Source organism: Paenirhodobacter sp. (assembly GCF_047600745.1).
GTDB lineage: Bacteria > Pseudomonadota > Alphaproteobacteria > Rhodobacterales > Rhodobacteraceae > Rhodobacter.
In genome coordinates, this window is sequence record NZ_JASGKI010000001.1 from 723305 (window position 1) to 828549 (window position 105245).

Below are 105245 nucleotides of genomic sequence, written 5' to 3' on the forward strand. Positions count from 1 at the left end.
CGTGAAGGGCAATGCGACGGAAAAGGCCCTCGGCCGCGCGCATATCACCTGCAACAAGAACGGCATTCCGTTCGACCCGGAGAAGCCGACGGTAACCTCGGGCGTCCGCCTGGGCACCCCGGCGGGCACCACGCGCGGTTTCAAGGAAGCGGATTTCCGTGAAATCGGTCGGCTGATCGTCGAAGTGGTGGACGGCCTTGCCGCGAATGGCGAAGAGGGCAATGCCGAAGTCGAAGCCGCGGTGAAGGCCAAGGTCGAGACGCTGCTGAAGCGGTTCCCGATCTACCCGACGCTGTGATCCGGAGGGCCGCGGGAAACCGCGGCCCCTTTCATATCAGCCCGCGCCAGCGCGCGACCAGCAGCGCCAGCGCGCCGACGACCACGATCCCCAGCACCACATTCGCCGCGACGCCCAGCACCAGGCTGCGCGCACGCTCCCCCGCCCCGATCGGCCGCAGGTATTTCACGCAGGCCGCATGCGCCCGACCCACCGCCGCCATGTCGAGCCGCCGCGCCATCTTCGGAGAGGCCGCCATCTGCTCCGCCTCCGCCAGAACCCCGGCCGCGCGGCGCACCCGGCGCGGCAATCGGCGGGCGGCGTCCAGCTGATCGCGCAGGGTCGGCCCCCGGGCACCCAGCCGGTCGGCCAGAAGCTGCGAGACCTGAGCGGTCATCTGATGCACATTCGTCGGTTCCATGCCCGGACCCTAGACCGGGTGCGCCGGGGCCGCAATCTTCTCTGGCACCCGCTGGGGCGGCGCGGTAATCTTGGGTCATGCTGCATTCGATTGTTCACGGCGAAGACACCGCCCTGCCCCCGCTCCTGATCGTCCCCGGCCTGTTCGGATCCGCCCGGAACTGGGGGGTGGTCGCGCGTCACCTCTCGGCCCGGCGCAAGGTGATCGCGCTGGACATGCGCAACCATGGCGACAGCTTCCGATCGGACGACCATTCCTATCCGGCGATGGCGGGCGATCTGGCCGAGGTGATCGCGGCACAGGGGCGGGCCTGCGACGTGCTGGGCCATTCGATGGGCGGCAAGGCGTCGATGATGCTCGCGCTGACCCGGCCCGGGCTGGTGAACCGGCTGGTGGTGGCCGACATCGCGCCGGTCAGCTATGGCCATGCCGCCTATCACAAGGGCCTGATCCACGACATGAAGGCGCTGCGGATCGACGATCTGACCTCGCGCAGCGAAGCCGACCGGCGGCTGGCGGAGACGGTGAAGGATCCGGCGACCCGGGCCTTTCTGTTGCAGTCGCTGGAACTGCGCGACGGGCCGGTGCGCTGGAAGCTGAACCTCGACGCGCTGGAGAAGAACCTGCCGCTGATCCTGTCCTGGCCCGCGCTGCCCGAGGGCACGGCGTTTCCCGGGCCGGTGCTGTTTCTGTATGGGACGAAATCGACCTACGTCACGGCGGAGGGACGCGCCGCCATCGCGCCGCTGTTTCCCCGGGCGCAATATCAGGGCGTGGATGCCGGGCACTGGCTGCATGCCGAGCGCCCGCGCGAGGTCGAGACTGCGGTCGAGGATTTCCTCAGCCATTCAACCGTTGGCTGAAAGCTGCTTCGCCACCAGCCAAGAGGCGGGCAGCGCCAGCACGAACCCCGCCACCGCGGCCACGATCATCGCGCGCGCATCGACGCGGTTCATCGTCAGCGCCGCGGTGATGAAAACCCCGGCCAGGGTCGGGCCGATCAAGGCGTAAAGCAGGGTGAACAGGCGCAGCATGGCAAACTCCGTGGCTTTGGCTGCACCCGTTCATATATCATATTCGGAATTTGTTTTTGATCCGGATCAAGCCGGACTGCATTTCAGTTGAAAGCGCGCCTCCCCGCTATCCCCGGGCAGGGACGGCGATTTCCATGGCCCCGCGGAGGGCCCCGTCACCTTGCACCCGGTCACCTGCTCCGCCGCCCGGATCATCAGCGCAGGCACCGGGTCGCGCTGACTGGGCGTCAGATAGCCAAACCGGATCACTTCCGCCTGATCCTCCTTGTGAAAGACGACGAAGCGGTAGCCATCCAGCGTAACGTCATGGCGCACGGCATCCCGGAACTGCGGCGCAGGCGAAGCACCACATCCGGCCAGAAGAAGTAGAAACAGAATGATCGGCATGGCACCTCCTGCCCCGATCCTGCCGGATATATGGTTAAAAATCCGTATCTCCCGCCCCGCACCAGCAGGCGAAAAGATCCCGAAATCATGGCTGGCGATCAGGGACGATCGAGCCAGTCGTGATCCTTCGGCCCGGAAGGTCGCGTGGATCTGCCGGAACACCGGAGCTTCCATCTCATCTGGCGCAGATATTCCGACCACGCATTGCCGGACCAAAAAGGCGGCTATCAGCGTAGTGCCGCACGGCGAAGCGGAAGGCGTCCAGTCCCGGCGCCAGCATCCGCGAGATTATCCCCGTGGACGGAGAGATCTGTCAGAGGTGGAGAGGATGCGCCATCCGGCATCCTGTCACCACCTGACCGGCCCCATCCGGCTCAGCCGGGTCATGTTGCGCGAGGTGTAACGGCCGATCTCCGTCATCCCGGCCTTCAGCACCTTGTCCGGCGTCTTGCCCGCCATCATGGCCCAGGCGGAAGCCTCCATCGCCTCGACGGCGGCCTCGGCCTTTTCGACCACCATGCGGGTCATTTCCGACGAGGGCGTTTCCCACAGGCCGACCATCCCGGCCATACGCATGGCGATGACAGTCTGCGCTTCGAAGCCGATGCGGGCGGCCTGAAGGGCGATGGAAATCGGGGTTACGGGGTCGAAAAGCATTGTTTGACGCTCGCTTGTGCTGCTTGCTTCCGGACGGGAATCCGCCCGGCAACCACGCCCCCCGAACCGTGGTTCCTCTGACTATGCCCCGTTTCGCGTCTCCGCGAAAGTATGACCTTACGACAAATTTTACCCGATTACCCGGCTACCGTGGACAAAACCGCCCTGCGGGCTAGTCTATATGGGGGGTATTCGCCCGTCGAATTACAATGAATTGACTTCTTCGGAGAATCCTGAACTTTTCGGTTCACAATCCGGGGCCGTCGCGTCTGGCCGATCACATACAGGACCGTCATGATCAAACGCTTCATCATTGCGATCATCGCGCTCGCCGTCATCGGCGGGGGGATCGTCGGCTTCAACCTGTTCCGCGCGAAGATGATCGCCCAGTTTCTTGCGGCCATGAATTCCGCCGCGTTTCCGGTGACGGTCACCGAAGTCGTCCCCGGCACCTGGGCCCCCGGCATCGAGGCGATCGGCACCGCGAATGCCGCGCAGGGCAGCGACCTGTCCACCGAAGCCTCGGGCATCGTGCGCGAAATCCGGTTTGCGGCGAATGATACCGTCGAACAGGGCCAGCTTCTGGTGCAGATCGACGACCGGCAGGAACGGGCGGACCTTGAGGCCGCGCGGGCTACCGAAGACCTCGCGCAGATCACGCTGCGCCGGGCGCGCAACCTGCAACAGCGCGGCGTGCAGGCGACCAGCACCCTCGACAGCGCGGAGGCGGAAGCGGTTTCCGCCCGCTCGACCGTGGCGAAGCTGGAGGCCGTGCTGTCGATGAAACAGCTCAACGCCCCCTTCGCCGGGACGATCGGCATCCCCCGCGTCGAGGTCGGCCAGTTCGTTTCCGCCGGGACGGTCTATGCGACGCTCCAGGACCGCAGCAAGATGCGCGTCGATTTCAGCCTGTCGGAGCAGCAGGCGGCGCTGGTGAAGGGCGGCATGGCCGTGACCGTCATCGGCGAGGAAGACGGCACGCAGGTCGCGGGCTCCATCATCGGCATCGACCCGAAGATCGACCCGAATTCGCGGCTGGTGAACCTGCGCGCGATCCTGCCCGAGGCGAATGGCCATCTGACGCCCGGCCAGTTCCTGCGCGTGCGCGTCCATCTGCCGGAGGAGAAGGACGTCATCGCCCTGCCGCAGACGGTGGTGGCTTCGTCGCTCTATGGCGATTCGGTCTATGTCGTGCGCGAGGAAACGCCCGAGGGCAGCGATACGGCGCATCTGGTCGCACGGCAGGTCTTCGTGCAGCTCGGGCGGCGGTCGGCCGGGATGATCGAGATCACCTCGGGCCTGAAGGCGGGCGACAAGGTGGTGAATGCCGGGCAGAACCGGCTGAGTTCGGGCGCACCGGTGACGATCACCACCGATGCCGCGGCGACCGCGAACTGAGGGCGCGCCGATGCACTTCACCGAAATCTTCATCCGCCGGCCCGTGCTGTCGATGGTCGTGGGGGCCTTCATGCTCCTGCTCGGCATCGCGGCCTATTTCAACCTGCCCGTGCGGCAATATCCCGAGGTTGACGAAACCGTCGTCACCATCACCACGACCTATCCCGGCGCCTCGCCCGACCTGATCCAGGGCTTCATCACCGCGCCCATCGCGGAGGCCGTGGCGACGACGGAGAACATCGACTACGTTACCTCCTCCTCGACGCCCTCGGTCTCGGTGGTGTCGGTGAACATGAAGCTCGGCTCCGATCCGGATGCCGCGCTGACCGATGTTCTGGCCAAGGTGCAGCAGGTGCGTTCGGACCTGCCCACGGATTCCAAGGATCCGGTGATCGTGAAGGGCACCGGCGATACCTTCGCGCTGATGTATCTGGCCGCGCTGAACCCGAACATGACGAAGGAGCAGCTCACCGAATATATCGAGCGGGTGATCCGGCCGCGGATGTCCACGATCCCCGGCGTGGCCGAGATCGAGGTGATCGGCGCGTCGAAATATTCGATGCGGGTCTGGATCGACCCCGACAAGCTCGCCGCGCGCAAGGTGACGGCGGCGGAGGTTCTGGCGGCGATCAATTCGTCGAACTTCCTGTCCGCGCCAGGCAAGACCAAGAACGAATATTACGCCGCGGCGATCACGCTGAAATCCACGCTGCAAACGCCCGAGGCCTTCGGCAACCTGCCGATCCGCGCCGATGGCGATGCCGTCGTGCGGCTGCGCGACGTGGCGCGGGTGGAACTGGCCTCCGACGAATCGGGCGAAATCGTTACCTTCGAGGGCAAGGCGGGCACCTTCATCGGCATCTTCCCGACGCCCGCGGCGAACCCGCTCGACACCGCCGAGGCGGTGACGAAGGAACTGCCCGCGATCAACGCGGGGCTGCCCGAGGGGATGAGCATCGAACTGGTCTACGATTCGACCGACACGATTTCGGCCTCGATCCGCGAAGTGTTCCACACTATCGCCGAGGCGGTGGTGATCGTGGTGGTGGTGATCCTGCTGTTCCTCGGCTCGTTCCGCTCGGTGCTGATGCCGGTCGTCACCATTCCGCTGTCGCTGATTGGCGTGCTGGCGGTTCTGGTGGTGCTTGGCTATTCGATCAACCTGCTCACGCTGCTTGCCATGGTGCTGGCGATCGGGCTGGTGGTCGATGACGCGATCGTCGTGGTCGAGAACATCCACCGCCATATCGAGGACGGCATGAAACCGATCCCCGCCGCCGTGCAGGGGATGAAGGAAATCACCGGCCCCGTCATCGCGATGACGATCACGCTGGCCGCCGTGCTGGCGCCGCTGGGCTTCACCGGCGGGCTGACGGGGGCGTTGTTCAAGGAATTTGCCTTCACTCTCGCCGGATCGGTGATCCTGTCGGGGGTGATCGCGCTGACCATCACCCCGATGATGTCGGGCCGGATCCTGAAGGCGGGGCATGCCTCGGGCTTCCAGCAATTCGTCGACCGCACCTTCGATAAGCTCGCCGACTGGTATGAGCGGCGGGTGAACGGCTCGCTCGACTACCGGCCGGTGACCATTCTGGTCGTGATCGGGCTGGTCGCGGTAATGGGCTACATGTTCGTTAATACCTCGACCGAACTCGCCCCCGAGGAAGACCAGGGCGCGGTGCTCGCGATGGTCAACGGCCCGCGCTATGCGACCGACACCTATACCGCGAAATACATCGACCAGATTTCGCGGGGCACCGCCGATATCGCGGAGGTCCGCACCGATTTCTCGATCGCGGGCTTCGGCGGGGACGATGCGATGGGCATCCTGATCTGGGCGCTGAAGGACTGGTCCGAACGCGACCGCAGCCAGGCCGAAATCCAGGCCGAGATCCAGACCGTGCTGGACAGCAACACCGGGCTGCAAGGCTTTGCCTTCGCGCCGCCCACCCTGCCGGGCACCGGCGGCGGGCTGCCGATCTCGGTCATCATCCAGTCGATCCACGGCGCCGACCGGGTGGCCGAAGTGGCCGAACAGGTCCGGCTGAAGGCGCAGGCCTCGGGCAAGTTCATCATCGTGCAGAACTCGCTCAACTTCGACGCGCCGGAGGTTCTGGTGACGATCGACCGCGACCGGGCGGCGACGCTGAACGTCTCGGTCGCCGATATCGGCATGACGCTCGGCCTGCTGGTCGGCGGCGGCTCCGTCGCGCAGTTCGACCGCGATTCGAACAGCTATGACATCATCACCCAGGTGCCGCAGGAATGGCGCGCCAACCCCGAGCAACTGGGCAGCTATTTCGTCCAGGCCTCGACCGGCGAGATGGTGCCGCTGTCCTCGGTGGTGAAGATCGAGAATGGCGTGATGGCCGCGCAGATCCAGCAGTTCAACCAGCTCAACTCGGCCTCGATCACCGCGCTGCCGATCCCCGGCACCTCCACCGGCGAGGGTCTGGCCGAAATCGTCAGCGCGGCGCAGCAGTTGATGCCCGAAGGGTTCTTCATCGACTACTCCGGTCAGTCGCGGCTGGAGGTGAAGCAGGGCAACACCATCGCCATCGCCTTCGGCGCGGCGGTTCTGGTGATCTACCTCGTGCTGGCCGCGCAATTCGAGAGCTTCCGCGACCCGTTCATCATCCTGATGTCGGTGCCGCTGACGATCTTCGGCGCGATCCTGCCGCTGAACCTCGGGCTCGGCACGCTGAACATCTACTCTCAGGTCGGGCTGATCACGCTGGTCGGGCTGATCACCAAACACGGCATCCTGATGGTCGAATTCGCCAATCAGCAGCGTGAGGAACACGGCCACACCCGGCGCGAGGCGATCGTTCTGGCGGCGCGGACCCGGCTGCGGCCGATCCTGATGACCACGGCGGCGATGGCGCTGGCGGTGGTGCCGCTGGTGCGGGCCGAAGGCGCGGGCGCCGCCGCGCGCGAGGCGATGGGGATCGTGATGTTCTCCGGCCTGCTGATCGGAACGATGTTCACGCTTTTCGTCGTGCCGATGTTCTACAGCTTCATCGCGCCATCGGACAAAGCGATGCGCGCGGCGGCGGAACGGCGGATCGCGGCGGGCTGAGGGCGGGCGGGGATCTCCCCGCCCTTTCTCTTTCGGCCCTTGCATCCGGCGCCGCGCGCGGGCTTGATGCGGCCCGACACAGGAGGCCCCGTGCTGCTCTACCGCCTGCTTCTCGCGCTTGCGCTGCCCTTTTTGCTCGTCCGGCTATGGCTGCGGGAGCCGCGCGAGGTGCTGCGCGAACGGCTGGGCGGCGGCGCTGCGGCGCCCGGCGCGCTGTGGATCCATGCGGCCTCGAACGGGGAACTGGCCTCTGCGCATCCGCTGATCGAGGCGCTGCTGGCCCAGCGGCCGGGGCTGCGCCTGCTGCTGACCGTCAACACCGTCACCGCGCGGCAGATGGCGCAGGGCTGGAACGATCCGAGGATCACGGTGCGGGCGGCGCCGCTCGATGCGCGGTGGATCCTGCACCGCTTCCTGGGCCGGCATCGTCCGGTGGGGCTGCTGGTGATCGAAAATGAACTCTGGCCGAACCGCCTTGCGATATGCGCCGCCAGCGGGGTGCCGGTGATGGTGGCGGGGGCGCGGATGTCGGCGCGCTCTGCCGCCCGCTGGCGCAAGACCGGGCTCGGCCCGGCGCTGACCCGTGCGATCACGGCGCTTTCGGCGCAGGATCCGGCGAGCGAAGCGGCGTTTCTGAGCCTCGGCCTGCCGCGCGCGCGCCTGTTGCCGATGCTCAACCTGAAGACCGCCGTGGCCGCCCCCCCCCCCACCGAACGGCTGGACTGGCCACGCGCGCGCACCGTGCTGGCCGCCTCGACCCATGAGGGCGAGGAGGCAATCGTCCTTGATGCCTTCGCCCGCGCGCGGGCCGAGGAGCCCAGCCTGCGGCTGATCCTCGCCCCACGCCACCCGCGCCGCGCCGCAGAGATCGCCCGCCTGATCGCCGCCCGTGGCCTTGGCTTCACCCTGCGCTCGGGCGGCGAAGCCCCGACGGCGCCGGTCCTGCTGGCCGATACGATGGGCGAGATGGCGAACTGGTATACCGCCGCCGGTGTCTGTTTCATCGGCGGATCGCTGGTGCCGAAGGGCGGGCACACGCCCTTTGAACCCGCCGCCCATGGCTGCGCCATCGTACATGGCCCGTCGTGCAGCAATCACGCCGAAGCCTTCGCCGCGCTCGATGCCGCCGGGGCCGCGATCCCGGTCACCGATGCCGCAACGCTGGCGCAGGCCTTCCGGATGCCACCCGAAACACAGGCGCGGATCGGCCAGACGGGCACCGAAACGCTCGCCGGATTGCAGAAGTCCGGCGCGGTTTCCTCCCTTGCGCGATCAATTATTGAGCAGATTCCGGCCTGATTGGTAATTTTCCGCCAGCTTGATCCCGGGGCCGCCGCTTTCCCGCCGCGGATTATGGAATTCGTCACCTTCGCCCCCTATTTCTGGCCCAACGCAGAAGCGCGACGTTTCGAGTTGCCCGGGGGTGTGCAGGACCAATGAAATTCGACAGGAAATTGCAGCTTCTCCGCGATGCCAGCGGAGTCGAGCCTGTCCAGTTCGCCGCGCTGTGCATGCGGCGCAAGGCCGGGCGGATGCAGGTTCTGATGATCACCTCACGCGATACCGGCCGGTGGGTTCTGCCCAAGGGCTGGGCGAAGGACGGGCATTCCCAGGGCGAAAGCGCGCTGGCGGAGGCATGGGAAGAGGCGGGCGTGGTCGGGCGGCTGACCGGACCGGCGATCGGCACCTATGTTTCGCAGAAGATGCTGGTCGCGAACGAGCCGATGCCCTGCCGGATCGAGGTGCATCCGGTCCATGTCGATAAGCTGCTGGCCAAGTTCCCCGAGAAGGGGCAGCGCCGCCGCCGTTGGATGACGATCAAGCGCGCCGTCAAATCGGTGGCCGAGCCGGAGCTTGCCGCCCTGCTGCGTGGGCTGCGCACCCGGACGGACTTGCATTCGGGACCGGCTTGATTATGTCATGGGGATCCTGTTCCACGGTCCCGCAATGATCCGCTACACCCTCAAATGCGCCCAAGGTCATGATTTCGACGGCTGGTTTGCCTCCGCGGCGGCCTTTGACAAGCTGCATGCGGCTGGAATGGTGACCTGCTCCGTCTGCGGGTCGGCCAAGGTCGAAAAGGCGCTGATGGCGCCCGCCGTCCGGGCTGAGGAGCGCCCCCTGTCGGCCCCCGATCCGCGCGCCGAGGCGCTGGCGGCGCTGCGCCGTGCGGTGGAGGAGAATTCCGATTATGTCGGCATGAACTTCGCCGCCGAGGCCCGCGCGATCCATGACGGTACCGCCCCCGAGCGCGCGATCTATGGCGAGGCCCGGCTTGACGAGGCCCGCGCCCTGATCGAGGACGGCATTCCCGTGGCCCCCCTGCCCTTCGCCGGACCGCGCAAGACCAACTGACGCCTTGCAGTCCTCCACCCCTTCCGCTAGCAGGATCGACGACTGCCGGGCAAGGGGTCCGCAGGCGTTCAGGGGGAGTATCATGCCGATCCTCGTCATGAAATTCGGCGGCACCTCGGTGGCTGACCTCGACCGCATCGCGAATGCGGCGGCGAAGGTCCAGCGCGAGGTCGAGCGCGGCTATCATGTCATCGTCATCGTCTCGGCCATGTCGGGCAAGACCAACGAACTCGTCGGCTGGGTCGAAAAGACCTCGGCGCTTTATGACGCCCGCGAATATGACGCGGTTGTCGCCTCGGGCGAGAATGTCACCGCCGGGCTGATGGCGCTGCGGCTTCAGGAAATGGGCATCCCGGCGCGCAGCTGGCAGGGCTGGCAGGTGCCGATCAACACCACCTCCGCCCATGGCGCGGCCCGATTCGTGGACATTCCGCGCGCCAATATCGACCAGAAATTCCACGAAGGCATGAAGGTCGCCGTGGTCGCGGGCTTCCAGGGGCTGTCGCCCGAGGGCCGGATCACCACGCTCGGGCGGGGCGGATCGGACACCACCGCCGTCGCCTTCGCCGCCGCCTTCGGTGCGGAGCGCTGCGACATCTATACCGATGTGGATGGCGTCTATACCACCGATCCGCGCGTCTCGAACAAGGCGAAGAAGCTCGACAAGATCGCCTTCGAGGAAATGCTCGAACTGGCATCGCTCGGCGCGAAGGTGCTGCAAACGCGCTCGGTCGAGCTGGCGATGCGCTACAATGTGCGCCTGCGGGTGCTGTCCTCCTTCGAGGATACCGACGAGAATTCTGGAACCCTTGTCTGCGGTGAGGATGAAATCATGGAATCGAAAGCCGTCTCCGGTATCGCCTTTTCCCGTGACGAGGCGAAGATCACGCTGTTCACCATCGAGGACCGTCCGGGCGTCGCCTCGGCGATCTTCGGGCCGCTGTCCGATGCGGGCGTGAACGTGGACATGATCGTGCAGAACATCTCGGAAAAGGATTACGACGAAGCCCATCCCGGCGCCGTCACCGACATGACCTTCTCCTGCCCGATCAACCAGGTCGCCCGCGCGCAAAAGGCGCTCGAAGACGCGAAGACCGCGGGCAAGATCAAATATGACGAACTGATCATCGACACCGATGTCGCCAAGGTTTCGGTCGTCGGCATCGGCATGCGCAGCCATGCCGGCGTTGCCGCGAAAATGTTCGATTCGCTCGCTGCCGATGGAATCAACATCAAGGTCATCACCACGTCGGAGATCAAGATTTCGGTGCTGATCGACCGGAAATATATGGAACTGGCAGTTCAGGCGCTTCATGATGCGTTTGAACTGGACAAGGTGGCCTGAGCGCGCAACCGCCCGGGGCCTTGCGGAATGCGGGTCTTTTCAAAGGGGGCACGGAACGGAATGCCCGATCGTAGCAAAGGCGACAGTCGCACCCTGCTGCGTCGCCTGCGCGACACGCTGGCGACGCCGGGGGGCGGACAGGACCGGCTCGACCGGATCACCAGCCTCATCGCCGATTCGATGGGCACGGAGGTCTGTTCGATCTACCTGTTCCGCGATCCGGAGACGCTTGAGCTTTGTGCGACCGAAGGGCTGAATGCCGCGGCGGTGCATCACACCCGGATGCGTCTGGGCGAAGGGCTGGTCGGGCGCGTCGCGCGCACCGGGGTGCCGGTGAACACCGGCGATGCGCCCTCCGAACCCGGGTTCCGCTACATGCCCGAAACGGGAGAAGAGATCTTCTCCAGCTTCCTCGGCGTGCCGATCCAGCGCGTGGGCGAGAAGCTGGGCGTTCTGGTGGTGCAGTCGAAACAGGGGCGGCAGTTCCTCGACGATGAGGTCTATGGCCTTGAGGTCGTGGCGATGGTGCTGGCCGAGATGACGGAGCTTGGCGCCTTCACCGCGGACCACGGTATCGGCGCGACGCATCGCTTCCCGGTGATGTTCCGCGGCGCCACGGGGCAGGAGGGCGCGGCGGAAGGCCGGGTCTGGCTGCACGAGCCGCGTGTGGTGGTGACCAATCCGGTCGGCGACGATCCGGATGCCGAAAAGCACCGGCTGGAAGAGGCCGTCGCCGCACTGCGCGAGCAGATCGACGGACTCCTGACCAATTCCGCCTCGATGGACAAGGAGCAGCGGCAGGTTCTTGAGGCCTACAAGATGCTGTCCCGGTCGCGTGGCTGGGTGGCACGGATGGTCGAGGACATCGGGCTGGGCCTCTCCGCCGAAGCGGCGGTCGAGAAGGAGCAATCCACCGCCCGCGCCCGGCTGGAGCAATCGCCCGACCCCTATCTGCGCGAGCGGCTGAACGACCTGGCCGATCTGTCGAACCGGCTGCTGCGGCTGCTGACCGGACAGGGCACGGATACCGGCGCGGAACTGCCGGAGAACCCGGTGCTGGTCGCGCGCAACATCGGCCCGGCGGAACTCTTGGACTATGGCCGGCGGCTGAAGGGCGTGGTGCTGGAGGAAGGCTCCGTCGGCAGCCATGCGGCGATCGTCGCGCGGGCGCTGGCGATTCCGCTGGTGATCCATGCCGAGCGGATCACGACCGAGGCGCTGAACGGCGATCCGATCCTGGTCGATGGCGATCAGGGCGTGGTGCATCTGCGCCCGGAGGAAACTGTCGCCGCCGCCTTCCGCGACAAGATCGCGATGGCCGCCGAGGCGCAGAAACGCTACGCCGACCTGCGCGACCTGCCCGCCTGCGACCAGTCTGGCCAGACCGTCACGCTGATGATGAATGCCGGGCTGATGGCGGATCTGCCCTCGCTGAAGGGATCGGGCGCCGATGGCGTGGGCCTGTTCCGCACCGAATTGCAGTTCCTGACGCGCGCGCGCGTGCCGCGGCGGGGGGAACTCGCCGCGCTTTACAAGCGGGTCATGGATGCGGCGGATGGCAAGCGGGTGCAGTTCCGCACGCTTGACATCGGCTCCGACAAGGTTCTGCCCTATATGAAGCCGCAGGACGAACCCAACCCGGCGATGGGCTGGCGCGCGATCCGGGTGGGGCTGGACAAGCCGGGCGTGCTGCGGATGCAGTTGCAGGCGCTGATCCGCGCGGCCGAGGGGCGGCCGCTGTCGGTGATGTTCCCCTTCGTCGCCTCTCCGGATGAGTTCCACGCCGCCCGCAGCGCCCTGCTGCACGAACGCGACCGCGAGGCATCGCTGGGCCGCGTCGTGCCGTCCGAACTGAAGATCGGCGCGATGCTGGAAACGCCCTCGCTCGCCTTCGCGCAGGACAGTTTCTATACCGCCTGCGATTTCATCTCGATCGGCGGGAACGACCTGAAACAGTTCTTTTTCGCCGCCGACCGCGAGAACGAGCGCGTGCGCAAGCGCTACGATACGCTCGACAGCGCTTTCCTGACCTTCATCGAACGGATCATCGTGCGCTGCCGGCACACCGACACCGCGCTGAGCTTCTGTGGCGAGGATGCCGGGCGCCCGGTCGAGGCGCTGGCCTTCGCGGCGCTCGGGATCCGCACGCTGTCGATGCGCCCGGCCTCGATCGGGCCGGTGAAACATCTGATCCGGCGCGCGAACCTGAACGACCTGCATCAGGTAATCCACGACGCCCGCAACAAGGGCGCGCAGAACGTGCGCCCGGCGGTGACGGATTACCTGTCGCGGCTCTAGCGGATCCGGGCGACCAGTTCCTCGCGCAGCAGGCCCTCGTCCTGCCCCGATTCGCGCGCGAGGCTCTTCAACCCGAAATGCACCCGGGCGATTTCCTGATAATAGCTGGTGAAGGCATAATTCACCGCCGCCCCCGCCACCGCGCCCAGAACCGGCGCCGTCTGCGCCGCGAGCTTCTGCCCCAGCACACCGGCAAGTTTCGGCGCCACCTTGGTGATCAGCCCGTTCAGCCCCGCCCCGGTGATCGTCATCCGCGCGGTAAAGAACCCCAGATCCGTGCCGTCATCACGTGCCAGCGGCCCCGCCACGGCAAAGACCCGCAGGCATTCCATCCGGATCTCCTCGTCCTCCGGATCGAAGCCATGTTCGGCGGCGATGCCCTGAATCGCGCGCAACAGCATCGTGACGGTAAACGGCAGTTCCGCCAGCGACCCGGCGATGCCGCCAAAGCCGCCCGCCGCACCCATTGCCGTGGTCAGCGCCCGGTTCACCCAATCGGGCCGGTCGCCGATCACATGGCGCGACCGCGTGGCCGCCCCCGTCGCCGTCAGCAGCGCCTTTTCCGTCGCCCCTTCGAGCCCGGAACGCACCGGCGCGGGCAGCCGCGCCAGCAGCGTCTCGGCCGAACCGCCGACAAAGCTCAGCACCTGCATCACCGGCCCCGCCGCGCCGCGATAGCGTTTCGCCAGCAGGTCGAGCTGGGCGATGACGGTGGTATCCTTGACGGGCAGCAGGACTTCTTGCATGGCGCTCTCCGGTGTCACCCCCTGAATATGGGGGCTTCCGTCGGATTTCGCCAGTCAGCCGGTGAATTTCTCGACCGGACCACGCACGCCTTCCCAGGCGCCGGGTATCAGGTCCAGCGCCAGCACCCGGTCCGGGTTGGTGGGCGGCGGCATCGTCACCCCGTCGATTTTCCAGAAACCGAACCGCTGATAATAGGGCTGATCGCCGACCAGAAGCACCCGCTCCCACCCCAGCCGCCGCGCCTCGGCGAGGCTTTCCCACATCAGAAGACCGCCCAGCCCTTCGCCCTGCCGCGTCGGATGCACCGCCACCGGGCCAAGCAGCAGCACGCGCCGCCCGCCGACCTGCACCGGCCAATAGCGGATCACCGCCGCCAGAACGCCATCCTCGCGCAGCGTCAGGCACAGCGGATGCACCTTCTCCACCCCGTCGCGCAGCCGGTAGGAAGACAGCGCCGTCCGCCCCGGCGCAAAGCAAAGGTCGTACAGCGCCTCCACCTCCCACCAGTCGGCATCGCTCTCTTCTTCCAGCTGATACATCCGGCGCCCTCGAATCCCTCGCGCATCGCGCCTAGCACCGTTACATGTCAGGTTCAATTCAGGGGGGAAGCGATGTTCTACAAACCCGCACAGGGCCACGGCCTGCCGCACAACCCGTTCAACGCCATCGTCGCCCCGCGACCGATCGGCTGGATCTCCACCCGTGGGGCGATGGGGGACAATCTGGCGCCCTATTCCTTCTTCAACGCGGTCGCCTATGTACCGCCGCAGGTGATGTTCGCCTCAACTGCGGCCAAATCCGACCGGGAGGGGACCAAGGACACCGTGGCGCAGATCCGGGAAACCGGCGTGTTCTGCGTCAACATGGTCACCCGCGCGCTGATCGACGCGATGAACGCCACCTCCGCCCCGCTGCCCGCCGGGGAGGATGAATTCACCGCCGCCGGGATCGCGAAGGCGCCCTGCGAGACGATCGACTGTCCGCGCGTGGCCGAGGCGCCCGCCGCGCTCGAATGCCGGGTGACGCAGATCGTGCCGCTGCTGGGCGCGGCGAATGTGCTGGTCCTGGGCGAGGTGACGGGCGTGCATATCCGCCCCGATTGCCTGAACGGTGGGCGCTACCTGCCGCCCGACCGGCTCAGCCGGCTGGGCTACAAGGATTATGCCGCCATTACCGAGACCTTCGCGCTTGACCGTCCCCCGGGGGGCTGATTTCCTCGCCGCAGGACAGCAGGGGGCGGTATGGAACGGATGATCGGGGTGATCGGCGGCTCGGGGCTTTACGAGATCGCCGGGCTGGAAGGCGCCGAATGGCGCAGCGTGGACACCCCCTTCGGCCCGCCCTCGGACCAGATTCTCACCGGCACGCTGAACGGCATGCGCATGGCCTTCCTGCCGCGCCATGGCCGGGGGCATGTGCATACGCCGACCTCCGTCCCCTACCGCGCCAATATCTATGCGCTGAAGGTTCTGGGGGTGACGGATGTGGTGGCGGTCTCGGCGGTGGGGTCGCTGCGCGAGGACTATGCGCCGGGCAGCTTCCTGATCGTCGATCAGTATATCGACCGCACCTTCGCGCGGGAAAAGACCTTCTTCGGGCCGGGGCTGGTGGGGCATGTGCCCTTCGCCCATCCGACCTGCCCGCGCCTTTCGGAAATCTGCGCGCGGGCGGCGCAGGCGCCGCTGGGCGGCACCTATGTCGCGATGGAGGGGCCGCAGTTCTCCACCCTCGCCGAAAGCCGCCTGTATCGCAGCTGGGGCGCCGATGTGATCGGCATGACCGGCATGCCGGAGGCCAAGCTCGCCCGCGAAGCCGAACTGTGCTACGCCTGCATCGCGATGATCACCGATTACGACTGCTGGCACCCGGATCACGACGCCGTGGATGTGGCGCAGGTCGTCGCCACGGCGCGGGCCAATGCCGCCCGCGCACGCGATGTGATCGCCGCCCTTCCCGGCCTGATGCACGATGCCGATTGCCCCTGCGGCCGGGCGCTGAACGGCGCGATCATGACCGCCCCCACGAAGCGCGACCCGGAGGCGGTCGCGCGGCTTGCCCCCCTGCTGAAAGGCCGATGATGAAGACCGTCAAGGATTACATCCGCACGATCGCCGATTTCCCGAAGGAAGGAATCCTGTTCCGCGACGTGACCACGCTCTTTGCCGATGCGCGCGGCTTCCGCATGGCGGTGGACGAGATGCTCCACCCCTGGGCCGGGGAACCGATCGACAAGGTGGTGGGGCTGGAGGCGCGGGGCTTCATCCTGGGCGGGGCGATCGCGCATCAGCTGTCGAAAGGCTTCGTGCCGATCCGCAAGAAGGGCAAGCTCCCCGGCGCCACCATCGCGCAAAGCTACAAGCTGGAATATGGCGAGGCGATCATGGAGATCCACGAAGACGCGATCCAGCCGGGCGAGCGGGTGCTGATCGTCGATGACCTGCTCGCCACCGGGGGCACCTGCCATGCCGGGGCGCAACTGGTGGAGCGGCTGGGCGGAGTGATCGTCGGCTGTTCCTTCATCATCGACCTGCCGGATCTGGGCGGGCGGCAGTTGCTGGAATCGCTCGGGCTGAACATCAACGTTCTGTGCGCCTTCGAGGGCGGTTGATCGCGCCCGCACCCGCGAGCCCATCCGCGCCCCTTGTAACCCGCGGCGCCTGATCTGATCGACAGGAACGCCCTTCACTCCCACATAGCGCCCTTTCCGCAATGTGATCTGCCCCCTTCCCCCCGGTGTCTGTTCAGACCTGCGGGAACGCCCGCGCGGTGTCTGACCCGATCGGCGCGCATGCCCGCTGCCGCGCGGGATCCCCGCATGGTCGATCCGGCGTCTGAATCCGCTGCCGGAAAAGCAAAAGGCCGCGCATAGGCGCGGCCCCTGAACCCTGAAGGTCGGCGCGATCTTACTTGATCTTGCCTTCCTTGTATTCGACATGCTTGCGGACGACCGGATCGTATTTGTTCACGGTCATCTTTTCGGTCATGGTGCGGGCATTCTTCTTGGTCACATAGAAGTGCCCGGTGCCCGCCGTCGAGTTCAGACGGATCTTGATCGTCGTCGGCTTCGCCATTTTACAGTCTCCTAGCGGCGGGCGCCAAGGAGCCCGCGAAATCCTTGCCCGCCTTTTAGCGGCGCCCCGCCCGGAGTCAACCTCGAAACCGGGCGGGGCGCAAAATTCTTTGGTCTCAGACGGCCGACTTGCCCATGGCGCCGTGAATCTCGGCCACCTTCGTGGCATCGAGGCCAAGCGCCGCGGCGAGTTGTTGCAGATATTGCTTCTCGGCCTCCGAATCGACCGTGATCGCCATCAGCGCCGAGGAATAGATCTGCGCCTTCGTACTCTCCCCCGCCGCCGCGGCAAGGCCCGCGATGTCGATCGGCCCATCCAGTTCAGCATTGACGAAGGCCAGTTCCTCATCCGAGGCATCGCCCAGATGATCCATGATCGCCTTGCGCTCGCCGGCGTCGATCTCGCCATCGGCCTTGGCGGCCTGGATCATGGCGCGGATCATCAGCTTCGCCTGCTCCTCCATGATCGTATTGGCCGGGGTGCCCGCCGTCGCGGCCTGCAACATGTCGCCCAGCCCCTTGGCCCCCGAAGAGGCCGCCGCCGTCAGCGCCCCCATCAGATTGCCCAGCCCGGCCTCCGTCGCCCCGGTGGCGGAGGCGGCCTGAGTGCCGAACTTGTTGAACATGTCGCGCACGGCGGCCCTGCCGCCAGGCACGCCCAGTTTCTCGGCGAAGTCGCCCATCTGGTCGGCCATGCCGCCGGGGGCGCCCGCGCCCTTCAGCGCGCCCTTCACGCCTTCCACACCGCCCAGTTCGCGATATTTCTCCACACCGCGCGCCGCAGCAAAGCCGATGGCCAGAGTGGCCAGTGTCTTGACGAAACTCATTCGGTTCCCCTTTCATGGATACCCATGTCATCTCCAATATGGGCACGGACACGGGGCTTTCGCCAAGAGAAATCGACAGGTGGCAATTTGTCGCCGCCTTTGGGGGAAAGTTTGCGCGGTGGGCCTGTAAGCCGGATTCTGTCCGGGGCGCGAAGCCCCTGGATGACCATTCCTCTGGGCCCACGGTTGCCCGCGGCCTCAAGCCACCAACCCGGATCCCTCGGGGCGAAGCTCCCCTGCCCCGTGGGGCGCGTGATCCCTATTCGGCGTTGCTCCCGGTGGGGCTTGCCATGCCGGTCCTGTTGCCAGTCCCGCGGTGGGCTCTTACCCCACCGTTTCACCCTTGCTCCGGACGGATCCGGGGCGGTCTCTTCTCTGTGGCGCTTTCCCTGGGGTTACCCCCGCCGGGCGTTACCCGGCACCGTTGCTTCATGGAGTCCGGACTTTCCTCGGCCCCCCAGCTGTCCGCGGAACGGAGCTATGGGCAGCCGCGGCCATCCAGCCCACCGCGCGCCCTCCCCTTAGGCAGATCCGGCCCGGGCGTCAATGGAATCCCTTGCCGAAGCGGGCGGCAGCGCCTATCTCCATGGGCGGCGGTTACTGCTCCTCGCGTGGACGGGCCCTTTTCCAGTGGCCGATAACCATTCCTGAGGGGGCTGGCTCTGTCGGGGTCCTGGCCTCGTTACCTGGCTCCCACCTGATCATGTCAGGCTCTCGGGAAATTCACGCCCGCACGGTCGCTGCGGTTTCCGCCACATGCACATATTTTCGAAAACGGGGGCCCTCCGGAAACGGGGGGCCTGCCTGTTTTAGCGGTGTATCCGGCGCCGCGTCACCCGGGTTTCGACCGGAACGGGGATCGGCACCATCTCGGCCAGCGGGATCGCATCGCGCCTGCCACCGCCCGGAGGCGTCTCATCCTCGGCCATGCGCATGATCGTGATGCCGAACTGCACCCCCGCGAAAACGATCGTGTTGAACACGAACAGCAGCGCGATCGCGATATAGCCCACGTCGGAGGTCAGGATCAGATGCCGCAGATTCGCGACATTGAACCCCAGCAGCAGCCCGACGAAAACCGCCGACAGGCCCGCGCCGATCGCGACATTGCGGATGTAAAGACGAACAAGCTCTGGCATCACGATTCCCCCACGTTGCTATGAATGTAGAACATGCCGCGGGGAATCAAACAGCCAACTTTGCTTCGGCAGCGAATTTTTGCCGCAAATGCGTCAGAATGCCTCGGGGCGCAGGGCGCGGGCCATGTGGTCCAGCACGGCATTGACGAATTTCGGCTCCCGGCCCTCGGGGAAGAAGGCGCGGGCGACCTCGACGAATTCGTTGATCACCACCTTCGGCGGGGTGTCCACCGTGACCAGCTCCGCCCCGGCGGCGCGGAACAGCGCGCGCAGCACCGGGTCGATGCGGGAGATCGGCCATTTCGCGACCAGCGCCGCATCCGTCGCCTGGTCGATCTTCGCCTGCCAGGTGACGGCATCGTCCAGCAGGCGGCGGAACAGGTTCGCGTCGCCCTCGGCCAGATCCTCGCCGCCCTCGTCGAGCGGCAGGCCGAAGCGGAAGCTTCTCGAACTCCCGCGCGACGCGATCCACCCCCTGCCCCGAAGCCTCCATCTGGAACAATGCCTGCACCGCATAAAGACGCGCGGCGGATTTCATCCGGCGCTTTTCCTCGGGCGTGGGCTTCTTCGGGGCTTCGGTGGCTTCGGTCATGCTTGATGGCTTCCTTCGGGCTCTCCGGCCAGACGGATCGACTCACCTTGCGGGCGGAAGCCGATCCCCTTCGTCCGGGTCGCCCATTTGCGCGAGAGTGCGACCAGATGCAAGGCCGCAGCCGCCGCACCGCCGCCCTTGTTCTGATCCGCCGGGTCGGCGCGGACCTCGGCCTGATGCCGGTTTTCCACCGTCAGGATGCCGTTGCCGATGCAGACCCCCTGAAGGCCCAGCATCGTCAGCCCGCGCGAACTGTCGTTGCAGACCGTATCGTAATGCGTCGTCTCGCCCCGGATCACGCAGCCCAGCGCGACGAAACCATCGTAATCCGCCATCCGCGAGGCCATGCCGATCGCCGTCGGCACCTCCAGCGCGCCGGGCACCTCGATCAGATCGACCGTGGCCCCCGCTTCCGCTGCGGTCGCCCGCGCCCCGGCGATCAGATTATCGGCGATGTCGCGGTAATAGGGCGCGACGACGATCAGCAGGCGCACCGGCTTGTCAAAAACCGGCAGCGGCAAGGTGTAATGCGTTTCCGTTCCGGCCATCTCAATATCCTTTCGTGCCCGCGATTTCGAGACCGTAGCCTTCGAGACCCACCACCTTCGGCAGTTGCGAATTGGTCAGCAGCACCAGCCGCGACAGCCCGAGCGCCGAAACGATCTGCGCCCCGAGCCCGTATTGCCGCAGCGTCTGCGGCGAGGCCTGCGCCGGGTCGAGCAGCTTCATCGAGGTATCGCGCAGCAGGATCACCGCCCCGCGCCCTTCGGCCGCGATCGCCTCCATCGCCCGGCCCAGATCCCCGGCCCGCGCCGCGTTCAGCCCCAGCACATCGGTCAGCGGGTCGAGCGCATGGATCCGCACCAGCACCGGCGCATCGGTGGTCAGGTCGCCCTTGGTCAGCACGATATGCTCCGCGCCCTCGGTCTGATCGGTGAAGATCCGCATCGACCAGTCGCCGCCGAAGACCGAGGTCACCGGCTTCTGCGCCGTTTCGCGCACCAGATTGTCGTGCCGGCGGCGATAGGCGATCAGGTCCGAAATCGTGCCGATCTTCAGCCCGTGCCGCTGCGCGATGGCCACCAGATCGGGCAGCCGCGCCATCGTGCCGTCCTCGTTCATGATTTCACAGATCACGCCCGCCGGATTCAGCCCCGCCAGCCGCGCCACATCGACCGATGCCTCGGTATGGCCCGCGCGCACCAGAACGCCGCCGTCGCGCGCCCGCAGCGGGAAGACATGCCCCGGCGTCGCCAGATCCTGCCGCCCCTTCGTCGGGTCGATCGCGACCGAAACGGTCCGCGCGCGGTCCTGCGCCGAAATCCCGGTGGTGATGCCCTCGCGCGCCTCGATCGAAACGGTGAAGGCGGTTTCATGCCGCGAGGAATTCGTCGCCGCCATCAGCGACAGGCCCAACTGGTCCACCCGGTCGCTGGTCATCGCAAGGCAGACCAGCCCGCGCCCATGGGTGACCATGAAGTTGATCGCATTCGGCGTCGCCATCTGCGCCGGGATCACCAGGTCGCCCTCGTTCTCGCGGTCCTCGTGATCGACGAGGATGAACATCTTGCCGTTGCGCGCGTCGTCGATGATTTCCTCGATCGGCGAGATCGCATCGCGATAGCTGCGCTCGACCGGGCCGGGCACATCGGCGGGAACGGATTTGTCCACGGGCTGAACGGTCATGCTTTCCACTCCTGCAACCGCGCGACATAGCGCGCGAGCGTGTCGATTTCGAGGTTCACCGCATCGCCGACCTGCGCCGTGCCCCAGGTCGTCACGGCCTTGGTATGCGGAATGATGTTGACGCCGAAGTCGCATCCCGCGACCTCGTTCACCGTGAGCGAGGTGCCGTTGAGCGCGACGGACCCCTTCGGCGCAATGTATTTCGCCAGCGCCTCGGGCGCGCGGAAGGTGAATCGCGTGCTGTCGCCCTCGTCGCGCAGGTCGATGATTTCCGCCACACCGTCGACATGGCCCGAAACGATATGGCCGCCCAGTTCGTCGCCCACCTTCAGCGCGCGTTCGAGGTTCAGCCGGTGCCCGATCGGCCAGCCGTTATGGCCGATGCTGGTCTTCGACACCGTTTCGGCCGAGATTTCCACGTCGAACCAGTCCGGCCCCTTCGCCACCACCGTCAGGCAAACCCCGTCGCAGGCGATCGAGGCCCCTATATCGACGCCCTCCATCGCGTAATGGCAGCCGATCCGCGCGCGCAGATCGCCGCCACGCGTCACGCCCCGCACTTCGCCGATGTCGGTCACGATTCCGGTGAACATGCCTGATCCCTCCGTTTCGCCCTAGCTAGCGGCCCCGCCCCCCCGGTGCAAGGCAAAGGCGCGCTCTCCTTCCGTGGTTGCGGCGGATGAGCGGGGATTCACCTTTTGATCGCTTTTTTGCGCGAAGCTCGGCGACAGAATCGTGACAGCAGCGCAAAGAGGCGCTAATCGGGACGTCAGTATGCTTCCTTTTGATGACCGCACCTTTTTGATGCTGCAAGGCCCGCATGGCCCGTTCTTCCGGCAACTCGGCGAGATGCTGCGGTCGGCGGGGGCGCGCGTGCTGCGGGTCGGCTTCAACCGTGGGGACGAGGCGTTCTGGTTCCGCGCCCCCGGTTTCCACAGGTTCAACGGCGACGCGGACCGCTGGGCGGACTGGGTTGCCGCACTGATGGCGGAACATGCCGTCACCGATCTGGTACTGTACGGCGATTGCCGGCCGATCCATGCGCAGGCGATCCGAGAGGCCCGCTACCTCGGCATCACCGTGCATATCTTCGAGGAAGGCTACCTGCGGCCCTATTGGGTTACCTATGAGCGTGACGGCTCCAACGGCCATTCCCGCCTGATGGACACCTCCGTCGCCCAGATGCGCGCCGCGCTCGCCGCGAGCGAGATCGACCAGCCCGACGCCCCCGCCCGCTGGGGCGACATGCGCCAGCATGTGTTCTATGGCGCGCTTTATCATTTTCTGGTCCTGTTCGGGGGCCGGGCCTACCGGAATTTCGTCCCGCACCGGGGCATGTCGGTGATGCAGGAATTCGAATTGTATCTGAAACGCCTTCTGGCGATGCCGCTGCACCGGATCCAGCGCGCGATCGAAACCCGGAAGGTGCGGCGCGGCGGCTTCCCCTATCATCTGGTGCTGCTGCAACTGGAACATGATTCGAGTTTCCGCAACCATTCCGGCTTCGCCTCGCAGACCGAATTCATCGACCTGGTGATGGCGGGCTTCGCCGAGGGCGCGCCCGCGCATCATCATCTGGTGCTGAAGGCCCATCCGCTGGAGGATGGCCGCGCCCATATCGCCCGCACCATCCGCGAAGCCATCGCCCGCCACGGGCTGCGGGGCCGGGTGCATTTCCTGCGCGGCGGCAAGCTCGCCCCGCTGCTCGCTCAGGCGCGCTCCGCCGTGACGGTCAATTCCACCGCGGGGCAACAGGTTCTCTGGCACGGCCTGCCGCTGAAGATTTTCGGCCGGGCGGTCTATGACAAGCCCGAATTCGTCGCGCAACAACCGCTGCCGGAGTTTTTTGCCGCGCCGCGCCGACCCGATACCCGCGCCTATCGCGACTATCGCCACTATCTGCTGGAGACGAGCCAGGTTCCCGGCGGCTTCTACTCCGCACGCGGTCGGCGTGCCCTGCTGCGGCAGGTGGTGGACATGATGCTCGCCCCCGAAGATCCTTATGACGCGCTGCCCGCCGGAAACGCGGCACCGCGGCAACAGTTGCGTCTTGTCGGCTGATCCCATGCCGCAGAATACCCCAGCCGGACTCGCCAAATCCCGGGCAATTCGGTAGGTTGTCGCAAAATCGTGAACGCCCAACGTGGAGCCCGAGCAGTGAACCTCCTTTCGACCCGCCGGTCCCTTGTCCTCGGCCTGTCCGCTACCCTGCTCACGACGGCCTGCGGCCTGCCGCGATCGGGCCCGCGCCGCAAGGAAATCCTGGCCGGTGGCATCGAAAAGGGCGGCAATGCCTTCATCGTCCCGGTCGATGCGCGCGTCACGCGGATCGCCTCGGCGCAGCCGCCGCTCGGCTTCGGCAGCAGCTTCCTGAACGCGGGCGTCCTCGGATCCGACACAATCAGCCCGGGCGATACGCTGACCCTGACGATCTGGGAAAACGTCGAGGAAGGCGTGATGAGCCAGAAGGGCACGCCGACGCAATTGACCCAGGTGCAGGTTGACGGCAACGGCAACATCTTCATCCCCTACGCCGGGCGCATCAAGGCCGCGGGAAACACGCCCGAGGCCCTGCGCGGCATCATCACCGAAAAGCTCGCGGCACAGACGCCGGATCCGCAGGTCGCCGTGGCCCGCGCCCCGGGCGATGGCGCAACGGTGTCGATCATGGGCGAAATCGCGGCGCAGGGCGTCTATGCGATCGAACGGCCGACCCGCACCCTTTCGGCGATGATCGCCCGGGCAGGCGGCGTGTCGGTCAAGCCCGAGGTCGCCAAGATCACCGTCACCCGCGGTACGCGCACCGGCACGGTCTGGCTGAAGGATCTGTACAAGAACCCCCGGCTCGACATCGCCCTGCGTCCGGGCGACGTGATTCTGGTGGAAAAGGACACCCGTGCGTTCACCGCGCTTGGCGCGACCGGGGCACAGGCGCGCGTGCCCTTCGAGACGCAGGAGCTTTCGGTCCTCGAAGCCCTCGCCAGCGTCGGCGGGTTGCAGACCAACCTCGCCGATCCGAAGGGGATCTTCGTCTTCCGCACCGAATCCCCCGCGATCGCCAATTCCGTACTGGGCCGAAGCGATCTGTCCGGCGGGCAGCGCGTGGCCTATGTGCTGAACCTGACGGAGCCGAACGGCATGTTCGTCGCGCGCGATTTCATGATCCGCGACGACGATACGATCTATGTCACCGAAGCGCCCTATGTGCAGTGGCAAAAGTCGCTCGCCGCGCTTACCGGCCCGGTCACGACGGCGAATTCGGTCGACAATCTCGCCAGCGGGAACTGATGCCCGGGGCGCCGGGGCGCAGGCTTTTCCCCTATACCGCCGGGTTCCTCCGCCGCGACATCCGCCGGATCCTGGAAGCCGCGGGATGGGAAATCCGCCTCGGGCTGCCGGGGCCGGGGGATCGTGTGGCGGTCTGGGGCCGCGCGCCCCGGGCCTGGCGCGGCGAGGCCGTGGCACATTGGCGCGGGGCCGGGATCGTGCGGGTCGAGGATGCCTTTTTGCGCTCCGTCCTGCCGGGGCGGGCGCGGCAGTCCCGCGCACCGCTCGGCCTGCTAATCGACCCGATCGGCCTGCATTACGATGGCCCCTCGCAGATCGAAACCCTGATCCGGGAGATGCCCGAGGATCCCGCCCTGCACGCCCGCGCGGCGGAGGGGATCGCCCGGCTTCAGGCACTCGATCTCTCGAAATACAACGACTTCTGGCAGGAGCCGCCGCGCCCGGGCTATGTTCTGGTGGTGGATCAGCTGCGGGGCGATGCCTCGGCCCCCGATCCCTCCGCCTTTCCCCGGATGCTAAAGGCCGCGCGGCGCGAACATCCCGGCGCGCGGATCGTGATCAAAACCCATCCGGAAAGCCGCGCGGGCCTGCGCCCCGGTCATTTCGGCCCCGGCGATGCGGAACTGTGCCGCGATGCCGTGTCCCCCTGGCGGATGCTGGCCGGGGCGACGGCGGTCTATACCGTGTCGTCGCAGCTCGGCTATGAGGCGATCCTCGCCGGGCACCGCCCCCGCGTCTTCGGCACGCCCTTCTATGCCGGTTGGGGGCTCAGCACGGATGAACAGACCTTCCCGCGCCTTGGGTCCGCCACCGTGGAACGGCTCTTTGCCGCCAGCCATCTGCGCGCGCCTGTCTGGTTCGACCCCTGCCGCCTGCGCCCCTGCACCTTCGAGGAAGCCGTGGATCAGTTGGAGGCGGAGGTCCGCGCCTGGCGGCAGGACCGCCTGGGCCATGTCGCAACCGGGATCCGGCTGTGGAAACGGCGCCCGCTGCGGCGCTTCTTCGGCCCGCTCCGCTTCGCCGACCCCGCGCCGCGCGCCGCCGCCATCGCCCGGCGGGAGGGGCGCGGCCTGCTGGCCTGGGCCGGGACCGCGCCGCGCGACCTGACCGCGCTGCGGGTCGAGGATGGCTTCCTGCGCTCGCGCGGGCTCGGGGCCGAGCTGGTGCCGCCGCTGTCGCTCGTCGCCGATACGACCGGGATCTATTACGATCCGACGCGCCCGTCCGACCTCGAAACCCTGATCGCCGCGCCGCTGCCGCCCGGAGGCACGGCGCGGGCCGAACGTCTGATGGCGGCGATCCGGGCGGCGGGGCTGTCGAAATACAACCTCGGCGGCGCGCTGCCGGATCTGCCGCCGGGGCACCGCATTCTGGTTCCCGGACAGGTGGAGGATGACGCCTCGATCCGCCTTGGCGCCGGAGAGACTTGCACAAATCTGGCCTTGCTGCGCCGGGTGCGGGCGGAAAACCCGGGGGCGATTGTCCTTTTCAAACCTCATCCGGATGTGGAGGCCGGCCTGCGCCCCGGCGCCATCCCCGAGGCCAAAGCCCTGCGCCATGCCGACCGGGTGCTGCGCCACGCCGACCCGATCGCGCTGATCGAAGCGGTGGATGAGGTCTGGACGATGACCTCCCTCCTCGGGTTCGAGGCGCTTTTGCGCGCGACGCCGGTCACCGTCACGGGCACGCCCTTCTACGCCGGTTGGGGCCTGACGCGCGACCTTCGCCCGGTGCCGGAACGCCGCCGGGCAAAGCCGGATCTGCGCCACCTCGCCCATGCCGTGCTGATCGGTTACCCGCGTTATTTCGACCCGATCTCCGGCCTGCCCTGCCCGCCCGAGGTCATCGTCGAGCGGTTGCAAGGCCCCCTGCCCCGGCCGAACCGGCTCCTGGCGAAACTACAGGGGCTGTTCGCCTCCCGCGCGCATCTGTGGCGTTAGCGGCGCCAGCGGCTCAGGACGTCGCCCCCGATCGGCTCCACCGCATGCAGCGCGAACCGCGGCGCATCGGCCAGCCGGTCGAGCCGCATCGGCCCAAGCGCCGGGCGCCCCTCCGCGCCGATCGCCACGCCCGCGGTGAAGCCGATCAGCTCATCCACCAGTCCGGCCCGCATCAGCCCCGCCGCGAATTCGCCGCCGCCTTCGCAGAACACCCGCGTCAGCCCGCGCGCGCCAAGCGCCCCCAGCATCTGTGCCGGATCCAGCCGCCCGTCGCGCTCGGCAACCTCGATCACCTCGGCGCCCTGCGCCCGCCACCAGTCGCGCTCCGTCCCCGGCGCATGCGGCCCGTGCAAGAGCCACAGCGGCGCCTCGGCCAGAGACCCGGCCAGACGCCCCTTCGGCAGGCCCAGATGCGAGGCCGCCACCACCCGCACCGGCGCCCGCAGCGGGACAAAGCTGCGCACCGTCAGCAGCGGGTCATCCGCCCGCGCCGTGCCGCCGCCGACCATCACCGCATCGAACCGCGCCCGCAGCGCATGGACCCGCGCCCGGGCCTCGGGCGAGGTGATCCACTGGCTCTCGCCATTGCCAAGCGCGATCCGACCGTCAAAACTGCTCGCCAGCTTCAGCGCGACCCAGGGCCGCCCGAGGGTGATCCGGCTGAGGAACCCGGCCTGTAGCGCCCGCGCCTCGGCCTCCATCACCCCGGTCACGACCGCGATCCCCGCCGCGCGCAGCATGGCATAGCCGCGCCCCGCCACACGCGGATCCGGATCCTCATGCGCGGTGACGACCCGCACGACACCCGCCGCGATCAGCGCCTCCGAACAAGGCGGGGTCTGGCCGTGATGCGCGCAGGGTTCGAGCGTGACATAGGCGGTCGCGCCCCGCGCCGCCTCCCCGGCCTGATCCAGCGCGCGGCGCTCCGCATGGGGCCGCCCGCCCGGCTGCGTCCAGCCGCGCCCGACGATCCGTTCGCCCTGCACGATCACGCAGCCCACCGCCGGATTGGGCCAGACATTGCCCAGCCCGCGTGAAGCCAGCGAAAGCGCCAGCGCCATATAGCGGTGGTCGCTCACTCCGGTTCACTCGTGCGCGGCCGCAGTTCGGAGACGAATTTGTCGAAATCTCCGGCGGCCTGAAAATTCTTGTAAACACTGGCGAAACGCACATAGGCCACGGTGTCGATCCGGGCCAGCGCCTCCATCACGATCTCGCCGATGGTACGCGAGGGGATATCGGTATCGCCGAGGCTTTCGAGCCGCCGCACGATGCCGGAAATCATCTGGTCGATCCGCTCCGGTTCGATCGGGCGTTTCTGCAACGCGATGCGGATCGAGCGCTCCAGCTTGTCGCGGTCGAAGTCCTCGCGCTTGCCCGAGGATTTCACCACCACCAGATCGCGCAACTGCACCCGCTCATAGGTGGTGAAACGCCCGCCGCAGGCCGGACAGAACCGCCGCCGCCGGATGGCTACATGGTCTTCGGCCGGACGGCTGTCCTTCACCTGCGTATCGACATTGCCGCAAAACGGGCAGCGCATCGCGTTCCCTTTCCTATTGTTCCGCCTCATATCTGGGGTCTGCCGCCCCGGTTTGCGCAGGACTATAGGGGGGCACCGATGCCTTGGGTAGCGGAATTATCCACATACCAGATGCAGCGGGGCCGGTGTGGCGCGCCGGACTCAGCGGCAAGGCCCCGCCGGGCCGCGCAAAATCCCGTTCCCAACCGCGATATTCGCGCATATGCAGGGGAGGCAGCCGGGGCGGTCCCGGCCATGGAGAGATCCAAGATGTTGAGCAGGAGAGCCCTTCTGCAAGGCGCCACCGCGCTTGCGGGTGCGATGATGATGCCGGTCCGCCTGATGGCGCAGGCCACCCCCTTCAGCCACGAAGCCCTTGTTGCCCGGGCGCAGGATCTGGCGGCGGCGGCCTATGTTCCGCCCTATCAGCCCTCGCCCGAAGTGGTCGCCCAGATCGACTACACCCAGCATGGCAAGCTGAAGTTCCGCCCGGAAAAGGCGCTGTTCGCCGGGCAGCCCGGATCGGAGCTTCCGGCGGGCTATCCGCTCGAATTCTTCCATCTGGGGCAGTTTTTCACCCGGCGCGTGCGGATGTATACGGTGGTGAACGGTCAGGCGACCGAAGTCCCCTACAGCACCGACTTCTTCGAGATGCCCGAGGACAGCCCGGCGCGCAAGCTGCCGGCGGATGCGGGGTTCGCGGGCTTCCGGTTGCAGGAATGGCATACCGAAGCGGATTGGCCACGGCAGGATTGGGTCGCTTTCCTCGGCGCGTCCTATTTCCGCGCGATCGGGGCGGCCGGGCAATACGGCCTGTCGGCGCGGGGCGTGTCGCTCAACGCCGCCGATCCGGACGCGCCGGAGGAATTCCCGGATTTCACCGAATTCTACATCGAGCAATCCGCCGATCCGAATGCGCCGGTCGTGGTGTCAGCGCTGCTCGACGGACCGAGCATCACCGGCGCCTATCGGTTCCGCATGATCCGCGGGCTCGACCGCGCCAAGGGCGTGCAGATGGAGGTCGAGGCCACCGTCTTCCTGCGTCGGGACGTGGACCGGCTCGGCCTGACGCCGCTGACCTCGATGTTCTGGTTCGGCGAATACGGCAAGCTGCGGTTGTCCGACTGGCGCCCGGAGGTGCATGACTCCGACGGGCTCGCGCTCTGGACCGGCAGCGGGGAGCGGATCTGGCGCCCGCTGAACAACCCGGCCTTCACCCGCGTCTCGGCCTTCGTCGATGAAAATCCGCGCGGCTTCGGCCTGTTGCAGCGTGACCGGAACTTCGACCATTTCCTGGACGGCGTGATGTATGACCGCCGCCCCTGCCTCTGGGTCGAGCCGGTCACACCCTTTGGGCGCGGGTCGGTGCAACTGCTCGAAATCCCGACGGATGACGAGATCCACGACAATATCGGCGCCTTCTGGGTACCCGAGACGCCGGCCACGGCGGGCAACCGCTACGACCTGCATTATCGGCTGTATTGGCAGAGCACCGAACCCTTCGCGGCGGAAAACATCGCCCAGACCGTGGCGACCCGGATCGGCCGGGGCGGTACGCCCGGGCAGCCGCGCCCGCCGGGGGTCTATCACTTCGGCGTGGAATTCGACCGTCCGGCGGTGATGCAGCGGATCCCGTGGGGCGTGTTCCCCGAGGTCGTCGTGACCACCAGCGCGGGCACGATCAGCCGCATCTTCTCGGAGCCGGTGCCGAACGGCAATATCTGGCGCGCGAATTTCGACATCGCGCTCGGCCCGGACGAAAGCGCCGATCTGCGCATGTATATGGCGATGGACGGCGTGCCGCTGACCGAGACCTGGAGCTATCAGTTCTCGCCGCGCACCGCGATGGAGCTCTGATCCAGTTCGCTCTCAAGGAACCGCTCGAACGCATCGAGGTCGAGCGGTTCCAGCAGGCCAAAGCTCTGGATCCAGGTGATCGCCCCGGCCATCGCCTGCGGTTCCAGCTTGCACCACTTCAGCCGCCCGCGTTTCTCCTGCGTGATCAGCCCCGCCTCGGCGAGGATCTGGAGATGTTTCGAGATCGCCGCCAGCGACATCGCGAAAGGCTCGGCCACATCGGTCACCGCCATGTCGTCCTCAAGCAGCATCGTCAGGATCGCCCGCCGGGTCGGATCGGCCAGCGCGGAGAAGATCGCATCGAGGGAAGCGGGGCTGTTCATCCCCGAGTGATGCGGGGGCGGGCGCAAAACGTCAACCTTTCGGTTGAATGTCGGAATCCGCCCGGAATCCCGCCGCGGCGCGGCATGAATTTCGGAAATCATGTCTTTTCAATGCGTTGCCGCGCCAGACGTGGGCGCTAACGGAATTGACTCACGTCCCTGTGACGACTATCAAGTCCCGGAGTTATCGCGGGGGTGGTTGTCATGGCCGAACGTCCCACGGACGAGCCCGATCCCGAACGCCTGAAGGCGCTGGAGGAGAAGCTCGCCGCAAGGCGCCGGGCCGATGCGCCGAAGCCCGCCGCGGATGACAAGTTCCGTCATGCCGACATGGCCTGGCGGATGGTTATCGAGATGGTTTCGGGGCTGGGGATCGGCTTCGGCATCGGATACGGGCTGGATGTGCTTCTGGGCACGATGCCGTGGCTGATGCTGGTGTTCACGCTCCTCGGGCTGGTTGCCGGGGTGCGGGTCATGCTGCGCACGGCGGCCGATATGAACAGGACGAGGGCCGCATCCGGGGCGGCCGATGAAGAGAGAATATAAGCGTGGCTGAGCACGGCGAAGGTCTTGCATTCCATCCGATGGATCAGTTCACCGTCAAACCGCTGAGAGGGAACATAAACGTGGCTGAGCACGGCGAAGGTCTTGCATTCCATCCGATGGATCAGTTTGCCATCAAACCGTTGTTCGGCGATGGGGCGGTCCATTGGTATACGATCACCAACTCGACGCTGTGGATGGCGATTGGTGTCGTGGCGATCATCCTGCTGATGGTCGTGGGTTCCAGCCGCCGCGCCATCGTGCCGACCAAGGGCCAGTCCCTCGCCGAACTGACCTACGGCTTCGTCCACAAGATGGTCGAGGATGTCGCCGGCAAGGATGGGCTGAAGTATTTCCCCTATATCCTGACGCTGTTCCTGTTCATCGTCTGCTCGAACGTCCTCGGCCTGCTGCCGAAGGCCTTCACCCCGACCTCGCATATCGCCGTCACCGCGGTTCTGGCGGTTCTGGTCTTCGTTACCGTCACCGTCATCGGCTTCGTCAAGAACGGCGCGCATTTCCTCGAACTGTTTTGGGTCAAGTCGGCGCCGCTGCCGCTGCGCCCGGTGCTGGCGGTGATCGAGGTGATCTCCTACTTCGTGCGCCCGGTCAGCCATTCCATCCGTCTTGCGGGCAACATGATGGCCGGCCACGCGGTGATCAAGGTCTTCGCCGCCTTCGCGCCGCTGATCCTGATGTCCTTCGTCGGCGTGCTGGTCACCCCGCTTTCGGTCCTGGCGATCACCGCCATGTATGGGCTCGAAGTGATCGTGGCGATCGTTCAGGCTTACGTCTTCACCATTCTCACCTGCGTCTATCTGAAAGACGCACTGCATCCGGCGCACTGAGCCGGATACCGAGAACCTTTTCTAACCCTTTCCAATCCTCAAGGAGCATCCAAATGGAAGGCAGCATCTCCGAATTCGGTCAATACCTCGGCGCGGGCCTCGCCTGCATCGGCATGGCGGGCGCCGCCATCGGGGTGGGCAACGTCGCGGGTAACTTCCTGAACGGCGCCCTGCGCAACCCCTCGGCCGCCGCAGGCCAAACCGCCACGCTGTTCATCGGCATGGCCTTCGCCGAAGCCCTCGGCATCTTCGCCTTCCTGGTCGCTCTGCTGCTGCTGTTCGCAGTCTGATCCCTGAGCGCAACCTTTCGTCGGATGGGTCCGTGAGGGCCCATCCGGTGCTATGAGGGTCCAGGGGGACGATATGGAACAAACACACCAAGCGGTCGAGGGCGCCCACGAAGCATCGGGCGTCGGCATGCCGCAGCTGGATATCTCGACCTTCCCGAACCAGATCTTCTGGCTTCTGGTGGCTCTGGTCGTCATCTATCTGGTGCTGTCGCGCATCGCGCTGCCGCGCATCGCCGCGATCCTGTCGGAGCGGAAGGGCACCATCGCGGGCGACATCGCCGCCGCCGAAGATTACAAGCTGAAGGCGAAGGACGCCGAGGCCGCCTATGAAAAGGCACTGGCTGACGCGCGTGGGCAGGCCCAGAAGATCGTGGCCGAGACCAAGGCCGAGATCCAGAAGGAACTCGATGCCGCCACCGCCCGGGCCGATGCCGAAATCGCCAAGCGTGCCGCCGAATCCGAAGCCAAGATCGGCGAAATCCGTGCCGGTGCGCTGGCCGCGGTCGAAACCGTGGCGCGGGATGCCGCGGCCGAAATCGTCGCCGCTCTGGGTGGCAAGGCGGATGCCGCCGTGATCGCCGAGGCCGTTGGCGCCCGGGTGAAGGGGTAAGGACATGAAAAAGCTTCTCGCTTCTGCTGATCCTTGCCGCTCAGCCCGCGCTGGCCGCTTCGGGGCCGTTCTTCTCGCTGCGCAACACCGATTTCGTCGTGCTGATCGCTTTCGTGATCTTCGTCGCGATCGTGCTCTGGGCGAAGGTTCCGGCGAAGATCGGCGGCCTGCTCGACAAGCGCGCCGACGGGATCAAGTCCGATCTGGACGAAGCCCGTGCGCTGCGCGAGGAAGCCCAGTCGATCCTGGCCACCTACGAGCGCAAGGCGCGCGAGGTCCAGGCACAGGCGGATGCGATCGTCGCCGCGGCGAAGCGCGACGCGCAGACCGCAGCGGATCAGGCCAAGGCCGATCTGCAAACCTCGATCACGCGCCGCCTGAAGGCCGCCGAGGATCAGATCGCTTCGGCCGAATCCCATGCCGTGAAGGCGGTCAAGGATCGTGCGGTTCAGGTGGCCGTGGCTGCTGCGGGCGAAGTCCTGTCGAAGCAACTGAGCGCCGCTGATAAGGCCGGTACGATCGACTCCTCCATCGCCGAGGTCAAGGCGCGCCTGCACTAAGCCAGCGCCCATCGCAACACTCCGAAACCCGGCCTCGCGCCGGGTTTTGTTTTGCCCCTGCCCTACCCCGGCAAACAGTCAACGGGGCCGGACATATCACTGCCCCGGCGCACCAGACGTCAAAGGAGTGTCGATGCTATGGAGCATGCGGTTCCGGGGTCGTTCGACACGCCTAGACCGTGTTTCGCTCAATCGGCCTGCTATCCTTCGGCCTTGAAGTCGTTCCGGCATTTGTCGGGATCGACGATGTGCCAGACCTGGCCGTCGGCTGCCGACAGGTGATCGCAGGTTCGCTTTCCTGCTGAGCGACTTCCGTTTTGAGAACGCCATTTCCATGGGGTTCAATGGCGGCAGGAAGAGGAACCAGACGCCGACGCTGCGCAGGGCCGCGACAAAGGTCTGGATCCGCCAATGGCCGGACGGCGCGGCACCAGCGATCCGGTTTCACGCCGCAACTTGACCAGATCATTGACGAATTTCGGCGAAACACGGAAGTGCGGCGCTGCGATGCCCTCGTCGACAGGCGCAACGACCCGCGTCCGCAGTTCCATCGGATGTGGTCTGCCCATCTTGAACCCCCATAGCTGCCTCAACAGCCGGGAGGCGCGGCATGACAAATCCCGGAACCCTCTAGCCGATGGCTGGAAAAGCGATTTAAGCGCAGCAGGGCCGCCATGATCAGACCCGCAAACGGCACCTGATCCGGCCTCTACCCGGCGCAACCAACGGCCAGCCGCCGAACGAGGGCGGGAAGCCCGAAGCCGTTCGCTCCGCCGTCACGCAAGCTCAGACAGCCCATCTGCGGGACTGCCACCGCACAGCGAAACGCCCCATCATGGCGCAAGCTCAGGGGTTACGACGGGCCATCCGCTCCGCCATGCCTTCATGCCCCGAGGATTTCAGCCCCTCGATCGCGCCCTGATAGTCCCGCGCCTCCCGGTTCTGGCTGAGCTTCGACTTCGCCAGAACCTGCGTCACCGAGATCCGGAACGCCACGATCCCGCCCAACATCTGCTCCATATAGTCGCGCGGTGCATCGGCCATCCGCCAGGCATTCGCGCCATTCAGCCGCCGCTCCTGATGACGGGTCAGCAGCCCGACCGCCGCGCGCTTCGCATGGTCGTCGTGCTGAAAGGCGATGGTGCCATGGACATGGACAACCTCATAGTTCCAGGTCGGCACATGGCGGTGATGCTCGGGCTTCGTCGGGTAGAAATTGGGCGAGATATAGGCATCGTCCCGGCGGAAGATGGCCAGAACCTCCTGCCCCTCGCCGATCAGGCGGTGCATGTCATTGGCCAGCGCCACATGGCCGATGAAATCGCCCGCCGGGGTCTGAAGAAGCGGCAGATGGTTGGCGATCAGCCCCGCCTCCGTCTGTGCGACGACACAGGCGAGCGGCGCGTCCTCAAAGGTCGCGGCAATCGCCTCGGGGCTGACTTCCACGAAATGCGGGGGGATATACATGCGACCTACCTCTGTTCCCGGACCCGAAGAACTGTGAGGCAGGCCAAACCGGGCGTCAACGGCGGTCTGCTCGCGACGCGCTCCGGAACAGCGAGCCGTGGGAAAAGGATGCCTCCGGCATCCACTCCCACAGCTATCACCGCGCCGGGCAAACCGGCGACCGTTCGGATTCGTCAGACCAGAACGACCTGCGTTCCGACCTTTGCCAAGCTGTAAAGCTCTTCGATATGCTGGTTGTAAAGCCCGATGCAGCCGTTCGACGATTTGCGCCCGATCTTGCGGGTGTCGTGGGTGCCGTGGATCCGGTAATACTGCCAGCTCAGATAGAGCGCCCGGGTGCCGAGCGGATTATCCGGCCCAGCGGGCACGAAATCCGGCCATTCCGGGTTGCGGGCCTTCATCGACGGTGTAGGCGCCCAGGTCGGGTTCTCGACCTTGCGGATCACCTCGGTCCGGCCCCGGCGGGTCAGATCCTCGGACACGGGAACCGAGGTCGGATAAAGTTTGTAGACCGACTGATCGTCGTTCCAGTAGTGCAGTGCGCGCGACACCGTATCGACGAGGATCGCCCCGTTGGTGGTGGTGCTGAAGTAATCGCGCCAGTCGAGTTCACGGAAGCTCGAAATATTGCGATGCGCGTTGCTGTTGATGGAATTGTCGATCGTTTCGAGCCCCGCATCGGGGGTCTGGGCAAAAACCGCGGGCGCGGCCAGACCGGCCCCCACGAGGCCCGCCGCCGCGCCGAGGAACGCCCGGCGGTCGAATGTCTTGCTGTTGATGGTCATCGTCACGACTCCGGATTCGGCCGTTCGCCGCGGCCGTTGATGGGTTCCGATAGTGCCGGTTTGCCGCAGATGCAAATCAAACCATCGTCAGAATGCAGTCTCACGCAACTGTGGGTTTGCGCAGACACGGGCAGCGGTGTAAGGCTCGCGAAAATTCCCGGGGGATTGTGAAGATGAACAGCGTCAAGGCTCTTGTTTTGCTGGCCACATTGGGGCTTGCGGCCTGTGCCGACAAGGGGCCGCAGCTTGGGCCCGACGGGAAGCCGCTTCCCGTGCTTTACCGGATCACCAAGACGGAATCGGCCGCGATCCCCGGCCGGGTTCTTGCGAATGTCAACGAGTTGCGCGCCAAGCGCGGCACCGCGCCGGTGGCGATGAACGCCGCGCTGAGCGAGGCGGCGATGCGGCATTCAAAGGACATGGCGGAGCAGAACCGGCCGTGGCACTGGGGCTCGGACGGGTCGTCGCCGGTGGACCGGACCCGCAGAGCGGGGTTCTATGGCACCTTCGTGGGTGAGAATATCTCGGAAACCTACGAGAACGACGTGGAGACGCTTTCGGCCTGGATGAGCCTCGCCGATACGCGCGACGTGATCCTGAACCCGGTGGCGACGCAGATCGGCTTCGGCTGGTATCAGGAAGCCTCGGGCAAGGTCTGGTGGACGATGGTCACCGGGCACGAGTGATCCCGGCCAGGTCGAGCGCCACCGCGGCGGCCAGCCGGGCCGAGGCCGCGACGCCATCGACCAGCCGCACACCGCTGCGCGCGGCGAGATCCTCGCGCAGCATGGCCATCCCGGCACAGCCCAGAACCACCACCCCGGCGCCATCTTCTTGGGCGGCGGCGGTGATATGGGCCGCGAGCGTGGCACGGGTCTCCTCGCTGCCCTCCTCGACCTCCAGCACGGGAAGACCGCTTGGCCGGACCGAAGCACAGCCCGGCACGCCCAGCCGGGCGATATTGCCCGCGATCACCGGCACCGACACCGCCAGCGTCGTCACCACCGAGAACCGCGCCCCCAGCAGCCCCGCCATCGCATAGGCCGCCTGTCCGATCCCCAGCACCGGGCAATGCGCGGCGGCGCGGAGTTCATCGAGCCCGGTATCGTCGAAACAGGCGATGACAATGGCATCCACCGCCTCGGCCCGCGCCTGCGGCAGCATCGCCATCAGCCCCGCGACGGCGGCGGCACCATCCTCCGGCCCCTGAATCGCCGGGGGACCGGAGCGGTTGGTCCAGCCCAGAACCACCGCCCCGGGCACCGCCGCACGGGCGACCGCGACCACCGAACGCGTCATCGCCTCGGTCGAATTCGGGTTGAGATAGAGCAGTTTCATCCCCTGGCCCGCCGTTTTCCCAACAGCCAGACCGTGCCGAGGAAGCCGCCGATGATCACGAAGGAGAACACCGTCGTCAGCGTGCCGAGCGCATAGATCACCGGCTTCGTGACATTGGTGGTCATGCCGAAGATTTCGAGCGGCAGGGTGTTGTAGCTGCCCGCCGTCAGGAGCGTCCGGGCGAATTCGTCATAGCTGAGCGAGAAGCCGAACAGCGCCACCCCGATCACCGAAGGCAGGATGATCGGCAGCACGACATGGGCGAAGGTCTGCCACGGCGTGGCGCCCTGATCGCGGGCGGCTTCCTCGTAGCTGGGGTTGAAACGGTTGAAGACGGCGAACATCACCAGAAGGCCGAAGGGCAGCGTCCATGTCAGTTGCGCGCCAAAGCCCGATGTTGCCCAATGCACCTTCAGCCCCAGCCGGTCGAACACCAGCCCCGTCCCGAGAGACACCAGGATCGACGGGATCACCAGCGAGGCGATCGCCAGATAGAACAGCCCGCCGGAGCCGAAGAACCGCTTGCGGAACGCCAGCCCCCCCATCACCGAAACCGCCACCGTCGCCGCCATCACCATCAGGCCCAGCACGAAGGAGCGCCGGAACGCGCCCCAGATGTCACCCACCGCCTGCTCTTCGAACAGGTTGTGGAACCAATAGGTCGAGACCCCGCGCATTGGGAAGGTCAGCCCGCCCTCCGGCCCCTGAAACGACAGGATGCCGATGGTGATCGTCGGGCCATAGAGAAAGACGACAAACAGCGCGAAGAAGGCGGTCAGCCACCAGAAGCTGCGCGGACGCGGTTCCATTTACAGCTCCTTGCGAATGTTGACGAAGCGCATCAGGATCCCGATCAGGATCAGCACCGTGACCAGCAGCACCATCGAGGTTGCCGAGGCGGAGGGATATTGCAAAAGCGCGATGTCGTTGGAGATCAGCCGCCCGACATTCGCGCTTTGCGAGCCCGACATGAAGCGCACCGTGATGAAATCGCCCATCACCAGCGTCAGCACGAAAATCGTGCCGATCATGATGCCGGGCTTCGACAGCGGGATGATGACGTTCCACAGGATCTGCCAGTCGGAGGCGCCGTTGTCGCGCGCGGCCTCGATCAGGCTGCGGTCGATGCGCATCATCGTGTTGAAGATCGGCGTGATCATGAACAGCGTGTTCAGGTGGACAAAGGCCAGGATCACCGAGAAATCGGAATAGAGCAGCCATTCCAGCGGCTGGTCGATCACGCCAAGGCCCATCAGCGTCTGGTTTGCGATGCCGTTGCGGCCCAGAAACGGGATCCAGGAAATCATCCGGATGATGTTCGAGGTCAGGAAGGGAATGGTGCACAGCAGGAACAGCGCCATCTGCGCCGTCGCCGAGCGGATATGGAACGCCAGGTAATAGGCTACCGTGAAGCCGATCAGCAGGCACAGCACCCAGGCGATGAAGGCATATTTGAAGGTCGCGAGGAACACCTTCCACGTCACCGCCGAGGTCAGCAGGAACTGGTAATTCTCCAGCGAGAAGGCCGGGATGATCGAATATTCCGTCGCCTGCCAGAAGCTGACGACGAACAGCGTGCCGATCGGCACCACCAGAAAGGCCAGCAGCACCAGCATCAGCGGCGAGGCCAGCAGCCACCCTATCACATCGGATCTGCGGATCATCGGTCCCTCCTTCGGGCGGGCGGGAGCCGGGGGCCCCCGCCGCGGGGTCATCAGGCGGCGATGAATTCATTCCACTTGCGGACCATATACTGGTTCTCGTCCATCACCGAGTTCCAGCACGCGACATGGCCCATCCGTTCGTAGAAGGATCCGCCGTCGCGGGTCTCGCCCGCCTTGGCCATGACCTGACCGAAGGGGTTGGCGATGTCGGCGGTGGCGGGCTTGCCCTCGAACCAGTAGCCCCATTCGTTGGCGTCCATGAATTCCTTCGACGTTTCCGGAACCGCCGAGTAATAGCCCTGCCGCATCAGGAAGCCGCCGACCCAGCCGGACAGATACCAGTTGATGTATTCATAGGCCGCGTCGAGCTTGATCCCGGTGAGGTTCTTCGACAGGCCGATGCCGCCGCCCCAGGCGCGGTAGCCTTCCTTCAGCGGCTGGAACACGCAAGGGATGCCGCGCGTCTTCACCGCCGTGACAGCGGGCGACCACATCGACTGGATCACCACCTCGCCCGAGGACATCAGGTTCACCGATTCATCGAAGCTCTTCCAGAAGGCGCGGAACTGGCCCGCCTTTTTCGCCTCGGTGAAGATCGCGATGGTCTGGTCGATCTCGTCGCGGGTCATGTTGCCCTTGTCGCCGTATTTGATCTTGCCCATCGCCTCGCAGACCATGGCCATGTCCATGATCCCGATCGCGGAAATGTCGAGGATCGACGCCTTGCCCTTGAACTCCGGGTTCAGCAGTTCCGCCCAGCTTTCGATCGGCCGGCCGATCAGGTCCGGGCGGATGCCGAGCGTGTCGGCATTGTAGATCGTCGGGATCAGGGTCATCCACTGCGTCTGTTCCCTGGCGAAGGTCTTGGAGTCCGGCCCCTCGACAAAGCCCACGGTATGGGGCGCCGTGCCCTGCGCGATCACGCTTTCGGGGGTCAGCTTGCCGTCGCGGAAGATGCCGACGATCTTGTCGTAATTCTTGATCTTCTTGGTATCCATCGCCTGAAGGTTGCCGGTCGGCCAGACCTTCTTGCAGATCCAATATTCGATATCGGCAACGTCGAAGCTGTCGGGCTGGGTCGCGGCGCGTTGGGTCACGCTGTCGCTGTCGAGCGCCGTCATCTCCAGCGTGAAGCCCAGCTCTTCCTTCACCTTCTGCCCGACCTCGTTCAGGTTCGACACGCCGGTGCCGAACTGCCGGATGGTGATGTCCTTGATCTCCTGCGCCCAGATCATCGGCGCGGGCAGGGCCGAGGCCGCCGCGGCGGCAACCCCGGTCTTGAGCAGCGAACGGCGGGAGTAACGCATTTTCGACATGGTGGTCCCCTCTCTGTCGGTCGTTTCAGGCTTCGAGGCGGTGCATCCGCCCCTGATCCCAGCCGAGGCGCACCGCCTCGCCGGGGTTGATCGGCGCGGCGAAGAAGGCCGCTTCGGGCACGAGGGCAACGATCTCGTCGCCGCTTTCGGCCCGGGTGGTAACGGCCACGCGGTCGCCCTGATATTCCACCCCGGTGACGGCGGCGGGCAGGCCGGTGCTGTCCACCCGCACCTGATCCGCCCGGATCGCATAGCGCGCGCCGTTCAGGCCGATGACATTGTGCCCGCCCATGAAGCGCGCGACGAATTCGGTGCGCGGCTCGGACCAGACTTCGCGCGGGGTGCCCGCCTGTTCGATCACCGCATTGTTCATCACCACGCATTGATCGGCGAGTGCCAGCGCCTCGTCCTGGCCGTGGGTGACATGAACGAAGGTGATGCCCAGTTCGCGCTGCAACCGCTTCAATTCCGCCCGCATCCGGATCCGCAGGAACGGGTCCAGCGCCGACAGCGGTTCGTCGAGCAAAAGCACGCTCGGCTCGTTCACCAGCGCGCGCGCCAGCGCCACCCGCTGCTGCTGCCCGCCCGAAAGCTGCGCCGGAAGCCGTTCCGCCAGATGGTCCATCGCCACCAGCGAGAGCAGCTCCATCGCCCGGGCGTTGCGCGTGGCCTTGTCCACCCCCTTCATCCGCAGCGAAAACGCCACATTGTCCCGCACCGACAGATGCGGGAACAGGGCGTAGCTTTGGAACATCATCGCGGTGCCACGTTTCGCGGGCGGGAGGTGCGAAATGTCCGTCCCGTCGAGCAGGATCGCCCCCGAGGTCACCGATTCATGCCCGGCGATCATCCGCAATGTCGTGGATTTGCCGCATCCCGAAGGGCCGAGCAGGCAGATGTAGCTCGCCGGTGGGAAGACGTGGCTGATGTCGTTCACCGCGACCGTCTGGCCATAGGCCTTGGTCAGATGCACGAGTTCGAGATCGCTTCTGGTCCGCATCCATTGCCCCGTTCGCTGTGCTTTCCTCAGGCTGCGCATGGGTGCGGCGGATCGCACAAAGAATTTTCCCGCGCGGCGGGGGCGAAACACGCGCTGCCGCATCTTTAGGCAGGGACATGCGGGCGCTGCACAGGTTTCGCGACAATATTGTATACAATCTCGTCCACACCCGGCCCGGCTTGCATCCGCCGCCGCACCCGCCCAGATTCGGCGCAGGAGGGCCCATGAACGCGATCGGGGAGAATACGGCGGAAAGCATCGCCGAGGCGCTGGCGCTGGCGGTCCATGAACATCGCCTGGCGCCCGGGGCGAAGCTGTCCGAAGACGAGGTGGGCGAGATCTTCGGCGTGTCGCGCACCGTGGTGCGGGCGGCGTTGCAGCGGCTGGCGCATGACCGTCTGGTGGAGTTGCGGCGCAACCGGGGCGCCTTCGTCGCGCAACCCACGGTGAAGGAGGCGCGCGAGGTCTTCGAGGCCCGCGCCCTGCTGGAGCCGCGCACCGCGCGTTCGGCAGCGGAGCGCGTGACCCCGGCGGATCTGGAACGCCTGCACAGCCATATCGCCGAGGAACATGCCGCGCTGCGGGCCGGGAATGCCGGGCGGGCGCTCTATCTTTCGGGGCTGTTCCATGTCGAAATGGCGCGGATCGCCGATCAGGCGACGATCGAAGCCTTCATCACGCAGCTGGTGGCGCGCTCGTCGCTGATCATCGCGCTCTACTGGCAGCGGCGGGCGGCGCTGTGCGAAAGCCACGCCCATCACGCGCTGCTGGATGCGATGGCGCGGCGCGACGGCGCCCGGGCGGAGGAGCTGATGAAGAGCCATCTGCTCGACCTGCTCAGTTCGCTCGACCTGCGCACGGTGAGTTCCGCGCCGCAATCGCTGCGCGAGGCGCTGCGCCCCTAGACGTCGGGCCGGGAGAAGACGAAGACCATCGCCGCCGCGATCCCGGCACCGACGACCAGCGCCAGGATCCACGACGGCCCCGCCAGCAGGAACATCCCGAAGCCCAGCGAACTGCCCCCCAGCGACAGCCATTTCGCATAGCGCGGGATCGCGCCATGGTCGCGCCAGTTGCGCAGCAGCGGGCCGAAATGCGGCTGCGCCAGAAGCCATGCCTCCAGCCGGGTCGAAGAGCGCGCGAAACAGGCCGCCGCCACCAGCAGAAAGGGCGTCGTCGGCATCACCGGCAGGAATACCCCCACGAAACCGAGCAGGGTGAAGACCAGCCCCAGCAGCAGGAAAACCCCCCGCACCAGCGTCGTCGTCGCGATCATGGAAGGCGCTCCGTGCGGAAACCCATGCCGATCAGCCGCCCCATCAGATGCGCCAGAACCGGCATCCGGGCAAGGGCGCGGATGAAGCCGGGCGGACGGGGCGCGGCCTCGCCCCGGTCGTTGCGCTTGCGGCGCATCATCCGTTGCAGGCCCTGCGTCGCGCGGGTGGGGAACATCCGGCGCGCCTGCACGGCGGCCAAAGCGGCATCCGGAACCCGGCCCGCGCGCAGCGGCGCCGCCAGGATCCGTGCCGCCGCCACCGCGTCCTGAATCGCCAAATTCACCCCGAAACCGCCCACCGGGGACATCGCATGCGCCGCGTCGCCGATGCACAGCACGCCCGGCGTCCACCATGTCTCCAGCCGGTCCATGCGGATCGACAGCAGATGCACCTGATCCCAGCCGGTGATTTCCGCGAACCTTTCGGCGGGCAGCGGCGCCAGCGCGGCAAGCGCCGCATGGAAGGCCGGAAGGCCCCGCGCCTTCAGATCCGCGAACGAGCCCTTGCGGATCACATAGCCGCATTGCCAGTAATCCCCCCGGTCGATCAGCACCAGCCCCTGCTGCGGCCCGGCATGGCTCATCGCGGGGGCCGGATCATCTGCGCGGCGCGACAGCTTCAGCCAGACCACATCGACCGCCGAACCGAAATCGTGCACCTTCAGCCCCGCCTCGCGCCGCACCACCGAATGCCGCCCGTCCGCGCCGATCACCAGCGGCGCGCGCGCCTCGCCCCCGGCCCAGCGGATGCCCGCGACGCGGCCGTTTTCCCGGATCAGCCCGGTCGTCTCGATCCCCATCCGCAGGGTGAAGCCCGGCAGGGCCTGCGCCTTGCGCGCGAGAAAGTCGAGGAAATCCCACTGCGGCATGAAGGCGATGTAGCGGCATTCGAGCGGCAGGCGCCGAAAATCGGCAAGGGTCACCTGCCGCCCGCCGATCTCGGCATGCAGGGTCGGCGCGCGCTGATGCGGCAGGCGCAGGAATTCCTCCAGAAACCCCAGCTCGGACATGATCTGTAGGGTCGAGGGATGGATCGTGTCGCCGCGGAAATCGCGCAGGAAATCGGGATGCTTCTCGAAGACCGTGACCGCGACCCCCGCCCGCGCGAGCAGCAGCCCCGCCATCATCCCCGCAGGACCACCGCCGACGATGATGCAATCGCTGTTCGTCCGCTCCATCGCACTCTCCCGCTTCGTGCCAGAGTAGCATGCCCGCGCGCAGGCGCCACCCCTCAGCCGCGCCGCGCGGCGATCGCGCGGCCCGCCGCCACACCCGAGGACCAGGCCCATTGGAAATTGTAACCGCCCAGCCAGCCGGTGACATCCACCGCCTCGCCGATCGCATAAAGGCCGGGAAGGCGTTTGGCCTCCATCGTCCGCGACGACAGCTCCGCCGTGGAAATGCCCCCTGCGGTCACCTCGGCCTTGGCATAGCCTTCTGTGCCGGTCGGGTGGAAGGTCAGCGCCTCCAGCGCCCCGGCGATCCGGTCGATTTCGGTATCGGGCAGGTTCGCCATTTCGCGGGCGGCGCCGATCCGCTGCGCCATCACCTCGGCCAGACGGTTCGGCAGATGCTCGGCCAGAACGGCCCGCAGATGCGAGCGCGGCATGGCGCGGCGCGCGGCGCGCAGCTTCTCGGCCGCACCGGGCAACACCGACAGCACCACCGCCGCGCCCGGGTGCCAATAGGAGGAAACCTGAAGAATCGCCGGGCCCGACAGCCCGCGATGGGTGAACAGCGCCGCCTCGGCAAAGGCCGCCGTGCCGCAGCGCGCGATCACCGGCACCGCCACGCCCGCAATCTCCCGAAACGGCTGCGCCTCCGGCCCCAGAACGAACGGCACCAGCGCCGGGCGCGGAGGAACGACGCTCAGGCCGAAACGGCGCGCGATGTCGAAGGCAATGCCGGTGGCCCCCATCTTCGGGATCGACGGCCCGCCCGTCGCGATCACCAGTTGCGGCGCCGAGGCCCCCGCCACGCGGAACAGCCCGTCGGCATGGCCGATCTCGCCGATCCGCGCCTGTAGCCGGACCTCGACCCCGCCGCGCTCGCATTCGTCAAGCAGCATCGCGACGATCTGCCGGGCCGATCCGTCGCAAAACAACTGCCCGAGCGTCTTTTCATGCCAGGCGATGCCGTGCCGTTCGACCAGCGCCAGAAAATCCCATTGCGTATAACGGCTGAGCGCCGATTTCGCGAAATGGATATTCTCGGACAAATAGCAGCCGGGTTCCGCGCCGGTATTGGTGAAATTGCACCGCCCCCCGCCGGAGATCAGAATCTTTTTCCCCGGCCGGTCGGCATGGTCCAGCACGAGAACACGCGCCCCCGCCTGCCCCGCCATAGCGGCGGCAAGCAGCCCCGCACCGCCCGCGCCCAAAACGATCGCATCGTAATCCATATCGGCCTTATAGGGCGCATTCACCAAAACGAGAAGGGGCCGCTATGCGGCCCCACGGTCTCAGAAATCCCAATCTTCATCCTCGGTCGCGACCGCCTTGCCGATGACATAGGACGACCCCGAACCCGAGAAGAAGTCGTGGTTTTCACTGTCCGGGCTGAGCGCGGCGAGGATCGCGGGATTGACCTCGCAGGCGGCGGGCGGGAACAGCGCCTCATAGCCCAGGTTTTGCAGGGCCTTGTTGGCGTTGTAATGCAGGAATGCCTTCACATCCTCGGTCAGGCCGATGCCGTCATACAGCTCTTCGGTATATTTCGTTTCGATCTCATAGAGGTCGAACATCAGCGCGAAGGCGAAATCCTTCAACTCCTGCCGTTTCTCTTCGGACAGGGTTTCCAGCCCGCGTTGATATTTATAACCGATGTAATAGCCATGCACCGCCTCGTCGCGGATGATCAGCCGGATCAGGTCGGCGGTATTGGTCAGCTTCGCGCGCGAAGACCAATACATCGGCAGGTAGAAGCCCGAATAGAACAGGAAGGATTCCAGGAACACCGAAGCGATCTTGCGCTTCAGCGGATCTTCCCCGGCCTTGTATTTTTCCAGGATGATCCGCGCCTTCTGTTGCAGATGCGGATTTTCCTCGGACCAGCGGAAGGCTTCGTCAACCTCCTTCATCGAACACAGCGTCGAGAAGATCGACGAATAGCTGCGCGCATGCACCGCCTCCATGAAGGAGATGTTCGACAACACCGCCTCTTCATGCGGGGTGATCGCATCGGGCATCAGCGACGGCGCCCCCACGGTATTCTGCACCGTATCGAGCAGCGTCAGCCCGGTGAAAACCCGGATCGTCAGGGTCTGCTCCTCGGGCCGCAGCGTCGCCCAGCTTTGCACGTCATTCGACAGCGGCACCTTTTCCGGCAGCCAGAAATTCGCCGTCAGACGGTTCCAGACCTCAAGGTCTTTGTCATCCTGAAGCCGGTTCCAGTTGATCGCCTTCAGCACGGTGCGGGTCATGGCATGATCCTTCATCCGAAGAACCCTTTCTGAAATGGGATTGGTCGGAGTTTACAGGGTACAGGAAACGCAGCCCTGAACCTCGGTGCCTTCGAGCGCGGTCTGACGCAGGCGGATATAGTAGATCGTCTTGATCCCCTTTTTCCACGCATAGATCTGCGCCTTGTTGATGTCGCGCGTCGTGGCCTCCGCCGGGAAGAACAGCGTCAGCGACAGGCCCTGATCGACATGTTCCGTCGCCGCGGCATAAGTGTCGATGATCTTTTCCGGGCCGATTTCATAGGCATCCTCGTAATAGTCGAGGTTGTCATTCGTCATGAAGGCCGCCGGATAATAGACCCGGCCGATCTTGCCTTCCTTGCGGACCTCGATCTTCGCCACGATCGGATGGATCGAGGACGTCGAATTGTTGATATAGCTGATCGAGCCGGTCGGCGGCACCGCCTGAAGGTTCCGGTTATAAAGCCCGTGCGTCATCACGTCATCGCGCAGCGCGGCCCAATCCTCGCGGCTGGGCAACGCATGGTTTTCAAACACCCGCGCCACATCCGGCAACGTCGGCAGCCAGTCGCGATTCACATATTTGTCGAAGAACGACCCGTCTGCATATTTCGACTTGTCGAAGTCCTTGAACGTACTGCCATGTTCCTGCGCCAGCAGGCAGGACGTGCGGATCGCGTGATAGGTTACCGCGGCGAAATAGACCGAGGTGAATTCCACCCCTTCCGGCGAACCATAGAAAATCCGCTCCCGCGCCAGGAAACCGTGCAGGTTCATCTGGCCAAGGCCCACGGCATGGGCTTCCTCGTTCCCACGCCGGATCGAGGGCACCGCGTCGATCGAGGACATTTCCGAAACGGCGGTCAGCGCGCGGATCGCGGCCTCAATCGTCGCGCCGAAATCCGGGCCGTCCATCGTCGCCGCGATATTCAGCGAACCGAGGTTGCACGAAATATCCGTGCCCAGATGTTTATAGCTCAGATCCTCGTTGTATTCGCTGGCTTCGTTGACCTGAAGGATCTCCGAGCACAGGTTCGACATGGTGATCCGCCCCGCAATCGGATTGGCACGGTTCACCGTGTCTTCATACATGATATAGGGATAGCCGGATTCGAACTGGATCTCGGCGATAGTCTGGAAGAATTCCCGCGCGTTGATCTTCTTCTTCTTGATCCGCTTGTCATCCACCATTTCGGCATATTTCTCGGTGACCGAGATTTCCGAGAACGGCTTGCCATAGACCTTCTGCACATCATGCGGCGAGAACAGATACATGTCCTCGTTCCGCTTCGCGAGTTCAAAGGTCACATCCGGGATCACCACGCCAAGGCTCAGCGTCTTGATCCGGATCTTTTCATCCGCATTCTCGCGCTTGGTATCGAGGAAGCGCAGAATGTCGGGGTGGTGCGCGTTCAGGTAAACCGCCCCCGCGCCCTGCCGCGCCCCCAATTGATTGGCGTAGCTGAAGGAATCCTCCAGCAGCTTCATCACCGGGATCACGCCGGAGGATTGGTTTTCGATTCCCTTGATCGGCGCGCCCATTTCGCGCAGGTTGGTCAGCATCAAGGCAACGCCGCCGCCGCGCTTCGACAGTTGCAGCGCCGAATTGATCGACCGCCCGATCGACTCCATATTGTCTTCGATCCGCAGCAGGAAGCACGAAATCAACTCCCCGCGCGACTTCTTCCCGGCGTTCAGGAAGGTCGGCGTTGCCGGCTGGAACCGCCCGGACAGGATTTCATCCATGAACCGCATCGCCAGCGCCTCGTTCCCGCGCGCGAGCGCGAGCGCGACCATCACCACCCGGTCTTCATAGCGTTCCAGATAGCGCTGCCCGTCGCGGGTTTTCAGCGTATAGCTGGTGTAATATTTGAACGCGCCGAGGAAAGTCGGGAACCGGAACTTCTTCTTGAAGGCCGCATCCCAGATCGCGCGCTGGAAGTTCTTCGAATACTGGTCGAGGACTTCGGCCTCGTAATAGCCTTCCTCCACCAGATAATCGAGCTTCTCGTCCAGCGAATGGAAGAAGACGGTGTTCTGATTCACATGCTGGAGGAAATACTGCCGCGCGGCCATGCGATCCGCATCAAAGCGGATCTTGCCCTCCCCGTCATACAGGTTGAGCATCGCATTGAGCGCGTGATAGTCGAGCGTGCCCTTCACGCCGTCATCGAGCATGTCATCCCCCAGAATTGCGCAAGCCCCGCGCGGACGCGGGCGATATCGGTTTCGGTTCCGGCCAGTTCAAACGTATACAGCACCGGCACCGCACATTTTGCCGCGATCACCTTTCCGGCGCAGGCATAGGTCGCGCCGAAGTTCCGGTTGCCGCTGGCGATGACGCCGCGCAAAAACGCGCGGCGGTCGGGATCGTTCAGAAAGCGGATCACCTGCTTGGCGACCGCGCCCCGCCCTTCGCCATCGGCATAGGTCGGGGTGATCAGGACATAGGGGCCTTCGGGGGCGGGCATCGACGCCTCCGGTGCGATCGGGATCCGCTGGGCTGGCAGGTCCAGCCGGGCCACGAACCGCGCCGTATTCCCCGAGGCCGAGGAATAATAGACGAGCCCGCCCATCCGTTCAGGCCAGACGGCCGATCATGTCCGGGCGGAATCCGGCCCAATGCGCATCCCCGGCCACGACGACCGGCGCCTGACGATAGCCCATCGACACCACCATCTCCATCGCATCCGCATCCACGGTCAGGTCGATCACCTCGAACGACAGCCCCTTCGCCTCCAGCGCGCGGGTCGTCGCGGTGCATTGCACGCAGGCGGGCTTTGAATAGACGGTGATGGTCATGGCTCTGTCCCTCAGTCCTTGCCGTTTCCCGTGCACAAGACGCGAGGCCCTGCACGACGCCTCCGCCGTGCATGCGCCCGCGCCTTCCGCACGGTTTGATTTTCTGTGTCGTGGCAACGCGCCTGGCTTGCGAGACCGCGAAACCGCCCAGGGGCCCCGCCTGCCTTACCGTTTGCAGACCGGATCCCGACACTGTTCCGCGCCGCTTCCGGATCCTGCTTCTCAAGTCACCTCGAATGCGTCACATCACGCCCCCTAATAAGCCATTAAGCCGGCCCTCCGTCAACGATATATAAGGGGTTGACAGGCCGCAGCCCCAAAATCTGGTGCCGGATGGTCCGTTGCACAAATTCCGGACACTGCGCCGGATCCCGCGCCGGACGGGTTTTCCCCAGCCGCAGCTTCGGGCTTCGTCCGCGCAGAGAAACGGTTTTTCCGCTCCGGCGCGCGGGTTTTCCACAGCGGCGCGGCGCCCCTGCGGGATCGAATCAAAGGGCGCCCCTCACCCCGCCCGACCGGCCGCACCCGAGGAAGAATCGCGCCCGAATCTTGCCGGCCGTCGAAAACCCACCGTCGAAAAATACCAAAAGCCCGGACCACCGGGGTTCCCCTCCGGCCAATTCTCGCCGAAACTGCGGCGACCTACCCTTCCCGAGGTGCCCATGTCCGTCACAGCCCTGCGCGGCCAGATCGTCTATCTGCATGCCAATCCGTTCGAGCACCCGCCCGAGGACTGCCTGACGCACCATCCCGACGGGCTGGTGATCATGGAAGACGGCCTGATTACCGCCGCCGGGCCCTGGGCCGAGACCGCGCCGCTGCTGCCCGCCGGAACGAAGCCCGTGCATTACCCGGAGCACCTGATCATGCCCGGGCTGATCGACACCCATGTGCATTACCCGCAGCTTCAGATGATCGGCGCCTATGGCGAACAGCTTCTGGAATGGCTCAACACCTATACCTTCGTGACCGAGCAGCAATTCGCCGACCGCGCCCATGCCGATCACGTCGCGAAGACCTTCCTGCGCGAGTTGCTGCGCGCGGGGACCACGACGGCCATGGTCTATTGCACCGTCCATCCGCAATCGGTCGAGGCGTTCTTTGCCGAATCCCACCGGCTGAACACGCGGATGATCGCGGGGAAGGTGCTGATGGACCGAAACGCGCCCGGCGGGCTGCTCGATACCGCGCAGCGCGGCTATGACGAAAGCGCCGCGCTGATCGCGCGCTGGCACGGGCGGGGGCGGCAGATGTATGGCGTCACGCCGCGCTTCGCGCCGACCTCGACCGAGGCGCAACTGGATGCCGCCGGGGCGCTGCTGCGGGAAAATCCGGGCGTCTACATGCAGACCCATCTGTGCGAAAACCCGGGCGAAGTCGCCTGGGTGCGCGAGCTGTTCCCCGACCGGCACAGCTATCTGGACGTCTACGACCATGCCGGGCTGGTGGGGCCGCGCTCGGTCTTCGGCCATGCGATCCACATGCACGAAGGCGATTTCTGCACCTGCCACGAACGCGGCGCGGCGCTGGCCTTCTGCCCGACCTCGAACCTGTTCCTGGGCTCGGGGCTGTTCCGGCTTTCGGATGCGACGGATCCGCGCCGCCCGGTTCGGGTGGGGCTGGGCACCGATGTCGGCGCGGGCACCTCGCTCAGCCAGTTGCAGACCCTGAACGAAGCCTACAAGGTCGCGGCGCTTTCGGGAACGCGGCTGGATGCGGTGCGGGCCTTCTACCTCGCCACGCTGGGCGGCGCGCGGGCGCTCTATCTCGACGACCGGCTGGGGCAGGTGAAACCGGGCCATGAGGCCGATCTGATCGTGGTCGATCCGCGCGCGACGCCGCTCATGACCTTCCGCACCGGCTATTGCGAGAGCCTGACGGACCTGCTGTTCACCTTGATGATCATGGGCGACGACCGGGCGATCCGCGCCACCTGGATCGCCGGGCGCCCGGTGCATGACCGCGATGCGCCCTGAGGCCGGTTTCGGCGCCTCGGCTCTGGTCTTGGCGGTGAAACCCCTGTAGATCGCGCTGAAACGGACCGGAGGCACGGACATGGCGCGGCATCTCATCACCTCGGCGATTCCCTATATCAACGGCATCAAGCACCTCGGCAATCTCGTCGGCAGCCAGTTGCCCGCGGACCTGTTCGCCCGCTATCAGCGCGCGCGCGGCCACGAGGTGATGTTCATCTGCGCGACCGACGAACACGGCACGCCCGCCGAACTCGCCGCCGCCAAGGCGGGCAAGCCGGTCGCCGATTACTGCACCGAAATGCACGAGGTGCAGGCCGAAATCGCGCGCGGCTTCCGGCTCTCCTTCGACCATTTCGGCCGGTCGTCGAGCACGCGCAACCGCACCCTGACGCAATACATGGCGAAGACGCTGGGCGAACAGGGGCTGATCGCCGAGAAGGCGGAGAGGCAGTTCTACTCGGTCGATGACGGCCGCTTCCTGCCCGACCGCTATATCGAAGGCACCTGCCCGAACTGCGGCTATGACAAGGCGCGCGGCGATCAGTGCGAGAACTGCACCAAGCAGCTCGACCCGACCGACCTGATCAACCCGCATTCGGCAATCTCGGGTTCCACCAATCTGGAACTGCGGGAGACGAAGCACCTTTACCTGCGGCAGAAGTCGCTGCGCGAGGATATTCGCGGCTGGATCACCTCGAAACATGACTGGCCGGTGCTGACCACCTCGATCGCGCTGAAATGGCTTGATGACGGCGACGGGTTGCAGGACCGCGGCATCACCCGCGACCTCGCCTGGGGCGTCCCCGCGCAATTCGACGGCGCGCCCTGGCAGGGCATGGAGGGCAAGGTCTTCTACGTCTGGTTCGATGCGCCGATCGAATATATCGCCGCCACCGCCGAATGGGCCGATGCGAACGACAAGGCCGAGACCGACTGGGAACGCTGGTGGCGCACCGACAAGGGCGCGGGCGACGTGACCTATACGGAATTCATGGGCAAGGACAACGTGCCCTTCCACACGCTCAGCTTCCCGGCCACGCTGATCGGCGTGAACCGCGCGGGCGGGGCGCAGTGGAAGATGGTCGACTACATCAAGTCGTTCAACTACCTGAATTACGAGGGCGGGCAGTTCTCCACCTCGCAAGGGCGCGGCGTGTTCATGGATCAGGCGCTGTCGATCCTGCCGCCCGATTACTGGCGCTGGTGGCTGCTCAGCCATGCGCCCGAAAGTGCGGACAGCGAATTCACCTGGGAGAATTTCCAGGTTTCGGTGAACAAGGATCTGGCCGATGTGCTGGGCAATTTCGTCAGCCGGATCACCAAGTTCTGCCGCTCCAAATTCGGCGAGGCGCTGCCCGAGGGCGGTGTCTGGGGCGAGCGCGAGGCGCAGTTGATCGCGGAACTGACCACCCGGCTCGGTGCCTATGAGGGCTTCATGGAGGAAAAGGAGGTCCGCAAGGCCGCCGCCGAACTCCGTGCGATCTGGGTCGCGGGCAACGAATATCTGCAATCCGCCGCACCCTGGACGGTGTTCAAGACCGATCCGGCGCAGGCGGCGGCGCAGACCCGGCTCGCGCTGAACCTGACGCGGCTTTATGCCGTGCTGTCGGAACCCTTCATCCCCGATGCCTGCGCCGCGACGCTCGCCGCGCTGAAGACCGAAGATCGCAGCTGGCCCACGGATATCCGCGCCGCGCTGGAGGTGCTGCCGGTGGGGCATGCCTTTGAGACACCCGACGTGCTGTTCCGCAAGATCGCCGACGAGGAACGCGAGGACTGGCAGAAGCGTTTCTCCGGCATCCGGACCTGAGCGAGGGGAGCGCCATGGCGAAGACCTGCATCCTGATCGGCGCGCCGGTCGACACGGGGCAAAAGCGCGCCGGTTCCCTGATGGGGCCGGCGGCCTATCGTGTCGCCGGGCTGGCCGAGGCGATCACCGCCCTTGGCCATGGCGTCGAGGATATGGGCGATGTCACCCCCGCCCCGCGCGCGCCGATGCCGCATCCGAATCCGGCGGTGCATCACCTGGCCGAAACCGTCGCCTGGACCGAGGCGCTGACCGAAGCGGGCATCGCCGCCGCGCTGCGCGGCTTTCCGGTGTTCATGGGCGGGGATCATTCGCTCTCGCTCGGCTCGGTCGCCGGGATGGCGGCGCATGCGGCGGCGGTGGGGCGCCCGCTGTTCGTGCTCTGGCTTGATGCCCATACCGATTTCCACACCCCGCTGACCACGGTTTCAGGCAACCTGCACGGCACGCCCGTCGCCTATATCGCCGGGCGCGAGGGCTTCGACGATTTCCCGCCCTTCCCGCATCCGGTGCCGGGCCAGCGGATCGGCATGCTCGGGATCCGCTCCGTCGATCCGGAGGAAGGCGCCGCGCTCCTGCCCACCGAGATCGACATTGCCGACATGCGCGTGCTTGACGAACGCGGCATCCGGGCGCCGCTCGCGGAATTCCTCGACCGGGTGCGGGCCGAAAACGGGCTGCTGCATGTCTCGCTCGACGTGGATTTCCTCGACCCCGCCATCGCGCCCGCCGTGGGCACCACGGTTCCGGGCGGCGCGACCTTCCGCGAGGCGCATCTGGTGATGGAGCTGCTGCACGAATCCGGTCTGGTCAGTTCGCTCGATCTGGTGGAGCTGAACCCCTTCCTCGACGATCGCGGGCGGACGGCAAAGCTGATGGTGGATCTCGTCGGTTCGCTGATGGGGCGCAAGGTCTTCGACCGGCCAACCCGATCCTACTGACCGGGCCGCGCGGGCGCCCCGATGCGGCGAAACTGCCGCGCACGCCGGAAGACGTGGATCTGCGCTTTACTCCGCCGCGGCGGCTGTCTTAATCAGGGAGACCAGCCGCCCCAACGGAGCATGTTTCCTTGCGCATTCTGATTACCAACGACGACGGCATCCACGCTCCGGGGCTGGATGTCCTGCACGCCATTGCCGCCGACCTCGCCGGACCCGAAGGCGAGGTCTGGACCGTCGCCCCCGCCTTTGAACAATCCGGCGTCGGCCATTGCATCAGCTACACCCGCCCGATGATGATCGCCAAACACGGCCCCCGCCGCTTCGCCGCCGAGGGCAGCCCGGCGGATTGCGTCCTCGCCGGGCTTTACGACGTGTTGCAGGACGGCCGCCCCGATCTGGTGCTGTCGGGCGTGAATGCGGGCAACAATTCGGCGGAGAACGCGCTCTATTCCGGCACGGTCGGCGGCGCGATGGAGGCGGCGCTTCAGGGGATCCCGGCAATCGCGCTCTCGCAGTTCTTCGGCCCCGCCTGCGGCGAGGATCCGTTCGAGGCCGCCCGCCTCCACGGCCCCGCGCTGGTCCGCCGGTTGTGGGAAAAGGGCATCTGGGACAACGGCCCCTATCGCGTGTTCTACAACATCAACTTCCCGCCGGTCACCGCGGCGGAGGTCAAGGGCTTCCGCGTCGCGGCACAGGGCTACCGCACGGACAGCTTCTTCACCGTCGAATCGACGCGCTCGCCTTCGGGGCGGCGGTTCCTGTGGGTGAAGGGCGGGCCGCAACAGGCGTCGAGCGCGCCGGACACCGATGCGGCGCTGAACCTCGACGGCTGGATTTCGGTCACGCCGATGCGGGCCGATCTGACCGCGCATGAGGTGCTGGCCGATCTGGAGGCACAGCTGGCATGACAACGGACGAAGAGGACAGCGCCGCAGAGCGCAAGATGCGCTTCCTCTTCACCCTGCGCCAGCAGGGCATGACCGATGCCCGCGTCCTCTCGGCGATGGAGCGCATCGACCGGGGCCGGTTCGTGCGCGGCATCTTCTCCGACCGCGCCTATGAGGACATGCCGCTGCCGATCTCTTGCGGCCAGACGATCTCGCAACCCTCGGTCGTCGCGCTGATGACGCAGGCGTTGCAGGTGGGCCCGCGCGATACCGTGCTCGAAATCGGCACCGGCTCCGGCTATCAGGCCGCCGTGCTGTCGTGCATGGCCCGCCGGGTCTATACCGTCGAGCGGCACCGCCGCCTGGCACAGGAAGCGCGGCAGGTTTTCGCCGCGCTCGGGCTGTCCAACATCGTCGCGCTGGCGGCGGACGGATCGCGCGGCTTGCCCGATCAGGCGCCCTTCGACCGGATCCTCATCACCGCCGCCGCCGAAGACCCGCCCGGCCCCCTGTTGTCGCAAATGAAGATCGGCGGTATCATGGTCGTCCCGGTCGGCCAGTCGGATGCGGTGCAAAGCCTCATCCGCGTTAAACGGACCGAAACCGGATACGATTACGAGGAACTGCGCCCGGTGCGTTTCGTCCCGCTCGTCGAGGGGATGGCGAACGACTAGATCCAAGGCCCCGGCCACAGGGGCCGCCGAACATGACGAGGACGAGCATGACCCTTTCCGCCCCCCGGACCCTGACGATGACCTGCGCGCTTCTGGCGCTGACGGCCTGCGGGAACTTCGATCCGGACCTGCGCGGGTTGACCTCGCTGGGCTTCGACACCAGCGGCGCGGCGCGCGGCGCGACGGAATCGCGCCCCAGCCCGGACAGCCGTGGTGTGATTTCCTATCCGAATTACCAGGTCGCCGTGGCGCAGCGCGGCGATACCGTCGCCACCGTGGCGCGGCGGATCGGCATGTCGCCGCAGGAACTGGCCAGTTACAACGCCGTTTCGGCCAACACGCCGCTGAACAATGGCGCCGTCCTTGCCCTGCCCCGCCGGGTCGCGGATACACCGGCCAGTATCGCGCCCGTCACCGGAACGGCGCCCCATGACGAGCAGATCGACGTGACCTCGATCGCCTCGGCGGCGATCGACAGGGCCGCCCCCGCCGCTGCGCCGAAGGCACCGCCCGCCGGCACCGAACCCGTCCGCCACAAGGTCACGCGCGGCGAGACCGCCTATTCCATCGCGCGCTATTACAACGTCCCGGTGAAATCGCTGGCGGAATGGAACGGCCTGTCCTCCGACCTGGGCGTGCATGAGGGGCAGTTCCTGCTGATCCCGCCCGCCTCGGCGGCCTCCGGCTCCGCAGCGGTGACCCAACCCGGCGCGGGATCGCCCACGCCCGAGCCGCCCTCCGCCGCGAAGCCGCTGCCCACCGCCGTGCCGCCCAAGGCTTCGGCTCCGGTTGACAAATCCGCTGCCCCCGATCTGGGCGCCGGACGTTCTGCCAGCCAGTCGCAGATGACGATGCCGGTCTCCGGCTCCATCATCCGGCCCTATGTGAAGAAAAAGAACGACGGGATCGACATTTCCGCCGCCGCCGGAACCCCGGTGAAGGCCGCCGCCGCGGGCACCGTCGCCGCGATCACCAAGGACACCGAACAGGTGCCGATCCTGGTGCTGCGCCATTCCGACGGACTGATGACGGTCTATGCCAATATCGACAGCATCGCCGTCGCCAAGGGCGACACGGTGAAACGCGGCCAGACCATCGCCAAGGTCCGCTCCGGCGGCGAGGGTTTCGTGCATTTCGAGGTCCGCCAGGGCTTCGACAGCGTAGACCCGGTGCCCTATCTGGAGTGATCCCGTCTGGCGCCCGTATTTCCGTCCACGCTCCTGCGGGGAACAGACGATATCGGCGCCGCAGGCGATGCGATCACCGGTTCATCCCCGCGTCTGCGGGGGACAGTCCCAATCTTAGACGACCAACGCCATGCGGTTCGGTTCATCCTCGCATCTGCGGTGAACAGAAGCAGGCACCTGACTGGCAGATACCTTCCTTCGGTGTTCTTCTACGTCTGCGGGATTGGCGGGCGCGCCTCTGCCACCGTCAGGCAGCCCACAGGGCTCAGAGCGCGATACCGCGCCGTCCGGCCAGATCGGTGAAGAACTGCCACGCCACCCGGCCCGAACGCGCGCCACGGGTGGCCTGCCATTCGATCGCCTCGGCGCGCAACTCTTCGGGCGGGATCTCCACGCCGTAGACCGCGCAATAGCCGTCGATCATCGCCAGGAAATCATCCTGATCGCAGGGATGGAACCCCAGCCACAGCCCGAAACGGTCGGATAGGGAGACCTTCTCCTCCACCGCTTCCGAAGGGTTGATCGCGGTCGAGCGTTCGTTCTCGATCATGTCGCGCGGCATCAGGTGGCGCCGGTTCGAGGTGGCATAAAGCAGCACGTTCGACGGCCGCCCCTCGATCCCGCCATCCAGAACCGCCTTCAGGCTCTTGTAATGTTGATCGTCGTGGCTGAAGGACAGATCATCGCAGAACAGGATGAACCGCGCCTCGGCCCCGCGCAGATGCGCGAGCAGCCGCCCGACGGAAGGAAGATCCTCGCGCGCGAGTTCAACGAGCTTCAGGGCCAGCCCCTGCCGCAGCGCCTCGGCATGGACCGCCTTCACCAGCGAGGATTTGCCCATCCCCCGCGCGCCCCAAAGCAGCGCATTGTTCGCCGCCGCCCCGCGCGCGAATTGCAGCGTATTGGCCAGCAGCGTATCGCGCGCCCGGTCGATCCCGCGCAGCAGCGCAATATCGACGCGGCTGACCGAAGCCACCGGTTCCAGCCGGTCCGGCCCGGTGTGCCAGACAAAGGCATCGGCGGCGGCGAAATCCGGCGCGGGTGCAGGCGGCGGCGCCAGACGCTCCAGCGCCTCGGCCACGCGGGTCAGCAGATCACTCATCGTCTTCCTCGACCCAGGTTCCTTCGGCGCGCATCTTCGCCTCGCGCGCCTTCTCGATACGGCGGATCAGCCAGATCGAAATTTCGTAAAGCGGATAGATCGCGGCGAACAGGATGATCTGGCTCATCATGTCGGGCGGTGTCACCACGGCGGCCACGATCAGGATCAGCACGACCGCATATTTCCGGATCGAGGCGAGTCCCTTCGACGACACCAGCCCCGCTTTCCCCATCAGCGTCAGCAGCACCGGCAGCTGGAAACAGATCCCGAAGGCCATGACGAATTTCGTGGTCAGCGCCAGATATTCCTCGACCGAGCCCTGGAAGCCGATCGCCGCGAGTTCATTTCCGCCCTCGATCACCCCACCCTGCTGAAAGCCGAGGAAGAAGCTGAAGGCGATCGGCAGCACGACATAATAGGCGAAGGCCGCGCCGAGCAGGAACATCAGCGGCGAGGCCACCAGGAACGGCAGGAAGGCGTTCCGCTCGGATTTATACAGCCCGGGTGCCACGAAGCGCCAAAGCTGATAGGAGATCACCGGAAACGCCAATGCGAAACCGCCGATGAACGAAATCCGGATCGCGACGAAGAACCCTTCCTGTAGCTTGATCAGCACCAGGTTGCAGGCCTGCCCACGCTGTTCCAGCGCATGGCAGATCGGCCGGGTCAGGAAGTTGAAGATCGGGTTCCAGACCGAATAGGCGATGATCATCGCCACCACGAAAGCGGCCAGCGAATACAGCACGCGGTTGCGCAGTTCGGCCAGATGCTCGATCAGCGGCGCGGCGGAATCGTCGATCTCGTCGCTCATGCCTCGTCCTTCTTTGCGGCCTTCTTGCGGGGCTTCGGCGCGGTTTCGGCCTTGGCGGGCTTCGCCTCCGCTTCGGCCTTGGGGGCACGCGGCTTGCGCGGCTTCGGCGCTTCGGCGACCGGGGCAGGTTCCGGGGCGACCGGGGCCGGTTCGTCATCCGGCTCGAACGATTCCTCGGCGGCATCCAGACCGGGATCGGGCTGCAACGGCGCCTGCGGCGCCGTCCGCGACGGGGATGGGAATTTCGGATCCCACTTCTCGAATTTCTCGGTCGCGCGTTCCAGCGCATCGAGGCCGAGCGACTTCTTCGACGCCATCCCCTTCAGGTCGGCGGCATCCAGCCCGGTCTCCTTCGCGGCATCCTCCATCGCGCGCGAGAATTCGCGCGCCATCTGCCGCGCCCGCGCGGTGATCCGCCCCAGCGTGTGGAACATCACGGGCAGATCCTTCGGCCCGACGACGATCAGCGCGACGACGCCGATCAGCAGAAGTTCGCTCCAACCGATATCGAGCATGGCGGCGGGCCCGCGGGCCTCAGACCTTATCCTTGTCGACCGGCGGCGGCGTCACATCGCGGGCCTTGTCCACCTGCGCGTCCTCGATCTCTTTCGTGCCGTCGTTCACGCCCTTCTTGAAGGCGGTGATGCCCTTGCCGACCTCGCCCATCAGCGAGGAAACCTTGCCCTTGCCGAACAGCACCAGCACGACGACGGCGATCAGCAGAAGGCCCGGCAGGCCGATGTTTTGGAACATGTCAGTCTCCCCGGCACGGAGGCCCCGCGCCTGTTTACGTTGGTTTCCACATTTACGACCGGGCGCGGCGCAATCAAAGAGCGATTCCGCCATCTCACGCAAGTTTTTGCCGGTTCGCCGCTGGATCGTGCGCAAATCCCGGATTAATCTGCGCCCATGCCGATGTCCGAAGCCGTCACAGCCTTCGTCACGCTTTTCGTCGTGGTCGATCCGATCGGCCTCGTGCCGCTGTTCATTGCGCTCACGCGGGGCATGTCGGCGCAGGCGCGGCTGGCGGTGGGGATGCGGGCGCTGCTGGTCGCGGCGGGGCTGCTGACGCTGTTCGGGCTGTTCGGCGAAAGGCTGCTCTCCTCAATCGGGATCTCGATGCCCGCGTTCCGGATCTCGGGTGGGGTGCTGCTGTTCCTGACCGCGCTCGACATGCTGTTCGAGCGCCGCACCCAGCGGCGCGAAAACCAGTCCGCCGCCCATGCCGAGGATACCGCCGACGACCCGTCCGTCTTTCCCCTCGCCACGCCGCTGATCGCGGGGCCGGGCGCGCTGGCGACGATGGTGCTGCTCGCGGGCGGGCCGCCGCATGGCTGGATCCATCTCGTGGAGGTGCATCTGGTGATGCTCGCGGTGCTCGCCTCGGTCATGGCGATGTTCCTCATCGCGACGCCGGTTTCGCGCATCCTGGGCCGGACCGGGATGATGGTGATGACGCGGCTCTTCGGGATGCTGCTTGCCGCACTCGCGATCCAGTTCATCCTCGACGGGCTGCGCGGCGCGGGGATCATTGCCGGAATCGGCGCGCGCTGATGCTGGATGACCTCTCCCCCCGGCTTGATCTATCTGGCGCTCCTGCTGATGGCTCTGGGCGGCTATTTCTTCGCCGCGCTGCGCGACAGTCCGGGGCGGGTGCTGCAACAGATCTCGGTCTGGGGGCTGATCTTCATGGGGCTGATCGCGGGCTATGGCCTGTGGGATGACGTCCGGGCAACGCTGCTGCCGCGACAGAGCGTGATGGAGGACGGCCGGATCGAAATCCCGCTCTCGCCGGACGGGCATTATTACCTGACGGCGCGGGTGAACGGCACGCCGGTGCGCTTCGTCGTCGATACCGGCGCCACGCAGATCGTCCTCAGTCGGCGCGATGCGGAGCGGGCGGGGATCGCGGTCTCGGGCCTCGCCTTCACCGGACGGGCGCAGACCGCGAACGGCCTTGTCCCCACCGCGCCGGTACGGCTCGCCACGATCGACATCGGCCCGATCCACGACAGCGACATCCGCGCCGTGGTGAATGACGGAGAGATGGATGGATCGCTGATGGGGATGACCTACCTCACCCGCTTTGCCCGGGTCGAGTTCAACGGCAACCGGATGATCCTCGAACGCTGATCTTGCCGTGCCGCGGGTTTGCGCTATTCTGCGCGCAAACAGGGGGGGCCGGATGAAAGCCATTCTTTTCGCGGCGGCGCTCGCCGTCACCGGCCTGCCCGCCTGCGCCGCGCCCGTGGCCGAACGGCAGAAGCCTGTCACCATCAGCAACGACCCCGGCGGCGACATCGCCGAATACGTCGCCCGGCGCCAGAAGCTGGCCGCATCCGGTCGGCCCGTGGTGATCCGCGGCAAATGCTATTCTTCCTGCACCATCCTGATCACCCTGCCGAATGCCTGCCTCGACCCGAAGGCCGTGATCGGCTTTCACCAGCCGAGCGCCGGGAACGGACGCGGCATGCCGCTCCTGAACCCGCTGATCGCGCATTATTACCGCAACGGCATCCTCGACATGTGGAACCGCAAGTGGAGCCGTTCGACCAGGCTGGCGAAGATTTCGGCAAAGGATTACGTCCGGCTCGATCCGCAGACCCGGCTCTGCCGCTAGAGCCAGTGCTTCCAGCGGAAGAAGGCCCAGGTTCCGAGCGCCGACAGCAGCATCAGCACCAGCGCGAGCGGATAGCCCCAGCCAAGTTCGAGTTCCGGCATATGGGTGAAGTTCATGCCATAGACCGAGGCGATCAGCGTCGGCGGCATGAACAGCGCGGCCACGACCGAAACGATCCGCACCGTGGTGTTCTGCGCCAGATTGATCATCCCCAGCGTCGCATCGACCGACAGCGACACCCGCGAGCTGAGGAAATCGCCATGCACCGCAAGCGAGCCGATGTCGCGGATCTGGTTCTTCACGATCGCATGCAGATCCTTGCCCTCGGGATGCGCGGCCAGGGTCTGATCGAAGAACGACAGCGCCCGTTCGAGCGTCAGCAGCCCGAGCCGGATCCGCCCGAGCAATTCGCCCTGTCGGCCCACCTGACGCAGCGCGTGCTGCAACTCGTCCTGCGGCGCCTCGCCCAGCACCCGCACCGAAACCGCATCCAGCGCCCGGCCGATGCCTTCGAGCAGATCGGCCTGCCGCGCCACGATTTCCTCGATCAGGCCCAGGAAGATCCGCTCCGGCGTGGTGCAGCCCGCCATCGACCGGTCGGCGCGGTCGGGGAATGTCTCGAAACTGCGCGGGGTGTGGTGGCGCACGGTCACCAGCCGATCCCGCCCCAGGATGAAGCTGACCGGCCCCGAAACCGACCGCCCGTCGGGCAACTGCCCCGGTAGCACCACCGTCATGCAGTCGAGCCCGTTTTCGCGATAAAGCCGGTTCGACAGTTCGATCTCTTCCATATCGGCGAGCGTCGGCACCTCGACGCCAAGCGCCGCGACCGCCGCCACCTGACTGTCGAGCGGCCGATACAGGTCGATCCAGATCGCCTGCCCGATCTGCGCCCCCGGAACCATCGGCGTATCCTGATCGAGCCGGTCGAGGCCATGGGCCCCGGGACTATAGGCATGCAGCATGGCGGCTCCCGCTTCGGCTGTTTTGCCCATGGGTATCGGCCCCGCGCGCGAAATCAAGCCCCCGGCTCGCGGAGAGTTGCGCAGCCCCGGGCAAAGCTCTCTCGATTTCTCCGCGCGGCCATGTTATCGCCCAAACTGGACCGGAACCGGCAAGCCTCTCACCGTCGGGCCGATCCGACATCACGATGACATTCTCGAAAAGGGCAGCAACAGATGGCTGCAAACGATCCCGCCCCCCCGCGCGCGACGGCTCCGGTCGATGTGGCGGAAATGACCGCGCGCGCCAATCAGGCCGCGGCGCTGCTGAAGGCGCTGTCCCACGAGGGGCGGCTGATGATTCTGTGCCACCTGTCCACCGGTGAAAAATCGGTGACGGAACTCGAACGCCTGCTTGGTCAGCGGCAGGCCGCGGTGAGCCAGCAACTCGCCCGGCTGCGCGCCGATGGGCTGGTGCAGGCGCGGCGCGACGGCAAGGCGATCTATTATTCGCTGGGCGATCCGCGCGCGGGCCGGGTCGTCGGCCTGCTTTACGAAATGTTCTGCGGCTAGAGCCAGACGGCCTGCGCGGCCTTGTCCCAGCCCAGCGTCAGCCTTTCGCCCTCCGCGATCACCGGCCGCTTCATCAGCGCCGGATGCGCCGCCAGCAGATCCGCCGGGGCCGCCGCGCGCTCCGCCTCGGACAGCCCGCGCCAGGTGGTCGAGGACCGGTTCACCAGCCTCTCGCCGAACGCCGCCAGAAAGCGCCCGATCTCCGCCGCGCTCAGCGGTTCGGCCCGGACATCGCGGAAATCGACCCTGTGCCCGGCCTGCTCCAGCGCCTTGCGCGCCTTGCGGCAGGTGTCACAGGTCGGAATGCCATAGAGTATCATGTTTCCTCCGTCAGCCGCCCGGCATCGAGCCGCAGGATACGGTCCATCCGCGCGGCGAGGTCAAGGTTATGCGTCGCGATCAGCGCCGAAAGCCCGGTTTCCCGCACCAGATCCATCAGCACGGCGAACACCGTGTCCGAGGTCGCCGGATCCAGGTTCCCCGTCGGTTCATCCGCCAGCAGAAGCCCCGGCGCATTGGCGAGCGCCCGGCAGAAGGCCACCCGCTGCTGCTCCCCCCCGACAGCGCCGAGGGCCGGTGATCGCAGCGCGCCGACAGCCCGACCCGGGCCAGAAGCTCCCGCGCCCGCGCCCGCGCCGCCGCCCGGCCAACGCCATTGGCCAACTGCGGCAGGACCACGTTCTCCTCGGCGGTGAATTCCGGCAGCAGGTGGTGGAACTGATAGACGAAGCCCAGCTGATCGCGCCGCGCCTCGGTCCGGCGCCGGTCCGACGCCCCGGTCAGATCGGTGCCGCCGATCACCACCCGCCCCGCATCGGGCGTATCAAGCAGCCCGGCGATATGCAGCAGCGTCGATTTCCCCGCGCCGGAGGGCGCCACCAGCGCCACCACCTGCCCGCGCGGGATAGACAGATTGATACCGCGCAGCACCGAAATCTCGCCGGGCTTGCCCCGATTATAGGACTTTTCCAGGTTTTCGAGCAGCAGAACGTCACTCATAGCGCAGCGCCTCCACCGGGTTCATCCGCGCCGCCCGCCGCGCCGGGAAGATCGTCACCACGAAGCTCAGCCCAAGCGCCAGCGCGACGGATTTCGCCACATCCCAGGGCAGCAGCTTCGCCGGCAGTTCATAGATACCCCGGATCGACGGATCCCAGACCCCGCCGCCGTTCAGCCAGTTCACGAAGGCCATCACCTGATCGAGATAGGTCGCGAACAGCACCCCCACCAGCAGCCCCGCCGCCGTGCCGATCACCCCGGTGAAGGCGCCGCACAGGAAGAACACCCGCATGATCGACCCTTCGGTCAGCCCCATGGTGCGCAGGATGCCGATGTCGCGGCCCTTGTTCTTCACCAGCATGATCAGCCCGGAGGTGATGTTCATCGTCGCGATCAGCACCAGAACTGAGAGGATGACGAACATCACGTTGTCCTCGATCGTCAGCGCGCGCAGGAAGCTGCCCGAGGCATCGCGCCAGGACCAGAGTTGCGTGCCCGGCCCCCCGGCCTCGTAAAGCTGTGCCGCCCAGTCATCGACCCGCTCCGGATCGGTCACATCCACCGCGATCTCATCCGCCCCGCCCTCGCGGTTGAAGAAGGACTGCGCCTCGGCGAAGGGCATGTAGATCCGGGTCTTGTCGATGTCATAGCGGCCCGACGAGAAGATATAGACCACATCGTAGCCGTTCACCCGCGGGCTGGTGCCGAAGGCGGTCTGCACCCCGTTCGGCGACATCAGCAGCACCCGGTCGCCCACCGACACGCCCAGCTCGCGCGCCATCTCCGCCCCCATCGCGATCCCCTGCCCGAAGGCATCGAGATCGCCATAGCCCGTGGTCGGATCGGCGATGTTCGGGATCGTCTTCAGATCGGCGGCGGAAAGCCCGAAGACCTCGGCGACATTCGAGCGGTCGTTGAAGGTGGCCATCACCTGACCCCGGATCTGCGGCGCGGCGCGCGTCACCCCGGGGATCGCGGCGATCCGGGCGGCGCGGTCCTGATAATCGCGCATCAGGGGCGAGAAGATGCCGCTGTCGGGCACCACCTCCTGCGGCTGCGCATAGACGGTGACATGGGCGTTGGAGCCGAGGATCGTGCCGACGAATTCCGCCCGGAACCCGGCCCGCACCGCCAGCGTGATGATCAGCGCGGCAACGCCCAGCATGATGCCGATCAGGCTGATCCAGGTCATCACCGAAACGCCGCCCTCGGCGCGCCGCGCCCGCAGATAGCGCCAGGCGATCATGAATTCAAAGGGGGCAAAGGGTGCGGTGCGTCTGGCCATGAGGGGCTCCCGGAAGTCGGCGCAAGCTGGCCCGCGCCGCTGGTGAGGTCAAGCCCGGAACCGCATCCGGGGCTTCACGCCTCGGTCAGGGCGCGGTGAAATCAAGCGCCTCGGGCAGGTGCAGCTTGAACTCCGTCCCCTCGGCGTCGCTGCGCACCAGATCCAGCCGCCCGCCATGGCCGCGCACCAGTTCCGCCGAAATCGCAAGGCCCAGCCCCGTGCCCCCCTTCTTCGCGCTGCCGGAGAACGGCTGGAACAGGTTCTCCTTCGCGCGCTCCGGCAGGCCCGGCCCGGTGTCCTGCACCCGGATCCACCAGCCCTCGGGCTCCTCGCCCGCGCCGATTTCGATCGTGCCGGGCTTCCCCGTGGCCTCGATCGCCTGCCGCGCGTTGCGCACCAGGTTCGACAGCACCCGATACATCTGTTCGCGATCCGCCCGGATCACCAGATTCGGCGCCACATCGGTCACGAAGTCGATCTGCGCGGCATCGGCGGGGGGGCGTTCACTGTCCAGCACCTCCTGCACCAGCGCATGCAGCATGAACCGCGACAGGCTGGGCGGCGGCTCCTCGGCCTTGCCGAAGGCCAGCGTCGTCTCGCACAGGTTCACCGCGCGCGAGATCGAATTGATCAGCTTCGGCGCCGAGCGCTTCACCGCCGGATCGTCCGAATCCTCCATCCGGTCGGCGAAAAGCTGCGCCGTGGTCAGGATGTTGCGCAGGTCGTGGCTGATCTTCGCCACCGCCTGCCCCAGTTGCGCCAGCCGCTCGCGCTGTTTCAGCGCCGCCGTCAACTGCCGCTGCATCGAGGCCAGCGCCTCCTCCGCCACCCGCAGTTCCTCGATCCGCGCCTCGGGGGCGATCACGCGGCGGGCATCGTCGGGCGCCTCGGCATAGGCGGTGATATGCGCCACCACCCGTTTGATCGGCACCACCATCAGCCGCCGCACCGCGAGGAACAAAAGCACCGCCGTCGCCACCGACACCACCGCCGACAGCGTGAGCAGCCGCAGCCCGTATTCGATCATCTCGATCCGCATCGCCCCGGTGGCGAGCGTGACCTCGATCACCTGCCCGCCCTTCTGCACCGGCTGGCCGACGACGCGGATGATTTCGTTCTTCGGATTGATCAGTTCCGACAGCGAATCGTGGATCCGGCTCCAGAAGGTCGACTCGCGCAGATCGAAGGTGGCCGAAATCGGCTGTGGAATCGGCGAGGACAGCACCAGTTGCCGCGCCGCATCGCGCCGCAGCACGACGTTGTAGACCCCCGCGTTGTTCAGCAGTTCCCGCTCCAGATCCGGTTCGATCACCTGATCCGTGGTGAGCAGCGCGAGCGAGGCGATCTGCGCGCGTTCGAGCCGCGTCAGCAGGTAATCCTCGCGGAAATTCGCGATCCCGGGCACCAGGATGAACACTTCCGTCAGCACGACGAAGATCGTCGTGAGGATCAGGAACCGGCCGGAAAGCGTGTTCAGTTTCATCTTGTCGCGCGTCGCGGCTGCCCTCCCGTGGTCCCGTCGCGGGCCCTGTGTCGCCATCCGGTTGAAATAGCAGCCGCCGCGCGGAATATACAGGGGCCGCGCAGGGCAATGGCGGTTCCCGGCCGGGAAAAAGACGCACAGGAGAATTGACTTGCGGCCCCGTTACCCCTAAAGACCGGCCTCGAATATGAGCGGCAGCCGAATCCGGCAGGTTTTGCGTTGCCCGACCGTAAAACGAAATCGGAGTAGACCGCGATGAAACGCACCTTCCAGCCGTCCAACCTCGTGCGCGCGCGCCGTCATGGTTTCCGTGCCCGCATGGCGACCAAAGGGGGCCGCAAGGTTCTGAACGCGCGCCGCGCCAAGGGCCGCAAGGTTCTGTCGGCGTAAGGCCCGGACCTGCTGCCATGCTGCCGCCGGAGGCTCCCGTGACCGACCTTCAGGGCCGGGGTGCGGGAAGCGCACCGGCGGTTTCCGTTTGCCTGGAGACCCTGCGCAAACGCCCGGACTTCCTGCGCGCGGCTTCGGCCCGGCGGCAGGCGGTGACGGGATTTCTGGTGCAGGCGCGCGAACGCCAGCCCGGCGAACCGGCCGGGATCGTGCGCGTGGGCTTCACCTGTTCCAAGAAAGTCGGCAATTCGGTGCTGCGCAACCGGGCGCGGCGGCGGCTGCGCGAGATCGCGCGGATGCTGCTGCCGGAACTGGCGCGGCCCGGTTGGGATTATGTGCTGATCGGGCGGCAGGACGTGACGATCGCCCGCAGCTTCGCCGACCTGCAAAACGACCTGCGCGAAGCCATGGCCCGGGTCCATGACGCCAAACCCCGCCCCTATCAGCCCCGCCGGGGCAAGGGATGAGCCCGCTCGCCCACCTTCTGGCGCTTCCGGTGCGGGGCTACCGGCTGCTGCTCAGCCCCTGGGTCGGGCATGGCTGCCGGTTCCAGCCGACCTGTTCGGCCTATGCACTTGAGGCGCTGGAACGCCACGGCGCCGTGAAGGGCGGGTGGCTGGCCGCGCGGCGGGTCTGCCGCTGTCATCCCTGGGGCGGGCATGGTTACGATCCGGTTCCCGGATCCTGCTGCGAGGAGCACCGCGATGCTTGACGACGAAGACGCGCCGATCCATCCGCTCTTTGCCGGGGCGCCCTCCTCGACGGAATTCAAGAAGCTGCGCAAGCGGATCGTGCGCGAAACCCGCGAGGCGATCGAGACCTACGGCATGGTCGAACGCGGCGCGCGCTGGCTGGTCTGCCTGTCGGGCGGCAAGGACAGCTATACCCTGCTCGCCGTACTGCACGAGCTGAAATGGCGCGGGCTGCTGCCGGTTGACCTTCTGGCGTGCAACCTCGATCAGGGCCAGCCCGGCTTTCCGGCCACCGTCCTGCCCGAATTCCTCGCGCGGATGGGCGTGCCGCACCGGATCGAATATCAGGACACCTATTCGATCGTGAAGGAAAAGGTGCCCGCGGGCCGGACCTATTGCGCGCTGTGTTCGCGCCTGCGCCGGGGCAACCTGTATCGGATCGCGCGTGAAGAGGGCTGTTCGGCGGTGGTTCTGGGCCATCACCGGGACGATATCCTTGAGACGTTTTTCATGAACCTGTTCCACGGCGGGCGGCTGGCGACGATGCCGCCGAAACTGCTGAACGAGGACGGCGATCTGTTCGTCTGCCGCCCGCTGGCCTTCGTGGCCGAGCGCGACTGCGACCGTTTCGCCCGCGCGATGAACTATCCGATCATCCCCTGCGACCTCTGCGGCTCGCAGGAGGGGCTGCAACGGATGCAGGTGAAGCAGATGCTCGACGGTTGGGAGCAGCGCACGCCCGGCCGCAGACAGGTGATGTTCCGGGCCCTGATGAACGCCCGGCCCTCGCATCTGTGCGACCCGTCGATCTTTGATTTCGCGGGGCTGATGCGCGGAGAAAGCGCGCATTTTACGGAACAGGTGCCGGTCATCCGGCATACGGATTAACCTGATCCTAGCGATCACGGCCTAGTTTCCCTCGGGCAAGGTACTGCGGAAGGGGAATCACATGGGCTGGACTCGCGATTGGGCTGTATCTGTCCGGACCCTTGGCGGACGGGCGGGCCGGGTGTTCCTCCGCCGTGAACTGATTCCCTTCCTGCCGGCGATCGCGCTGGCCGGGCTGTGGTTCGGTCATGAATCCATGCTTCTTCTCGGCATGACGGCGATGGCGGTGGCCTGGCTGACGCGACCCGCCCCCACCGAGGCCAGCGACACCGACCCGGTGACCGGCCTGCCGCAACGGGCCGAGGCGGAGAGGATCCTCGATGGCCTGCTGGAGGCCACGGCCCGCAACGGGTTGAACACCGCCTGCCTCGTGGTGGGCCTCGACGATGCCGAGCCGCTGCGGCAGCGCCTCGGGCACGGGGATTTTGAAACGCTCCTGCAACGCATGGTCGACCGGCTGCGCACCACCCTGCGCGACGCCGACCGCATCGCCCGGCTGGAGAACGCGCGTTTCGCCATTCTCCTGACCCCGACACCGAAGCCGGACCTGGAAAACATGATCCAGCTCGCCGTGCGGCTGCAAACCGCCTGCGAACTCGCGCTGCCGGTCGGGGCGCGCACCCTCGACCCCACCGTCCATGTCGGCATCTGCCTGAGCGAACGCGCCCCGGTGAGGCGTGGCGCCGCGATGATCATGGCCGCCGAAACCGCCGCAACCGAGGCGCAGGCCCAGGGTCCGGGGGCGATCCGGGTGTTTTCCGACAGCACCTCGCCCGAGGTCAGGATGCGCGAGGAACTGGCCGGAGAGATCGCCGCCGCACTGGAACATGGCCAGATCATCGCCTATTTTCAGCCCCAGATCAGCACCGACACCGGAGAGGTTTCGGGAATGCTCGCCGTGCCGCGCTGGCTGCATCGGTCGCGCGGCGCGCTCGGCCCCGACGACATCCTGTCCGCGGCGGCGGCGCAGAACCTGCTTGGTCGGCTCCATGACGTGATGCTGCATCATGCGCTCGACGCGCTGCGCGGCTGGCGGCGGCTGGGTATCGACGCCGGGCCGGTCTCGCTGGCGATCACGCCAGAAATGCTGACGGACAGCCGCATGGCGGACAAGCTCAGCTGGGAACTCGACCGGTTCGACGTCGAGGCGGACAGGATCTGTCTCGTCCTGGACCAGAACGTCCTGGTACAGTTCGACGATTCTCCGGTGTCGCGCAATCTTGCGGCCTGTGCCGCGATGGGCTGCGCCATCGAACTGGCGGGATTCGGCGCTGGCCCCCTGTCCGTTCAGGCGATCCGCAGGACGCAGATCCGCCGCGTCCGGCTGCCGCGATCTCTGGTCACGCGCGTCGACCGCGACGCCGACCAGCAGCGCATCGTCGCGGCGGTGATCTCGATGGCGGAGGGGCTGGAGATAGAAACCCTCGCGGAGGGCGTCTCGACCCTGGGGGAGAACGCCCTGCTCGCCCAACTCGGCTGCCGCCATGTGCAGGGAAGCGCGATCGCCGCCCCGATGCCGTTCGACGAAACCCCGCCCTGGATTGCCGCGCACCGCGTCAAGCTCGGCGCGACGCCGCGGATTCCCACGCGCCGCGGAGTCTGACGCGCAACCCGCGCGAACGTGTCCGGGTTTTCCGCCTTCCGGCGGGGCAGGATCGGAAAACCGGGGGAAAACCGCTTGACGTTTCGCCCCCCCTTCTGTTGAACCGGGCGAAACCCGGACCGGCAGGCGGAAAAATCCCTCATGGAAAGCCAGAACAAGAACCTCATCATAGCGACGATCCTCTCGGTGCTCGTCCTGATCGGTTGGACCTATTTCTTCCCACCGGCAACCCCGACACCGAACAGCAGCACGACCACCTCTGAGCAGACCGCGGAGGTGACGGCGCCACAGCCCGCCCCCAATGCCTCGCTCGACGCGACGGCAGCCGACACCGCGACGGAGAACGCCCCGCGCGTGGCAATCGACACGCCCGAACTGACCGGCTCGATCTCGCTGGTCGGCGGACGGTTCGATGACCTGTCGCTGAAGGCCTACAAGGAAACGCTGGCCCCGGAATCGCCCCTCGTGCGTCTTCTGGCGCCGGTCGGCGGCGAGATGAACGCCACGCATCCCTATTACGCCGTTTACGGCTGGTCCCCCGCCGCCGGGATGGATCCCGCGCTGGTTCCGGGGCCGAAAACCGTCTGGACCGCACCGGCGGATGCGGTGCTGACGCCGCAGACCCCGGTCACCCTGAGCTGGGACAATGGCGCGGGGCTAAAATTCAGCCGCACGATCTCGGTGGATGACAACTACCTGTTCACCGTCACCCAGGCGGTGGAGAACACCACCGGCGCACCGGTGCGGCTGGCCCCCTATGGGATCGTCGCGCGCCACGGCATCCCGGACGCCTCGCGCGTCTATGTCCTGCACGAAGGCGCGGTCCGGATGACCGACGGCAAGCTTCAGGAAATCAAATACAAGAACATCACCAAGCTCGACCAGGCGGCGGGCGAAGGTCAGGCCGATGTGCTTCAGGGTGCTGAGAACGGCTGGGTTGGCTTTACCGACAAATACTGGATGACGACGCTGGTTCCGGCGGACGGCAATTTCACCTCGGTGGTGAAATACACCCCCGGCGCTGACCTCTATCAGGCCGAGATCCGCCTGCCGGTGCTCGAAGTCGCGCCCGGCGCCACCGCGGCGGCACAGACCCGGCTCTTTGCCGGTGCCAAGGAATGGGAAGTCATCAAGCATTATCAGGATGATACCGGCATCTTCCGCTTTGTCGATTCGATCGACTGGGGCTGGTTCTTCTTCCTGACGAAACCGATGTTCCGCCTGCTGCACTGGCTGCATGGCGCGATCGGCAACATGGGCTGGGCGATCGTCGCGCTGACCTTCATCATCAAGCTGATCGTCTTCCCGCTGGCGCGCAAATCCTACATCTCGATGGCGAAGATGAAGGAACTCCAGCCCGAGATGGAAAAGCTGAAGGAAACGGCCGGGAGCGACCGGGCGAAGATGCAGCAAGGCATGATGGAGCTTTACAAGAAGAACAAGGTGAACCCCGCCGCGGGCTGCCTGCCGATCCTGTTGCAGATCCCGATCTTCTTCTCGCTCTACAAGGTGATCTACGTCACGATCGAACTGTATCACGCGCCCTGGTTCGGCTGGATCCGCGACCTTTCGGCACCCGATCCGTCGTCGATCCTGAACCTGTTCGGCCTGCTGCCCTTCGCCACGCCGGAGCCGCACAGCATGCTGTTCATGTTCTCGCTCGGCGTGCTGCCGATCCTGCTCGGCATCTCGATGTGGTTCCAGCAGAAGCTGAACCCGGCGCCGACGGATCCGAGCCAGGCGATGATCTTCGCCTGGATGCCCTGGGTGTTCATGTTCATGCTGGGCAGCTTCGCTTCGGGCCTCGTGCTTTACTGGATCGCGAACAACACGATCACCTTCATCCAGCAATACACGATCATGTCGATGCACGGGCACCGGCCCGACCTATTCGGCAACATCAAATCGGGCTTCAAGCGCAAGAAGCCCGAGGCCGCCCCGCCGAAGAAGAAATGATGGCAACCCTCGCCCATATCTTCCGGCATCCGATCAAGTCGATCGGGTATGAGGAAATCCGGACCGCGTTCCTCGAAGAGGGGCGCGTTCTGCCTTTCGACCGGCTCTGGGCGGTGGCGACCGAACAGGCGAAATTCGACGGCCCGCTGACCGGCTGGGCGTCGAAGATGAATTTCGTGCGCGGCGCGGCGGCCCCCGGCCTGATGGCTGTGGCGGCGCGGACCCATGACGACGGCACGATCGAACTGACCCATCCGGAGCTGTGGCATCTGCGGATCGACCTGGACGACCCGGCGGATCAGGTCAAGCTGATGGAATGGCTGCGGCCGCTCTGGGCCGGGCGCCCTGCCCCGCGCAGCGTCGAGCGTCCGGGCGTTGCCCTGACCGATCAGCGAGAGGCGCGGATTTCCATCCTGTCGCTGTCCTCGCTCGCCGATTTCGGGGCACGGACCGGGGTGCCGATGTCGCCGCACCGGTTCCGCGGCAATCTGTGGGTGGCCGGCTGGGCGCCCTGGGCCGAACGTGATCTGACCGGGCGCCGGCTGCGGATCGGCCCGGCGCAGGTCGAGATCGTCGCGCCGATCGGCCGCTGCCGCGCAACCCATGCCAACCCCGAAACGGGTGTCGAGGATCTGGACACGCTGGCCGCGCTGCGCGCCGCCCATGGCGACCAGGATTTCGGCCTGTTCGGGGTCGTGACAAGGCCGGGCGAAATCGCGCGCGACGATGTGGTGGAGATCCTCTGATGCAGATGCAATTCACGCTCGCCCCCGAGCCCGACGACATCACCCGCGAGCGGGGCCGGATGCTGTTCGCCGCGCCGGTCGAGTTCCTCAAGGGCGTCGTCGCGATGTCCGGCATGCCGCCGGGGGACCGGCTGGAGGTCTGTTTCGCGGGCCGCTCGAATGTAGGGAAATCCTCGCTGATCAATGCGTTGACCAACCGCAAGAACCTCGCCCGGGCGTCGAATACCCCGGGCCGGACGCAGGAGATCAACTTTTTCACCACCACCGGCGGCCCCTATCTGGTCGACCTGCCGGGCTACGGCTTCGCCGAGGCGCCGGTGCCGGTGGTGAAGAAATGGCAGGAGCTGCTGAAGGCCTATCTGTCGGGGCGGGTGAACCTGCGCCGGGCCTTTGTTCTGATCGACGCGCGCCACGGGGTGAAGAAGGTCGATGACGAAATCCTGAGCCTGCTCGACCGCTCCGCCGTGACCTTTCAGGTGGTGCTGACCAAGGTAGACAAGATCGGCCGCACCGAGCGCGACACGGTGATCGAACAGGTAAAGGGCGCGCTGGCGAAACACCCCGCCGCCCATCCGGAAATCGTCGTGACCTCTTCGGAAAAGGGCGAGGGGGTCGAGACCCTGCGCAGCATCATCGCCACGCTGGTTTAAACGTGCTGGCCGCCGTTGACCTCGATTTCCGTGCCGGTGACGTAGCTTGAGGCGTCGTTGCACAGGAACCAGATCACATCGGCCACTTCGGCGGGCAGGCCCAGGCGGCGCAGCGGCAGCATTTCGGCGATCTTCTCGGTGCCGGGCGACAGGATCGAGGTGTCGATCTCGCCCGGCGCGATGGCATTGACCCGCACGCCCAAGGGGCCGAAATCCAGCGCCATTTCCCGGGTCAGCGCCTTGAGCGCGGCCTTCGACGTCGAATAGGCGGCGCCCGCAAAGGGATGCACCCGCGACCCGGCGATGGAGGTGACATTGACCACCGCGCCCTGCGCCGCCGACAGTTCCTCCTTCAACCCGCGCGCCAGAACGATCGGCGCGAAGAAATTGACGTGGAACACCTGCCCCCAGGTCCGAAGGTCGGTCTCGATCGAATTCAGCCGCGACCCGCCCGGCCCCTTCGGCGAAATCCCCGCATTGTTGACCAGCGCATGCAGCCGCCCGTCCAGCCGCGAGCGGATATCCTCGATCGCTTCCATCGTCTGCGCCGGATCGGCAAGGTCCAGTTCGATATGGTCCTCGGCCCCGCCCCAGGGGCATTTGTCGGAAAACGGCTGGCGCGAGCAGGTCAGGATCCGCCAGCCTTCGCGCGCGAATCGTTTCACCGTGGCATGGCCGATGCCCCGGCTGGCCCCTGTCAGCAGCAGAACCTTGCGATCATCCATCAGCGCCTCCTGTTTACGGCCAAACTAAACCCCTTGGCGGCGATGGCAATGCCCTTGGCAGGGCAAAGGTTTGGCCGTAACACTGACGCCGGTTTTTCCCCGGGGGCAGAGGATGAAAAAGCAGATGATGGATCGCGACTGGACCGCCACCGCCCGGACCCTGTCCGAGGCGCTGCCCTATCTGCAACGCTATACCGATGCCGTGGTGGTGGTGAAATTCGGCGGCAATGCGATGGGCGACGACGATGCGATGGCCGAATTCGCCCGCGACATCGTGCTGATGAAGCAGGTCGGCATGAATCCGGTCGTGGTGCATGGCGGCGGGCCGATGATCAACGACATGCTGAAGAAGCTGGGGATCCAGTCCGAATTCGTGCGCGGCAAGCGTGTCACCGACAAGGCCACGGTCGAAGTGGTGGAAATGATCCTGTCGGGCCTTGTGAACAAGCGCATCGTGCAGGCGATCAACGATCAGGGCGGCCGCGCGGTGGGGATTTCCGGCAAGGACGACGACCTGATGGTCTGCGAGCCGGACGATCCGGAGCTGGGCTTCGTCGGCAAGCCGGTCGAGATGAACGTGCAGGTGATCCGCGATCTGTATTCCGCCGGGATCATCCCGGTGATCGCGCCGGTCGCCACCGGCGTGAAGGATAACGAGACCTTCAACGTCAACGGCGACACGGCGGCGGGCGCGATTGCCGGCGCATTGCAGGCCGACCGGCTGCTTCTGCTCACCGATGTCGCGGGGGTGAAGAACAAGGCGGGCGATGTCATCACGCAGATGAGCCCCGAAGAGGTTCAGGCCCTGATCGAGGACGGCACGATTTCCGGCGGCATGATCCCGAAGGTGGAAACCGCGTTGCAGGCGGTGAAGGAAGGCGTGCGCGCGGCGGTGATTCTGGACGGGCGGCGGCCGAATGCCTGCCTGCTGGAATTGTTCACCGAACACGGGGCGGGGTCGATCATCCGCTCGACCACGCCGCGGGTCAAGCCGCGCCGCCGGTGACGCCGCTGTTCGTCTCCGGCGCGCTGCATGAGGGCGCGGAGACGATCTATCTGCTATCGCCCGACGAACCCGGGTTCTGGCGCCATGTGACGGCACAGCCCGAATTCGCCGATGGCCGGGCCGATCCGCTCGACCGCTGGTCGGAACGGGTGATCGGTGCATTGGCGGCGGAAATGGGCGGGCGGGCGCTGTTTCCTTTTGGCGGGGCGCCGTTCTACGATTGGGCGCTGCGCTCGGGGCAGTTCTTCGCGGCGCCGGTCCGGCTTCTGGTGCATCCGCGGATGGGGCTTTGGGCCTCGTTTCGGGGGGCGGTGGCGGTGCCGGGGCACCGGCCCCTGCCCGCGCCCGCGGCCTCGCCCTGCGATGGTTGCCCCGCGCCCTGTGCCGCCGCCTGCCCCGCGCTGACGCGGGCGGGCTACGATCTGGCGCTTTGTCACGATTTTCTGTCGCAGGCGGATTGCCTTTCAATGGGTTGTGCGGTGCGTTACGCTTGCCCCGTCGGCCTTGGCTATGGCAGGCTGCCGGAACAATCTGCTTGGCACATGAGGCAATTCACCAATGACACCCGCCGGATACCGCCGCCTGATCCTCACGCGCCACGCCAAATCGAGCTGGGATGACCCGGAGACGGCCGACATCGACCGTCCGCTGAATGCCCGGGGGCAGGCGGCGGCGCGCGAACTGGGCGATTTTCTGGCCTCGCGCGGGCTGGAACCCGAGGAAGTCCTTTGCTCCCCCGCGCTGCGCACGCGCGAAACCTGGGCCGGGGTGCAGGCGGCGGTGCTGGAGACGCTGCCCGAGGTGCGCTATATCGACGCGCTCTATCACGCCGCGCCGGAGGCGATGCTCGCCGTGCTGAAAACGGCGACTCAGCCGACGGTGATGATGCTGGGCCACAATCCCGGGATCGCGGAACTGGCGGCGATGCTGCCTTCGCGCCCGATCTTCGATCCGGATTTCCGGAAATATCCGACCTGCGCCACCCTGATCGTCGATTTTCAGATCGACGACTGGGCGCAGGTGCGGCCCGGATTCGGCTCGGTGCTCGACTTCTTCACGCCCTCGGAACGGGGGAAGTAGTCAGACGCCGACATCGGGACCGGGACAGTTCAGCGGCTGGCTGCTCTCCTGAAGCGAGATCAGCGGCTCGCCCTCTGCATCCCCCTCGAACCGCGCCATCAGGCCAGAGGGCGACGCGTGGAAGGTCCAGCATTGCAGGGGCGTGTCGTCGTGATAGTCGAAACAGATCTGCTCGCCCTGCTGGAACCAGTCGCCCTCGCGGCACGCGCCGCCCTCGAAGGCCCAGACGACCTTCTGCCCGGGGCGATATTCCTCGGTGCCATAGGGGCGCCCGTCCGAGGTGTAGGTGATCGTCTTGCCCCGGGTGCGGGCGTCGAATTCCGCGGCCGTCATCGGCGGACCGAGCGGTTCCTCGGCAAGAGCCGCGAGGGGCAGCAGCAGCAGGGGCAGGACAAGGCGCATCGGTTCTCTCCGCTCGACGCGGGCAGAGTGCCCCAAGCCGCCCGCGAGGGAAAGCCACCTCCGCGTGAGGTCAAAGCCACCGCACCCGGGGATCCATGATCCGGTGCCACAGCCGGGGAAACAGCGCGATCGTCGCCATCACCGGCAGCGAGCGCGGCAGCATCGGATGCCCGCCCTCGCCCAGCCGCAGCGCCGGATAGGGCCGCGCGGGATGGGCGTGGTGGTCCGAATGGCGCGGCGCGTTCAGCATCCACAGCGACGACACCGGCGCCGCCGCATCCCAGCTATGCGCCGGGCCGACGGGTTCGTAGCCCGTGGCGGTGCGGCGCCGTTCCAGCCCGTAATGCTGGACGTAATCCGACAGCAGGCTCTGCATCTGCGCATAGATCGCCAGCCCCAGATAGGCCGCGAGGCCCCCCAGCCCGAACAGCAGCACCATCCCCCAGACAAAGCCGATCCCGCCAAGGATATAGGTGTAATACGGGTTCCAGCGCTGCTTGCGCGCGGCCTCGGCCCGCCAGCCGGCGATGAATTCCCCGGGCCAGGCCAGCTTCAGCCAATCCCAGTAGCTTTCGCCCAGAACGGCGGTGTTCGGGTCTTCGCGCGTCGCCACCAGCCGGTGATGCACCAGCCGGTGCGCCGAGGCATGATGGCCGTAAAGCAGCGAGATATAGACCCACATCCCCAGCCGGAACAGCCGCCGGTCGGCGCGGTGGATCAGCTCATGCGCATTGGCGTTGGAGACCTGTCCGAAGAACAGCCCCGCACCCCAGAACAGCCCGATCCGCGCCCAGATGCCAAGCCCCGTCATCCCGGAGACCGCCGCCACGACCAGCACCAGCAGCACGAAATGCGCCCCCGCCAGCGTGACCGAGAGCGTATCGGCGGCGGGAAATTCGGCGCCTTCGGGCGCATCGGGCGAGCGCGGCAGCAGCCGGTCCGCCAGGTGCATCAGCCCTGCGACCCACAGCACCGCCAGCCACGGCCACCAGCCGCCGAAGAAACAGCTCAGCACCAGAAACGGCACCGGCAGGAAGGTGAAGACGGCAAACAGATCCACGCCCGGCACGGCCTTGCCGATCCGGGTCAGGCCGCTCAGCGGGGTCTTGTCGGGAGATTCGGTCATGGCGCCGATTGCGCCACGGCGCGCGCCCGGGCGCAAGTCCTCTCGGCAGGAAACGGCCAACCCCTTCCATCGCGGGGCGGTATCCAGTAGGGGAAGGGAAACCGGAGTGCGCCCATGTCCTTCTTCTCCAAGCTCAAGTCGCGCCTGACCCGTTCGTCCTCGAAGCTGGAGGAAGGGCTGGAGGCCGTCGTCAACGAGGCCCCCCCGCCGGCACCGGAGCCCGAACCCGCGGCGAAACCGGGCCTGATCGGGCGGCTGCTGGGCCGCGAGACCCGGCCCGATGAGCCGCGCCGCGAGCTTGACGACGAGATGCTCGAAAGCCTCGAAGAGGTGCTGATCGCCGCCGACATGGGGGTGGACACCGCGCTGCGCGTCGCCGCCAACCTCGCCGAGGGGCGGATGGGCAAGCGGCTTTCGGTGCGCGAGATCAAGGGCCTGCTGGCCGACGAGATCGCCCGGATCATGGAACCGGTGGCAAAGCCGATGCCGCTTTATCCGAAGCGGCCGCAGGTGGTGCTGGTCGTGGGGGTGAACGGCTCGGGCAAGACCACGACGATTGGCAAGCTCGCGTCGCAGTTCCGCGCGGCGGGCAAGACGGTGGTGATCGCGGCGGGCGATACCTTCCGCGCGGCGGCGGTTGAACAGTTGAAGGTCTGGGGTGAACGTGCCGGGGTGCCGGTGCTGACCGCGCCCGAAGGGTCGGATCCGGCCTCGCTGGCCTTTGACGCGATGACGCGGGCGGAGCAGGACGGTGCGGATCTTCTGCTGATCGACACGGCGGGGCGGTTGCAGAACCGCGCCGACCTGATGGAGGAACTGGCGAAGATCGTGCGCGTGATCCGCAAGAAGGATCCGACCGCGCCGCATAACACGCTGCTGGTGCTGGACGCGACCACCGGGCAGAACGCGCTGAGCCAGGTGGAGATCTTCTCGAAGATCGCCGATGTGTCGGGGCTGGTGATGACCAAGCTCGACGGCACGGCCAAGGGCGGGGTGCTGGTGGCGCTGGCCGACCGCTTCGGCCTGCCGATCCATGCGATCGGCGTGGGCGAGCAGATCGACGACCTGTCGCCCTTCGACCCGGAGGATTTCGCCCGCGCGCTGGTCGGGGTGGATGACTGACACCGCCCCCGCCGCCCGCATGACCTCCCCCGGGGACGACGCATGGGCGAGCTGATCGCGGGGATCGAGGGCACGCCCGCGGGCGTCCGGGCGGCGCTCGTGCTGGCGCTGATGGCGGCCTTCCTGCATGCGCTGTTCGGCGCGCTGCAAAAGGGCCGCTTCGACCCCTGGATCAGCCGCGCCGCGATCGACATCTGCGCCGGGCTGATGGCGGCACCGGTCGCGCTGTTCGTCGTGCCCTGGCCCGAGGCCCATATGTGGCCGGTCTTCGCGGGCATGGTGGTGATCCATATCTGCTACAAGGTGTTGCAGGCGATGACTTATCAGCGCGGCGCCTTCACCGTGGTCTATCCGGTGGTGCGCGGCTCGGCGCCGTTCTTCGCGGTGATCGGCTCCGGCCTGCTGTTCGGCGAGCATTTCAACGCGGGCCAATGGGCGGGGCTCGGTGTGCTGCTGGCGGGGATCTTCGGCCTTGCGCTCTACAATCTGCGCACCGTCACGGTGGACCGCGAAACGATGGTTCCCGCGCTGGCGCTGGCCTGTGCGACGGGGGCCTTCGTCGCGCTCTACACCAATTACGACGCCTGGGGGGTGCGGGCGACGCGTGACCCGTTCACCTTCATCGCCTGGTTCTTCTTTCTCGACAGCCTCTTCATGCCGCTCTACACGCTGCGGCGCTGGCGCAACTTTCCGTCACAAGATGTTGTGCCCTTGCTGAAAAAGAGTGTGCTGGGCGCCTTTGTCGCGTATTTCTCCTTCGGGTCGATCATGATGGCCACGCGGCTCGGCCCGGTGGGCAAGGCGGCGGTGCTGCGCGAGACATCGACCGTTTTCGCGGCGCTGATCGGCTGGCTCGTGCTGGGCGAGAAGGTCGGGCCGCGGCGGACCGCTTTCATGGCGCTGATCGCCACGGGCGCCGTGATCGTGGAACTGGCAGGCGGGGGTTGAGCATGGCCGAAAAACGCAAGGTGAACCCGTGGCTGAAGGCGGCGCTGGAATTCGGCCCGCTGCTGGTGTTCTTCGTGGTCTTCACCCGGTTCAAGGATACGCAATTCGCCATTGGCGGCACCGATTATTCGGGCTTCGTCGTGGCGACGGCGCTGTTCATCCCGTTGATGGTGGTGACGACGGCGATCCTGTGGCGGCTGACCGGGCGGCTGGCGCCGATGCAGATCGCGACGCTGGTTCTGGTGGTGGTGTTCGGCGGGCTGTCGGTCTGGTTCAACGATCCGCATTTCTTCAAGATGAAGCCGACGCTGATCTATCTGATCTTCGCGGCGCTGCTGTCCTTTGGCCTGCTGCGCGGCAAGCCGTGGCTGCAACTGGTGATGGACGAAGCGATCCCGATGCGGCCCGAGGGCTGGGTGATCCTGACGAAGCGCCTGATCGGGCTGTTCGTGGCGCTGGCGCTGGCGAACGAAGTGATCTGGCGCACGATGTCGGATCAGGCCTGGGTGAATTTCAAGACTTTCGGCCTGACGATCCTGATGCTCGGCTTCTTCCTGGCGCAGGGCCCGCTGTTTTCCCGCTACGGCCTGCCGAAGGACGGCGACTGAGCCGACTATTTTCAGTCCGGTCCATTTTCGGGCTTGCAACTCCCCCCCGGATTAGCCAAAAGGGCGGCGGACCGGTAGCTCAGTGGTAGAGCAGCTGACTCTTAATCAGCGGGTCGTGGGTTCGAAACCCACCCGGTTCACCAATTCCAATCAGTCAGATCAGTTGATCGGCGGGCAAGTCGGAACTTGCTGTGCCATTGTGCGCAAGAGGCACGTTTCAAGCGCCTCTCTCTTTGCGGCGCGGTTCGCTGTGGAACCTGCAAGCAAAGTATCGTGTCATGATGATCAGGAATGCGCAAAGCGTCTCTTATCCGCTTTGCGACCTCCGCAGCATGGCGAAGGTCGCAAAGCGGAGGACGCCTTCGGCATCCCGCGGCAAGAGGTGGCCCGGAGGGGCCGTCCTATCCCGCGGCCAGTTTCACGTTGCCGACATGACCGCCGCCGCCGAACACCTGCTTCTCGCCAAAGGATTGCCGCAGCGGCGGGACCGGCGCCGATATGCCCAGTTCGGGGAACAGCAGGTCGGCCACGCGCTGCGCCTCTTCGAGATGCGGATAGCCGGAGGCGATCACCGTATCTATGCCCAGATCCTGATATTCCCGCAGCCGCGCCGCCACCGTCGCAGGCGAGCCGACCAGCGCCGTCCCCGCCCCCGAGCGCACCAGCCCGACCCCGGCCCAGAGGTTCGGCGAGACTTCCAGCCGGTCGCGCCGCCCACCGTGCAGCGCCGTCATCCGCGCCTGCCCGACGGAATCCGACTGCGCATTCTGCCCCGCCTGCGCCGCCGCGATCGCCTCATCCGACAGATGGGAGATCAGGCGGTCGGCGGCGGCCCATGCCTCTTCGTCCGTCTCGCGCACGATGAAATGCAGCCGGATGCCGAAGCTGACCGCACGCCCCGCCGCCGCCCTGCGCACCTGCGCGATCTTTTCCGCCACCTGTGCGGGCGGCTCGCCCCAGGTCAGGTATTTCTCCGCGATTCCCGCCGCGAAGCCGATCCCGGCTTCGGACGAGCCGCCGAAATAGAGCGGCGGGCGCGGCGCCTGCACCGGCGGCAGGCCGAGGCGGGCATTCTCCGCACGGATATGCTTGCCGTTCAGGCTCGCCTGCCCCGTCGCCATCAGGGAGTTGAAAACCTGAAAGAATTCGTCGGCATGGGCATAGCGTTCGTCATGCGGCAGGAAGATCCCGTCTCCCGCCAGCTCCTGCGCCGAACCGCCGACGACGATGTTCAGCAACAGCCGTCCGCGTGTCACCCGGTCGAGCGTCGCGGCCATCCGCGCGTAATAGGCGGGCGAGGCGGTGCCCGGCCGGATCGCCACCAGGAACTTCAGCCGCTCGGTATGGGCGGCAAGGTCGGCGGCGAGGATGAAGCTCTCCTCGCAGGCGACGCCGGTCGGGATCAGCACGCCGGAATAGCCCAGCCGGTCCGCCACCCGTGCGATGTCGCGGAAATAATCGGGGTCCACGGGACGGCTCAGCAGATCCGTGCCCAGATACTGGCCATCGCCCGACGACGGGATGAACCACAGGAAATCAAGGGGTTGTGTCATTATCAACCTTTCGCTGAATGGGGCTTTCATTGAGCAGGGGTCAGAAGGCGATCGAGGATCTGCGCCTCGATGGCCGCCACTTCGGGCGCGCCATGGCGGCGCGGGCGGGGCAGGTCGATGGTCAGGTCGAGCGCGACTTCGCCCTCTTCGAGCAGGATCACCCGATCGGCGAGGATCACCGCCTCGGCCACGTCATGGGTGACCAGAACGGCGGTGAAGCCCTTCTCGCGCCAGATCCGCTCCAGGAGGCGCTGCATCTCGATCCGGGTCAGGGCGTCGAGCGCACCGAGCGGCTCGTCGAGCGCGAGGATCGCCGGCCGCCCCGCCAGCGCCCGGGCCAGCGCCACGCGCTGTTTCTGCCCGCCCGAGAGCGTCGCGGGCCAGTCTCCGGCATGATCGGACAGCCCGACCTCGGCCAGATAGGTCCGCGCCTGATCCGCCGTTACGGGGCCGACGGCGACATTTTCGGCCACCCGTTCCCAGGGCAGCAGGCGCGGCTCCTGAAACATGATCCGGGTGGCGCCCTGCCGCTCGACCCGGCCGCCATCGGGGGTGTCGAGCCCCGCGAGCAGCCGCAAGAGCGTGGACTTGCCGCAGCCCGACTTGCCGATGATCGCCACGAACTGCCCGGCGGGCACATCGAGCGTCACCCCCCGCAGCACCTGTTTCGCGCCAAAGGACCGGCGCACGGCTTGCAAACGGAACATCACGCCCCCTTCCGGCGGAAGGCCGGGTGCCATTGCAGGCACAGGCTTTCGAGCCCGCGCGCCAGACTGTCGGCCAGCTTGCCGAGCAGCGCATAGATCAGGATCGACAGCACGACGACATCAAGCTGCATGAACTCGCGCGCCTGCATCGCCATATAGCCCAGCCCGGATTTCGCCGCGATGGTTTCGGCCACGATCAGCGTCAGCCACATGATGCCGAGCGCATAGCGCAACCCGGTGAAGATCGCAGGCAGCGCGCCGGGCAGGATCACCCGGCGAAACAGCGTGAACGGCCGCATGCCATAGATCCGCCCCATTTCGACCAGTTGCGGATCCGTCCCCTGCACACCCAGCAAAGTGTTGACATAGATCGGGAAAAACACCCCGAGCGCGACGAGGAAGACCTTCGCCTCCTCGCCGATGCCGAACCACAGGATCACCAGCGGGATCAGCGCGAGGTGCGGAATGTTGCGGATCATCTGCAAGGCGGTGTCGGTGATGTCGCGCGACAACGCCCAGAGCCCGTTCGCCAGCCCGAACAGAAGCCCCGCCACCCCGCCGATGACGAAACCGATCAGCGCGCGCTGCGTGCTGACGGCGATGTTGTGGACCAGCTCGCCCGAGCGCAGCAACTGCGCCCCCGCCGCGATCACCGCCGAAGGCGCGGGCAGGACGTTTTCGGAAATCACCCCGGCGCGCGACAGCGCCTCCCACAGCAGCACGAGCGCCAGCGGCAGGATCCAGCCGATCAACCCGCGCGGCACGGTGAAACGAACGGGCTTCGGCACGGTTTCGGTGCTCAGATCGGTCATTGTCCCCTCCAGACCGCATCGGCCACGGTGATCTGTTGCGCGATCAGCCCGATCCGGTGGAACCGGTCCGCCGTCGCCTGCTGCTCTGCGATGATGTCATCGGTCAGCGGGAAGATCCCGAACTCCTGCCGCTCCGCCGCCAGCGTCTGCGCCGCAAGCGGAACGCCCGTCACATCATGCAGCGCCTGCGCAACCTTGTCGCGATGCGCATCGGCCCAGGCTGAAGCCTCGCGCAGGGCGTCGAGCACCTTTGCGATCGCTTCGGCATTGTCGGCGGGGAAATCGCGGTTCGCGAGGAAATAGCTGTTCACCTTCAGCACATCCGAGGTCCGCACGAGGATCGTCGGTTTGTAGCGCAGCTCGGCAATCGCGAAGAACGGATCCCAGACCGCCCAGGCATCCACCTTGTCCGAGGCAAAGGCCGCGCCGCCATCCGCGGGCGACAGATAGACCGGCTCGACATCGGAATAGTTCAGCCCGTTCGCCTCCAGCGCCGCGACGAGCAGGTTGTTCGCGCTGGTGCCCTTGCCCACCGCGACCTTGCGCCCCTTCAGGTCGGCCACCGTCTTCAGACCCGATTCCGGCTTGGCAAAGATCGCCTCGCCCTGCCCGCTCGACGGCAGTGCGGCGACATAGCGGATCGCCGCCCCCGCCGCCTGTCCGAAAATCGGCGGCGCGTCGCCGGTCCAGCCAAGGTGGATCGCGCCGACGTTCAGCGCCTCGACCAGCGGCGGCCCGGCGGAGAACTCGACCCATTCGACCCCGGTGGACAGCGGCGCGAGCGCGGTTTCAATCGTCTTCTGCTGCTGCGCGATGACCGGCAGACCGGTCTTCTGATAGCCGATCTTCACCGTGCGCACGCCGGCGGCCATGGCGGGGGACAGGCAGGCCATCGCCGCGGTGGCAAGGCTGAACTGGCGGCGCGTGAGACGTGTCATGATGTCCTCCGTTGGCAGGTGTCGATGGGCAATCTGCACCCGGAGAAATAATCTAGTCAACGAGTCGTCATTTCTCTGCCGCCCCCGTGCAGGCAAAATTATTCCATTCATTATCAAATGGATGCGTCAGATGCGCTCCCGCGCCGGAGGATCGGATTCCCTTCCGGCCTCCATGAAGGGAGAAACCTTCTCTCCCCACCCCGAAAAACAGCACAACCCGCCGCCCGCAGTTTCAGCACAGCGTCACGGAAACGGGAATCGCCCCCTGAGAATAAAACCCGTTGCGGGGCGCCTTCCGGCGGTGGGCTGGCCCGCGCGGGAGAGGAAAACCTTCCCCGCAGACCCTCCGCCGGGAAACCGGGATCTCTCCGGCGCGGTGTCAACGAAATGGCGGCGGGGGCGTTTCGGCGCTAGCGTAAAGCACGACAGCTCCTGTCGTTTTTCCCGTGCCGGTCGCCGCCGTGGCGTGACCCACCTTCCCCTCTCCCGGAGCCCCTCATGAAACTACCGCTCGTTGCCTTTTCCCTGCTGTTCGCTTTCGCGGCCCATGCGGAGCCGCTGAAGATCGGCGTGGTGCCCGGTGCCTATGGCGATGCGGTCGAAGTCGCCGCCGAGGAGGCCAGGGCCCAGGGTTTCGACGTCGAACCGATCGAATTCAGCGACTGGACCACGCCGAATGTCGCGCTGGCCTCGGGTGACATCGACCTGAACTTCTTCCAGCATGTGCCGTTCATGGAGAATGCCGAGAAGCAGGGCGGCTATCATTTCCACGCGGTCGCGCCGGGGATATTGGCGAACCTCGGGCTGTATTCGCTCAGGCACGACAGCTTTGACCAGATCCCCGACGGCGGCAGCGTCGCCATCGCGAATGATCCGGTCAATCAGGGGCGCGGGTTGCTGCTGTTGCAAAAGGCCGGGCTGATCACCCTGCGCGACGGGGTGGGCTTTCTCGGCTCGCTCGACGACATTACCGCAAACCCGAAGCATCTGAAATTCACCGAGGTCGAAGGGCCGCAGCTGGTGCGGATCACCGGCGATGTCGATCTGGCGCAGGGCTATCCGCATTTCATCGTCGCCTCCGGGGCCTTCGACCCGACGGGCGGGCTGATCTATTCCGGCATCGAGGACCGGCAGTTCGCGGTCAATTTCGTCTCGCGCGAGGACAACAAGGACGATCCGCGCATCGCCCGCTTCATCGCGCTGTTCCAGAACTCGCAGGCGGTGAAGGACAAGGTTCACGCCTCCTTCGCCAACAGCGACAAGCTGTATATCCTCGCCTGGGAGGCGAAATGACCATCGCCATCGGACAGGGCATCGCCCGCGCCACCACCGCCCTTGAACCCCAGCGCGCCGGAACCGTGCGGTTCGAGGGGGTGGGCAAGGTCTACACCGCCGGAGCGGTGCCCGCGCTGACGGGGATCGACCTCGACATCCGCGCGGGCGAGATCTTCGGCATCATCGGCCGCTCCGGCGCGGGCAAATCCAGCCTTTTGCGCACCATCAACCGGCTGGAGGCGCCTTCGCATGGCCGGGTGCTGGTCGACGGCGCGGATATCGCCACGCTGGGCACGGCCGGGCTGGTCGCGCTGCGCCGCCGGGTGGGGATGATCTTTCAGCATTTCAACCTGCTCTCGGCCAAGACGGTGCGGGAAAACGTCGCCCTGCCGCTGCGCGTGGCGGGCGTGCCGCGCACGGAGATCCGTGACCGGGTGGCGGAGGTGCTCGACCTCGTGGGCCTTTCGGGCAAGGGCGACGCCTATCCCTCGCGCCTGTCGGGCGGACAGAAGCAGCGCGTCGGCATCGCCCGCGCCCTGATCAGCCGGCCGGAGATCCTGCTGTGCGACGAGGCGACCTCGGCGCTCGACCCGGAGACGACCGTCTCGATCCTGCGGCTGCTGCGCGACATCAACCGCCGCCTTGGCCTGACCGTGGTGCTGATCACCCATGAGATGAGCGTGATCCGCGAGATCTGCGACCGCGTGGTGGTGCTCGAAGCCGGGCGGATCGTCGAGACAGGCCCGGTCTGGCAGGTGTTCGGCGCGCCGAAGGCCGATGCCACCCGCGCCCTGCTGCACCCTTTGCGCCACGCCCTGCCCGAGGACGTTATCCCCGGCCCGCCGCAGGGCGCGGCCCGCGTGGTGGTGCGGCTGGGCTTTACCGGCGCGACGCCCGCGGACCTGTCGCGGATCGCGGCTGCCGCGCCCGGCGCGCGGATCCTCGGCTCCGCGATCGACCGGATTCAGGGCCACGCCCTCGGCCAGGTGCTGCTGGCACTGGCGCCGGGACAACAGGCCGACCTGCTGCGCGGGGCGGCGGATGAACTGGAGGTAATCGGCCATGTTGACGCCGCAGATGACTGACCGCCTGATACAGGCCTTTCTCGATACGCTGTTCATGGTGGGGATGTCCGCCGGGATCGCGGTGCTGGCGGGGATCCCGCTGGCGGTGTTCCTCGTCACCTCGGAGCGCGGCGGGATCTTTCCGGCGCCGCGGCTGAACCGGATCGTCGGCACGGTGGTGAACGGGTTCCGCGCGGTGCCCTTCATCGTGCTGCTGGTGGCGCTGATCCCCTTCACGCGGCTGGTCGCGGGGACGACCATCGGGGTCTGGGCCGCGATCGTGCCGCTTGCGGTTTCCGCCACGCCGTTCTTCGCCCGGATCGCCGAAGTCTCGCTGCGCGAGATCGACCCCGGCCTGATCGAGGCGGCACAGTCGATCGGCTGCAAACGCTGGCATATCATCCGCCATGTCCTGCTGCCCGAGGCGCTGCCCGGCATCATCGGCGGCTTCACCATCACCGTCGTGTCGATGATCGGCGCTTCGGCGATGGCGGGGGCGGTGGGCGCCGGGGGGCTGGGCGATGTGGCGATCCGCTACGGCTATCAGCGGTTCGACACCGTGGTGATGGCGGTGGTGATCGCGATCCTGATCACGCTGGTCTGCACCGTGCAATACGCGGGCGATACCGTCGCGCGCCGGTTGCGGGCGCGCTGAGCGGGGGGCCTAGGCCCCCCGGAACGCCCCGGCCGCATGGCGGGCGGGCAGCCGGTCGCCTTCGCCGAACAGGCGGCGGCGCAGCGTGCCCTCGGCATAGGCGGTCTTGTAAAGCCCCCTGCCCTGCAATTCCGGCACCACCAGATCGGCGAAATCCTCGTAGCTTTCGGGCGTCACGATCCGGGTCAGGTTGAAGCCGTCGATCTCCCCCACCTCAACCCAGCGGTGCAGCGTATCGGCCACCTCGGCGGGGGTACCGCTCACCACCGGATAGCGCCCGCCGATCGCCAGTTGCCCCAGCAGGTCGCGCTTCGTCCAGCGGTGGGTCTCGGCGATCTTCGTCGCCGACTGGATCGCATTCGTCGGCCCGTAGGGGATCGGATCGTCAAGGCCGTAGCGCGCGAAGTCGATCCCCGTGGAGGCCGCGAAATGCGCCAGCCCCGCCTCCGGGCTCGCATGGGCGCGGTAGTCGGCCAGCTTGTCCGCAGCCTCCGCCCGTGTCCGCCCCGGGATCACGCAGATGCCGACGAGGATCTTCAGATCCTCCGCCCGCCGCCCGGCCGCCACCGCCGCCGCCCGCAGCGCGCGGGAAGTGGCCTGCGCGGCCTCCGGGCTCGCGGCGCCGATGAACACGCATTCCGCATGGCGGGCCGCGAACCGCTGCCCCCGCCCCGATGTCCCCGCCTGATACAGAACCGGCGTGCGCTGCGGCGAAGGCTCAGACAGATGCGGCCCCTCGACATTGTAGAACCGGCCATGATGCACGACGGGGCGCACCTTCGCCGGATCCGCATAGATCCGCCGGGCGCGGTCACGGATCACCGCATCATCGTCCCACGACCCTTCCCAGAGCTTGTACAGCACCTCAAGGTATTCATCCGCCTGATCGTAGCGCAGATCATGCGCCGCCTGCGCATCGCGGCCCACGGCGCGCGCCGCGCTGTCCAGATAGCCGGTGACGATGTTCCACCCCACCCGGCCCCCGGTCAGATGGTCGAGCGTGCTCATCCGCCGCGCGAAAGTATAGGGCGCCTCCTGATTGACGTTCACCGTCACGCCAAAGCCCAGCCCCCGCGTCACCGCCGCCATGGCCGAGATCAGGAGGATCGGATCGTTCACCGGCAGCTGGATCGCCTCGCGCAGCGTCAGGTCGATCCCCCCGCCGTAGATGTCATAGGTGCCGAGGATATCGGCGAGGAAGATCCCGTCGAACAGCCCGCGTTCCAGCGTCTGCGCAAGCGTGGTCCAGTAATCCAGCCGGTGATAGTTCACCGAGGTATCGCGCGGATGCGTCCACTGGCCATGGTTGATATGGCCGACGCAGTTCATTTTGAAGGCGTTGACGATGATCTGTTTGCGTTCGGTCATCAGATCGCTCCGTGGCGCGGCGGGTTGACCCCGTTCAGGGCATGATTGCCGATGGCGTGGAACTTCCACCGCACCGGATCGTGCAGCGTATGGGTGCGGACGTTGCGCCAATAGCGATCGAGGTTGTCGGTCGTCATCGTCGCCGAGGTACCGCCGAGTTCGAGGAGCCGGTTCGCCGCCAGAAGTCCGGCCTCGGTCGTGGCGGCGCGGGCCGCGGCGACCGCAAGCGACGCCTGCGCCACGGTGTCCTCCGTCGCCTCCGCAAGCGCCGCATCCAGCACCCGCCCGGCGCGGGACAAGAGCGCCTCCGCCGCGCGCAGCCGCGCCGCCACCTCGCCCACCCGCGCGAGGGTCAGCGGATCGTCCTGCGCCCGCGCCACCCCGGCATCGAGCCAGGGCCGCGCCCGCTCGCGGACAAAGGACAGCATCACGGCAAAGGCGCCCTGACCGATGCCGAGGTCGATCGCCGCGTGCATGATCTGCGCATGGGGGCCGATCGGGGTCGGGCGCTCGAAACTGTCCTGAAACGGCACGATCCATTCGGGCGCGGCCCGGACGCCCGCGAAGGTGATCGAGCCGGAGCCCGTCACCCGCTGCCCGAACCCGTCCCAGTCATCGGCCACCGTCACCCCCGCGCTGTCACGCGGGACGAAGACCATGACCTGCCGGCCCGCCTCATCCACCGCGAGGGTGGGCAGGATATGGGCGTAAAGCGCGCCGGTGCAGTAGAATTTCTGCCCGTGCAGGATGCCGCCCTCCAGCCGGGTGCGGCGTTTGAAATCCCGCGCGCCGATCTCGGCCACCGCATTGCCGAAGCGCCAGCCCTGCAAGGCCAGCGCGAAGAAATGCGCCTGCTGCTCCGGGCTGCCCCCCGAGCGCAGGATTTCCAGCGCGTAGAAATGGTTCTGCGGGATATGGCCGAGCGAACCATCCGCCGCCGCGATGATCGCGATCACCCGCGCCAGCGTGCCCGCCGAAACCCCCGCGCCGCCATGGTCGCGCGGCACGGTGATCCCCCACAGGCCGGAGGCGGAGAACCGCTCGACCTCTTCCCACGGCAATTGCCGCAGCCGGTCGCGCTCCGAGGCGGTGGCGGCGAAATCCCGTGCCAGCGCGGTGGCGACGGCAATCGCCTCCGCGTCGGAGCGGATCAGATGCGCGCCGACCGGCGGCGCGATACGAGGCAGGGTCATCGGCTCAGTTCCATTGATGGCGGGCGGGCGCGCTGCGGTTCAGGTGCCAGTTGCCCAGAAGGTGATATTTCCAGCGCACCGGATCGTGCAGCGTATGCACCCGCGCATTGCGCCAGATCCGGCCAAGGTTCAGCCCGGCGCGGGTCGAGGCCGTCCCGGCAAGCTCGAACAGCTTCTCCGAAGCCTTCAGCGCGATTTCCGTGGTCAGGATCTTTGCCTCGGCGATGGCGACGGAGGCGCGGGCGCTGTCCTCGGCGCTGACCGGCCCGGCGGCGAGCGTATCAAGCAGGCGGGCGGTATCGCGCAGCACCTCCTGCGCCGCCCAGAGGTCGATCTGCAACCGCCCGGTGTCGGCGATGATATAGGGATCGTCCTGCGCGCGGCTGACGCCCGAATCCACCCAGGGCCGGGATTTGTCGCGCACGAAGGCGATGGCCTCGCTCAGCGCGCCCTGCGCGATACCGCTGTCGATCGCGGCCTGGATCAGCTGCGACACCGGCCCGGCAAGGCCAGGGATCTCGGCCCGCTGCCACACCGGGATGATCTGCTCCGGGTCCGCGATCCACACGTCGCGGAAGATCACGCTGCCCGAAGCCGTGGTGCGCTGGCCGAAGGAGGCCCAGTCGTCCACCACCTCGACCCCTTCGGCATCACGCGGCACCCAGACCTGCACCGGGCGGCCCTGCGGATCATTCGCGCGGGTCGGGATCCAATGGGCAAAGATCGCGCCGGTGGAATAGAAGCGATGGCCCGAAAGGCGCAGCCCGTCGGGCGTTTCGCGCAGCGCCGTGGTGTTGTGCGTCACCAGCCGGCGGCCCCGCTCCGGCCCGGCATTGCCGATCCGGTGGCCGTTCAGCACATCGGCATAGAACCGGCGTTTCTGCGCCTCGGTCCCGGCTTCCTCCAGCAGGCGCAGCACGCCGAAATGGTTCTGCGGGATCTGGCCCACCGAACTGTCGGCGGCGCACAGGATCTCGAACACCTCGGCCAGCGTCACGAAGGACAGCCCCGGCCCGCCATATGCCTTCGGCACAGTGATCGCGCCAAGGCCGGTGCGGGTGAAGGCCTCGACCTCATCCCAGGGCAAAATCCGCTCCGCATCGCGCCGGGCGGCCGTGGTGGCCCAATCCGCCGCCAGCGCCCGGGCCGCGGCGATGGCCTCTTCATCTGTCCTGACCGGATCGGCGGGGGGCTGTGGCGGTCTGGGTGTCATGGTCACTCCCGGATGCGGGCGGGGTGTCGCCCTAAAATCTATTCATCGAGTCGTGATTTATGGGTAGGCCAAGCCCACGCCGGGAGCCATTCCAAAGCCCGGGCACACAGGAGAAGATCCTTCCCTTCCGGACGGCGTGGGGAGAAACGCATCCGGACGCTCCGGGCGGCGCGGTCAGCCCACCTCGGCCAGATGCCGCGCGAGGCCCGCGCATTGCAGGCGAATATCCGGGATCGCCGTGATCTCCCACAGGGCGCCGCGCGCGCAGGGGCCGATCGCGAAGACCCGCTGCGACGCCCGCCCATCGGCGCGCAGCAGGCGGCAGATGTCATCGGTATCGAGCCCGAGCCGCAGCCGGTCCAGCCGCCCGGCGCCGCGCTCCAGCAGGTCGCGGATCACCGGGGCGCCGTCGCGCGCCGGGTCACGCCGGATGCCGCGACAGTCGATCACCCGCGCGGCGGGAAGCGTGACCGGCGCGGGCGTGCGGATCCGGGCGCCCTCGGGGGTGATCCGCTCGAACCGGCCGCGCAGGACGCGGAGCTGCCCCCGGTCCCGTGCCGCGCGCAGCCAGCGCGCGGATTCCGGCGGAACCCGGTGGCGGTGGACCTCCCAGAAACTGGCGGCATGGCGCAGGAAGCGGCGCCGGTCCTCCTCGCCCCAGGCCCGCCAGATCGCGGCGACATGGGGGCGGATGCCGTCGACCGCATCGCGCCAGCGGCCCTCGGCCCGCGCCACCAGCTCACGCAGCCAGCGCAGCACCGCACTGACCGGCGCGCCCAGCGGCACCTCGCCGCGGCTGATCGTCAGCGGATGGGTGTCTTCATGGACCTGCGGCAGCAGCCCCCGGCGCGACACGCAGGTAATCCGCCCCCGATGCCCGCCGCGCAGCAGCGACACCACATGATCCACCATCGACAGCCCGGTGCCGATGATCACCACCGGCGCATCCGGATCGGCGGGCGGGGTGAAATCCCAGGCGCCGCTCAGCCCCTCCTCCGGCGTGCCGACGGCATGGCCGGTCGCCAGAATGGCCCGGTCGGCGCGGATACAGGTGCCGTCATCGACATGGGCGATCACCGCGCGCGGCGTTTCCTCCAGCCGCAGGCATTCGCCCCGGACACAGCGCAGCCGGCCGCCGGGCGCCTGCGCGACCAGATCGTTCAGGTAACGGCCATAGATCGCGCGGCCGACGAAACTCTCCTCCGTCGCGGCGGGCGCCAGGCCGGAGCCCTGCAACCAGTCACGGAAATGGTGGGCGCGGTCGGGAAAGGCGCTCATGTTATGGACCCGGGTGTTCAGCAGGTGGTTCGGGTCGCGCGTGCCATAGGCGATGCCGCAGCCCAGAAGCGCGTTGCGCTCGATCACCGTCACGCGCAGGTCCGGCGCGCTGTCGATCAGATGCAGCGCCATCAGCGCCCCGCTCGCGCCGCCGCCGACGACGATCACATGGGTGCCAAAAGCGCCCGTGGCAGGGGCGGAAGCGAAATCTTGCGGCGAAAGGCTGGTCATTCACGTCTCCTGTCGGCTGCGGAGGCGGGGCCTCCGGGGTGGCGCGTCTTGCCGCCCGGTGGGAAGATCAGCCCCGGCAGGCGGCGGTTGAATTAAAATTCTACCACGATTGTCGTGTTTTAAATTCTGTTCCGCCCGCCAATCCGGAAATAATCTTCTCCACCCAGCAGAGCGATGGACCTGCATCTCCAGCAGATCGCCATTGGCTAGGTGTCGCCCAGGCCATAGACCTCGGTCGGGTTGATCCGCAGCGTCACCCCCCGGATCAGCGACAGCATCGGCAAGCACGGTGACCCGATGCGCGATCCGCACCAGAGTTCCTCGGGCTCGGAGGAGGTGACGATCACGGCGGCGGTGCCCTGCCGCGCGCGGGCGCGCAGCGCATCGTAAATATCCCGCCACCCCCTGCGTCGGTTCGTCCAGCATCACGAGGCGCAGATCGCGCAGCCCGTTGAGCCAGCGCCCGATCACCCGCTTCTGCTGGTTCCCGCCGGAAAAGCGCCACACCTTCAGCCCGGGGCCGCGGGGTTGCAGGTTCAGCCGCGCGGCGGTCCTCTCAAAAGCCCCGGCCTCGGCCCGGCGGCGGCGCGGGCCGAACCGGCCACGGCGCGCGGCCGTCCCCCCCCCCCGCCCGGCCCCCACCGGAACGGAGCGGCTGCGCGACATCGAGCCGCCCGATCGCGGCCACCACCTGATCCGGGGCGAAATCCCGCGCCGGGCCCGAGACCCATCCGCCCCGCAGCACCAAATCCCGTCGGCAAGCGCGAAGACCTCGCTCAGCCGGTGGGTGACGTAAAGGATCCGCGAATGTCAGGCTGCGACCGGCAGGAGGCCGCGACGATGTTGCAAACTGTGTGGGGTCATGCCACCTGAACTTCGGAACCACCGGCCCCTGACAGGTGCTCACACGCCCGGACATACTGCGGCCTCCTCGCGCAAAACCCCCATCGCAATCACCCGTCAAAACCGACACAGGTTCTCACGCTGCCACGCCGGAGGCCGCCCGGGCGACCACAACTTCTTCCGCGTGGACTTCTGTCTTCCTGTCGGCACCGACACCTCCTGAACTGGGGTGTTGCGACGATCTGCTGAAGCTGCCTTGCGATCCAAGGCCCGAATGGTGAACCGGCCCCATGCCCTTGGCCGGGCGGCGATCATGGACCGCCCGCTCGAAGGCATCGAGCACGAAGCCCGCATCGGCGGAAGCGTTGACGCGCGCTTCACCGTCTCCCAGGCGAGCCCCTCAACTGATTTCAACGCTGCGGACGGCTATGGAATTTCCGGCACTTACCATTCGGATGACGGGATGTTCGCAATGGTTTGTTTTAACTATATTTTTAAATATTCTGGCGTCCGTAGCCAATGTTGTGCGGGTATGGCCACTACGCAGACCAGCGGGCGAAATCCCTCGGTCCAAACTCCGTTGCCCGGCAGCTTGCCTCCAAGACGGGCCTCACAGTGGCGCCGGAGATAAGCCGTCGGCACGCATTCAGCGGGCCCGATGCCCAGTTCCTCACTTTGTTGAACAGAAAATCCGTGTTTCCTCTTGCGGAGGATAGGAATTGCCGCTAGGTGCAACGCACGGTCGGAGCGTAGCGCAGCCTGGTAGCGCACCTGCTTCGGGAGCAGGGGGTCGGAGGTTCGAATCCTCTCGCTCCGACCAGTATCAAAGTTGTGGATCGCCACGATAGTTTTGGACAGAATTCTTCCTTTGTGGCAGTCGAGTTGACTAAATCTCCTGAAGCAACCTTGGTGAGCGATGTGCTTCGCCCTTGCCAACACACCGCACATGGGCACCGCAGTCGGGCATCACCGAATCCCGGTTGAGATCGACGATCTCCGAAACCCGCACCCCTGTTTGCACAGCCAACAACAGCAGAGTGTGATCTCGCTGTCCCAGCCATGTACTGCGGTCAGGGTAGGCCAAGATCGCTTCAATCTCGCGTCTGGTGAGAAACTGAAGCTGCCGCTTGTCGCATCGCTTGCTCGGGATCGCGAACACGCGTTGAATGTGGGGGCTATACGCCGGTTCCTCAAACGACGCGCCACGTCTTCTGCGACGGTCTTCCTGAATGTCGCAGAGCTCAGCCGCGAGACACCAGGGGCCGACCCCGCCGCCGCGTTCACTAAAAGCGAGCGCCACCTGCTCGACCAAGCAACGTCGAGCAGGAAGAGGCAGGCGCCGCGCGACCTCGACTTCTATGGGGCCGTCGCACGGCTCGGGGGCTATCTCGACCGCGCTTCCGACGCGCCATCGGGGACCACGGTCATATGGCGCGGCTTCTCCCGAACTCGCCGACCTCGTCGAAGGCGCCCGTCTCGCAAAGCACTTGGTGCGCGGTTGTGGGTAGATGCAAGCCAGATGCATCGCTCATCTCTGCGGGGCTGTCACAACATGGAAAGTCCATTTAACCCATCATACACTCGTCCCCTTGCCAGCCGGGCAACACGGAGACCTTCCGCGCGATCAAAGGCCAGCTCTCGCGGCCACGTCATGGGACAGACCGGCATATCCGGCTGCGTTATTTCGAGAGCAAACGCGAGCAGGAGGTGCTGTTTCTGCTGCTCGCGCGTCCGGATGTCGTTGACATCTGGGACCAGCCGCCGGTCCGGTATCGCGACGCAGAAGGTCGTGTAAAGACACATACCTTTGATTTTCTTGTCACGCTGACGGATGGTCGCCGTATCGCCGTTGCCGTGAAGCCCGCCGCCATCGTCGAACGACATGGCTTCCGCGAGACTCTGAAGCTGATCCGCGCGGCAACGCCACTCGGCTTTGCCGATGATGTGGTCTTGGTGACCGAGCGGAGCTATTGCCCATCGACCGCGCGCAATGCGCAGAAATTGCACGATTTTCGACGGACCCCGGATGCGGAGGCTGATGAAACTGTTGCTGCACTGATCCACAGCCTGTCCGGCCCAGTCAGCATTGGTGAGCTGGTCCGCAAGTCGGGGTTTGGGGGACGCGCTTTCCGCGCCGTGTTCCGGGCCATTTACGCAGGTCTCCTGCGAGCCCTGGATTCCGGCGACATCCTGCCCTCCACCCGTATCGCGCCGGAGGCAGTCCAATGACCCGCCACTTTCGTGCTTCGCAAACCGACTGCCTCGAAATTGGCGGGTCCGAACACCGGCTGCTGCGGTGTGATCATGCAGGATCGGTCTGGTCGCGCCTCGATGATCCGTCGATCTGCTTGTCGTTCACCGGCGACGAATTCCTTCACCTTCTGGCCCGCCCCGATGTCAGGCTCAAGCGCGGCGCCTTCTCCGACCAAGCCGCATTCCGGCGCCTTCGCTGCGATGTCAATTACTTGCAAACCCTGCCGGCAGCAAAGCGCGCCAAGGCACTGTGACAGACGACCTGCGTTACAACCTTTCTTGAGGCCGAGGCGCGCGGCGAGACCAGCCGCACTGACGCGGAGATGGAAAAGATCCTGCCTACGCTTGAGGAGCGGGTCAATGTGACCGAAGAAAGCGGGCAGGACCTCGGCCGCAGCAAGCGCGCGGGCCATGTATTCGAGCGCCGCCGTTTCCCATCTTCCCGCTGGCTATTGGAATGGGTCCGCATATATGAGGCGGGCGGTCGCAGCCCGCTGGTGTTCCTGCGCAAACGAAGACGGCCAGACTTGTCGATCCGAAGGCTGATGGTCGAGTCGGAAAGCATCCTCGCCGAATGCGTGGCCGGTTATCTTGATCGCAACCAGCCTAGCCAGACACGCATCGTCCAGGACACGCATGATCGCTTCAGTGAGGTCAATGCCGGTCGGACCGAGGCGGGGAAACCGCCCCTGCCGGTACCCTCGGCCCGGACGGTCCGGCGCCGCATCAAGGCGCTGGACCCGTTCGAAGTGGTCGCGCAACGAAAAGGGATCGACGCGGCGCGCCGCGAGTTCGGCTTTTATGAGGACGGCATCGGCGCCGACTATCCATTACAGCGCATCGAAATGGACGAGTGGCAGATCGATCTCTGCTCGCTGCTCGGCGAGAGCGGCGCACTGGACGGCCTGTCGCCCGAGGACCGGGCGAAGTTCGAGGTCGGGCGACGCTGGCTCTATGTCGCTCTCGACTGCGCCACGCGCTGTGTCCTTGGATTCCGCATCGTCGTGACGCCCAACGCCGATGACGCGATCCGCACCCTGAACCTGATCACGCAGGACAAGACCCCGATCGCCGGGGCTGCAGGCTGCGAAAGCGCCTGGGATCATTGCGGCGGCATCGGTATACTTGTCACCGACCAAGGTTCTGCCTTCGCCGCCGAGAAGTTTCGGCTGACGGTAGCTGATCTAGGAGCGAGTTACGAGGCTCCGCCTGCAGGCGTGCCCAAACTCCGAGCCCGGATCGAGAGAATTTTCCGCACCTTCGGTCTGCAACTCGCCCCGATGCTGATCGGGCGGACGTTCTCAAACCCGGTCGAGCGCGGCGATTACCCCTCGGAGCAATGGGCCGCCCTGACCGACGACGAACTGGCACAGATCCTCACGCTCTTCATTGTCGACATCTACCATAACACCCCCCACGCCGGCCTCAAGGGCGAGACCCCCGCGAACGCTTGGAAACGCCTCTCTGCCGAACAGGGGGTGACGCCGCCTCCGGATGCCAATCACCGCCGGGTGGTCTTCGGCGTCCCGCTCAACCGCAAGCTCGACCGACACGGCGTGCGGGCCTTCGGGATCAATTATACCTGCCCTCAGATGCAGGAAGCCCTGCTGCGCGGGGCGAGAGGTGACATTCCGGTCCGGGTCGATCCGGAGGAGATCACCCATGTCTCGGTCTGCATCGGCCATGAATGGTTCAGCGCCGAGGCGGTGCCGCGGGCGGTCTGGGGGCTGAGCCTCGACGAATGGCTGCGCATGGTCCGGGACCTGCGGCAGCGGTTCCGCGACGAGGCGGTCCTATCGGAGGAAATCATCCGGGAGGCACGGAAGAGGATCCGTACCATCGATGCCCGGGCGCGGCAGTTGCGCCGGGTGCAGCCGCCACATCTGACCCCCGAACAGCTGGACCGCGAGGAACGGCAGCTCTATCTCGGGCTGCGCATCGGACCAGAGAGATCCGCCGCGACCGAGGATCTGGAGCACCCCAAAGGGCGCAAGCGGCCTGATTCGGACAACCTGCTCGGCGATGTCATCTCGCCGGACAAGCCGACTCCGCTGCCCGCTTCGGACGGTGCCCTGCCCACCAGCGACACCCTCGACGACAGCGATGTCTGGACCTTCGATGATTGATCGGACCACCAGCAATATCCCTCGGCGCATTCTCGCGCTGCGGTCGATATTTTCATCAAACCGCGCCTACCGGGAGTTCGAGGAGCGTTTCCGTTACCTGTTGGAACGCCGCCGCACCGAGATCGACGCCGACACCGTCGCCGAGGCCCGCTGCATCGCACTGATCGGTGCCTCGGGCAGTGGCAAGACCACGGCGATTCGGCACATGATCGCTACGCGGCCTGATCTGGTCCTGGGCGACCCCGTCTCAGGCCGCCTGGATGTGGCGAGCTTGCCAGTGCCCACGCCAGCGACGCTGAAATTCGTCGGCCAGACTACGCTCGCAGCGCTCGGCTTCCAGTTGCAGCGAGAAAGAACAGCCCAGACCATCTGGGATATGGTGAAAGGCCATCTGCATGAGCGCCGGACCCTGTTCCTGCATTACGACGAAGCCCAAGACCTTGCGACCCACCAGACCCCGAAAGAGATGACCTCGGTTGTCAATACGCTGAAATCCCTGATGCAGCATCCGGTCTGGCCGGTCGGTCTGATCCTCACCGGGACGGCCGAGCTTAAAACCATCATCAATCATGATGCGCAACTGGCGCGACGAATCTACCCGATCGAGCTTCCGCGTCTCGATCTCGTGTTCGATGCCGCGCGCGCATTGCGCCTGTTGCAGCTCTATGCCGAGCGCGCGGGCCTGATCGCAGGCGCTGAAGTCACGACGACCGAGTTCGCTGCGCGGCTGATACATGCAAGCGCGCGGGAATTCGGGTTGCTGATCGAACTGGTAATCGCGGCGCTGGAGGAGGCGATGTTGACGGAGGCAGAGATCCTGCAGACCGGGCATTTCACGGCGATGTTCCGCAAGCGGGCTGGCTGCATCGACGGTCTCAACCCCTTCGTCGCCAGCGATTTCGAACACATCGACAGCCGACGTTTGCTTGATCTGGGAGGTGACGCATGACCTTGGCCTTGACCCTGCCGGTGTCGCCTCTGGAGATGCCAACCTCATATCTGTCCCGGCTGGCCGCCCGCAACCTCGCACCCGATCTCTGGACCTTCTGCCAGGATGTCGGGCTGGATTTTGCGGCAATCTCGAACGGTGATGGGGTGGCTATCGCCCATCTCTGCACACTGGCCTGCATCCCTGCAGACAGTTTCCAGAACCGGACCGCCGTGAAAACCTCGACGATGAAATATGCTGTCGGCGCCGAGGTCATGAACACCGAAACGCTGGCGCGGGGCGAGATCCGCTACTGTCCATCCTGCGTCGCCGAGGCACTGCGCGACGGTCCGCGCCTTTGCGACGTCATTCACGAATTGCATTGGCAGTTCATCCAGGTCCGACGCTGCTGGCGACACACGGCGTTATTGCAGCGCCATCGGCCAAAGATCGACGCCTCGTCCCGGTTCGATTTCACGGCATTCGTCCGGGTAGCGAGGCAAGAGATCACACGGGAATCCAAGGCAGCATCCGCCCCAGCCGACGATCTCGATCTGTACTTGACCCGGCGCGCCTATGGCGACCATGCGGCACACTGGTGCAATTGCTTGGAAATCCCGGCGCTGATCAAAGCCAGCACGGCTTTCGGGGTGCTGATCGATCACGGTCGAGACATGCGGGCCTCAAGCCTCGATCCCGACCAGCGTCGCGATGCGATGCTGACCGGATTCGCGATCCTGAGCGCCGGACCGGACGGTATCCGTCAAGCGCTAGACCGCTTCAACAAGCGGACGCCGACGCGAGGCGGCAACCAGCCCCACCCCAGCAATGGCGAGCTCCAGCGGTTGCTTGGCTCGCACGCCAGGCAGCGCGCCGATCTCGATCCCCTGCGCGACATCGTGCGCGAATACTTCCACGAACACTATCCGTTCTGGCCCGGCACGACGGTCTTGGGACGGAAGATCGGCGAGAAGCCGGGTGCTGTCGCTGCGCGGCGCCTGTCGCGCAATTGGCGCCCGCCGGTCGCTGGTCGAGGATATCCTGATCCGGCGCGGACTCGCCTGTCGGGATGGCGAGGGGCGGTTCCAACTGGAAACTATCCTGACCCGGGCACTCGTCGACGAGATCGGCCGCGAAAAGCACCACTATCTCGACCAGAACCGGACTGCCGAGACCTTGGGCTGCAGCTTTGGCATGTTCAAGCAGCTGAAACGCGCCGACATATTGCAGCCCGAGGAAGGGACAGGCCGATGGATGCGCAAGGGTTTCCATCGCGCCACGTTGCTCTGCTTTCTCGACAGGCTGAGCACCGGAGCTGTACGCGTGGCCGTAGCCGGACCGCATCTGTGCACGCTCGAGTTGGCGACCCGGAAGGCCTATGCAGATGGAACCTACAGCACGATTGATTACGTCAAGCTCACCATGTCTTCTTATGGAGTCTCAACGCCACATCCTGGTACCCAGGCAAAGGATGCGCATTGCTATGATGATGCGACGGCCAACACCGTTTGTGGTGAAGTGCGGAGCTATGTCGATCATGGTGGGCGGCTCGTGCGCGAAACGCGGATCGACACTGAAGGAAGCGACGTCACGGCTGCGACCAGCAATCTGCGGGAGACCAATTTCCGCTATGATCCGCTTGGCCAGTTGAGTACGGTTGTCGATCAGGAGGGCATAAAATGGGCCTATACCTATGACATCTATGGCAATCGCCTGACCTCCGATGACCCTGGCCTTGGTCTCTGGACCATGGTCTATGATTCAAACAACAACCTGCTGCGCCAGACCGATGCGAAAGGCCAGGTTATCGCTTTCGCCTACGATCCGCTAAATCGGGTAACGCTCAAGCAGGTCGGTAGCGGCACAAGCCGGGTAGAGACACGTTTCACCCACGATGAGGTGCGCACCAAAGGCCACAACATCGGCAAGGAGACAACCCAGGAGATCTGGGTGCCGACGAACGGTGGAACCGCGATACATAAGGTCGAACGGGATTATCACGTCAATGGTCAGGTGGAGTATGAGCGCCACATGATTGATGGCCGCACTTATCCGCTGGGGTTCTCGTATCGACTGACAGGCGATCTGGCCGGAAAATACCTCCCGCGCGCGCCGGGCGGCACTATCACCATGGGATGGGTTTCCAATTATGAATACGACGCGGCCAACCGGGTTACTTCGCTTGGAAATTTCATCACCAATGTGAAATATAATGTCTGGGGAAACCCGCAGAGAATGGACTTCGGCAACGGGGCATATCAGACAGCCAGTCATGACAGCCGCTGCGGCTGGGTCATCGAAATGAACGGATTTGATGTGGCCAATGACAAGATCTTCCGCGCAGCTTACACACGCTCAGCCACAGGTCGGATTTCCACTTATGATACTGGCTTCACCTGGGAAGGTGTCACTTCCGATCGGGCGGGTTCATTCGCGTTTATCTACGATTATGCCGGACGGCTCCTGAGTTCGACCAATACCCGCAGTCAGACTGCGCATAGCCAGGTGTTCAGCTATGATCGCGCCGGCCGGATGCGGGCCAAGGGCCAGAGCGCAGCGACAGCGACGAGCTATGCCTATGACAATCAGAGGCCGGCTCATGCGCCCCTGCGCGTGGTGGCGGGGGGCGTGACGCAGACCTTTGCCTATGATCCCAACGGCAACATGACGGCCGGGCTGAACGGCAAGATCATGACCTATGATGGTGAGAACCGCCCGCTTTCGGTAACGGTCAATGGCCAGCGCACCTGCTATGTCTATGGCGTTGACGGGGTGCGGTTGAAAAAAGTCGAAGGTCTTGCTGCCAATCAGAATTGCGCGGCGCTGCCTGCCAATGCCGGGGCGACAGTCTATTTCGGCGACGTCGAGATCCGCAACTGGGGCCTTGTGGGACAGGAGACGGTGACGACCTACCCGGATCCTGTGGTCAAGCTGACAAATGGAAACCAGCCGGCCCAGGCGAGCTACCTTCACCGTGACCATCTGGGGTCGGTCCGCGCCATCACTGATCCGGCGGGGACCAAGGCGGAGAGCGCGGTCTACCGGCCGTTCGGCGAACAGACCAACTGGCGAGCGGCCGCAGTCACCGAACCGGAGAGCAAGGGTTGGATCGGCGAACGCTACGACACCGATGCCGGGCTGCAATACCTCAACGCCCGCTACTACGACCCAGAACTCAGCCTCTTCCTACAGCCCGACTGGTTCGATATCATGAAGCCGGGCGTTGGGACGAACAGGTATGCTTACAGCTTCAATGATCCGGTGAACCTGAGAGATCCCAAGGGGAATTGGTTTGTTGCAGATGATGTATTTGCTGGTCCGGTTGACGAGATAGCTGTCTTGGGTGGATTGGCTCTTGCTGCGTATTTAGGATCGGAGTGGGCAGAAAAACATCTGAGTTCCTTAACGTCTGCTGTCGGGTTGAAATCTCTGGAATTTGGAGAAGTTAGCAAAAGTATTTCATCAGGAAATTCTGAACTGGACGGAGTTTTTGGAGGTTTCGACAAATCCCTTGAGCCTAAAGGTCAATCTTACGCGGGGATTATTGACGAGCTACACGGTAAGCTTTCTGGTCTGGCCGGTGCGGCTGTAGAGCCGCGCCCGGATGGCGGCGCCACGATAAGTTTGCCCGACGGCACGAAGATATCAACGTATCCCGAGCGGACCTCTACTGGAAAGCCTGGCTATGAGATCACCAAGCCTGGAGAGAGGAAATCTTCGATTAAAGGGTCTATCGAGGGAAAGAAGAAATCGGACAGTCAAAATGAAAATAGCTCAGATAGTGAGGTTTCAGATGATGATTGATAGTGAGGAGCGGGGCGCATAATGAAAAAATTCTTTCATAACAACTCATTTAGGCCATTTGAAAACAGAACGCTCCACCATGATCTTTTATCGTGGATGGATAGCATGTCTATCCGCCTTTTAACGACTGATCAGGCGCACGAACTCGAGCACTCTAGGCTTTTTGACTTGCTGCTGTTCAAAGGAATCCGATCTAATCATATTTTGAGTCTGCCGCTATTACCTCTGTCGAACTCCGTAAGGCATATTGCTATTCCATTTAACATTGAGCGCCACGATTCTATTTCCACAATGGGGGGGGCGCTAGAAAATGTAATTAGTAAGTTTATCAATGTGGCGATGTCATCTAGGAAATACATATTTTCTTGTGATCCTCGGCACTTTGTAGCCGCAGAGATTGGAGATTTCAGTTATGACGTTGCGCTTGGCCTAGCTCAGAACGGGGGCGGCGATTCTGATTTTATTGTCTTCGATGACAAACGATTAACTTGGATGACTTATTCGACTGGTCGACCAATTGTAATTGTGACCCGCCGTAATATTTGTCCGGAATCCGAAAATATCTGCGGAATTCCAGACAACTACTGGCCGAAATTTTTTTCGGAAAATATTTATAATTCTGTCCACGGATGCAGCTCTGATTATATAGAGTTACTTAATAGAACATACATCCCAAGGCTGCCTGGATTTTCTGAAATACCTAGTCCGTCCTGAACAACCTTTCAGGCGGCAATTTCGGCGGGGATGCGGGAGTATTCCGGCCAACGGATCACCGTGCCGATCTGAAGGAACAGAGTAAGCGTCCGGCCTGACCGCTACCCGTTCCACCGCCATGGAAGCAGGTCATCGACCTTGGTGATTTTGCAGTCTGGGAAACGGGCGATTGTGTCAGCGAGCCAGGCGTGGGGATCGACGGCGTTGAGCGTGGCCGTTTCGATCAGGGTATAGGCGATTGCGGCGACTTCCGCCAGCCTCGGAACCCACGAAGAGGTAGATTCTTCCGGCCGAGCAACTCGGTGCGCATCCTAGAAAGTTTCCTGCGATGTTCGCCGTGTAGGCAGCGTGAGCCAAGACGCCCTCCACATCGTTGCTCCGATATGGATAGCAGATTAGAGCGTGTTTCCGTCAATCAGCCTCATATCCTGCCGCTCTGAAGTAGTTGTAGCACTCCTCTTCCGAGAAGAGGTTGCAGAGCTGTCCGACGGCATTCCATAGCTGATCGTAGGTTCGTGCGGCTGCCTTTCGGATCAGGGATTTCAGCTTGGAGAACGCCATTTCGATGGGGTTAAGGTCGGGGCTATAGGGCGGCAGAAACAGGAACCAGGCGCCAATGCCGCGCAGGGCGGTCGCTGCGCCGGGGCTTTTGTGGCTTGAGAGGTTGTCCAGGATGACCACATCTCCGGGGCGCAGGGTCGGCACCAGCTGTGTTTCGATGTAGAGGGTGAACACCTCGGCGTTCATTGCGCCATCGAAGACCCACGGGGCGTCCAGCCGGTCATGGCGCAAAGCCGCGACGAAGGTCTGGGTCCGCCAGTGGCCGAACGGCGCGTGATCGACCAGGCGCTGCCCGCGCGGCGCCCAGCCGGTGGGCTTCGCCATGTTGGTCTTGATCGAGGTTTCGTCGACGAAAGCCAGCCGTTACAGATGATTGGCCATGAATGTCTGGCGTTTGGCAATCCAGATATGTCGCTTGTCGGCGACGTCCTTGCGCTTCTGTTCAAGCGCCTGAAGATCTTTTTTTGTGTGTCAGACCCGCCAGACGGTGGCGCGGTGGACGGCGATGCCATGCGTCTCAGCCAGCTCCGCGACCAACTCGTCGAGCGTGATCTCGCCCTTGGCGGCGACGCGGGCCTCGATCCACTCGGTCGCGCCCGTCAGCTTGCCCTGCCCGCCGCCGTTGCCTTGCCGCCGCGGCGCCAGCGACCCGGTTTCATGGCGGAGCCGGACCAGATCGTTGACGAATTTCGGGGACACCCGGAAATGACGCGCCGCTCCGCGGTGCCCATGGCCTCCATCGACATACCCAACAACTCGCATTCGCAACTCTATCGGATGTGATTTGCCCATCGGCGACCCCCATATCGGCTTCAACAGAAGGAAATCACAACACAACCAAGCTGGGAAGCATGAAATCCGAAAGGCAGAAACACGCTCTAAGCGTCAGAGCCAGAAACAGAATCATCGCGGCGAGGGAGACGGCGGAGAGAAAGGTCTTTGCATATCGGTCGTAGCGGGTGTCGATGCGGCGCCAGTCCTTCAACCTGCCGAACATGATTTCGATCCGGTTCGGCGCTTGTAGCACCGCTTGTCGTATCTGACGGCGTTGCCGCGCAACTTCTGACCGGGGAGCCGCGCCATCGCAGTGGACACTGCCACCATCACCCTGCCCGTCACCTTGAGCGCAGCCTTCGACAGGCCGGGGTTGTGGCGGGCCAAGGCCGCAAGATCTCATCCATCGCAGCCCGGTTCGCCGTTTGACCCGACTGCCGCCCCCTGATTTCCCTGCGGTCAGTCCCATCGTCGCCCTCAGGCTTTTCAGCATGAGGATAGTGCGGATTGTCCGAAACGGACAGGCAGCATGAGCAATCGCCTTCTGGCGAGGGCACCCGGCAGGGCATCTCGCGGACCTTGCGAAGCTACGTTGCCGGCGTGCCCGAACAGCTATCGAACTGGTCTGGCTTCATTCGCCCCCCGCGATAAAATCCGCTTGGCGAAGCCCGGCCCGACCTGCCACCCGCCGGCGACGTTCGCGACACTATGCGCTTCGAAGCGGTCGCTGCGGCAGGCACGACATTCTCGCCCCTCAAATGCCCAAGGAACGAATATTCAACGACTAGTCATACCCGCAAGGAATAGCGGGTGTGCCGCCGCTCCCCGGTCCTCGTCAGCGCGCCCATCTCCACGAGATCCTGCAGATCCCGCGTCGTGGTGGCGCGCGACGTGCCCGTGGTGGCGATGTAGTTCTCGGCGCTGAGCCCTCCCTTGAACCCTGTAGGCCTCACGGAACATCCGCTCAACCACCTTGGCCTGGCGTTCATTCAGGCGGTCACGGTAGGCGTCGTAGAACTTCGCCTTGGCGATGAAGAAGGCGACACGTTCGAGCGTGACCTGCTGAGCCCCTAGGATGATATCTCCGAACCAGAGCAGCCAGGCCGTGACATCAAGCGTCTTCTGGTGGGTTTCGAGTTGATCGTAGTAGCTTCGATCGCGCTCGATCGTATGGGCCAGTGCGATCAGGCTGGGTTGGCCAATGCTCTGGGCGAGGGATTTTTCGGCAAGGGCGCGGCCGAGGCGACCGTTGCCATCCTCGAACGGATGGATGCTCTCGGACCAGGTGGCCGAGCGCCGCGCGTGTCAGGGCGGGCAAGGGCACGGTTCCGTCCGGGGCGGTGCGATTGAACCAGTCAATGAAGACCTGCATCTCGCCAGGCACCTGCGCGGATGGCGGGGCCTCGAAATGCACCACTGGCCGGTCCACCCGTCAGGAAACGATCTGCATCGCATCGTCATGCCGACGGTAGGCACCGATCGTCTCCAGCCCACGGTCATGGGACAGAAGCATACCGTGCCAGTGGCAGAGGGTTTACTGGGAAAGGGGGGCGGCAAACCCGGAA

Annotated in this window: 110 protein-coding genes, 2 tRNA genes, 1 other RNA gene and 5 pseudogenes (1 of these 118 cut by a window edge); 59 read left to right on the forward strand and 59 right to left on the reverse strand. The window is 65.8% G+C overall.

Going from position 1 to position 105245, the window contains the following annotated elements; genetic code table 11:
- Positions 1-298, forward strand: the end of a protein-coding gene (glyA, locus tag QM789_RS03865; RefSeq protein WP_420350636.1) for a serine hydroxymethyltransferase. 995 nt of this gene lie to the left of the window's left edge; only the last 298 of its 1293 coding nucleotides appear in the window; the start codon falls outside the window, past its left edge; it ends in the stop codon at positions 296-298.
- Between the two features lie 31 nt (positions 299-329).
- On the opposite strand, the gene QM789_RS03870 is transcribed toward glyA, so the two are convergent.
- Positions 330-698, reverse strand: a complete 369-nt coding sequence (locus QM789_RS03870) for a hypothetical protein (protein WP_420350637.1) — start codon at positions 696-698, stop codon at positions 330-332.
- A gap of 77 nt (positions 699-775) precedes the next feature.
- Here QM789_RS03870 and QM789_RS03875 point away from each other — a divergent pair, with 77 nt between their 5' ends.
- Complete coding sequence (locus tag QM789_RS03875) at positions 776-1561, forward strand: alpha/beta fold hydrolase (RefSeq protein ID WP_420350638.1); 786 nt, start codon at positions 776-778, stop codon at positions 1559-1561.
- On the opposite strand, the gene QM789_RS03880 is transcribed toward QM789_RS03875, so the two are convergent.
- From QM789_RS03880 to QM789_RS03890, 3 genes are all read right to left on the reverse strand, one after another.
- Positions 1547-1732, reverse strand: a complete 186-nt coding sequence (locus QM789_RS03880; protein WP_420350639.1) for a hypothetical protein — start codon at positions 1730-1732, stop codon at positions 1547-1549. The genes QM789_RS03875 and QM789_RS03880 overlap by 15 nt on opposite strands.
- 66 nt (positions 1733-1798) lie before the next feature.
- On the reverse strand, positions 1799-2119 hold the full coding sequence (locus QM789_RS03885) for a hypothetical protein (RefSeq protein ID WP_420350640.1): 321 nt from the start codon (positions 2117-2119) through the stop codon (positions 1799-1801).
- Between the two features lie 348 nt (positions 2120-2467).
- On the reverse strand, positions 2468-2776 hold the full coding sequence (locus QM789_RS03890) for an antibiotic ABC transporter (RefSeq protein ID WP_420350641.1): 309 nt from the start codon (positions 2774-2776) through the stop codon (positions 2468-2470).
- A 294-nt stretch (positions 2777-3070) separates the two neighbouring features.
- Between QM789_RS03890 and QM789_RS03895 the strand changes: the two genes are divergently transcribed.
- From QM789_RS03895 to ptsP, 7 genes are all read left to right on the forward strand, one after another.
- Entirely contained in the window at positions 3071-4174 is a 1104-nt protein-coding gene (locus tag QM789_RS03895) for an efflux RND transporter periplasmic adaptor subunit (RefSeq protein ID WP_420350642.1), read from the forward strand.
- 10 nt (positions 4175-4184) lie between these two features.
- Positions 4185-7253 (forward strand): efflux RND transporter permease subunit, encoded by a 3069-nt coding sequence (locus QM789_RS03900; RefSeq protein ID WP_420350643.1) that lies wholly within the window; start codon positions 4185-4187, stop codon positions 7251-7253.
- Between the two features lie 90 nt (positions 7254-7343).
- The gene (locus QM789_RS03905) at positions 7344-8552 is read left to right on the forward strand and encodes a 3-deoxy-D-manno-octulosonic acid transferase (RefSeq protein WP_420350644.1); all 1209 of its coding nucleotides are present in this window, start codon (positions 7344-7346) and stop codon (positions 8550-8552) included.
- A gap of 137 nt (positions 8553-8689) precedes the next feature.
- Positions 8690-9166, forward strand: coding sequence for an NUDIX hydrolase (locus QM789_RS03910; protein ID WP_420350645.1), 477 nt, complete (start codon positions 8690-8692; stop codon positions 9164-9166).
- 34 nt (positions 9167-9200) lie between these two features.
- Positions 9201-9608, forward strand: a complete 408-nt coding sequence (locus tag QM789_RS03915) for a DUF1178 family protein (RefSeq protein ID WP_420350646.1) — start codon at positions 9201-9203, stop codon at positions 9606-9608.
- Positions 9609-9690: 82 nt separating this feature from the next.
- On the forward strand, positions 9691-10953 hold the full coding sequence (locus QM789_RS03920) for an aspartate kinase (protein ID WP_420350647.1): 1263 nt from the start codon (positions 9691-9693) through the stop codon (positions 10951-10953).
- A gap of 60 nt (positions 10954-11013) precedes the next feature.
- Positions 11014-13251 (forward strand): phosphoenolpyruvate--protein phosphotransferase, encoded by a 2238-nt coding sequence (gene ptsP, locus QM789_RS03925; RefSeq protein WP_420350648.1) that lies wholly within the window; start codon positions 11014-11016, stop codon positions 13249-13251.
- Here ptsP and QM789_RS03930 read toward each other — a convergent pair.
- Both QM789_RS03930 and QM789_RS03935 read right to left on the reverse strand, forming a co-directional pair.
- Positions 13248-13997: an EcsC family protein gene (locus tag QM789_RS03930; RefSeq protein WP_420350649.1), complete on the reverse strand. Its 750-nt coding sequence runs from the start codon at positions 13995-13997 to the stop codon at positions 13248-13250. The two genes, ptsP and QM789_RS03930, sit on opposite strands and share 4 nt — an antisense overlap.
- A 54-nt stretch (positions 13998-14051) precedes the next feature.
- Entirely contained in the window at positions 14052-14537 is a 486-nt protein-coding gene (locus QM789_RS03935; RefSeq protein WP_420350650.1) for a GNAT family N-acetyltransferase, read from the reverse strand.
- Positions 14538-14609: 72 nt separating this feature from the next.
- Here QM789_RS03935 and QM789_RS03940 point away from each other — a divergent pair, with 72 nt between their 5' ends.
- The 3 genes from QM789_RS03940 to QM789_RS03950 are packed head-to-tail and all read left to right on the forward strand — an operon-like array spanning position 14610 to position 16606.
- A complete protein-coding gene (locus tag QM789_RS03940; RefSeq protein WP_420350651.1) occupies positions 14610-15209 on the forward strand; it encodes a flavin reductase family protein in 600 nt (199 codons plus the stop codon).
- Between the two features lie 30 nt (positions 15210-15239).
- Positions 15240-16076 carry an S-methyl-5'-thioadenosine phosphorylase gene (gene mtnP, locus QM789_RS03945; RefSeq protein ID WP_420350652.1) on the forward strand — a complete coding sequence of 279 codons (837 nt, stop codon included), beginning with the start codon at positions 15240-15242 and terminating at the stop codon, positions 16074-16076.
- Positions 16076-16606: an adenine phosphoribosyltransferase gene (locus tag QM789_RS03950; protein WP_420350756.1), complete on the forward strand. Its 531-nt coding sequence runs from the start codon at positions 16076-16078 to the stop codon at positions 16604-16606. Before mtnP ends, QM789_RS03950 begins: the two co-directional genes overlap by 1 nt.
- Before the next feature lie 295 nt (positions 16607-16901).
- On the opposite strand, the gene rpmG is transcribed toward QM789_RS03950, so the two are convergent.
- The 8 genes and pseudogenes from rpmG to QM789_RS03990 form a co-directional block, all read right to left on the reverse strand.
- Complete coding sequence (rpmG, locus tag QM789_RS03955) at positions 16902-17069, reverse strand: 50S ribosomal protein L33 (protein ID WP_011750518.1); 168 nt, start codon at positions 17067-17069, stop codon at positions 16902-16904.
- 115 nt (positions 17070-17184) lie between these two features.
- Positions 17185-17895 (reverse strand): DUF533 domain-containing protein, encoded by a 711-nt coding sequence (locus QM789_RS03960; RefSeq protein WP_420350653.1) that lies wholly within the window; start codon positions 17893-17895, stop codon positions 17185-17187.
- A gap of 111 nt (positions 17896-18006) precedes the next feature.
- Positions 18007-18405, reverse strand: an RNA gene (rnpB, locus tag QM789_RS03965) — RNase P RNA component class A.
- 299 nt (positions 18406-18704) lie between these two features.
- Positions 18705-19034, reverse strand: coding sequence for a hypothetical protein (locus QM789_RS03970; protein WP_420350654.1), 330 nt, complete (start codon positions 19032-19034; stop codon positions 18705-18707).
- Positions 19035-19127: 93 nt separating this feature from the next.
- Positions 19128-19626, reverse strand: a pseudogene (gene nusB / locus QM789_RS03975) (transcription antitermination factor NusB).
- On the reverse strand, positions 19623-20174 hold the full coding sequence (locus tag QM789_RS03980; protein ID WP_420350655.1) for a 6,7-dimethyl-8-ribityllumazine synthase: 552 nt from the start codon (positions 20172-20174) through the stop codon (positions 19623-19625). Before QM789_RS03980 ends, nusB begins: the two are co-directional and overlap by 4 nt.
- Position 20175: 1 nt before the next feature.
- Positions 20176-21312, reverse strand: coding sequence for a 3,4-dihydroxy-2-butanone-4-phosphate synthase (gene ribB / locus QM789_RS03985; RefSeq protein ID WP_420350656.1), 1137 nt, complete (start codon positions 21310-21312; stop codon positions 20176-20178).
- On the reverse strand, positions 21309-21905 hold the full coding sequence (locus tag QM789_RS03990; RefSeq protein WP_420350657.1) for a riboflavin synthase: 597 nt from the start codon (positions 21903-21905) through the stop codon (positions 21309-21311). The genes ribB and QM789_RS03990 overlap by 4 nt, the downstream gene beginning before the upstream one ends.
- 181 nt (positions 21906-22086) lie before the next feature.
- Between QM789_RS03990 and QM789_RS03995 the strand changes: the two genes are divergently transcribed.
- From QM789_RS03995 to QM789_RS04005, 3 genes are all read left to right on the forward strand, one after another.
- A complete protein-coding gene (locus QM789_RS03995) occupies positions 22087-23373 on the forward strand; it encodes a capsule biosynthesis protein (protein WP_420350658.1) in 1287 nt (428 codons plus the stop codon).
- Positions 23374-23469: 96 nt separating this feature from the next.
- Entirely contained in the window at positions 23470-24600 is a 1131-nt protein-coding gene (locus QM789_RS04000; RefSeq protein WP_420350659.1) for a polysaccharide biosynthesis/export family protein, read from the forward strand.
- Entirely contained in the window at positions 24600-26540 is a 1941-nt protein-coding gene (locus QM789_RS04005; RefSeq protein WP_420350660.1) for a capsular polysaccharide biosynthesis protein, read from the forward strand. The genes QM789_RS04000 and QM789_RS04005 overlap by 1 nt, the downstream gene beginning before the upstream one ends.
- Here QM789_RS04005 and ribD read toward each other — a convergent pair.
- Together ribD and nrdR are read right to left on the reverse strand one after the other, a co-directional pair.
- Positions 26537-27601 carry a bifunctional diaminohydroxyphosphoribosylaminopyrimidine deaminase/5-amino-6-(5-phosphoribosylamino)uracil reductase RibD gene (gene ribD, locus QM789_RS04010; protein WP_420350757.1) on the reverse strand — a complete coding sequence of 355 codons (1065 nt, stop codon included), beginning with the start codon at positions 27599-27601 and terminating at the stop codon, positions 26537-26539. The two genes, QM789_RS04005 and ribD, sit on opposite strands and share 4 nt — an antisense overlap.
- A 14-nt stretch (positions 27602-27615) precedes the next feature.
- The gene (gene nrdR, locus QM789_RS04015; protein WP_420350661.1) at positions 27616-28083 is read right to left on the reverse strand and encodes a transcriptional regulator NrdR; all 468 of its coding nucleotides are present in this window, start codon (positions 28081-28083) and stop codon (positions 27616-27618) included.
- 249 nt (positions 28084-28332) lie between these two features.
- Between nrdR and QM789_RS04020 the strand changes: the two genes are divergently transcribed.
- Positions 28333-29919, forward strand: coding sequence for a glucan biosynthesis protein (locus QM789_RS04020; protein WP_420350662.1), 1587 nt, complete (start codon positions 28333-28335; stop codon positions 29917-29919).
- Here QM789_RS04020 and QM789_RS04025 read toward each other — a convergent pair.
- Entirely contained in the window at positions 29886-30242 is a 357-nt protein-coding gene (locus tag QM789_RS04025) for an ArsR/SmtB family transcription factor (RefSeq protein ID WP_420350663.1), read from the reverse strand. The genes QM789_RS04020 and QM789_RS04025 overlap by 34 nt on opposite strands.
- A 204-nt stretch (positions 30243-30446) precedes the next feature.
- Between QM789_RS04025 and QM789_RS04030 the strand changes: the two genes are divergently transcribed.
- From QM789_RS04030 to QM789_RS04050, 5 genes are all read left to right on the forward strand, one after another.
- A complete protein-coding gene (locus QM789_RS04030; RefSeq protein ID WP_420350664.1) occupies positions 30447-30788 on the forward strand; it encodes an AtpZ/AtpI family protein in 342 nt (113 codons plus the stop codon).
- Positions 30789-30826: 38 nt separating this feature from the next.
- Positions 30827-31633, forward strand: a complete 807-nt coding sequence (locus QM789_RS04035; RefSeq protein WP_420350758.1) for a F0F1 ATP synthase subunit A — start codon at positions 30827-30829, stop codon at positions 31631-31633.
- Positions 31634-31686: 53 nt separating this feature from the next.
- The gene (locus QM789_RS04040; protein ID WP_420343342.1) at positions 31687-31923 is read left to right on the forward strand and encodes a F0F1 ATP synthase subunit C; all 237 of its coding nucleotides are present in this window, start codon (positions 31687-31689) and stop codon (positions 31921-31923) included.
- Between the two features lie 73 nt (positions 31924-31996).
- Entirely contained in the window at positions 31997-32533 is a 537-nt protein-coding gene (locus QM789_RS04045; protein WP_420350665.1) for a F0F1 ATP synthase subunit B', read from the forward strand.
- Positions 32534-32556: 23 nt separating this feature from the next.
- Entirely contained in the window at positions 32557-33093 is a 537-nt protein-coding gene (locus tag QM789_RS04050; protein ID WP_420350759.1) for a F0F1 ATP synthase subunit B, read from the forward strand.
- A gap of 846 nt (positions 33094-33939) precedes the next feature.
- Here the strand turns inward: QM789_RS04050 and QM789_RS04055 are convergent.
- Together QM789_RS04055 and QM789_RS04060 are read right to left on the reverse strand one after the other, a co-directional pair.
- Complete coding sequence (locus QM789_RS04055; RefSeq protein ID WP_420350666.1) at positions 33940-34560, reverse strand: FMN-binding negative transcriptional regulator; 621 nt, start codon at positions 34558-34560, stop codon at positions 33940-33942.
- 173 nt (positions 34561-34733) lie between these two features.
- Positions 34734-35345, reverse strand: a complete 612-nt coding sequence (locus tag QM789_RS04060) for a L,D-transpeptidase (protein ID WP_420350667.1) — start codon at positions 35343-35345, stop codon at positions 34734-34736.
- Between the two features lie 173 nt (positions 35346-35518).
- Here QM789_RS04060 and QM789_RS04065 point away from each other — a divergent pair, with 173 nt between their 5' ends.
- The gene (locus QM789_RS04065; RefSeq protein WP_420350668.1) at positions 35519-36031 is read left to right on the forward strand and encodes a CAP domain-containing protein; all 513 of its coding nucleotides are present in this window, start codon (positions 35519-35521) and stop codon (positions 36029-36031) included.
- Here the strand turns inward: QM789_RS04065 and QM789_RS04070 are convergent.
- From QM789_RS04070 to QM789_RS04090, 5 genes are read right to left on the reverse strand one after another with little or no spacing between them, the layout of a single operon-like run.
- Complete coding sequence (locus QM789_RS04070) at positions 36015-36683, reverse strand: aspartate/glutamate racemase family protein (protein ID WP_420350669.1); 669 nt, start codon at positions 36681-36683, stop codon at positions 36015-36017. The genes QM789_RS04065 and QM789_RS04070 overlap by 17 nt on opposite strands.
- The gene (locus QM789_RS04075) at positions 36680-37492 is read right to left on the reverse strand and encodes an ABC transporter permease (RefSeq protein ID WP_420350670.1); all 813 of its coding nucleotides are present in this window, start codon (positions 37490-37492) and stop codon (positions 36680-36682) included. The genes QM789_RS04070 and QM789_RS04075 overlap by 4 nt, the downstream gene beginning before the upstream one ends.
- On the reverse strand, positions 37493-38347 hold the full coding sequence (locus QM789_RS04080; protein ID WP_420350671.1) for an ABC transporter permease: 855 nt from the start codon (positions 38345-38347) through the stop codon (positions 37493-37495).
- A gap of 50 nt (positions 38348-38397) precedes the next feature.
- On the reverse strand, positions 38398-39663 hold the full coding sequence (locus QM789_RS04085) for an ABC transporter substrate-binding protein (protein ID WP_420350672.1): 1266 nt from the start codon (positions 39661-39663) through the stop codon (positions 38398-38400).
- A 25-nt stretch (positions 39664-39688) separates the two neighbouring features.
- On the reverse strand, positions 39689-40663 hold the full coding sequence (locus tag QM789_RS04090) for an ABC transporter ATP-binding protein (RefSeq protein WP_420350673.1): 975 nt from the start codon (positions 40661-40663) through the stop codon (positions 39689-39691).
- Positions 40664-40887: 224 nt separating this feature from the next.
- Between QM789_RS04090 and QM789_RS04095 the strand changes: the two genes are divergently transcribed.
- Complete coding sequence (locus QM789_RS04095; protein ID WP_420350674.1) at positions 40888-41568, forward strand: GntR family transcriptional regulator; 681 nt, start codon at positions 40888-40890, stop codon at positions 41566-41568.
- Here the strand turns inward: QM789_RS04095 and QM789_RS04100 are convergent.
- The 7 genes from QM789_RS04100 to nrdH are packed head-to-tail and all read right to left on the reverse strand — an operon-like array spanning position 41565 to position 48162.
- Positions 41565-41939, reverse strand: coding sequence for a YbaN family protein (locus QM789_RS04100; RefSeq protein WP_420350675.1), 375 nt, complete (start codon positions 41937-41939; stop codon positions 41565-41567). The genes QM789_RS04095 and QM789_RS04100 overlap by 4 nt on opposite strands.
- The gene (locus QM789_RS04105) at positions 41936-43117 is read right to left on the reverse strand and encodes an FAD-dependent oxidoreductase (protein WP_420350676.1); all 1182 of its coding nucleotides are present in this window, start codon (positions 43115-43117) and stop codon (positions 41936-41938) included. The genes QM789_RS04100 and QM789_RS04105 overlap by 4 nt, the downstream gene beginning before the upstream one ends.
- A gap of 53 nt (positions 43118-43170) precedes the next feature.
- Positions 43171-44340, reverse strand: coding sequence for an NAD(P)/FAD-dependent oxidoreductase (locus tag QM789_RS04110; RefSeq protein ID WP_420350677.1), 1170 nt, complete (start codon positions 44338-44340; stop codon positions 43171-43173).
- A 60-nt stretch (positions 44341-44400) separates the two neighbouring features.
- A complete protein-coding gene (gene nrdF / locus QM789_RS04115) occupies positions 44401-45360 on the reverse strand; it encodes a class 1b ribonucleoside-diphosphate reductase subunit beta (protein WP_420350678.1) in 960 nt (319 codons plus the stop codon).
- A gap of 51 nt (positions 45361-45411) precedes the next feature.
- Positions 45412-47538 (reverse strand): class 1b ribonucleoside-diphosphate reductase subunit alpha, encoded by a 2127-nt coding sequence (gene nrdE / locus QM789_RS04120; protein WP_420350679.1) that lies wholly within the window; start codon positions 47536-47538, stop codon positions 45412-45414.
- Positions 47520-47936 carry a class Ib ribonucleoside-diphosphate reductase assembly flavoprotein NrdI gene (gene nrdI, locus QM789_RS04125; protein WP_420350680.1) on the reverse strand — a complete coding sequence of 139 codons (417 nt, stop codon included), beginning with the start codon at positions 47934-47936 and terminating at the stop codon, positions 47520-47522. Before nrdI ends, nrdE begins: the two co-directional genes overlap by 19 nt.
- 4 nt (positions 47937-47940) lie before the next feature.
- Positions 47941-48162 (reverse strand): glutaredoxin-like protein NrdH, encoded by a 222-nt coding sequence (gene nrdH, locus QM789_RS04130; RefSeq protein WP_420350681.1) that lies wholly within the window; start codon positions 48160-48162, stop codon positions 47941-47943.
- A 662-nt stretch (positions 48163-48824) separates the two neighbouring features.
- Here nrdH and guaD point away from each other — a divergent pair.
- The 6 genes from guaD to QM789_RS04160 all read left to right on the forward strand — a co-directional run bounded on the left by guaD (position 48825) and on the right by QM789_RS04160 (position 55634).
- Complete coding sequence (gene guaD / locus QM789_RS04135) at positions 48825-50138, forward strand: guanine deaminase (RefSeq protein WP_420350682.1); 1314 nt, start codon at positions 48825-48827, stop codon at positions 50136-50138.
- Positions 50139-50217: 79 nt separating this feature from the next.
- Positions 50218-51948 (forward strand): methionine--tRNA ligase, encoded by a 1731-nt coding sequence (gene metG / locus QM789_RS04140; protein ID WP_420350683.1) that lies wholly within the window; start codon positions 50218-50220, stop codon positions 51946-51948.
- A gap of 14 nt (positions 51949-51962) precedes the next feature.
- Positions 51963-52886 carry an arginase gene (gene rocF, locus QM789_RS04145; RefSeq protein WP_420350684.1) on the forward strand — a complete coding sequence of 308 codons (924 nt, stop codon included), beginning with the start codon at positions 51963-51965 and terminating at the stop codon, positions 52884-52886.
- Between the two features lie 128 nt (positions 52887-53014).
- A complete protein-coding gene (surE, locus tag QM789_RS04150; RefSeq protein ID WP_420350685.1) occupies positions 53015-53794 on the forward strand; it encodes a 5'/3'-nucleotidase SurE in 780 nt (259 codons plus the stop codon).
- Entirely contained in the window at positions 53791-54447 is a 657-nt protein-coding gene (locus tag QM789_RS04155; RefSeq protein ID WP_420350686.1) for a protein-L-isoaspartate(D-aspartate) O-methyltransferase, read from the forward strand. The genes surE and QM789_RS04155 overlap by 4 nt, the downstream gene beginning before the upstream one ends.
- Before the next feature lie 47 nt (positions 54448-54494).
- Positions 54495-55634 (forward strand): peptidoglycan DD-metalloendopeptidase family protein, encoded by a 1140-nt coding sequence (locus tag QM789_RS04160; protein ID WP_420350687.1) that lies wholly within the window; start codon positions 54495-54497, stop codon positions 55632-55634.
- A 265-nt stretch (positions 55635-55899) separates the two neighbouring features.
- Here the strand turns inward: QM789_RS04160 and QM789_RS04165 are convergent, their stop codons facing one another.
- The 4 genes from QM789_RS04165 to QM789_RS04180 are packed head-to-tail and all read right to left on the reverse strand — an operon-like array spanning position 55900 to position 58300.
- Positions 55900-56736: an ATP-binding protein gene (locus QM789_RS04165; RefSeq protein ID WP_420350688.1), complete on the reverse strand. Its 837-nt coding sequence runs from the start codon at positions 56734-56736 to the stop codon at positions 55900-55902.
- Positions 56729-57547, reverse strand: a complete 819-nt coding sequence (gene tatC, locus QM789_RS04170; protein ID WP_420350689.1) for a twin-arginine translocase subunit TatC — start codon at positions 57545-57547, stop codon at positions 56729-56731. The genes QM789_RS04165 and tatC overlap by 8 nt, the downstream gene beginning before the upstream one ends.
- The gene (gene tatB / locus QM789_RS04175) at positions 57544-58062 is read right to left on the reverse strand and encodes a Sec-independent protein translocase protein TatB (RefSeq protein WP_420350690.1); all 519 of its coding nucleotides are present in this window, start codon (positions 58060-58062) and stop codon (positions 57544-57546) included. Before tatB ends, tatC begins: the two co-directional genes overlap by 4 nt.
- A gap of 19 nt (positions 58063-58081) precedes the next feature.
- Entirely contained in the window at positions 58082-58300 is a 219-nt protein-coding gene (locus tag QM789_RS04180) for a twin-arginine translocase TatA/TatE family subunit (protein ID WP_420350691.1), read from the reverse strand.
- Between the two features lie 156 nt (positions 58301-58456).
- Here QM789_RS04180 and QM789_RS04185 point away from each other — a divergent pair, with 156 nt between their 5' ends.
- From QM789_RS04185 to QM789_RS04195, 3 genes are read left to right on the forward strand one after another with little or no spacing between them, the layout of a single operon-like run.
- Positions 58457-59101: a MarC family protein gene (locus QM789_RS04185; RefSeq protein ID WP_420350692.1), complete on the forward strand. Its 645-nt coding sequence runs from the start codon at positions 58457-58459 to the stop codon at positions 59099-59101.
- A 6-nt stretch (positions 59102-59107) separates the two neighbouring features.
- On the forward strand, positions 59108-59680 hold the full coding sequence (locus QM789_RS04190) for a retropepsin-like aspartic protease family protein (protein ID WP_420350693.1): 573 nt from the start codon (positions 59108-59110) through the stop codon (positions 59678-59680).
- A 52-nt stretch (positions 59681-59732) separates the two neighbouring features.
- A complete protein-coding gene (locus QM789_RS04195; RefSeq protein WP_420350694.1) occupies positions 59733-60167 on the forward strand; it encodes a hypothetical protein in 435 nt (144 codons plus the stop codon).
- On the opposite strand, the gene QM789_RS04200 is transcribed toward QM789_RS04195, so the two are convergent.
- A complete protein-coding gene (locus QM789_RS04200) occupies positions 60164-61132 on the reverse strand; it encodes a magnesium transporter CorA family protein (RefSeq protein WP_420350695.1) in 969 nt (322 codons plus the stop codon). The two genes, QM789_RS04195 and QM789_RS04200, sit on opposite strands and share 4 nt — an antisense overlap.
- A gap of 213 nt (positions 61133-61345) precedes the next feature.
- Between QM789_RS04200 and QM789_RS04205 the strand changes: the two genes are divergently transcribed.
- Complete coding sequence (locus QM789_RS04205; protein ID WP_420350696.1) at positions 61346-61681, forward strand: ArsR/SmtB family transcription factor; 336 nt, start codon at positions 61346-61348, stop codon at positions 61679-61681.
- Here QM789_RS04205 and QM789_RS04210 read toward each other — a convergent pair.
- The 4 genes and pseudogenes from QM789_RS04210 to QM789_RS04225 all read right to left on the reverse strand — a co-directional run bounded on the left by QM789_RS04210 (position 61678) and on the right by QM789_RS04225 (position 65448).
- Positions 61678-62001 carry an arsenate reductase family protein gene (locus QM789_RS04210; RefSeq protein ID WP_420350697.1) on the reverse strand — a complete coding sequence of 108 codons (324 nt, stop codon included), beginning with the start codon at positions 61999-62001 and terminating at the stop codon, positions 61678-61680. The genes QM789_RS04205 and QM789_RS04210 overlap by 4 nt on opposite strands.
- A pseudogene (locus QM789_RS04215) lies at positions 61998-62680 on the reverse strand (ABC transporter ATP-binding protein). Before QM789_RS04215 ends, QM789_RS04210 begins: the two are co-directional and overlap by 4 nt.
- Positions 62673-63965, reverse strand: coding sequence for a lipoprotein-releasing ABC transporter permease subunit (locus QM789_RS04220; protein WP_420350698.1), 1293 nt, complete (start codon positions 63963-63965; stop codon positions 62673-62675). The pseudogene QM789_RS04215 and the gene QM789_RS04220 overlap by 8 nt, the downstream one beginning before the upstream one ends.
- Positions 63966-64050: 85 nt before the next feature.
- The gene (locus tag QM789_RS04225; RefSeq protein WP_420350699.1) at positions 64051-65448 is read right to left on the reverse strand and encodes a sensor histidine kinase; all 1398 of its coding nucleotides are present in this window, start codon (positions 65446-65448) and stop codon (positions 64051-64053) included.
- A gap of 255 nt (positions 65449-65703) precedes the next feature.
- On the opposite strand from QM789_RS04225, the gene rpmH reads away from it, so the two are divergent.
- The 8 genes from rpmH (at position 65704) to yihA (ending at position 72373) form a co-directional block, all read left to right on the forward strand.
- Positions 65704-65838, forward strand: a complete 135-nt coding sequence (rpmH, locus tag QM789_RS04230; protein ID WP_128186791.1) for a 50S ribosomal protein L34 — start codon at positions 65704-65706, stop codon at positions 65836-65838.
- Between the two features lie 17 nt (positions 65839-65855).
- A complete protein-coding gene (gene rnpA, locus QM789_RS04235; RefSeq protein WP_420350700.1) occupies positions 65856-66305 on the forward strand; it encodes a ribonuclease P protein component in 450 nt (149 codons plus the stop codon).
- A complete protein-coding gene (yidD, locus tag QM789_RS04240; RefSeq protein WP_420350701.1) occupies positions 66302-66550 on the forward strand; it encodes a membrane protein insertion efficiency factor YidD in 249 nt (82 codons plus the stop codon). Before rnpA ends, yidD begins: the two co-directional genes overlap by 4 nt.
- Positions 66543-67418, forward strand: a complete 876-nt coding sequence (gene ttcA, locus QM789_RS04245) for a tRNA 2-thiocytidine(32) synthetase TtcA (protein WP_420350702.1) — start codon at positions 66543-66545, stop codon at positions 67416-67418. Before yidD ends, ttcA begins: the two co-directional genes overlap by 8 nt.
- 61 nt (positions 67419-67479) lie before the next feature.
- A complete protein-coding gene (locus tag QM789_RS04250) occupies positions 67480-69021 on the forward strand; it encodes an EAL domain-containing protein (protein ID WP_420350703.1) in 1542 nt (513 codons plus the stop codon).
- 141 nt (positions 69022-69162) lie between these two features.
- Positions 69163-70977, forward strand: coding sequence for a membrane protein insertase YidC (gene yidC / locus QM789_RS04255; RefSeq protein ID WP_420350704.1), 1815 nt, complete (start codon positions 69163-69165; stop codon positions 70975-70977).
- A complete protein-coding gene (locus QM789_RS04260) occupies positions 70977-71723 on the forward strand; it encodes an MOSC domain-containing protein (protein WP_420350705.1) in 747 nt (248 codons plus the stop codon). The genes yidC and QM789_RS04260 overlap by 1 nt, the downstream gene beginning before the upstream one ends.
- Positions 71723-72373 (forward strand): ribosome biogenesis GTP-binding protein YihA/YsxC, encoded by a 651-nt coding sequence (gene yihA / locus QM789_RS04265; RefSeq protein ID WP_420350706.1) that lies wholly within the window; start codon positions 71723-71725, stop codon positions 72371-72373. The genes QM789_RS04260 and yihA overlap by 1 nt, the downstream gene beginning before the upstream one ends.
- Here the strand turns inward: yihA and QM789_RS04270 are convergent.
- Positions 72370-73098 (reverse strand): SDR family NAD(P)-dependent oxidoreductase, encoded by a 729-nt coding sequence (locus QM789_RS04270; RefSeq protein ID WP_420350707.1) that lies wholly within the window; start codon positions 73096-73098, stop codon positions 72370-72372. The genes yihA and QM789_RS04270 overlap by 4 nt on opposite strands.
- Before the next feature lie 127 nt (positions 73099-73225).
- On the opposite strand from QM789_RS04270, the gene argB reads away from it, so the two are divergent.
- From argB to QM789_RS04285, 3 genes are read left to right on the forward strand one after another with little or no spacing between them, the layout of a single operon-like run.
- Positions 73226-74104, forward strand: coding sequence for an acetylglutamate kinase (gene argB, locus QM789_RS04275; protein ID WP_420350760.1), 879 nt, complete (start codon positions 73226-73228; stop codon positions 74102-74104).
- Entirely contained in the window at positions 74101-74724 is a 624-nt protein-coding gene (locus QM789_RS04280; protein WP_420350708.1) for a ferredoxin, read from the forward strand. The genes argB and QM789_RS04280 overlap by 4 nt, the downstream gene beginning before the upstream one ends.
- Positions 74663-75184, forward strand: coding sequence for a SixA phosphatase family protein (locus QM789_RS04285; protein ID WP_420350709.1), 522 nt, complete (start codon positions 74663-74665; stop codon positions 75182-75184). The genes QM789_RS04280 and QM789_RS04285 overlap by 62 nt, the downstream gene beginning before the upstream one ends.
- Here QM789_RS04285 and QM789_RS04290 read toward each other — a convergent pair whose 3' ends face one another.
- Positions 75185-75586, reverse strand: coding sequence for a hypothetical protein (locus QM789_RS04290; RefSeq protein WP_420350710.1), 402 nt, complete (start codon positions 75584-75586; stop codon positions 75185-75187).
- A 70-nt stretch (positions 75587-75656) separates the two neighbouring features.
- Positions 75657-76712, reverse strand: coding sequence for an alkane 1-monooxygenase (locus QM789_RS04295; RefSeq protein ID WP_420350711.1), 1056 nt, complete (start codon positions 76710-76712; stop codon positions 75657-75659).
- A 114-nt stretch (positions 76713-76826) separates the two neighbouring features.
- Here QM789_RS04295 and ftsY point away from each other — a divergent pair, with 114 nt between their 5' ends.
- The 4 genes from ftsY to QM789_RS04315 all read left to right on the forward strand — a co-directional run bounded on the left by ftsY (position 76827) and on the right by QM789_RS04315 (position 79533).
- Positions 76827-77834 (forward strand): signal recognition particle-docking protein FtsY, encoded by a 1008-nt coding sequence (gene ftsY / locus QM789_RS04300; RefSeq protein WP_420350712.1) that lies wholly within the window; start codon positions 76827-76829, stop codon positions 77832-77834.
- A 42-nt stretch (positions 77835-77876) separates the two neighbouring features.
- A complete protein-coding gene (locus QM789_RS04305) occupies positions 77877-78782 on the forward strand; it encodes an EamA family transporter (RefSeq protein WP_420350713.1) in 906 nt (301 codons plus the stop codon).
- A gap of 2 nt (positions 78783-78784) precedes the next feature.
- Positions 78785-79390, forward strand: coding sequence for an inner membrane-spanning protein YciB (locus tag QM789_RS04310; protein WP_420350714.1), 606 nt, complete (start codon positions 78785-78787; stop codon positions 79388-79390).
- Between the two features lie 68 nt (positions 79391-79458).
- Positions 79459-79533: transfer RNA gene (locus QM789_RS04315), tRNA-Lys, on the forward strand.
- 258 nt (positions 79534-79791) lie between these two features.
- Here QM789_RS04315 and ssuD read toward each other — a convergent pair.
- The 4 genes from ssuD to QM789_RS04335 are packed head-to-tail and all read right to left on the reverse strand — an operon-like array spanning position 79792 to position 83400.
- Entirely contained in the window at positions 79792-80943 is a 1152-nt protein-coding gene (gene ssuD / locus QM789_RS04320; protein ID WP_420350715.1) for an FMNH2-dependent alkanesulfonate monooxygenase, read from the reverse strand.
- 26 nt (positions 80944-80969) lie between these two features.
- Positions 80970-81650: an ATP-binding cassette domain-containing protein gene (locus tag QM789_RS04325; RefSeq protein WP_420350716.1), complete on the reverse strand. Its 681-nt coding sequence runs from the start codon at positions 81648-81650 to the stop codon at positions 80970-80972.
- Complete coding sequence (locus QM789_RS04330; protein ID WP_420350717.1) at positions 81650-82462, reverse strand: ABC transporter permease subunit; 813 nt, start codon at positions 82460-82462, stop codon at positions 81650-81652. The genes QM789_RS04325 and QM789_RS04330 overlap by 1 nt, the downstream gene beginning before the upstream one ends.
- On the reverse strand, positions 82459-83400 hold the full coding sequence (locus QM789_RS04335) for a sulfonate ABC transporter substrate-binding protein (protein ID WP_420350718.1): 942 nt from the start codon (positions 83398-83400) through the stop codon (positions 82459-82461). The genes QM789_RS04330 and QM789_RS04335 overlap by 4 nt, the downstream gene beginning before the upstream one ends.
- Positions 83401-83898: 498 nt before the next feature.
- Between QM789_RS04335 and QM789_RS04340 the strand changes: the two genes are divergently transcribed.
- The 3 genes from QM789_RS04340 to QM789_RS04350 are packed head-to-tail and all read left to right on the forward strand — an operon-like array spanning position 83899 to position 86394.
- Entirely contained in the window at positions 83899-84693 is a 795-nt protein-coding gene (locus QM789_RS04340) for a MetQ/NlpA family ABC transporter substrate-binding protein (protein ID WP_420350719.1), read from the forward strand.
- On the forward strand, positions 84690-85760 hold the full coding sequence (locus QM789_RS04345) for a methionine ABC transporter ATP-binding protein (RefSeq protein WP_420350720.1): 1071 nt from the start codon (positions 84690-84692) through the stop codon (positions 85758-85760). The genes QM789_RS04340 and QM789_RS04345 overlap by 4 nt, the downstream gene beginning before the upstream one ends.
- On the forward strand, positions 85741-86394 hold the full coding sequence (locus QM789_RS04350; protein WP_420350761.1) for a methionine ABC transporter permease: 654 nt from the start codon (positions 85741-85743) through the stop codon (positions 86392-86394). The genes QM789_RS04345 and QM789_RS04350 overlap by 20 nt, the downstream gene beginning before the upstream one ends.
- Positions 86395-86403: 9 nt before the next feature.
- On the opposite strand, the gene QM789_RS04355 is transcribed toward QM789_RS04350, so the two are convergent.
- The 6 genes and pseudogenes from QM789_RS04355 to QM789_RS04380 form a co-directional block, all read right to left on the reverse strand.
- On the reverse strand, positions 86404-87762 hold the full coding sequence (locus tag QM789_RS04355; protein WP_420350721.1) for an LLM class flavin-dependent oxidoreductase: 1359 nt from the start codon (positions 87760-87762) through the stop codon (positions 86404-86406).
- Complete coding sequence (locus tag QM789_RS04360) at positions 87762-88955, reverse strand: SfnB family sulfur acquisition oxidoreductase (protein ID WP_420350722.1); 1194 nt, start codon at positions 88953-88955, stop codon at positions 87762-87764. Before QM789_RS04360 ends, QM789_RS04355 begins: the two co-directional genes overlap by 1 nt.
- Before the next feature lie 4 nt (positions 88956-88959).
- Positions 88960-90168, reverse strand: coding sequence for an SfnB family sulfur acquisition oxidoreductase (locus QM789_RS04365; RefSeq protein ID WP_420350723.1), 1209 nt, complete (start codon positions 90166-90168; stop codon positions 88960-88962).
- Between the two features lie 174 nt (positions 90169-90342).
- A complete protein-coding gene (locus QM789_RS04370) occupies positions 90343-91677 on the reverse strand; it encodes an FAD/NAD(P)-binding protein (protein WP_420350724.1) in 1335 nt (444 codons plus the stop codon).
- Positions 91678-91883: 206 nt separating this feature from the next.
- The gene (locus QM789_RS04375) at positions 91884-92024 is read right to left on the reverse strand and encodes a hypothetical protein (RefSeq protein WP_420350725.1); all 141 of its coding nucleotides are present in this window, start codon (positions 92022-92024) and stop codon (positions 91884-91886) included.
- 452 nt (positions 92025-92476) lie between these two features.
- Positions 92477-92730 (reverse strand): annotated as a pseudogene (locus QM789_RS04380) (IS30 family transposase); the annotation flags it as partial.
- A 533-nt stretch (positions 92731-93263) separates the two neighbouring features.
- Between QM789_RS04380 and QM789_RS04385 the strand changes: the two are divergent.
- A tRNA-Pro gene (locus QM789_RS04385) sits at positions 93264-93340 on the forward strand.
- 66 nt (positions 93341-93406) lie between these two features.
- Here QM789_RS04385 and QM789_RS04390 read toward each other — a convergent pair.
- Positions 93407-93832: a hypothetical protein gene (locus QM789_RS04390; RefSeq protein ID WP_420350726.1), complete on the reverse strand. Its 426-nt coding sequence runs from the start codon at positions 93830-93832 to the stop codon at positions 93407-93409.
- A gap of 395 nt (positions 93833-94227) precedes the next feature.
- Here QM789_RS04390 and QM789_RS04395 point away from each other — a divergent pair, with 395 nt between their 5' ends.
- From QM789_RS04395 to QM789_RS04425, 7 genes are all read left to right on the forward strand, one after another.
- Positions 94228-94749: a hypothetical protein gene (locus QM789_RS04395; RefSeq protein ID WP_420350727.1), complete on the forward strand. Its 522-nt coding sequence runs from the start codon at positions 94228-94230 to the stop codon at positions 94747-94749.
- Positions 94746-95027, forward strand: coding sequence for a hypothetical protein (locus tag QM789_RS04400; RefSeq protein WP_420350728.1), 282 nt, complete (start codon positions 94746-94748; stop codon positions 95025-95027). Before QM789_RS04395 ends, QM789_RS04400 begins: the two co-directional genes overlap by 4 nt.
- 69 nt (positions 95028-95096) lie before the next feature.
- Positions 95097-96899: a hypothetical protein gene (locus tag QM789_RS04405; protein ID WP_420350729.1), complete on the forward strand. Its 1803-nt coding sequence runs from the start codon at positions 95097-95099 to the stop codon at positions 96897-96899.
- The gene (locus QM789_RS04410; protein WP_420350730.1) at positions 96892-97848 is read left to right on the forward strand and encodes a TniB family NTP-binding protein; all 957 of its coding nucleotides are present in this window, start codon (positions 96892-96894) and stop codon (positions 97846-97848) included. The genes QM789_RS04405 and QM789_RS04410 overlap by 8 nt, the downstream gene beginning before the upstream one ends.
- Positions 97845-99233 (forward strand): TniQ family protein, encoded by a 1389-nt coding sequence (locus tag QM789_RS04415; RefSeq protein WP_420350731.1) that lies wholly within the window; start codon positions 97845-97847, stop codon positions 99231-99233. The genes QM789_RS04410 and QM789_RS04415 overlap by 4 nt, the downstream gene beginning before the upstream one ends.
- A 1285-nt stretch (positions 99234-100518) precedes the next feature.
- Positions 100519-101631: an RHS repeat domain-containing protein gene (locus QM789_RS04420; RefSeq protein ID WP_420350762.1), complete on the forward strand. Its 1113-nt coding sequence runs from the start codon at positions 100519-100521 to the stop codon at positions 101629-101631.
- A 105-nt stretch (positions 101632-101736) separates the two neighbouring features.
- Positions 101737-102345: a hypothetical protein gene (locus QM789_RS04425; RefSeq protein WP_420350732.1), complete on the forward strand. Its 609-nt coding sequence runs from the start codon at positions 101737-101739 to the stop codon at positions 102343-102345.
- Between the two features lie 101 nt (positions 102346-102446).
- Here QM789_RS04425 and QM789_RS04430 read toward each other — a convergent pair whose 3' ends face one another.
- The 5 genes and pseudogenes from QM789_RS04430 to QM789_RS04450 form a co-directional block, all read right to left on the reverse strand.
- Complete coding sequence (locus QM789_RS04430) at positions 102447-102602, reverse strand: transposase domain-containing protein (RefSeq protein WP_420350763.1); 156 nt, start codon at positions 102600-102602, stop codon at positions 102447-102449.
- Positions 102603-102756: 154 nt separating this feature from the next.
- Positions 102757-103266 (reverse strand): IS630 family transposase, encoded by a 510-nt coding sequence (locus tag QM789_RS04435; RefSeq protein WP_420350764.1) that lies wholly within the window; start codon positions 103264-103266, stop codon positions 102757-102759.
- 111 nt (positions 103267-103377) lie between these two features.
- On the reverse strand, positions 103378-103605 hold the full coding sequence (locus QM789_RS04440; RefSeq protein WP_420350218.1) for a hypothetical protein: 228 nt from the start codon (positions 103603-103605) through the stop codon (positions 103378-103380).
- A 196-nt stretch (positions 103606-103801) separates the two neighbouring features.
- A pseudogene (locus QM789_RS04445) lies at positions 103802-103980 on the reverse strand (transposase); the annotation flags it as partial.
- 488 nt (positions 103981-104468) lie between these two features.
- Positions 104469-105245 (reverse strand): annotated as a pseudogene (locus QM789_RS04450) (Fic family protein); the annotation flags it as partial.

Coding starts and splice junctions, on each gene's coding strand:
- nrdH (WP_420350681.1), bottom strand. CDS start 48,162: ATGACCATCACCGTCTATTCAAAGCCCGCCTGCGTGCAATGCACCGCG.
- nrdF (WP_420350678.1), bottom strand. CDS start 45,360: ATGACCCGCACCGTGCTGAAGGCGATCAACTGGAACCGGCTTCAGGAT.
- QM789_RS04035 (WP_420350758.1), top strand. CDS start 30,827: ATGGATCAGTTCACCGTCAAACCGCTGAGAGGGAACATAAACGTGGCT.
- QM789_RS03910 (WP_420350645.1), top strand. CDS start 8,690: ATGAAATTCGACAGGAAATTGCAGCTTCTCCGCGATGCCAGCGGAGTC.
- QM789_RS03890 (WP_420350641.1), bottom strand. CDS start 2,776: ATGCTTTTCGACCCCGTAACCCCGATTTCCATCGCCCTTCAGGCCGCC.
- QM789_RS04285 (WP_420350709.1), top strand. CDS start 74,663: ATGACACCCGCCGGATACCGCCGCCTGATCCTCACGCGCCACGCCAAA.
- QM789_RS04355 (WP_420350721.1), bottom strand. CDS start 87,762: ATGACCGAACGCAAACAGATCATCGTCAACGCCTTCAAAATGAACTGC.
- QM789_RS04060 (WP_420350667.1), bottom strand. CDS start 35,345: ATGACCATCAACAGCAAGACATTCGACCGCCGGGCGTTCCTCGGCGCG.
- yihA (WP_420350706.1), top strand. CDS start 71,723: ATGCAGATGCAATTCACGCTCGCCCCCGAGCCCGACGACATCACCCGC.
- QM789_RS04195 (WP_420350694.1), top strand. CDS start 59,733: ATGAAAGCCATTCTTTTCGCGGCGGCGCTCGCCGTCACCGGCCTGCCC.
- QM789_RS04295 (WP_420350711.1), bottom strand. CDS start 76,712: ATGACCGAATCTCCCGACAAGACCCCGCTGAGCGGCCTGACCCGGATC.
- QM789_RS04400 (WP_420350728.1), top strand. CDS start 94,746: ATGACCCGCCACTTTCGTGCTTCGCAAACCGACTGCCTCGAAATTGGC.
- yidD (WP_420350701.1), top strand. CDS start 66,302: ATGAGCCCGCTCGCCCACCTTCTGGCGCTTCCGGTGCGGGGCTACCGG.
- QM789_RS04330 (WP_420350717.1), bottom strand. CDS start 82,462: ATGACCGATCTGAGCACCGAAACCGTGCCGAAGCCCGTTCGTTTCACC.
- metG (WP_420350683.1), top strand. CDS start 50,218: ATGGCGCGGCATCTCATCACCTCGGCGATTCCCTATATCAACGGCATC.
- QM789_RS04185 (WP_420350692.1), top strand. CDS start 58,457: ATGCCGATGTCCGAAGCCGTCACAGCCTTCGTCACGCTTTTCGTCGTG.
- QM789_RS03900 (WP_420350643.1), top strand. CDS start 4,185: ATGCACTTCACCGAAATCTTCATCCGCCGGCCCGTGCTGTCGATGGTC.
- QM789_RS03950 (WP_420350756.1), top strand. CDS start 16,076: ATGAAGACCGTCAAGGATTACATCCGCACGATCGCCGATTTCCCGAAG.
- nrdI (WP_420350680.1), bottom strand. CDS start 47,936: ATGGGCGGGCTCGTCTATTATTCCTCGGCCTCGGGGAATACGGCGCGG.
- QM789_RS03960 (WP_420350653.1), bottom strand. CDS start 17,895: ATGAGTTTCGTCAAGACACTGGCCACTCTGGCCATCGGCTTTGCTGCG.
- QM789_RS04040 (WP_420343342.1), top strand. CDS start 31,687: ATGGAAGGCAGCATCTCCGAATTCGGTCAATACCTCGGCGCGGGCCTC.
- QM789_RS03980 (WP_420350655.1), bottom strand. CDS start 20,174: ATGGCCGGAACGGAAACGCATTACACCTTGCCGCTGCCGGTTTTTGAC.
- QM789_RS04220 (WP_420350698.1), bottom strand. CDS start 63,965: ATGGCCAGACGCACCGCACCCTTTGCCCCCTTTGAATTCATGATCGCC.
- rocF (WP_420350684.1), top strand. CDS start 51,963: ATGGCGAAGACCTGCATCCTGATCGGCGCGCCGGTCGACACGGGGCAA.
- QM789_RS03970 (WP_420350654.1), bottom strand. CDS start 19,034: ATGCCAGAGCTTGTTCGTCTTTACATCCGCAATGTCGCGATCGGCGCG.
- QM789_RS04005 (WP_420350660.1), top strand. CDS start 24,600: ATGCCCGGGGCGCCGGGGCGCAGGCTTTTCCCCTATACCGCCGGGTTC.
- QM789_RS04110 (WP_420350677.1), bottom strand. CDS start 44,340: ATGGATTACGATGCGATCGTTTTGGGCGCGGGCGGTGCGGGGCTGCTT.
- QM789_RS04360 (WP_420350722.1), bottom strand. CDS start 88,955: ATGACCCTGCCTCGTATCGCGCCGCCGGTCGGCGCGCATCTGATCCGC.
- QM789_RS04225 (WP_420350699.1), bottom strand. CDS start 65,448: ATGAAACTGAACACGCTTTCCGGCCGGTTCCTGATCCTCACGACGATC.
- nrdE (WP_420350679.1), bottom strand. CDS start 47,538: ATGCTCGATGACGGCGTGAAGGGCACGCTCGACTATCACGCGCTCAAT.
- QM789_RS04085 (WP_420350672.1), bottom strand. CDS start 39,663: ATGTCGAAAATGCGTTACTCCCGCCGTTCGCTGCTCAAGACCGGGGTT.
- QM789_RS04065 (WP_420350668.1), top strand. CDS start 35,519: ATGAACAGCGTCAAGGCTCTTGTTTTGCTGGCCACATTGGGGCTTGCG.
- QM789_RS03940 (WP_420350651.1), top strand. CDS start 14,610: ATGTTCTACAAACCCGCACAGGGCCACGGCCTGCCGCACAACCCGTTC.
- QM789_RS04405 (WP_420350729.1), top strand. CDS start 95,097: ATGGAAAAGATCCTGCCTACGCTTGAGGAGCGGGTCAATGTGACCGAA.
- argB (WP_420350760.1), top strand. CDS start 73,226: ATGGATCGCGACTGGACCGCCACCGCCCGGACCCTGTCCGAGGCGCTG.
- QM789_RS04080 (WP_420350671.1), bottom strand. CDS start 38,347: ATGATCCGCAGATCCGATGTGATAGGGTGGCTGCTGGCCTCGCCGCTG.
- QM789_RS04090 (WP_420350673.1), bottom strand. CDS start 40,663: ATGCGGACCAGAAGCGATCTCGAACTCGTGCATCTGACCAAGGCCTAT.
- QM789_RS04335 (WP_420350718.1), bottom strand. CDS start 83,400: ATGACACGTCTCACGCGCCGCCAGTTCAGCCTTGCCACCGCGGCGATG.
- QM789_RS03885 (WP_420350640.1), bottom strand. CDS start 2,119: ATGCCGATCATTCTGTTTCTACTTCTTCTGGCCGGATGTGGTGCTTCG.
- QM789_RS04260 (WP_420350705.1), top strand. CDS start 70,977: ATGGCAACCCTCGCCCATATCTTCCGGCATCCGATCAAGTCGATCGGG.
- QM789_RS04365 (WP_420350723.1), bottom strand. CDS start 90,168: ATGACACCCAGACCGCCACAGCCCCCCGCCGATCCGGTCAGGACAGAT.
- ssuD (WP_420350715.1), bottom strand. CDS start 80,943: ATGACACAACCCCTTGATTTCCTGTGGTTCATCCCGTCGTCGGGCGAT.
- QM789_RS04025 (WP_420350663.1), bottom strand. CDS start 30,242: ATGAACAGCCCCGCTTCCCTCGATGCGATCTTCTCCGCGCTGGCCGAT.
- QM789_RS03880 (WP_420350639.1), bottom strand. CDS start 1,732: ATGCTGCGCCTGTTCACCCTGCTTTACGCCTTGATCGGCCCGACCCTG.
- QM789_RS04075 (WP_420350670.1), bottom strand. CDS start 37,492: ATGGAACCGCGTCCGCGCAGCTTCTGGTGGCTGACCGCCTTCTTCGCG.
- ftsY (WP_420350712.1), top strand. CDS start 76,827: ATGTCCTTCTTCTCCAAGCTCAAGTCGCGCCTGACCCGTTCGTCCTCG.
- mtnP (WP_420350652.1), top strand. CDS start 15,240: ATGGAACGGATGATCGGGGTGATCGGCGGCTCGGGGCTTTACGAGATC.
- QM789_RS04410 (WP_420350730.1), top strand. CDS start 96,892: ATGATTGATCGGACCACCAGCAATATCCCTCGGCGCATTCTCGCGCTG.
- QM789_RS04270 (WP_420350707.1), bottom strand. CDS start 73,098: ATGGATGATCGCAAGGTTCTGCTGCTGACAGGGGCCAGCCGGGGCATC.
- ribB (WP_420350656.1), bottom strand. CDS start 21,312: ATGACCGTTCAGCCCGTGGACAAATCCGTTCCCGCCGATGTGCCCGGC.
- QM789_RS04020 (WP_420350662.1), top strand. CDS start 28,333: ATGTTGAGCAGGAGAGCCCTTCTGCAAGGCGCCACCGCGCTTGCGGGT.
- QM789_RS04100 (WP_420350675.1), bottom strand. CDS start 41,939: ATGATCGCGACGACGACGCTGGTGCGGGGGGTTTTCCTGCTGCTGGGG.
- QM789_RS04370 (WP_420350724.1), bottom strand. CDS start 91,677: ATGACCAGCCTTTCGCCGCAAGATTTCGCTTCCGCCCCTGCCACGGGC.
- QM789_RS04210 (WP_420350697.1), bottom strand. CDS start 62,001: ATGATACTCTATGGCATTCCGACCTGTGACACCTGCCGCAAGGCGCGC.
- QM789_RS04420 (WP_420350762.1), top strand. CDS start 100,519: ATGACCTATGATGGTGAGAACCGCCCGCTTTCGGTAACGGTCAATGGC.
- QM789_RS04045 (WP_420350665.1), top strand. CDS start 31,997: ATGGAACAAACACACCAAGCGGTCGAGGGCGCCCACGAAGCATCGGGC.
- rpmG (WP_011750518.1), bottom strand. CDS start 17,069: ATGGCGAAGCCGACGACGATCAAGATCCGTCTGAACTCGACGGCGGGC.
- QM789_RS04105 (WP_420350676.1), bottom strand. CDS start 43,117: ATGGAGCGGACGAACAGCGATTGCATCATCGTCGGCGGTGGTCCTGCG.
- QM789_RS04155 (WP_420350686.1), top strand. CDS start 53,791: ATGACAACGGACGAAGAGGACAGCGCCGCAGAGCGCAAGATGCGCTTC.
- nrdR (WP_420350661.1), bottom strand. CDS start 28,083: ATGCGCTGCCCGTTTTGCGGCAATGTCGATACGCAGGTGAAGGACAGC.
- QM789_RS04305 (WP_420350713.1), top strand. CDS start 77,877: ATGGGCGAGCTGATCGCGGGGATCGAGGGCACGCCCGCGGGCGTCCGG.
- tatB (WP_420350690.1), bottom strand. CDS start 58,062: ATGCTCGATATCGGTTGGAGCGAACTTCTGCTGATCGGCGTCGTCGCG.
- QM789_RS04290 (WP_420350710.1), bottom strand. CDS start 75,586: ATGCGCCTTGTCCTGCCCCTGCTGCTGCTGCCCCTCGCGGCTCTTGCC.
- QM789_RS03915 (WP_420350646.1), top strand. CDS start 9,201: ATGATCCGCTACACCCTCAAATGCGCCCAAGGTCATGATTTCGACGGC.
- QM789_RS03920 (WP_420350647.1), top strand. CDS start 9,691: ATGCCGATCCTCGTCATGAAATTCGGCGGCACCTCGGTGGCTGACCTC.
- QM789_RS03870 (WP_420350637.1), bottom strand. CDS start 698: ATGGAACCGACGAATGTGCATCAGATGACCGCTCAGGTCTCGCAGCTT.
- QM789_RS03995 (WP_420350658.1), top strand. CDS start 22,087: ATGCTTCCTTTTGATGACCGCACCTTTTTGATGCTGCAAGGCCCGCAT.
- ttcA (WP_420350702.1), top strand. CDS start 66,543: ATGCTTGACGACGAAGACGCGCCGATCCATCCGCTCTTTGCCGGGGCG.
- QM789_RS04340 (WP_420350719.1), top strand. CDS start 83,899: ATGAAACTACCGCTCGTTGCCTTTTCCCTGCTGTTCGCTTTCGCGGCC.
- QM789_RS04030 (WP_420350664.1), top strand. CDS start 30,447: ATGGCCGAACGTCCCACGGACGAGCCCGATCCCGAACGCCTGAAGGCG.
- QM789_RS03935 (WP_420350650.1), bottom strand. CDS start 14,537: ATGTATCAGCTGGAAGAAGAGAGCGATGCCGACTGGTGGGAGGTGGAG.
- QM789_RS04310 (WP_420350714.1), top strand. CDS start 78,785: ATGGCCGAAAAACGCAAGGTGAACCCGTGGCTGAAGGCGGCGCTGGAA.
- QM789_RS04415 (WP_420350731.1), top strand. CDS start 97,845: ATGACCTTGGCCTTGACCCTGCCGGTGTCGCCTCTGGAGATGCCAACC.
- QM789_RS04055 (WP_420350666.1), bottom strand. CDS start 34,560: ATGTATATCCCCCCGCATTTCGTGGAAGTCAGCCCCGAGGCGATTGCC.
- QM789_RS04160 (WP_420350687.1), top strand. CDS start 54,495: ATGACCCTTTCCGCCCCCCGGACCCTGACGATGACCTGCGCGCTTCTG.
- QM789_RS04250 (WP_420350703.1), top strand. CDS start 67,480: ATGGGCTGGACTCGCGATTGGGCTGTATCTGTCCGGACCCTTGGCGGA.
- QM789_RS04180 (WP_420350691.1), bottom strand. CDS start 58,300: ATGTTCCAAAACATCGGCCTGCCGGGCCTTCTGCTGATCGCCGTCGTC.
- QM789_RS04095 (WP_420350674.1), top strand. CDS start 40,888: ATGAACGCGATCGGGGAGAATACGGCGGAAAGCATCGCCGAGGCGCTG.
- QM789_RS03990 (WP_420350657.1), bottom strand. CDS start 21,905: ATGTTCACCGGAATCGTGACCGACATCGGCGAAGTGCGGGGCGTGACG.
- yidC (WP_420350704.1), top strand. CDS start 69,163: ATGGAAAGCCAGAACAAGAACCTCATCATAGCGACGATCCTCTCGGTG.
- ptsP (WP_420350648.1), top strand. CDS start 11,014: ATGCCCGATCGTAGCAAAGGCGACAGTCGCACCCTGCTGCGTCGCCTG.
- QM789_RS04345 (WP_420350720.1), top strand. CDS start 84,690: ATGACCATCGCCATCGGACAGGGCATCGCCCGCGCCACCACCGCCCTT.
- rpmH (WP_128186791.1), top strand. CDS start 65,704: ATGAAACGCACCTTCCAGCCGTCCAACCTCGTGCGCGCGCGCCGTCAT.
- QM789_RS04200 (WP_420350695.1), bottom strand. CDS start 61,132: ATGCTGCATGCCTATAGTCCCGGGGCCCATGGCCTCGACCGGCTCGAT.
- QM789_RS04205 (WP_420350696.1), top strand. CDS start 61,346: ATGGCTGCAAACGATCCCGCCCCCCCGCGCGCGACGGCTCCGGTCGAT.
- QM789_RS03895 (WP_420350642.1), top strand. CDS start 3,071: ATGATCAAACGCTTCATCATTGCGATCATCGCGCTCGCCGTCATCGGC.
- rnpA (WP_420350700.1), top strand. CDS start 65,856: ATGCTGCCGCCGGAGGCTCCCGTGACCGACCTTCAGGGCCGGGGTGCG.
- QM789_RS03875 (WP_420350638.1), top strand. CDS start 776: ATGCTGCATTCGATTGTTCACGGCGAAGACACCGCCCTGCCCCCGCTC.
- guaD (WP_420350682.1), top strand. CDS start 48,825: ATGTCCGTCACAGCCCTGCGCGGCCAGATCGTCTATCTGCATGCCAAT.
- QM789_RS04165 (WP_420350688.1), bottom strand. CDS start 56,736: ATGAGTGATCTGCTGACCCGCGTGGCCGAGGCGCTGGAGCGTCTGGCG.
- QM789_RS04325 (WP_420350716.1), bottom strand. CDS start 81,650: ATGTTCCGTTTGCAAGCCGTGCGCCGGTCCTTTGGCGCGAAACAGGTG.
- QM789_RS04190 (WP_420350693.1), top strand. CDS start 59,108: ATGACCTCTCCCCCCGGCTTGATCTATCTGGCGCTCCTGCTGATGGCT.
- tatC (WP_420350689.1), bottom strand. CDS start 57,547: ATGAGCGACGAGATCGACGATTCCGCCGCGCCGCTGATCGAGCATCTG.
- QM789_RS04070 (WP_420350669.1), bottom strand. CDS start 36,683: ATGAAACTGCTCTATCTCAACCCGAATTCGACCGAGGCGATGACGCGT.
- QM789_RS03930 (WP_420350649.1), bottom strand. CDS start 13,997: ATGCAAGAAGTCCTGCTGCCCGTCAAGGATACCACCGTCATCGCCCAG.
- ribD (WP_420350757.1), bottom strand. CDS start 27,601: ATGGCGCTGGCGCTTTCGCTGGCTTCACGCGGGCTGGGCAATGTCTGG.
- QM789_RS04425 (WP_420350732.1), top strand. CDS start 101,737: ATGTCTATCCGCCTTTTAACGACTGATCAGGCGCACGAACTCGAGCAC.